Here is a 115,343-nt window from a genome sequence, read left to right on the forward strand (position 1 = left end):
GACAACGACATCGTCGTGTCCGACGTGCTCGCCAGCCGCCAGCACGCCACACTGCGGACCACACCGCTGGGCACCGAGATCCAGGATCGCAGCGTCAACGGGACTTTCGTCAACGGCACCCGGGTCGGCTCGGCAATACTCTCCCAGGGCGACGTGGTCACTATCGGCAACGTCGACCTGCAGTTCAACGACGGCACGCTCGTCCCGCGTAGCGAAACCGCAACGCGCACCGGCGGTCTCGAGGTCCGCGGAGTCAACTACACCGTGGACAACGGCAAACAGCTGCTCGACGGCATCTCCCTGACGGCGCGGCCCGGGACGCTGACCGCCGTCATCGGCGGGTCGGGCGCCGGCAAAAGCACGCTGGCCCGGCTCATTGCCGGCTACGCCCGCCCCAGCAAAGGTTCGGTCAGCTTCGAAGGCCATGACGTTCACGGCGAATACGCGTCGCTGCGCAGCCGGATCGGGATGGTCCCGCAGGACGACGTGGTGCACCGCCAGCTCACGGTGCACCAGGCGCTCGGCTACGCCGCCGAACTCCGGCTGCCGCCGGACACCAGCAAATCCGACCGCGCGCGGGTGGTGGCCCAGGTTCTCGAGGAACTCGATCTGACCAAGCACGCCGACACCCGCGTCGACAAACTCTCGGGCGGCCAGCGCAAACGAGCTTCGGTGGCGCTGGAACTGCTGACCGGGCCGTCGCTGCTGATCCTCGACGAGCCCACATCCGGGCTGGACCCCGCGCTCGACCACCAGGTCATGATGATGCTGCGGCAACTGGCCGACGCCGGCCGGGTGGTGATCGTGGTCACCCACATGCTGTCGTACCTGGATATCTGTGACCAGCTACTGCTGGTGGCGCCTGGCGGCAAGACCGCGTACTGCGGTCCGCCCGACCAGATCGGTGGCGCCATGGGCACCACGAACTGGGCCAAGATCTTCAGCCAGGTGGGCGCCGACCCGGCGGAAGCCAATCGCCGGTTCCTCGAGCGGAGCCAGTCACAGGACCGGCCTGACCCCGACACAGCCCCGGCCGACCTGGGCGAACCGGTGCACACCAGCATGCGTCGACAGATCTCGACGGTCGCTCGACGGCAAGTTCGCCTGGTGGTTGCCGATCGCGCCTACTTTGTGTTCCTGGCCCTGTTGCCGTTCATCCTCGGCGCACTATCGCTGACCGTGCCCGGGTCGAACGGATTCCGCGCGGTCGGCGAGCACGGCGGCACTCCGGACGAGTCGGCTCAGATTTTGAACCTGCTGCTGCTGGCCGCGGCGTTCATGGGCACCGCCCTGACGATTCGCGACCTGGTCGGTGAGCGGGCGATCTTCCAGCGCGAACAGGCGGTTGGTCTGTCGACGACGGCGTACCTACTGGCAAAAACCGGCGTGTTCTGTGTGTTCGCCGTGCTGCAGGCCGCGATCGCCACAGCGATCGTCGTCGTCGGCAAAGGTGCACCGACGCGCGGCGGACTGGTGCTTGGGCATGGCAACACCGCGGCCACCTTCGAGTTGTTTCTCACCGTCGCCGCGACCTGCGTGGCTTCGGCGCTACTGGGCCTGGGCATTTCGGCGGTGGTTCGCTCCACGGAGCAGATCATGCCGCTGTTCGTGGTGTCGATCATGGCGCAGCTGGTGCTGTGCGGCGGGATGGTCCCGGTGACCAACCGGGTTGTGCTGGAACAGGTTTCCACAGTGGTGCCGGCACGGTGGGGCTATGCCGCGGCCGCATCGACGGTCGATGTGCGGTCTCTGGTACCGGGCTCGCTGGTCCCCCAGGACAGATTCTGGCAGCACACCTCAAAGATCTGGTTGCTGGACATGGGGATGCTGGTGGCGCTGTCGGTGTTCTATGCCGGCTTTGTGCGGTGGAAATTGCGGCTCCGTAGATAAGGGCGCAGGTAGAGTCTTGACATCCATCCGCCGAAGCACGAGACATTCGACCTGACCGCCCGCACCAACACGGATCCGAAAGGGATCGTGCGGGCGGTCGACGAGTACGCGGTGCATCCGTGGGGGCTCTACCTGGCCCGTCCGACGCCGGGGCGCGAGCAGTTCCGCTATCTGGAGTCGTGGCTGCTGCCGTCATTGGGTCTGCGCGCCACGGTGTTTCACTTCAACCCGGGTCACGAAAGAGACCATGACTTCTATCTCGACATCGGCGAATACAGCCCCGGGGAGACGGTGTGGCGGTCGGAAGACCATTATCTCGATATCGAGGTACGCACCGGTAGCGGCGCGGAATTGGCCGACGTCGACGAACTCTTGGACGCCGTGCACCAGGGCTTGTTGAGCCAGACCATCGCCGAACTGGCGATCCGGCGCGCCGTCACCGCCATCGATGGGTTGGCCTGCAACGGATATGACCTGACTACGTGGCTGGCGGGACAGGGTATGACGCTCCGGTGGCACGGATCTGACGCCAAAACGCTTCCTGCTCAATGACGCTCGGAATGTAGTCGAATCCACAGTTTTCCCGGCTAACGGCCGGGTACCTAAATACCATGGCTGTAAGCAACTATGAGCAAGGTGGCCGGCATCGACGACAGCGCCGAACTCCGGTTGACGGACCGTGCTTCGTGGTTCAGCATCGACTGGCACACAGCGATCACTATGACTTCCGCCTGGAAATCGACGGAGTGCTGGTGTCGTGGACGATAGCCGACGGCCCGTCGGTCAGCCCCGCCGAGCAGCGCATGGCCCGACGCGCCGAAGACCATCCGCTCGAGTATGCGACGTTTGAGGGCGTGATCCCCGAGGGCCGACACGGCCCCGCCGGAGTAGTCGTCTGGGACCATGGCACATACGCCAACGGAACTCGTCACGACATGGCCAAGGGCCTTGCCTGTGGCCATGTTTCGTTCGATCTGCGCGGCGACAGGCTGCGCGGGCGGTACGCCATGACCCGGATTCGAGAGGGTGACGAGGAAACCTGGCTGCTGGTCAAACGCCGTGACGAGAGTGCGCACAGCTTGTCATGACAGGTGCCGCACGAATTTCCTTAAGCCTCCGCATCGTGCGGGCTTTCGCGTAGGAAGCCGCCTAGCCGGCGAACCCCCTCCCTGATCTGCTCAGCCGGCACGTGGCTGCACGACAGCCTCAATGTCGTGTCCCCCTCATGGCCGGCGTAGAAGTCACGCATCGGGGTCCACAGCACGCGATGGTGCGCAGCGCAGCGTTGCAGGGTGGCGTGGTCCAAATCCCGTCGGGTCTGCATCACGACGAAAAAGCCGCCCGTGGGCCGGTTCCAGCTGAGCCCGAGTTCGCCTGCGTCGGGGAACTCGTCGTCCAATGCGGCCAACAGCAGGCTCCGCTTGTCGCGGTAGGACTGTCTCAGCACCCGCTCGCGCTCGGCCAGGGCAGCCGCATCTGACAGCACCAGGCCCGCGACCATGGCCTGGCTGATTGGAGAGGTGTTCACCGTGGTGGTGTTCTTCAGGGTGGCCAGCCAGCTGGCCAGGGTGGACCCGTCGTGCCAGGGCTGATCGGCGACCACATAGCCGACGCGGGCACCGGGGAAGCACACCTTGGAGAAGGTGCCCACCTGGATCACCATCCCGTCCTCGTCCAGAGCCTTCAGGCACGGCGGGACGTCAGGATCGGTGAAGCCGTAGGTCGTATCTTCGATCAAGAACACCTGCCGCTCCCGAGCGGTGCGCAGCAGTTCCAGCCGGGCCGGCCGAGGAATCACCGTCCCTGAGGGATTGGCGCAATCGGGTGCGACGTACAACGCTCGCAGCGGTTCTCCCAGGGCTTCGGCTTGCTCACACGCCGCCTCGAGGTCCGCCGCGGTGACGCCCTCGGGGCCCTCGAGAATGTCCATGGTCCGGGCACCCATGAAGGTCGCCGCACCTCGGATCCCGGCGAACGCGGGGGCAACGATGCCGAGAGTCCCGCGGCGATGCAGTTCCAGTGCACGAAGAATGAGGATGAACCCCTCCTGCGCGCCGACGGTGATGGTGATATCGGAGGCGCCCACCGCCAGGGCGGCGGTGGCGGAGAGCGCGCGGGCGAGGTCCGCGTTGACGATCCCCTGGCTGGGACCGTACTGAAACAGGGCGTCCCACCCCGGCGCTTCGCTGCCCAGCCGAGCGGCCACCTCGTCGACAGCCGCGATCAGGCGCTCGCGGGTGATGCCGTCCAGCAGCGGCGCTCCCGGGGCGAACGAGATTGCGCGCGGGTAGCGGCCCATCACCTCGTTGAGAAATCCGATGGCGCCCAGAATCTGGGCTTCGGCCCTGCCCGTCTCTGGCGTGCCTGTCACAGCCGGCTCGACAGCGTGTGACGCACATCGGGGGCGTGCATGCGATCCGCTTGGACGATGGCGAAGTCGGCCAGGTACGTCGCGAACTCGTCTTCGGGCTCGATGCCGTGGGCGAGCATCAGCTTGTTGGGCATCACGGCGGGCGCCGACAGCGCCGCGGCCACCGACGCCACTGTGGCATCCACATCGGCCGCCCGCACCACGGCGTCGACCAGGCTGGCCTGCATCGCCTCGGTACCGCTCAGACGCCTGCCACGCAGGATCAGCTCCCGGGCGAGCGGCACCCCAACCCGGCCGGGGAGCCGCAGGTTGGCTACGCCGGGAACGATGCCCTCGCTGGCGGCCGGCAAACTCATCCAGGCGTCATCGACGGCGATCACGTGGTCGGTCACCAGGGTGAGTTGCATGCCGCCGCCGATGGCGAAGGAATCGACCACGCAGATCCACGGCTGGGCGACGTCGCGCCCGGTCTCCGGATCGCGCACGCCGCGCGCCAACTTCGACAGCAGGCCCGCTTCGCGACCGATAAAGAAATCGAGGTACGAAATCTTGCCGGCGGCAAGGTGCTTGAGGTTGATCCCCGCGCAGAACACCCGCTTGCCGGCATACGACGCGTATTCCATTGGGGCGCCGCGGATCACGCCGACCGAGGAGGAGGGGTCCAGTGTCACCACGTCGACGGCCACCTCGAGATCGCGCATGAGCTGGTTCGTTTCCGCGTTCAGTGTCATGGTGTTGGCCAGGGTCACTTCGGTCAGCTCGGCAAAGCCGTCCGCGCGTCGTAGGGTGACGGTTTCCAGGACGAGCTCACCGCTTTCCCGGAACTCGTCGGCGTGGGCCGACGACTCGGGAAGCGGCGTGCGCATGTCAACCAGTGCCGGAATGGCAGTGGCCGGGTTGCGCAACAAGGCCCGCAGAAACCGGCCTTGGTCGCGCTCCACCTGCAGCCGTTCGCTCGGGGCCAGCGCGTCGTCGTGACGTCTGGTCGCCCGGTCAGGCAGCAGATCGGGCAGCTGGTCACCCGCGGCGCGCACCAGGTCACCCAGCCTGGCTGGCCCGCGGTTATCGCCGTCAGCCGCCGTCAGCGTCCGGTAGACGTCGTCAATGTGCTCCTCAAACCAGGCCGCGGCTTCCCGAAGCTCTGCTTCTGTCGAGGGCCGGTCCCACGGCGTGGGCCGGCTGTGTCGGGCCGCGATGCCCGGGGAGGCGCCGTTCGCGGGGCGAATGCGGTCGGTCATCTAGTCTTTCCCGCGCCGCCGCAGATAGCGCTCACACGCAGCGAGGTGGGCCCCCACGGCTTCTTCGTAGCTGGTGTGGACGGCCTCGGCGATCAGCTGGCGGACGACCCGCAGGTCGTCGAGGCCGGCCACCCCGGCGCGCAGGGTCGCCACCTCGGCCTCGGGTCTGTCGGTGATGATGTCCACCAGGCCGCTGCCGAGTGCCGCGTCGGCGTGCACCGGTTCGCCGAGCAGTGCCAGCCGAATGGTCTGGGCGGGGCCGATCAGTTGGACCAGACGGAACAGCGCGGTGCCCGGCCAGACCGCGCCGTCGTTGCGCCAGATCACCTGGGAGCCGGGGGCGGCGATGCGGAAGTCGCAGGTCAGCCCCACCTCCAGCGCGGATCCGCCGACCTGGCGCCCGAACAGTGCCACTGTGGCCGCCGGCGAACGCTCGACCAGACGCAGCGCACGCTCCCAACCGTTCACCTCGCCGATGCCGTCATCCGGCGACAGGTGCTCTGCTCCTGCGTCGCGCAGATCGATGACGGCCAAACCGCTGCCCACGGACCGGATGAAGTCGTTCAGCGCCCGCGTGCGGCAGGCAAGGTCGCCCGACGGCAGAGTGAAGTAACCGGCGTGCTCCCCGGGCGGCTCGATCATCGAGTCCTCGTCACGTCCACTGGACCAGGGCCATCTCGATGGTCGAGCCGGGGCCCATCGTCGTGATCACTCCGTAGTCCCCCGGCTGGACGACGTTCTCCCGGTTCAGTCGCTCGAGGCTGAACAGGAACGACCCGCTGGCCAGGTTGCCGTAGTCGCGCAGCACGCTGGTGGCGTGGCGGACGGCGTGGCGGCTCAACCCCAGGTTCACCCGTAGCGCGTCGAGGACCTTCTTGCCTCCGGAGTGCACCACCCAATGGTCGATGTCGGTGATGTCCAGACCGGTGCCAGACAACAGGCGGCTCAGGGCGAACTCGGCGTTGGCCCCGATCACGTACGGAATCTGCGGGTCGAGGTAGAAACTGAACAGGCCCTGGCTGTCGTCCCAGTCGTAGCGCATCGCCTCGAGCGCTTCCAGGATGATGTGGCTGCTGGTCTTGAGTACCAACGGGTGTGGCGTGGCGGCCAGCTTCGGGTCAGTGCTGACTGCCAGCGCGGCGGCGCCGTCGCCGAACAGGGAATTGACCACGGCGGTCCGCATGGTGCCATCGAAGACGTAGGCGGCCGAGCAGGTCTCGACGCAGATCATCACGGCGAGTTTGTCGGGATGCGCCTCGGCCCAGGCGGTTACCGGCGCCAACCCGTTGAGTCCGCCATTACAGCCCATGCCGACCACGTCGAGTCGCGCACAATCCGGCCGCATATCCCGATGCCTCATGAGCCACGCGGACAACCCGGGCGTCATGAATCCCGTGGAGGTCACACAGCACAGGTAGTCGACGTCGGCAGGGGTGCGGCCGATGTTCGCCAGGCACTTGCCCAGAGCTTCGGCGGCCATCTTGATGCCCCACTCGCGGTGTTTGACAAGCAGTTCGCCCTGGCTTTCGGGCCGGGGTCGGCCGTCGGCGTCGCGCGGCGGCAGGACCAGGTGCCGGGACGCGATCGCGCTGTTCTTGAACAGCGAGCGGATCTTGTCGTCATCGATGTCGAAGTGCTCGATGAGTTCGTCTTGGGTGTACCGAAACGGTGGGACGCTGGTACCGACCGCACAAAGACGCGCCTGCATCAGATGTCCCCGTCGCGCGGCGATAACGGTCGGGCCGGCACGGTCCGGCCTAATCTGGTGGCGTGCCCGCTGCGTTGGACCAGTTCGAGTTCGTCGAATACGAGAAGCGTGATCGCGTCGCCACGATCACCATGCGGCGCCCCGAGGTCCTCAACGCCATGAACGTGCGCATGCATGAGGAGCTCAGGCTGGTCTGGGAGGACTTCGAGAGCGATCCGCAGGTCTGGGTCGGCGTCCTGACGGGTTCGGGTGATCGCGCCTTCAGCGTCGGACAGGACCTCAAAGAACTCGCGGATCGCGACGCGCGCGGAGCCGCGGGGTTGTCGTCGTTCGGGAGCAAGGGCAAGCCGGGTGCACCGCGGCTCACCGACCGGTTCGACATCACCAAACCCCTGGTCGCCAAGGTGCGCGGATACGCGTTGGGTGGCGGCTTCGAACTTGCGCTCGCCTGCGACCTGATCATCGCCGCCAGCGACGCGCAGTTCGGATTGCCCGAGGTCCGCTTGGGTTTGGTGGCCGGCGCCGGAGGCGTGTTCCGGCTGGGCCGTCAGCTGCCGGCGCGGGTGGCGGCCGGCTACCTGCTCACCGGCCGCCGCATGACCGCGCACGACGCGCTGCACCACGGCTTGGTCAACGAGGTGGTTGCGCCCGAGCGCCTCGACGACGCGACGCAGGCCTGGGTCGACGACCTGTTGCGGGGCGCACCGCTGGCCGTGCGGGCGACCAAGGAGGCCCTGTGGCGCTCGCTGGACCTGCCGTTGCGGGACGCCTTCGACGAGGTCTATCCGTGTGAAGAACGGCGTAAGCGCAGCAGCGATGCCATGGAGGGTCCCCGCGCCTTCACCGAGGGCCGGCCACCGTCGTGGACTGGGACGTGAAGGCTTGCGCAAGGTAGTCCTGGAACCCACCGGTGCGGGCGGAGTCGCACGAGAACCGGTGTAAACCACCACCGAGCAGGTTACAGCGGTAGTTAGCGGCCGAAACGTAGCCCCTGCCATATGATCTCGAATCCTACGTCCTACGTCGACGCGTAACAGATTATCCCCGTTTGGTCCTTCTCATCTGGCAAATCAGCGGAACAGTCGTGCCGCATCCTGTTCTTTACCTGCCGCCTGCCGATCCTTTCCCGCTCTTCGGGGCTGGCCTAGGGCCGTTTGTCCCCAATCTGCGCATCGTTGGTCCCTCCTGGACTGCTTTGTGAGCTTCCGTCGTCGCGCCGGCCACCGACGATCTCTTCTCACGGCGGCGTGAGCTGATCTTGTTGCGGTGGGTGCCATTCCGGCGTTCATCACCTGCGTGATAAACCACCAATTCGACTCAGCGCCTTCCTACCCGGTGGCCAGCGGTGACCGTGACCCTTGCCGCTTTGCCCGCCTGGCTGCACACTCACCTCGCGGCCGAGAGACCTCAACGGCCGGAACCCGCCGGCCGTATCCGATTCGCGTTGCGGAATCCAGCGCGCGCAAGGGTTTTCGGTGTCACATAGGCTACGAGCGCCCGGTAGAGGCGGTATTCATGCACGTGGGCCACGATTGTGCCCCACGCGTCAGGAATTGATGTGCGAATTCCAGTCCGATACTGACCCTGAGTCCTGGTCTGCTGGTTACGCTCTGCGATGAGTTCAATCGGTGCTCGTTGTGATCACTCGAGTCCACACGTGAAAACTGAGGGACGGTGTCCAGATACCTGAATCGCGGGCTGAACGGGCGCCAGCCCCTTTGGTCGCTTGACGGAACGGCTGCCGACCCGGCCGATCCGTCCTTCCACGCATCGCCGGACCGATTCAGCGCGTGGCAAGCGGCGCGCCGCGAGCATCCGCTTGCGTGGACTCATTCACCCACCTACGGAGAATTTTGGTCGGTCACCACCCACGACCTCGGGCGCCAAGTACTGCAGAACCCTTCTCATTTCACCTCGACCGCAGGCATGCGTCTGGGCGGCAACGCTCGCGCTGTCGCCCTGGCTTCCGGAAAAATGCTGGTCGTCACGGACGGTGGCGCTCATCGACGATTGCGGGCCGCCCATTCGGCGTGGCTCTCCAAATCGGCCGTTGATCGGATGTCTTCCGCTGTTGAACGCGATATCGAGAAGCTGCTCGCCGACCTGATCGCACGGGGCGGCCCCTTTGACGCCGTAAGAGACTTCGGCACCGTGATTGCACGTCTGGTTCTAGGGCAGGTACTGGGAATACCGGACGCGGACTGGGCAGAACTGGGCAGACTGACCGACGCCGCTTACGCAACCAATGTTGAGCAGGAAGCCGCCCAGGCACACGGTGAATTGCTCATGTATCTCTTCGGCTTGCTCGAGCAGCGTCGAGCAGAGCCTCAGGACGACTTTGTGACGGCGCTGTCCAATACCGATGTAGACGGCCATCGCCTTACCGATGATGAGATCCTGCTCAATTGCGATGGCATGCTCAGCGGCGGGCTTGAAACGACACCGCTCGCGGTCGCCGGTGCCCTGGTGGCCTTCGCCGAAAATCCCGATGCCTGGCAACAGCTTCGTGGGTGCCCAGAGCTGTTCGACTCGGCTGTCGAAGAAATCTTGCGCTGGACTTGCCCTGCGGCACATCTGATGCGGACCGCCCTCGTCGACGTGTCGCTTGGGGAGGCCGAGATTCGATCGGGTGACCGAATCGTCGTATGGCTCCCTTCCGCTAACCGTGACGAAGCCGTGTTTCCCGATCAAGGTTTCGTCATCGGCCGTAATCCGAACCCGCACTTATCCTTTGGCTCCGGGCCGCACTCGTGTGTCGGTGCGGTCCTGGCCCGCCTGGAGTTGCGCTGCCTGTTAAAGGTCTTGGCTCGGCTCGTGTCGTCCATCGAGGTGACTGGTCGGGAAGAACGCCGGCATTCCAACTTCCTTCACGGTCACGAGGTGGCCGAAGTCACCACGCTGGCCGCGAGTGATTCTTGAACCCTTAAAGCACAAGCTAACTCGGCGGCAGCACTACCGGCCGTATTGCCATGGATGACAGCTGCCAGGGATCATCCCTGGTGCCGCCTGCGCCGACGGCGGCGCCACCAGGTCCACGAAAACAGGACCGATATCGGCCGAGTTCTCCTGCCGCCGAACACGATCGGTGCCGACTGCGCACTAGTGCGGTCACCACGAGCCGGCACGGTGTGCGCTAGTGGGAAGCGAGTTCGTGCTCGATGAGTTCGCGGTAGACCGGCATGCCCAACAGTTCAGCGTGCGTGCCCCTTGCATAGATCCGGCCGTGCCGAAGAACCAGGATCTGGTCGGCGTTGGTGACGGTGGAGAGTCTGTGAGCAACGACGAGGAGGCTGCGATGGCCGCGCGCTTGCAGAAGATTGTTCATGACGTCGTATTCGTTGGCGCGGTCGAGGTGCGCAGTTGGCTCGTCCATGAGGATGAGCTGCGACCGGGACAGCAGGGCGCGGGCCAAGGCGAGTCGCTGGCGTTGACCACCGGACAGACCGCGCCCGCGTTCAAGGACGGGGGTGTCGAGTTGTTCGGGAAGACGAGCGATTTCGTCGGCGATATTTGCCTGTTCGAGGACACGCCATAAGTCGGCGTCCCCGGCGTCCGGATCGGCAATGAGCAGGTTGTCGCGGACGGTGCCATGGAGCACGGGTGCGTCTTGTTCCAGAAGTCCGAGGCGGCCGCGGAGTTCCTTGAGTCCAATGCTGCGGAAGTCGCGGCCTTCCCAGCTCACGGTCCCGGAACTCGGGTCGTGGAAACGGCACAGCAACGCCAGAATGGTTGACTTTCCCGCACCAGAAGGCCCGATCAGCGCGGTGGTCTGATCCCGAAGGAGCGTGAAGGAAACGTCGTCCAGGACGGGGTCGTTGCCGTAGGAGAACGACACATGGTCGAATTCGACCAGCGGAGCGCTGTTCTCGTCCTCGGCCGAGAACTCCGACGCGCTCGGCGCGTTCACACCGCCCGCGACGGCAAGCGAAGCCTGGTCGCCCTCCGGCAGTTCGTGCAGTGTGGCGATCAGATGTTGATGTGCGCCTGCTGCGATACGCACATTGGTGAATGCGACAAAGGCAGCGGTGACAGGAAAAATCGCGTACAGGGCGAAAGCAAACAGGCTGACGAATTGGCCAACGGCCAAGGTGCCGTCCGCGACGCGCTGCCCATCGATGATCATGATTGCCACAAATGAGCCGGTGACGCCCAACCGGAATACAAGAACACTCATGGCGGTGGATGCCGCGATGCGGACGCCATACTCATAGGCGGCGTGTGCACTGCCGCCGATGGACTGCGCTTCGCGATCTTCGGCGCCGTAGAGCTTGATGGTGCGTGCGGCGCCGAGGGCTCGCTCCAATCCGGCTGTGTAGTCGCCCAGTGCGGCCTGACAATTCAATGAAGCGCGTTGGATCCGGGAAAGAAATGGATTGCCGGCAGCGAACGCCAGCCCCATGGCCACCACCACGATACCCACGGTGAGCGCATCGATGGTCAGCATGAAGATGACGGCACCGAGCAAGGTCAACGCCCCAAAGAAGACGTCGCTGACGGCGCGTGGCATCTCACGCAACAGACTTGCGTCGCTTGTTGCGCGGGCCAGCAGGGTTCCGGTGCGAGTCCCGTCCAATAGTCCGATCGGCAGGCGGACAACGTGACTGGTGAAGACGGCTCGCACCTGCAACACGATTTTCGCGCCGATCCGGCCCAGCCGATAATGCCCTGACGCCTCCGCCAGCAGCTGACCGACAAGCATGATCACCAGCAAGACGGCCAACGTGAAAATCGGTGTGCCGGCCGATGCCCGGTCGACGAGCCGGCCGATCAGCAGCGGCTGCAGCAGGCTGAGCGCGGTCGCAACGCCGAGTAGAAACAGGCTCACCGTCATCGAGACCCAATGGACGCGAAGCAGACTGATCATGCGAGGGTCGTCGGCTACGAAGCTTTTGGCTGGCGCCATTAACACTTATCCTTTCTGGCGCTGGTCAGCCTTTACCGAGTGTGTCCCGAGTGTCGCGGAACTTCGGTGGCCGTCCTTGGCGAATTCTAGACGATCGCCGACTCGGTGGGATAGCGTCACGCCAGGAATCCCGAAGGCTACTCATTTGACTCGATACCATGCAGGCCATTTTGCGGTGACCCGCTCAAATATGTGGTCCAATCCCCTTTGCCGGCTTGATTTTGACGCTAAATACGGTGACCTGTTGAAATTCTTCTCGTTGGGGCGCCAAGCGACCACGATCCGATTCCCCGACGGCAAGAATTTCAGCTGCATCAATACGATGGGTGAACGCCTTCATGCGATTACACCGGCGGCAGGTCCGGTGCCCGCGACTGAGCAGATGCACGCCGCTTTCCTGACCGCCGCGGGGCCCCTTGACAGCGCCCGAGCACTGGCTAGTCTGCCGCTATGCGCGAGAGGCGACGCACTGCCGCGAAGCGCGTCGCAACATTTCCCTCCTTCCGTCAAACGGCAGCGCAGATCGATCATCTGATGGGCGAGCATGCGCCGCAGGCTCTCTCATGCACGGAGGTGTGCTGGTGACCCCCACCTCGCAGAGTGGGGCTCCGGCCCGACCGGTTGTTCTGTTCGTCCTGGGCTCGGGCCGGTCCGGAACGTCGGCGCTGACGCGGGTTCTGTCGCTATGCGGCGGTACGCTCCCGCCCGGGATGTTGGGCGCCAATTCGGGCAATCCGCATGGCTTTTGGGAGCCTCGCAAAGCCATCGTTCTCAATGAGCGAATCCTGCGGCGCCTCGGCAGCGCGTGGGAAGACCCGACACTGCGACTGTACGAGGAAGGAGCGTTCGACGCCGAAGCCAGGACCGCTTGCATCACCAAAGTCAGGGCTTACCTCAGCACGCTGCCGGCCGCACCGCTCGTCGTCATCAAGGAACCGAAGATCACGCTGCTGTCCGGCGTGTGGTTCGAGGCGGCGCGTCTGGCCGGTTTCCACGTCGTCGCCGTGATTGCGATGCGCCACCCGCAGGAGGCCATCGCGTCGCTCAGGAAGATGGGAACCTCCTTTGAGCTCTCGAGTGCTTTGTGGCTGAAGGCCAACCTCCTGGCCGAGAGACATACGCGGGGCACGCCGCGAGTGTTTGTCGAGTACACCAACCTTCTGAATGACTGGCGCCGGGAGGTAATTCGCATTTCCGCTGGGCTCGCGATCGACCTTCACACCCGGGATGAGGGCGCGATCGAGGAGTTCCTCAACCTTGATCTCCGCCGTCAGCGCCGCCGCGGCCCGGTGACAGACCCCTTCGGCACAGACTGGATTTCTACCGTTTACGAAACGCTGCACGCAGCTTCGCAAGACGAGCCTTGGGATGCGTCTACGCTGGATCGAGTCTTCGAGGAGTATCGAGCGAGCGAACATACCTTCCGAACGGCGTTGGAGGAGTTCCGCCGGATTCGCCGGCTGAATGTGGGGATGCGGCCGTCCATACTGAAGCTGATCTACGAGGTCAGTGCGATCGCTCACCGGCGCAGCGGGACCTGGGCCTAGACTCGCCGGACTGCAGAAAATCGCACACGAATCGCTGCCTAAAAGTCACGGTGAGATAAGTTTCACTTTAGTGTCACTCTGAGCTGTTCGCCGAATGTTTTGAGCACGTCCCTTTGCAGCATTTCGTGATGATCGCAGTCCACAGGGCATTCGCTGATGTCGCCAGAAATGTATGGCCGCCAGCTTTGAACAAGCGACGAACCGTTCGGAGGCCGGCGGGCCGAGAAGATAACGACATCACCATCGAACATTTCCGGCGTATGCTCCAAAAGGAGACGCACGCCGACGTTCATGTTATTTACGATGATTTCCACGAGCTGTCTCGGTGGGAGAATAATGTCGGCCGTGGCATGTTGGCGAACCAACTCCTCGGCCTCTTGGTAAGTGAGCGTTCTGGACCCTTGTCCGTAGTCGAGGCCTTCAATCTCGATGCCGGCCGCCGTCAACATCATCTTGAGGGCATCGCTTTCCGACGCGAGATCTGGCACCTCTTGAACGTCACTCGGATCGTCGAGGTTAGCGTCGAAAATGATCAGACGCCCGACTACGCAGCCCCGTCGGCGCAGCTCAACGGCGAGCTGATGCGCGATGACGCCGCCAAGAGAGTAACCGAGAATGTTGTAGGGGCCGTCGGGGTGAACCGCCTGGAGCGTGTCGGCATATTTCTCGGCCATTTCCCGTATTGAACTGGGTCCATATCCCCCAGGTTGCGCTGCTTGTTGGATTCCAATGATCGGGCAGTCCAGATACGGACCCAGGTTTCGGTACGGCCAGGCGATACCTCCTAGAGGATGAATACAGAACAGCGGAACCCCTGCGCCATCCTTGAATATCTCGAAAGGAACAACCTCGACCGAACTATGCGGTGAGTCCAGCTCTCGGCTCAGGGCTTCAACCGTGGGAGCTTCAAACAAGGCGCGGACCGCTAGATCGGCGCCCAAGGTCTTGTTGATCGTCGCGATCACCCGTATCGCCAGCAGCGAATCCCCGCCGAGTTCGAAAAATGAATCGTCGACCCCGACGCGCTGCAAGCCCAGCACGCGGGCGTAGATGTCGGCCAGGATCTCTTCGGTGGCGGTGGCGGGGGCGCGATACTGGCCTGCGCCTTGGTATTCGGGGGTGGGCAGGGCGCGGGTGTCGAGTTTGCCGTTGGGTGTCAGTGGTAGCGCGTCGAGCACCACCACGGCCGCCGGCACCATGTATGCCGGCAGCCGCTCGGCCAGCGTGGCACGCAACGTCGTCGGGTCGGCGATCCCGGTGACGTATCCGATCAGGCGTTTGTCGCCGGGGTGGTCCTCGCGGGCGATGACGACGGCCTGCTCCACCTCGTCCAGGGCGGCCAGGGCGGCGCGGACTTCGCCGAGTTCGATGCGGTAGCCGCGGATCTTGACTTGCTCATCGGCGCGCCCGTGATATTCCAGCTGTCCGTCCGGGCGCCAGCACACCAGATCCCCGGTGCGATACATGCGCGCCCCTGGCCCGCCGAACGGGCACGCCACAAACCGTGACGCCGTCAACTTGCGGCGGCGCCAATAGCCGACCCCGACTCCGGCGCCGGCGACATACAACTCCCCGACCACCCCGGCCGGCACCGGGCGCAACCACTCGTCCAGGACGAACAGCGCCGCCCCTGGTACCGGGGAACCGATCGGCGGCACCCCGGTCCCCGCGGTCAACGGGGCACTCCGGGACGCATACACGGTGGTCTCGGTCGGACCGTAGGCATTGATCATCACCCGCCCGGTCGCCCAGCGGTCTACTAGCTCCGCCGGGCAGGCCTCGGCGCCGATCAGCAACGCCGCCGACCCCAAACCGTCAGGGGAAAGCGCCGCCACCTCCGAAGGAGTCTGGGTTACGACGCTGACCTGTTCGGCGACCAGCAGGGAGTGCAAGTCCTCCGGTGAGCCGGCCAGTTCCTCGGGTATCACCACCAGCCGACCACCGTGGAGCAGTGCGGCCCAGATCTCCCACACCGAGAAGTCGAAGGCATACGAGTGCCACTGCGTCCACACCCCCGCCGCCGGCAGGTGTGCATGCTGCGACGCCAGCAGTTGGGTGAGGTTGTGGTGGGTGATGGCGACGGCTTTGGGTGTGCCCGTGGTGCCTGAGGTGTAGATCAGATATGCGATGTCGTCCGGTTCCGGCGGCGGCAATGCCGTCTCCGGATTGTCCTCGAGAGGGGCCTCGACATCAGCGATATCGAGGACGGTGAGGTCGTGGCTGTCGAGTCGGGGGGAGAGCGCGGTGGTGGTGAGCACGGCGGTTGGGGTGGTGTCGGTGAGCATGAAGTGGATCCGGGCATCGGGCAGGCTCGGATCAATAGGCAGGTAGGCCGCACCGGTTTTGAGGACCGCCAGGATCGCGATGATCGCCTCGGCTGAGCGCGACATCAGCAGCGCCACATACTGTCCCGGGCGCGCGCCGTGGCCGGCCAGCAGGTGCGCCACCCGGTTCGCCGCCTCCTCGAGTTCGCGGTAGGTCATCGAGCGGCCCTGGCAGGTGACCGCGACCGAATCGGGGGTGCGTTGGGCTTGCGCGGTGAACAGCGCCGGGATCGAGGCCGGGGTGGGTGCGGGGTGGGTCAGCACGGCGCGGTGGCCGAGCTGATCGAGCCGGGTGTGCTCGTCATCATCGAGCAGATCGATCGCCGACAGCCGCGCGGTGGGATCGGCGGTGATCGCGGTCAACACCCGCCGTAGGCGCTGGATCAGCGTGTCGATGCTGGTGGTGTCGTAGACGTCGGTGCGGAATTCGACCATGCCGCCGATCCCGGCGGGCTCCCCGGCTTCGCTCCATCGTTCGGCCAGGGAGAACACCAAATCCATGCGGGCGGTGTGGGTGTCGACCGGCAGCGGGGTGACCTGCAGATCCCCCAGGGGCAGCCCGGCAAGGGTATTGGTGGGCCCGGCGAGGTTCTGCCAGGCCAGCATCACCTGGATCAGCGGGTGATGAGCCAGGCTGCGGGCCGGGTTGAGCCGGTCGACGAGCAGTTCGAAGGGCACGTCCTGGTTGTCGTAGGCGGCCAGGCTGCGGGCCCGGACCCGGGCCAGCAACTCCGCCACGCGGGGGTCACCGCTGACATCCACGCGCAGTACCAGGGTGTTGACGAAAAACCCGACCAGCTCCTCGAGGGCCGGGTCGCGGCGCCCGGCGATCGGGAACCCCACCGCCACATCCGAACTGCCGCTCAGGGTGCCCAGCAGCACCGCCAACCCGGCCTGCACCACCATGAAACTGGTCGCATTGTGCTCGCGCGCCAGGTGCGCCACCTGCTGCTGCAACTCAGGCGGCCAGTCCACCGCCACGCTGGCGCCGCAGTAATCGGCCACCGCCGGATACGGCCGATCGGTGGGCAACACCAGCCGCTCCGGCAGCCCGGCCAGGGTCTGCTGCCAGTAGGCCAGCTGGGTGGCGATGCGGCTGCCGGGGTCATCCAGGTCACCGAACTGGGCGCGCTGCCACAGCGTGTAATCGGCGTACTGCACCGCCAGCGGCGCCCAGCCCGGGGCTTGTCCCGCGCACCGGGCGCCATAGGCCAGCCCCAAATCGCGCACCAGCACCGGAATCGACAGGCCGTCGGCGGCAATGTGGTGGGCCACGGCCACCAACACATGCTCGTCCCCGCCGAGACGGAAAAGCTGGGCCCGCAACGGGATCTCGGCCGCCAGATCGAAACGGTGAGCCGCCACCGCGCCGATAGCCGCAGCCAACCGCTCCGCTGGCCAGCTCCCCGCGTCGACGACCTGCCAGCCGAAGTCGGCCGCTTCCGGCGCCATCACCTGCTGCTGGGGTGTTCCGTGGGGTGCCGGGAACCGTGTGCGCAGGCTTTCCTGCCGGGCCACCACATCGGCCAGCGCCGCACCCAACGCATCGACATCAAGGCACCCGACCAGCCGCACCGCGACCGGCAGGTTGTAGACCGGCGAGGGCCCCTGCAGCTGCGCCAAGAACCACAACCGGTTTTGGGCGAACGACAACGGCACCACCGCCGGGCGCTCGGTAGCCACCAGCGGCGCCAATCCGCCCCCACCCGAGCCGATGCGGGCCGCCAACCCCGCGACCGTGGGAGTTTCAAAGACCGCACGCACCCCCAGATCGGTGTTCAAGGCCTTGTTGACCGCGACGATCAGCCGCATCGCCGACAGCGAATCCCCACCCAGGACCGTGAACGAGTCATCAACCCCGACCCGCTCGAGCCCGAGTACCCGGGCGTAGATGCCGGCCAGGATCTCCTCGGTGGGGGTGGCGGGGGCGCGGTAACGGTCGCTGTCTTGGTATTCGGGGGCGGGCAGGGCGTGGGTGTCGAGTTTGCCGCTCGGTGTCAGCGGCAGCGCGTCAAGTGTCACCACCGCCGCCGGCACCATATAGGCGGGCAGCTGCTCGGCCAGCGCGGCGCGGATTGCGGACGGGTCCGCGGTGCCGGTGACATAGCCGACCAGGCGCTTATCCCCCGGGCAGTCCTCACGGGCGATCACCACTGCGCTCTGCACCCCATCCAGCCCGGACAGCGCGGCCCGGACTTCGCCGCATTCGATGCGGTAGCCGCGGATTTTCACCTGCTCATCAGCGCGACCCACGTACTGCAGCTGCCCGTCAGGACGCCAACACACCAGATCCCCAGTGCGATACATGCGTATGCCCGGCGCCCCGAATGGGCACGCCACAAACCGCGACCCCGTGAGGACAGAACGACGCCAATATCCGACCCCCACCCCCGCACCGGCCACATACAACTCCCCGACCACCCCTACCGGCACCGGACGCAACCAGCCATCCAGCACAAACACCGCCACCCCCGAAATCGGGGCACCGATCGGCGGCGGCCCCGACCCCACACTCAGCGGCGCACTGCGGGTGGCACACACCGTGGTCTCCGTCGGGCCGTAGGCATTGACCAGCACCCGCCCCGGCGCCCACCGCTCCACCAACTCCGGCGGGCACGCCTCACCAGCCACCAACAACGCCGTGGACCCCAACCCCTGCGGGTCCAGCGCCGCCACCGCCGAGGGGGTCTGACTGAGCACATCGACCTGCTCCGCGACCAGTAAGGTCTGCATTTCCTGCGGCGAGCGGCCCACCTGCTCAGGCACCACCACCAACCGACCCCCGCGCAGCAGCGCACCCCAGATCTCTTCCACCGACGCGTCGAAACTCAACGAATGCCCCTGCGCCCACACCCGCCCCGACCCCAAACCCGCACCCTCAAGAGAGCCGATGAAACCGACCACATTGCGATGGGTGATCGCCACAGCCTTGGGCACCCCGGAACTGCCCGAGGTGTAAATCAGATACGCGACATCCTCAGCAGCCGGGCACGGCAAAGCGGTGTGCGGGCAGCCGTCGATGCGGGGATCGGCGACATCGATCACGGCCAGGTCCAACCCCGCCAGCCGCTCAGCCAACCCGGCGGTGGTGAGCGCGGCGACCGGCGCAGCATCGGCGAGCATCAACTCGACACGGGCGTCGGGCAGCGCCGGGTCGATGGGCAGGTAGGCGGCCCCGGTCTTCAGCACCGCCAGCATCGCCACCACCGCCCGCGCAGAGCGCTCCACCAGCAGCGCCACCACATCCCCCGGCCCCACACCCCCGTCAAACAACAAGTGCGCCAACCGGTTAGCCGCCTCATCCACCTCCCGGTAAGTCAGGCCGCGACCCTGGAAGCTGAGCGCAACCGCATCGGGCGCGCGTTCTGCTTGCTCGCCGAACAACGCCGGGATCGACACGGGCGGGACTGCGGGTTTCGTCAGCACCGCCCGGTTGCCGAGTTGATCGAGGCGGGTGCGCTCGGCCTCATCCAGCACATCGATCGAAGACAACCGGGCAGTGGGGTCAGCGGTCATCGCCATCAGCACGCGGTGAAAGCGTTCAACCAGCATCACGATGCTGGCCGTGTCGAACACGTCGGTGCGAAACTCCACCACCCCACCGATCCCGGCGGGCTCCCCGGTCTCATCCCAGCGTTCATCGAGGAAGAAATCCAGGTCCATGCGGGCGGCGCCGGCCTCGACCTTCATCGGCGTGATCTCGACCTCGTCCCACCCCGACGTGCCGAACTGTCCGGGGAGGTTTTGCCAGGACAACACGACTTGGACGAGGGGGTGATGGGTCAACGAGCGAGTGGGATTGAGCCGCTCGACGAGCACTTCGAAAGGCACGTCTTGGTGCTCAAAGGCGGCCAGGCTGCGCTGGCGCACCTGGGCCAACACGTCGGCAACGGTGGGGTCGCCGCTGAGATCGACGCGCAGGATCAGGGTGTTGATGAAAAATCCGACCAGCTCATCGAGGGCGGGGTCGCGGCGTCCGGCGATCGGGAACCCCACAGCGACATCGGTGCTGGCGCTAAGGGTCGCCAGTAGCACCGCCAACCCGGCCTGCATCACCATGAAACTGGTCGCGTTGTGTTCCCGGCCCAGGCGACGAACTTGCCGTTGCAGCTCGGACGGCCAGTTGACTTCCACACTGGCCCCGCGGTAGTCGGCCACCGGCGGATAGGGCCTATCGGTAGGCAACGCCAGGCGCTCAGGCATCCCGGCCAAAGCCTGTTCCCAGTATCCCAACTGAGCGGCGATGCGGCTACCAGGATCGTCCAGATCACCAAGCTGCGCGCGCTGCCACAACGTGTAATCGACGTACTGCACCGCCAACGGCGCCCAACCCGGAGCCTGCCCGGCACACCGGGCGACATAGGCGGCACTCAGATCGCGCAGCAACGGGGAGATCGACCAGCCATCAGCAGCAACATGGTGGACCACCACCACCAACACGTACTCATCCTCGGCAAGCCGGAAAAGCCGCGCCCGCAACGGAACCTGCGTCGCCAGATCGAACTGGTGACCCACCACCGAGGCGATAGCCTCACCCAGCAGTTCTCCAGACCAACCGACAGCATCGACAACCTGCCAGCCGAAATCAGCCGCTGCAGGCGCCATCACCTGCTGCTGCGGCATTCCCTCCGACGATGGGAACCGTGTGCGCAGACTCTCGTGACGGGCCACCACATCACCCAGCGCTGCGCCCAGCGCACCGTCCTCCACCCGGCCGCTCAGCCTTAACGCGACCGGGATGTTGTAGACCGGTGAAGGACCATGCAACTGCTCCAAGAACCACAACCGGGACTGGGCGAACGACAACGGGACCACCGCGGGCCGCTTCATCGCCACCAACGGCGCGAGCCGACGACCACCCTCGCCGATGCGGGTCGCCAACCCCGCCACTGTGGGCGCCTCGAACACTGCACGCACCGATAGACCGCCATCCACGCCGGTGTTGATCGCGGCGATCAGGCGCATCGCCGAAATGCTGTCCCCACCCAAATCGAAAAACGAATCGTCAACCCCGACCCGCTCCAAGCCCAGCACCTGGGCGTAGATGCCGGCCAGGATCTCCTCGACTGCGGTGGCCGGGGCGCGGTAACGGTGGGCGTCGGTGTAGTCGGGGGCGGGCAGGGCGTGGGTGTCGAGTTTGCCGTTGGGTGTCAACGGCAGCGCATCAAGGACAACGACCGCCGCCGGCACCATGTAGGCCGGCAGCTGCTCGGCCACCGCGGCTCGGATTGCGGCCGGATCCGCGGTGCCAGTGACATAGCCGACCAGGCGCTTATCCCCGGGGCGGTCCTCGCGGGCGATCACCACCGCGCTCTGCACCCCATCCAGGCCAGCCAGGGCGGCCCGCACCTCACCCAACTCGATGCGGTAGCCGCGGATCTTGACCTGCTCATCGGCGCGCCCGAGATAATCCAACTGCCCGTCAGAGCGCCAGCGGACCAGATCCCCGGTGCGATACATGCGCATGCCCGGCGCCCCGAACGGGCACGCCACAAACCGCGACGCCGTCAACCCGGCCCGACGCCAATACCCGACCCCCACCCCCGCACCGGCCACATACAACTCCCCGACCACCCCTACCGGCACCGGACGCAACCAGCCATCCAGCACAAACACCGCCACCCCCGAAATCGGGGCACCGATCGGCGGCGTCCCCGACCCCACACTCAGCGGCGCACTGCGCGTGGCACACACCGTGGTCTCCGTCGGGCCGTAAGCATTGACCAGCACCCGCCCCGGCGCCCACCGCTCCACCACCTCGGCCGGGCACGCCTCACCAGCCACCAACAACGCCGTCGACCCCAACCCCGCAGGGTCCAACGCCGCCACCGCCGAGGGGGTCTGACTGAGCACATCGACCTGCTCCGCGACCAGTAAGGTCTGCATTTCCTGCGGCGAGCGGCCCACCTGCTCAGGCACCACCACCAACCGACCCCCGCGCAGCAGCGCACCCCAGATCTCTTCCACCGACGCGTCGAAACTCAACGAATGCCCCTGCGCCCACACCCGCCCCGACCCCAAACCCGCACCCTCAAGAGAGCCGATGAAACCGACCACATTGCGATGGGTGACCGCCACAGCCTTCGGCACCCCGGAACTGCCCGAGGTGTAGAGCAGATACGCGACATCCTCAGCAGCCGGCCACGGCAAAGCGGTGTGCGGGCAGCCGTCGATGCGGGGATCAGCGACATCGATGACGGCCAGGTCCAACCCCGCCAGCCGCTCAGCCAACCCAGCGGTGGTGAGCACGGCCACCGGCGCAGCATCGGCGAGCATCAACTCGACACGGGCGTCGGGCAGCGCCGGGTCGATCGGCACGTAGGCCGCGCCGGTCTTGAGGACAGCCAGCATCGCCACCACCGCCCGCGCTGAGCGCTCCACCAGCAGCGCCACCACATCCCCCGGCCCCACACCCCGCTCACACAGCAAGCGCCCCAACCGATTAGCCGCCTGCTCCAACTCTTGATACGACATGCAGCGGTCCTCGAAGGACACCGCCACCGCGTCCGGCGTCCGCGCCACCTGCGCGGCAAACGCCGCCGGAATCGACACCAGCGCCGGCGCCGGCTGGGTCAACACCGCCCGATTGCCCCACCCATCCAGCCGGGCATGCTCGGCTTCGTCGAGGAGATCGATCGAGGACAGCCGTGCAGTCGAGTCGGCGGTGATCGCGACCAGTACCCGCTCCAAACGCTCGATCAGCGTTTCGATGCTTTCGGCGTCGAACACATCGGTGCGAAACTCCACCGCCCCACCAATCCCAGCGGGCTCCCCGGTCGGGGTCCAGCGTTCGGCCAGGGAGAACACCACGTCCATGCGGGCGGTGTGGGTGTCGACCGGCAGCGGGGTGACCTGCAGATCTCCCAACGCCGATTCGGCGGGGTGGCTGGTGGGGCCGGCGAGGTTCTGCCAGGCCAGCATCACCTGGATCAGCGGGTGATGAGCCAGGCTGCGGGCCAGGTTGAGCCGGTCGACGAGCAGCTCGAAGGGGACGTCCTGGTGTTCAAAGGCGGCCAGACTGCGGGCCCGGACCCGGGCCAGCAACTCCGCCACGGTGGGATCACCGCCCACGTCGACGCGCAGTACCAGAGTGTTGACGAAAAACCCGACCAACTCCTCGAGGGCCGGGTCGCGGCGCCCGGCGATCGGGAACCCGACCGCGACATCGGTGCTGGCGCTCAGGGTGGCCAGCAGCACCGCCAACCCGGCCTGCACCACCATGAAACTGGTCGCGTTGTGCTCGCGCGCCAGGTGCGCCACCTGCTGCTGCAACTCAGCCGGCCAGTCCACCGCCACGCTGGCACCGCGGTAATCCGCCACCGCCGGATACGGCCGGTCGGTGGGCAGCGTCAGGCGCTCAGGCAGCCCGGCCAGGGTCTGCTGCCAGTAGGCCAGTTGGGTGGCGATGCGGCTGCCGGGGTCATCCAGGTCACCAAGCTGCGCGCGCTGCCACAGCGTGTAATCGGCGTACTGCACCGGCAAAGGCGCCCAGCCCGGGGCGCGGCCCGCGCACCGGGCGGCATAGGCGGTGCTGAGGTCGTGTAGCAGCGGGGAGATCGACAAGCCATCTGCGGCGATATGGTGCACCGCCACCGCCAACACGTGCTCATCCTCGGCAATCCGGAAAAGCATTGCCCGCAAAGGGATCTCGGCCGCCAAGTCAAACGCGTGGCCCGCCACCGCGCCGATGGCCGCCGCCAAGCGTTCCGCCGACCAGCCGGCAGCATCGACGACCTGCCAACCGCATTCGGCCCGCTCGGCGGGAATGATCAGCTGACGCGGAATCCCCTCGACCGCGGGGAATTGTGTGCGCAGGCTTTCCTGGCGGTCCACCACATCGGCCAGCGCGGCACCGAGGGCCTCGGCATCCACCGGGCCGTTCAGCCGCACCGCCACCGGCAGGTTGTAGACCGGAGAAGGCCCCTGCAGCTGCGCCAAGAACCACAACCGGTTTTGGGCGAACGACAACGGCACCACCGCCGGGCGCTCGGTAGCCACCAGCGGCGCCAATCCAGCGCCACCCTCGCCGATGCGGGCCGCCAGCCCCGCGACCGTGGGCGCCTCGAACACCGTGCGCACCGACACGCCGCCATCCAGGCCGGTGTTGATCGCGGCCACCAGGCGCATCGCCGACAGCGAATCCCCACCCAGGTCGAAAAACGAGTCATCAACCCCAACCCGGCCCAGGCCCAGCAATTGGGCGTAGATGCCGGCCAGGATCTCCTCGACCGCAGTGGCCGGAGCGCGGTACCGATCGCCATCGGCATAGTCAGGGGCGGGCAAGGCGCGGACGTCGAGTTTGCCGTTGACCGTCAACGGCAGCGACTCAAGCACCACCACCACCGGCACCATGAAGGCGGGCAGCCGCTCAGCCAACACCGCCCGCACTCCGGCCGGCTCCACCGCACCGGTGACATAACCCACCAGGCGCTGATCCCCGGGGCGGTCCTCACGGGCCACCACCACCGCCTGCCCCACCCCAGCCACACCAGCCAGCGCCGCGCGCACCTCACCCAACTCGATCCGGTACCCGCGGATCTTCACCTGCTCATCAGCACGCCCGGCATGCCGCAACTGCCCATCCGCGCCCCACCACACCAAATCCCCACTGCGATACATCCGGGCCCCCGGCACCCCGAACGGGCACGCCACAAACCGCGACGCCGTGAGCCCAGACCGCCGCCAATACCCGAGCCCCACCCCGGCACCGGCCACATACAACTCCCCGACCACCCCCACCGGCACCGGCCTCAACCAGCCATCCAGCACAAACAACGCCGCCCCCGCCACCGGCGACCCGATCGGCGGCACCCCCGACCCCGCCACCAACGGGGCACTCCTGGCCGCCCACACCGTGACCTCGGTCGGACCGCAGGCGTTGATCATCACCCGCCCCGGCGCCCACCGATCCACCAACTCCGGCGGACACGCCTCCCCACCCACCAACAACGCCACCGACCCCAACCCCTCAGGGCAGAGCATCCCCAGCGCCGACGGGGTCTGACTCACCACGCTGACCCCTTCAGCGACCACCAAGGCCTGGAACTCAACCGGTGAGCGGGCCACCTCCTCAGGCACCACCACCAACCGCCCACCGCCCAGCAGCGCACCCCAGATCTCCTGCACCGAAACGTCGAACACCAGCGAATGCCACTGCGTCCACACCCCCGCACGCCCGACGTCAGCGTGCAACGACTCCAGCAATCGGGTCACATTGTGGTGAGTGATCGCCACACCCTTGGGCACTCCCGTGGTGCCCGAGGTGTAAATCAGATACGCCACATCCTCAGCGGCCGGGACCGGCAAGGCCGCGCTGGATTGAACAACCACAGCCGGGTCCTCGACATCGATCACGGCCACGTCCCAGCCGGTCATCCGGTCGGCCAACCCGGTGGCCGTGAGCACGGCGATCGGGGCCGCATCGGCGAGCATGAACCCGATCCGCGCCTGCGGGTTCGCCGGATCAATGGCCAGGTAAGCCGCACCCGTCTTAAGCACCGCCAAAATCGCGACCACCGCCTCGATCGAGCGCTCCATCAGCAGCGCCACGTACCGTCCGGGGCCAGCGCCGTGGCCGGCGAGCAGGTGCGCCAACCGGTTAGCCGCCTCATCCAGCTCTCGGTAGGTCATCGAGCGGCCTTCGCAGGTCACCGCCACCGCATCGGGCGTGCGTTGGGCTTGCGCGGTGAACAGCGCCGGGATCGACGCCGGGGTGGGTGCGGGGTGGGTCAGCACCGCCCGATTGCCCAGCCGGTCCAGACGGATGTGCTCGATCTCCTCCAGCAGATCGATCGAGGACAGCCGTGCGGTGGGATCGGCGGTCATCGCGCTCAGCACCCGGTAGAGGCGTGCGATCAGTGCCTCGATGCTGGCGACGTCGAACACGTCGGTGCGGAATTCGACCATGCCGGCGATCCCGGCGGGCTCCCCGGCTTCGCTCCATCGTTCGGCCAGGGAGAACGTCAGGTCCATGCGGGCGGTGTGGGTGTCGACCGGCACCCGGCTGATCGCCAGTTCACCCAGGGCCAACCCGGCGTCGGGGTCGAAGTTTTGTCCGGCGATGTTTTGCCAGGCCAGCATCACCTGGATCAGGGGGTGATGGGCCAGGGACCGGGTCGGGTTGAGCCGCTCCACCAGCAGCTCGAAGGGCACGTCCTGGTTGTCGTAGGCGGCCAGGCTGCGGGCCCGGACCCGGGCCAGCAACTCCGCCACGGTGGGGTCACCGCCCACGTCGACGCGCAGTACCAGGGTGTTGACGAAAAACCCGACCAACTCATCGAGGGCCGGGTCGCGGCGCCCGGCGATCGGGAACCCGACCGCGACATCGGTGCTGGCGCTCAGGGTGGCCAGCAGCACGGCCAACCCGGCTTGGATGACCATGAAACTGGTCGCGTTCTGTTCCCGGGCCAGGTGGGCCACCTGTTGTTGCAGCTCGGTCGGCCAGTCCACCGTTAGGCTGGCGCCGCGGTAGTCGGCCACCGCCGGATACGGCCGGTCGGTGGGCAGCGTCAGGCGCTCAGGCAGCCCGGCCAGGGTCTGCTGCCAGTAGGCCAGTTGGGTGGCGATGCGGCTGCCGGGGTCATCCAGGTCACCAAGCTGGGCGCGCTGCCACAGCGTGTAATCGGCGTACTGCACCGCCAGCGGCGCCCACCCCGGGGCGCGGCCCGCGCACCGGGCGGCATAGGCGGTGCTGAGGTCGTGTAGCAGCGGGGAGATCGACAAGCCATCTGCGGCGATATGGTGCACCGCCACCGCCAACACGTGCTCATCCTCGGCAATCCGGAAAAGCATTGCCCGCAAAGGGATCTCGGCCGCCAAGTCAAACGCGTGGCCCGCCACCGCGCCGATGGCCGCCGCCAAGCGTTCCGCCGACCAGCCGGCAGCATCGACGACCTGCCAACCGCATTCGGCCCGCTCGGCGGGAATGATCAGCTGACGCGGAATCCCCTCGACCGCGGGGAATCGTGTACGCAGGCTTTCCTGACGGGCCACGACGTCGGCCAGCGCCGCACCGAGGGCCTCGGCATCCACCGGGCCGCTCAGCCGCACCGCCACCGGCAGGTTGTAGACCGGTGAAGGCCCCTGCAACTGCGCCAAGAACCACAACCGCTGCTGGGCGAACGACAACGGCACCACCGCCGGGCGCTCGGTGGCCACCAGCGGCGCCAATCCAGCGCCACCCTCGCCGATCCGGGCCGCCAGCCCCGCGACCGTGGGCGCCTCGAACACCGTGCGCACCGACACGCCGCCATCCAGGCCAGTGTTGATCGCGGCCACCAGGCGCATCGCCGACAGCGAATCCCCACCCAGGTCGAAAAACGAGTCATCAACCCCAACCCGGCCCAGACCCAGGACATGGGCGTAGATGCCGGCCAGGATCTCCTCGACCGCAGTGGCCGGAGCGCGGTACCGATCGCCATCGGCATAGTCAGGGGCGGGCAAGGCGCGGACGTCGAGCTTGCCGTTGACCGTCAACGGCAGCGACTCAAGCACCACCACCATCGGCACCATGTAGGCGGGCAGCCGCTGGGCCAGCACCGCCCGCACTCCGGCCGACTCCACCGCACCGGTGACATAACCCACCAGGCGCCTATCCCCCGGCCGGTCCTCCCGGGCCACCACCACCGCCTGCCCCACCCCAGCCACACCAGCCAGCGCCGCGCGCACCTCACCCAACTCGATCCGATACCCGCGGATCTTGACCTGCTCATCAGCACGCCCGGCATGGCGCAGCTGCCCATCCGCGCCCCACCACACCAAATCCCCACTGCGATACATCCGGGCCCCCGGCACCCCAAACGGGCACGCCACAAACCGCGACGCCGTGAGCCCAGACCGCCGCCAATACCCAACCCCCACCCCCGCACCGGCCACATACAACTCCCCCACCACCCCCACCGGCACCGGCCGCAACCAGCCATCCAGCACAAACAACGCCGCCCCCGCCACCGGAAAACCGATCGGCGGCACCCCCGACCCCGCCACCAACGGGGCACTCCTGGCCGCCCACACCGTGACCTCGGTCGGACCGCAGGCGTTGATCATCACCCGCCCCGGCGCCCACCGATCCACCAACTCCGGCGGGCACGCCTCCCCGCCCACCAACAACGCCACCGACCCCAACCCCTCAGGGCAGAGCATCCCCAGCGCCGACGGGGTCTGACTCACCACGCTGACCCCTTCAGCGACCACCAAAGCCTGGAACTCAACCGGTGAGCGGGCCACCTCCTCAGGCACCACCACCAACCGCCCACCGCCCAGCAGCGCGCCCCAGATCTCCTGCACCGAAACGTCGAACACCAGCGAGTGCCACTGCGTCCACACCCCCGCACGCCCGACGTCAGCGTGCAACGACTCCAGCAGTCGGGTCACATTGTGGTGAGTGATCGCCACGCCTTTAGGCACCCCAGTGGTCCCCGAGGTGTAGATGAGGTAGGCGACATCGTCAGGGCTCGGTACGTGTAGGGCGGCGTTGGGTTGGGTGTGCACGGCGGGGGCGTTGATGTCGATGACCGGCAGGTCGCGCGTGTCGAGGCGGTGGGCCAGTGCGGTAGTGGTAATCGCGGCGATCGGGGCGACATCGGCGAGCATGAACCCGATCCGGGCGTCGGGCAGGTTCGGGTCGATGGGCAGGTAGGCCGCGCCGGTCTTAAGCACCGCCAAAATCGCGACGATCGCCTCGGTCGACCGCGGCATCAGCAGCGCCACGTACCGTCCGGGGCGCCCGCCATGACCGGCCAACAGGCGCGCCAACCGGTTCGCCGCATCATCCAACTCGCGGTAGGTCATCGAACGGCCTTCACAAGTCACCGCCACCGCATCGGGCGTGCGTTCGACCTGCGCGGCAAACAGCGCCGGGATCGACGCCCGGGTGGGTGCGGGGTGGGTCAGCACCGCCCGATTGCCCAGCCGGTCCAGACGGATGTGCTCGATCTCCTCGAGCAGATCGATCGACGACAGCCGTGCAGTGCAATCGGCGGTCATCGCGCTCAACACCCGGTAGAGGCGTGCGATCAGTGCCTCGATGCTGGCGGCGTCGAACACATCGGTGCGGAACTCCACCATGCCGCCGATCCCGGCGGGCTCACCGGCTTCGCTCCATCGTTCGGTCAGCGAAACCGTCAGGTCCATGCGGGCGGTGTGAATGTCGACCGGCACCCGGCTGATCGCCAGTTCACCCAGGGCCAACCCGGCGTCGGGGTCGAAGTTTTGTCCGGCGAAGTTTTGCCAGGCCAGCATCACCTGGATCAGCGGATGATGAGCCAGGGACCTGGCCGGATGCAGTCGCTCCACCAGCAGCTCAAAGGGCACGTCCTGGTGTTCAAAGGCGGCCAGACTGCGGGCCCGGACCCGGGCCAGCAACTCCGCCACGGTGGGATTACCGCCCACGTCGACGCGCAGCACCAGCGTGTTGACGAAAAACCCGACCAACTCCTCGAGGGCCGGATCGCGGCGACCGGCGATCGGAAACCCCACCGCCACATCCACACTGCCGCTCAGGGCGCCCAACAGCACCGCCAACCCGGCCTGCACCACCATGAAACTGGTCGCATTGTGCTCGCGCGCCACCCGCGCCACCTGCTGCTGCAACTCAGCCGGCCAGTCCACCGCCACGCTGGCACCGCGGTAATCGGCCACCGCCGGATACGGCCGATCGGTGGGCAGCGCCAGGCGTTCGGGCATCCCGGCCAGGGCGTCCTCCCAGTAGGCCAACTCCGCCGCTATCCCACTGTCGGGGTCGGCCAGATTGCCGAACTGAGCCCGCTGCCACAACGTGTAATCGGCGTACTGCACCGGCAACGGCACCCAACCGGGGACTTGTCCCGCACAACGAGTGCTGTATGCGGTGCTCAGATCGCGTAGCAGCGGGGTCAGTGACCAACCGTCGGCGGCAATGTGGTGGACCACGGCCACCAGCACATGCTCGTCCCCGGCAATCCGGAAAAGCCTTACCTGCAAAGGGATCTCGGCCGCCAGATCGAAACGGTGAGCCGCCACCGCGCCAATGGCCGCGCCCAACCGGTCCGCCGGCCAACCGGCGGCATCAATGACCTGCCAATCACAGTCGGCCTGCTCGGCGGGGATGACCAGCTGGCACGGAACCCCGTCGGCCGCCGGGTAAAGCGTGCGCAGACTTTCCTGGCGGGCCACCACATCGGCTAGTGCCGCACCCAACGCCTGGGCATCCAGCCTTCCCCGCAGCCGCAGCGCGGCCGCCATGTTGTAGACCGGCGAAGGCCCGTGCAACTGGTCAAGGAACCACAACCGGGACTGCGCAAACGACAACGGCACCACCGAAGGCCGCTCCACCGCCACCAGCGGTGCCAGCCCGCCCCCACCCTCGCCGATCCGGGCTGCCAGCCCCGCGACCGTGGGCGCTTCGAAGACCGTGCGCACCGACAGGCCGGCGTCCAATGCGGTGTTGATCGCGGCGACCAGGCGCATCGCCGACAATGAATCCCCGCCCAGGTCGAAGAACGAGTCGTCGACCCCGACCCGCGCCACACCCAAAACGTGGGCGTAGATCCCAGCCAGGATCTCCTCGGTGGGCGTGGCCGGGGCGCGGTAGCGATCGACATCCTGGTATTCGGGGGCAGGCAGGGCGCGCGTGTCGAGTTTGCCGTTCGCTGTCAGCGGCAGCGCCTCAAGCACCACCACCGCCGCCGGAACCATGTAGGCCGGCAGCCGCTCAGCCAGCGCGGCACGCGCCGCGGCCGGCTCCACCGGCCCGGTGACGTACCCCACCAGGCGCTTATCGCCGAGGCGGTCCTCGCGGGCGATGACGACCGCTTGATCCACCCCGGCCACACCGGCCAGCGCCGCGCGCACCTCACCCAACTCGATCCGATACCCGCGGATCTTGACCTGCTCATCGGCACGCCCCACATACCGCAACTGCCCATCAGCACCCCAACACACCAAATCCCCGGTCCGATACATGCGCCTCCCGGAACCCCCGAACGGGCACGCCACAAACCGCGACCCGGTCAACCCCGCCCGCCGCCAATACCCGACACCCACCCCCGCACCCGCCACATACAACTCCCCCACCACCCCCACCGGCACCGGCCGCAACCACCCATCCAGCACAAAAAACGCCGCCCCCGGGACGGGCGAGCCGATCGGCGGCACCCCCGAGCCCGCCACCAACGCCGGCGTGACCGACGCCCACATCGTCGTCTCCGTCGGACCGTAGGTGTTGACCACCACCCGCCCCGGCGCCCACCGATCCACCACCTCACCCGGACAGAACTCCGAACCCAACACCAACGCCACCGACCCCAACCCCTGCGGCGACAACCCCCCCACCGCAGACGGCGTCTGACTCAACACACTGACCCGCTCCGCGGCCAGCAAAGCGTGAAAATCCTGCGGTGACCGAGTCACCTCCTCGGGCACCACCACCAACCGCCCCCCACCCAACAACGCACCGAAGATCTCCCACACCGAGGCGTCAAAGGCATAGGAATGCCACTGCGACCACACCCCCGCCCGCTCCACATCCACCGGCACCGACCCCAACAACTGAGTCACATTGCGATGAGTCGTAGCCACCCCCTTAGGCACCCCCGTCGTGCCCGACGTGTAAATCAGGTAGGCGACATCGTCAGCGGCCGGGGCCGGTAGCCCCGTGCCCGGGTAGGTGCCGATGCGGGGATCTTCGACATCGATTACCAGCAGGCCGGACCCGTCCAGCCGCGACCGCAGGCCGGCCGAGGTGATCGCGGCCAGCGGGGCGGCATCGGCGAGCACAAACCCCACCCGCGCCGCCGGCCACCCCGGGTCAATCGGCAGGTAGGCAGCCCCCGATTTCAGCACCCCCACCATCGCCACGACCGCCTGCGCCGAACGCTCCACCAACAGCCCCACCACATCTCCCGGCCCCACACCCTGGTCACACAGCAAGTGCGCCAACCGGTTCGCCGCCTCATCCAACTCCCGGTAGGACAAACAGCCACCCCGGAAACTGACCGCCACCGCCTCCGGCGCCCGCGCCACCTGCGCAGCCAACAACCCCGGAATCGACACCGACCCAGGGCCCGGCACACTCAACACCGCCCGATTGCCCAGCCGGTCCAGGCGGATGTGCTCCTCCTCGTCGAGCAGATCGATCCCGGACAGCCGGGTGGTGGTATTGGCGGTCATCGCCACCAGCACTCGTCGGAGGCGTTCGACGAGGATTTCGATGCTTCCGGCGTTGAACACATCGGTGCGAAACTCGACCGTTCCGCCGATGCCGGCGGGCTCACCGGCCTCGGTGAAACGCTCGGCCAGCGAAAACGCCAAATCCATACGGGCGGCTTGGGTATCCACGGGCAGGGCGGTGATGTTCAGTCCTGCGAGGTTGAGTTCGGCGGCGGGCTGGTTGGTGAGGTCGCCGAAGTTCTGCCAAGCCAGCATCACCTGGATCAGCGGGTGATGGGTCAGACTTCGGGTGGGGTTGAGCCGCTCGACGAGGACCTCGAAGGGCACGTCTTGATTTTCGTAGGCGGCCAGGCTGCGCTGGCGCACTTGGGCCAGCAACTCGGCGACGGTGAGATCCGCGGCCAGATCAACACGAAGCACCAGGGTGTTGACGAAAAGCCCCACCAACCCGTCGAGCGCCTGATCGCCGCGCCCGGAGATCGGGAACCCGACCGCCACGTCGGTGCTGCCACTCAGTGACGCCAGCAGCACCGCTAACCCGGCCTGCACCACCATGAAACTGGTCGCATTGTGTTCCCGGGCCGCCCCGGCCACCTGTTGATGCAGTTCAGCCGGCCAGTCCACCTCGACGCTGGCGCCGCGATGGTCGGCCACCAGAGGATAGGGCCGATCGGTGGGCAGCTCCAGGCGTTCGGGCAGCTCGGCCAGGGCCTGCTCCCAGTACCCCAGCTGTGCGGCAATCGCGCTGTGGGGATCGGCGAGATCGCCCAATTGCGCCCGCTGCCACAGCGTGTAGTCGGCGTACTGCACCGGCAACGACGCCCAGGTCGGCGCCTGTCCAATACATCGGCTGGCATACGCCACCCCCAGATCACCCACCAGCGGCCTCAGCGATCCGCCGTCCGCGGCGATGTGGTGGACCACGGCCACCAGCACATGCTCGTCGTCGTTGATCCGGAAAAGCTCTGCGCGCAAAGGGATCTCGGTCGCAAGGTCGAACGCATAGCGTGTGGCTGCCTCGATGGCCGCTTCCAGCCGGCCCGCTGGCCAACCGGCGGCGTCGACGACATGCCAACCGAAATCCGCCCCTTCAGGCGACACCACCAACTGCTGGGGCACACCGCCAGGCGCCGGGTAAAGCGTGCGCAGGCTTTCATGACGCCCGAGCACATCGGCTAGTGCGGCACCCAGCGCCTGGGCATCCAGCCTTCCCCGCAGCCGCAGCGCGGCCGCCATGTTGTAGACAGGCGAGGGTCCCTGCAACTGTTCGAGGAACCACAGCCGCTGCTGGGCGAATGACAACGGCACCACGTCAGGGCGCACCGCGGCCACCAAGGGCTCACGCCGACCCGAACCCGCACTGACATGCCGCGCCAACTGGCCAACCGTGGGGGTTTCGAAGACCGTGCGCACCGACAGGCCGGCGTCCAATGCGGTGTTGATCGCGGCGACCAGGCGCATCGCCGACAATGAATCCCCGCCCAGGTCGAAAAACGAGTCATCCACCCCGACCCGCGCCACACCCAAAACATGGGCGTAGATCCCAGCCAGGATCTCCTCGGTCGGCGTGGCCGGGACGCGGTAACGATCGACATCCTGGTATTCGGGGGCAGGCAGGGCGCGCGTGTCGAGTTTGCCGTTCGCTGTCAGCGGCAGCGCCTCAAGCACCACCACCGCCGCCGGAACCATGTAGGCCGGCAGCCGCTCAGCCAGCGCGGCACGCACCGCGGCCGGCTCCACCGGCCCGGTGACGTACCCCACCAGGCGCCTGTGCCCGGGGCGGTCCTCGCGGGCGATGACGACCGCTTGATCCACCCCGGCCACACCGGCCAGCGCCGCGCGGACCTCACCCAACTCGATCCGATACCCGCGGATCTTGACCTGCTCATCGGCACGCCCCACATACCGCAACTGCCCATCAGCACCCCAACACACCAAATCCCCGGTCCGATACATGCGTCTCCCGGAACCCCCGAACGGGCACGCCACAAACCGCGACCCGGTCAACCCCGCCCGCCGCCAATACCCGGCACCCACCCCCGCACCCGCCACATACAACTCCCCCACCACCCCCACCGGCACCGGCCGCAACCACCCATCCAGCACAAAAAACGCCGCCCCCGGGACGGGCGAGCCGATCGGCGGCACCCCCGAGCCCGCCACCAACGCCGGCGTGACCGACGCCCACATCGTCGTCTCCGTCGGACCGTAGGTGTTGACCACCACCCGCCCCGGCGCCCACCGATCCACCACCTCACCCGGACAGAACTCCGAACCCAACACCAACGCCACCGACCCCAACCCCTGCGGCGACAACCCCCCCACCGCAGACGGCGTCTGACTCAACACACTGACCCGCTCCGCGGCCAGCAAAGCGTGAAAATCCTGCGGTGAACGAGTCACCTCCTCGGGCACCACCACCAACCGCCCCCCACCCAACAACGCACCGAAGATCTCCCACACCGAGGCGTCAAAGGCATAGGAATGCCACTGCGACCACACCCCCGCCCGCTCCACATCCACCGGCACCGACCCCAACAACTGAGTCACATTGCGATGAGTCGTAGCCACCCCCTTAGGCACCCCCGTCGTGCCCGACGTGTAAATCAAATACGCCACATCCTCAGGGGAAGGCCCCGACAAACCGATCCCCGCGCAGTCCCGGACGCGGGGATCGGCGATATCGATCACCGCCACGTCCGAGCCGGCCAGCCGATCAGCCAACCCCACGCTGGTCAGCACCGCCACCGGAGCAGCATCAGCAAGCACAAACCCCACCCGCGCCGCCGGCCACCCCACATCAATCGGCACATACGCCGCCCCAGACTTCAGCACCCCCACCATCGCCACGACCGCCTGCGCCGAACGCTCCACCAACAGCCCCACCACATCCCCCGGCCCCACACCCTGGTCACACAGCAAGTGCGCCAACCGGTTCGCCGCCTCATCCAACTCCCGGTAGGACAAACAGCCACCCCGGAAACTGACCGCCACCGCCTCCGGCGTCAACGCGACCTGGGCGGCGAACAACGCTGGAATCGACACCGCCGCCGACGCCGCCGACGCAGTCAGCACCGCCCGATTACCCCACCCATCCAGCCGGGCGTGCTCATCCACACCCAACAAATCAAGAGACGACACCCGCCGGGCCGGGTCAGCAGCCATCGCCACCAACACCCGCCCCAACCGCCCAACCAACGCCTCAACGCTCGCCGCATCGAAAACGTCGGTGTCGAATTCGACACGAAGGCCCAGCTCATTGCCCGGGGCGGTCAGCACGGTCAGCGGGTAGTGGTTGTGTTCGCGAATGGTGAAGTCAGCGACGGCCAACCCGTCGCTGCTCACCAATGCGCTGGTGTCGATCGGGAAGTTTTCGTAGACGAAGAATGTGTCGAAAAGTTGCTCGTGGCCGGTGATGCGGTGGATCTCGCTCAACGCCAGGTGCTGGTGCTCCACGGTGTGGGTGTGGGCGCGTTGCAGCTGATCGAGCAGGTCGGCGGTGGTGGTTGCCGGGGTGATGCGCCCCCGGACCGGCACCGTGTTGATGAACAGACCCACAATCGATTCCGCGCCGGGCACCTCATCGGGCCGCCCGGAGACTGCGGTGCCGAACGCGACATCGTGCCGGCCGGTCAGCTGGCACAACAGTTGCGCGAAGGCGCCCTGCAGCACGATGTTGACGGTGGTGTGGTGCGAGCGCGCCAGTTCGGTAATGGCCCGCGTGGTTTGCTCAGCCACCCGATGCGATGCCATGCCGCGCCGCCCCGGCCCCAACCGGCGTGGCGGACCCACCAAGGTGGGGGCCTCGAAGCCGGCGAAGACGTCGCCCCAGGCCGCGCGAGCGGCATCGAGGTCCTGATTGGCCAGCCAGGTGACAAAGCTGCGATACGACCCGGCCGCGGGTAGCCACTGGCCGTAATAACTGGCGAATAGTTCCCGCAGCAGGATCGGCATCGACCAGCCATCCATCACGATGTGGTGATTCGTGAAAACCAGCCGGTGCCGATCGGGTGCGGTGCGGATCAATGCCACCCGAAGTGCCGGGTGGTCGGCCAGATCGCAGACCGCGGCGCGTTCGGCGGCACACACCCGCTGGACCTGCTCGTCGATGTCGATGTCGGGGTTTCCGGTGTCCAGGTCGACGTAACGCCACGGCGCCTCGGGATCGGCCGGAATGATCTGCACCGGCTTGTCGAACTGTGCGCTGAATCGAGCGGCCAGGTTCGGATGGCGGTTCATCACCGTGTGCACCGCGTCGCGCAGTCGGTGGGGGTCTAGAGGACCGGTCACGGTGACGTCGAGCTGCACCGCGTACACGTCCTCGCCGGCCCGCGCAGTGTTCGCATGAAACAGCAACCCCTGCTGCAGCGGGGTCAACGGCAGAACGTCAGCTATCCGCATATTGCCGCTCAAGTTCGGCGATCTGCTGCTGGCTCAGCTGGGTAAGCGCGACATCCGACGGCGTCAACCCACCCCCACCACCGCGCACGTGCGCGCAGATACCGGTCAGAGCCTCAAACCACAACCGGCCCAACCGGCTCACCTTGGCGTGATCGATTGCCGATGGCGCCCACGTCCAGTTGGCGTGCAGCTGCGGGCCGGCGTCGGTCTCCACGGTGGCGGCGTTGAGCTCCACGGTGTGCGCCAACGCCATGGGTATGGCCGCGGCCGCGCCGATCGAGGATAGGCCCTCCAAACTGATGTGCCACAAGTCGTCGGAAAGGCCGGTCGGCGCGCCCAGCCGGCCCAGGTAGTTGAACCCGATCCGCGGGTCAGGACCGGCCAGCGCAACCTCGGCGTTCAGATAGCGCAACACCCCGTAGCTGAGGGGGTCGGGCAGGGCCCGCAGCTGCTCTTTGGCGTCCTTGACCACCGCCCCCAACGCAGCCTGCCCTGCGGTCACGTTCGCCCAGCCCAGCCCGCCGACGGCCAACGACACCGGGTATTTGGTAGTGAACCATCCCACCGTGCGTGACAGGTCCACATCGGGCGCTAATTCCTCGTGGCGCCCGTGTCCCTCGACGTCGATGCCGATCGGCGCGTCACCAGTACCCAAAAACTCCGCCAACGCCAAGCCGAACGCGATCAGCAAAATGTCTTGCACCCCGGCATGAAACGCCGCAGGAACCTCCCCGAGCAGCATCCGGGTGGTCTCGGCATCCAGCGACAAGGACAAATGCCCGGCGGTGGCAAAGGTATCCACCGCAGGTTGCACCGCCGGCAGTGCGGCCGGGGTCGAGGCGACCGGCCGCCACGCCTCGGCCTGGGCAACCACCACCGGTGTGCGTGCGTATACGGCCAGATGCGTCGCCCACCGGGCAAACGACGTTCCGCCTGCCGGCAGGACGATCGGCTGTCCGCTGTGGTGCTGGGCCCAGGCGATGTTGAGATCTTCGAGCAGGATGTGCCACGACACCGTGTCGACGGCCAGATGGTGAATGATCAGCGCCAGCTGACCACGGTCGGCCACCCACAGCGCGCTGAGCATCACCCCGGCCGCCGGGTCCAACCGCGACTGAGCCGTCACCAGCGCGGACTCGGACAAGGCGTCCACTGTGTGGAGGCACCGCTGCGCTTGCAGCGAGCCCGCCTCGGGCACCGTCAATGACCACTCGCTGGACCCGGCAACGCCCCAATTGTCGGCGCGCAGCCGCAACATGGCGTGGCGATCCAGCAAGGCCTGCAACACCACCACCACGTCGGTCTCGCTGACCCCATGGGGGGCCTGAACCACCATCGTCTGGTTGAACTGCTCCACCGGGCCCTGCATACCGCGCAGCCAACACATGATGGGGGTCGTCAACACCGGCCCAACGCCGTCATCCTCGGTACCCCGACCGTCGACGATCCCGGCCACGCGAGCCAGTCCCGCTACGGTCTGCTCCCCGAAAACATCCCGAGGCCTCAACGACAGGCCGGCATTGCGAGCCTGCGACACCACCTGCATGGACGAAATGCTGTCCCCGCCCAACTCAAAAAATGAGTCATCAACCCCAACCTGCTCGACTCCGAGGACCCGGGCGTAGATGCCGGCCAGGATCTCCTCGGTGGGGGTGGCCGGGGCGCGATACTGGCCTGCACCTTGGTATTCGGGGGCGGGCAGAGCGCGGGTGTCGAGCTTGCCGTGGGGTGTCAGCGGCAGGGCGTCGAGCACCACCACGGCGGAGGGCACCATGTAGGCCGGCAGCAGTTCGGCCAGCCCGGCGCGCAGCATGGCCGGCTCCCCCGTGCCGGTGACGTAGCCGACCAGGCGCTTGTGCCCGGGGTGGTCTTCGCGGGCGATGACGACGGCCTGCTGCACCTCATCCAGGGCGGCCAGGGCGGCGCGGACCTCCCCGAGTTCGATGCGGTAACCGCGGATTTTGACCTGCTCATCGGCGCGCCCGAGATAGTCCAGCTGCCCGTCCGGGCGCCAGCACACCAGATCCCCGGTGCGGTACATGCGCGCCCCCGGCCCCCCGAACGGACACGCCACAAACCGCGACCCGGTCAACCCCGCCCGACGCCAATACCCAACCCCCACCCCCGCACCAGCCACATACAACTCCCCGACCACCCCCACCGGCACCGGCCGCAACCACCCATCCAGCACAAACACCGCCGCACCCGAAATCGGGGCACCAATCGGCGGCGACCCCGACCCCACACTCAACGGCGCACTGCGCGTGGCACACACCGTCGTCTCCGTCGGGCCGTAAGCATTGACCAGCACCCGCCCCGGCGCCCACCGCTCCACCACCCCGGCCGGACACGCCTCACCAGCCACCAACAACGCCGTCGACCCCAACCCCGCAGGGTCCAACGCCGCCACCGCCGAGGGGGTCTGACTGAGCACATCGACCTGCTCCGCCACCAGCAGGTCGTGCAAGTCCGCCGGCGAGCGGCCCACCTCCTCAGGCACCACCACCAACCGACCCCCACCCAGCAGCGCGCCCCAAATCTCTTCCACCGACGCGTCGAAACTCAACGAATGCGACTGCGCCCACACCCGCCCCGCACCCTCATGGGAATCGACGAGTCCGACAACACTGCGATGGGTGACCGCCACAGCTTTAGGCACCCCGGAACTGCCCGAGGTGTAGAGCAGATACGCGACATCCTCCGCAGCTGGCCCGGGCAAGGCGGTGTGCGGGTAGCCGTCGATGCGGGGGTCCTCGACATCGATGACGGCCAGGTCCAACCCCGCCAGCCGATCAGCCAACCCAGCGGTGGTGAGCACGGCCACCGGCGCCGCATCGGCGAGCATGAACCCGATCCGCGCCGCCGGCAGCCCCGGATCAACCGGCAAGTACGCCGCCCCGGTCTTAAGCACCGCCAGCATCGCCACGACCGCGTCGGCCGACCGTGACACCAGCAGCGCCACCACATCCCCCGCTCCCACACCCCCGTCAAACAACAAATGCGCCAACCGGTTCGAGGCTTCCTCCAGCTCCCGGTACGTCAGGCCGCGACCCTGGCAGCTGACCGCCACCGCCTCCGGGGTGCGCGCACACTGCTCGGCGAACAACGCTGGAATCGACACCGCCGGGGCAAGCCAATGGGTCAACACCGCCCGGTGACCCCACCCATTCAGCCGGGCATGCTCAGACTCATCCAGCACATCGATCGACGACAACCGCCGAGCCGGGTCGGCGGCCATCGCCATCACCAGACTTTCCAGCTGTCTCGCCAACTCAGGGACGGTGAAGACCGACAATGGCCCGTGGCCTTCGGTGCTGAAGAAAAGCCGGCCGCCGGCCCTGGCAAAGACAAAGTTGAAACGCCCGGATACCGCACGGCTGCTGTACACCGCCGACACCGTCGCGTTGTGAAACGGCGCCGGAGTCGTGAATGGAATGAAATTGATCCACGCCCGGTTCTGCGGCTGCGCGGTAGCGCGAAGACCGGCCCGTCCCTCCAGAGCGTGCACCGGAAATCTCTGGTGATGTATCGCTTGCTGCAACCGTTGGTCGACGTGCTCCCAAAAGTCGGCAACGCTGAATTCCGGAGATGCCTGCAACACCAGCGGCACCCAGCCGGCGACCATTCCAGCAAACGTATGCGATTCCGGACTCACCCGCCTGCTGACCGGAAAGTCGATCACCATCTCCGAGCCGGCCGCGTACCAGCTATGAATCAGCAGGGCACACGCCGCGGTGATCAGCGCCTGTTGGCTGATGTCCGACCGGCCGGCCACCTCTTGGATGCGCGCCACGACCACGGGATCCAGTTGCACCGGCAGCGCAGGCGTCCACACCTGCTGGGAGGAAGCCGGTGGCAACGTCAATGACGAGGTGGTTTCCCGGGGCAGGTTGTCGGTCCAGTAAGCCCGATCCCGCGCATAGTCGTCGGATGCTTCGTACTGCAGTTCACCGTCCACCATGTCCCGCAACGAACCAAACGGCGAGGGTGGGATAGAAGTGCCGCGAACAACAGCGGAATAGACGGTGGCAATCCGATTGATGAGAAGCCCCATGCTATATCCGTCCATCACGATGTGATGGCCGCAGAGGAATAGATAAAATCCATCGACCCGCGTCCGCATCAACGCGAATTTGAATAGTGGGCCTGTCAACGGCATCGGCGTCTTCTGTATTTCCGATGCCAGCCGATGGACTTCCCGCACCGGATGCTGTTCGTGGCGAAGGTCGTGAAATTCCGTTTCGACGGTCGAGTAGTCCATTACCTGCTGAACGACACGACCGTCTTCCTCGAAAACTGCGACTCGCACCGGTTCGGCATCGTGCACGGCCCGCCGGATCGCTACGTTGAGCACATCGGCATCGAGCAAGCCGTCAATGGCCACGAACATGCCGACCTGCCACTCGGCGTCCATAGTGCTCGTTTCGTCAGCAAACCAGACGTCGCGTTGCGGCCGCGTCAGCGGTAACGGTGGGGGCTGTGGGGAGCCCCCGGCCCCCTCGAGGGGTTGGTACTCGGGTCGTGTGGTCGCGGCGGTGAGCAGCCCGACCAGGTGGGTGGCCAGTGCGGCGGGGGTGGGCTGGTCCAGGACCAGGCCGGCCGGCAGGGCCAGCCCGGTTTGCGCCGACAAGGTGTTGCGCAGTTCCAGGGCGGTCAGCGAATCGATACCGAGGTCCTTGAACGGCCGCCCGGGATCAAGTGCAGCCGGATCGGGGTGCGCCAACACGCTGGCGGTGGTGCTGGTCACCAGGGCGGTTAACGTGGCGAGTTGTTGGTCGGGCGTGGATCCGGCCAGCCGGGCGGTCAACGTGTCGGAGCCGACGCGCGCGGCCTGGCGCAAGGTGGTGGTCAATGCGGACAGGATTGCGGGCAACGCGTTGGTGCGTGCCAGGTGGTCTAACGCCGACGCGCTGATCGGAGCAGTGATCAAGGCGGGCTTACCAGAGGCCAGCGCGGCATCGAAGAGGGCCAGGCCATCGCTGGTGCTGATCGGGGTCATACCGGTGCGGGTGAAACGGGCCCGCTCGATCAAGCCCACCTGCGCCGTCGCTGCCGAGGCGGTCTGCCAGTAGCCCCAAGCCAAACTGGTGGCCGGAAGCCGGCGGTAATGACGCAGCTGAGCCAGCGCGTCGAGGAAAGCGTTGGCGGCGGCGTAGTTGGCTTGACCGGGGCCACCCAATACTCCTGCGGCCGACGAGAACACGACGAACGCATCCAGTTCCAGCTCAGCGGTCAGGCGGTGCAGATGCCAGGCACTGTCGGCCTTGGCAGCCAGAACCGCGTCCAGTTGCGCACTGGTCATGTCGCTGACCAGGGCATCATCGAGCACCGCGGCGGTATGGATCACCGCACGCAACCGATGCGCGGAAGGGATAGCCGCCAGCAACGCGCTGACCTCGGCGGGCTCGGTCACATCACAAGCAGCGATGGTGACCCGGGCGCCTAGTTGGGTCAGCCGCCGCTGCAGTTCGCCCGCACCCGATGCTGCCGGCCCCTGGCGTGAGACCAACAGCAGATGGCGCACGCCGTAGTGGGTCACCAGATGCTCGGCGAAAAGCCCGCCCAACATTCCGGTGCCACCGGTGATCAACACCGTGCCATCGGGATCGAAGACCGTCGAATGACGTCTACCGGGGCTGTGCGGCGGTGCCGGCTGCGGGGTTCGGACCACGCGAGCAACATGAACAACACCGCCGCGCACAACCAGCTGTGGCTCAGCACCCGATCGCCGTGACAGGACGGTCATCAAGATCTCACCGGAGTCGGCGCTGTCGTCGATATCCACCAGCCTGATGCGGCCCGGATGCTCGTTTTGGGCGCTGTGGATCAAGGCCCACAACGCGGCTTGAGCCAGATCCGGGTGGCCGTCCTCGACGCTGACCCGCACCGCCCGACGGGTCACCACAACCAACGGAATATTCACGGTGTCCGGACGCGCCAGCCAAACCTGCAGTCCGGCAAGGGCTTTGCGGGTCAGCGCATGCACCTCAGGCAGCACATGGGCGTCGCCGGGTGGATCGGACAACCCCAACGCCCACACCACCCCGTCGGCCTGACCCAGGTCGGGGTGGGTCACATCGGCGTAGATCCGGTGCTGGTGCAATCCGGCCGGCAGTCGATCACACTGATGGCCGAGCACCATCCATCCCGGCGCGGCGGCAGGCAGCGCGAAGGTGTTCTCCGGCACCGCAAGCCAGGACAGCTCCAACAAGCCGGGGACGTCCGTCGCGACGGGCTCGGCGATCGTGTCGGGCAGTTCACGAACACTCAGCGAGTCGATGCTGACCACCGCCGCTCCGGCGGGATCCACGGCCTGCAGACGGTACCGATCCGCGCCCGTGCGCACGAGTTGCACGTACAACCGGGTGGCCGCCGTCGCGAACAACCTCACTCCGGCAAACGCGAACGGCACCCGCAACACCGCAGGCTGGGCATCCAGACCGGTGCGGTCAAACACCGCCAGCGGTTGCAGCGCCGCATCCAGCAACGCCGGGTGGATGCCGTAGCCGTCGACGTCGGTGCCGGCGGGCAGTTCGACCTCGGCGCACACCACATCCGGGCAGGCCGGGTCGTATCCGACACCGCGCACCGACCGAAACAACCCACCGCAATCCAGACCGTGACCAGCCAATCCCTCATAGAAGCCGTCGGAGTCGATAGCCTCCACGGCCGCCAACGACAGCGCGGCCGGCGCCACGGGCTGCTGCGGACTGAACACCCCGCCGGCATGCAACGTCCAAGGACCCCGCTGCCCACTGGCCCGGGAGTGCACGTCAAAAGCCCGCCGCCCGTCAGGATCAGCGGGCTGGACCAGGATCTGCAGATCGGTGGGCCCACGCTCAGCAAGCCGCAGCGCGGTATGCACCACCAACTCCTCGATGACCGGGCACCCGGCCGTTACGCCGGCGGCCAACGCCAGATCGATCAATCCGGCCGCTGGGAACTCCACACCGTCGCCGACCCGATGACCGGCCAGCCAGCCCTGCGTGCCGCACGACAACCGTCCGCTGAGCATGACCTGGTCTTGACCGGCCAGCTCGCTGACAGCACCCAACAGCGGATGCTCAACAGCGCCCAGCCCCGCAGCGCTGACGTCGACGGCCGGGGTGGGGGTCAGCCAGTAACGACGACGCTCGAACGGATAAGTCGGCAACCCCACCGTGTTGGCATGCGGGTAAAGACGCCGCCAGGACGGGCTGTGCCCATGGATGTGCAACGCGGCCAACGCCGCGTTGAGGCTGTCCACATCGGGCCGGTCGCGACGCAGCGTGGTGATCACCGCCGAGCAGGTCCGTTCAGCGACACCGGCCAGGGTGTCGGTGATCCCTGGAGCCAACACGGGATGCGCCGACAGTTCGACAAACGTGCGCTCGCCGCGGCCGAGCAGCGCGAGCACGCCGTCATGGAAGCGGACCGGTTCCCGCAGGTTGGCATACCAGTAGTCGGCGTTCATGGTGGTGGTGTCCAAGGACTCACCCGACCCGACGCTCTGCACCGTGGAATACAGCGGTATGCGTGCAGGCTGTGGCGTCAAACCGGCCAGCTCGTGCAGGAGCTGTGGGCGCAGTGCTTCAACCTGAGCTGAGTGCGACGCGTAATCCACCGCGAGACGGCGGATCTGGATGCCGTCACCATCGCAGGCATCGATGAACCTGGTCACCGCGTCAACGTCACCGCTCACCACCGCGTGTGCGGGGCCGTTGACCGCGGCAATACTGACCGCGCCACCCCAACGGTGCAACCGCGACCGCAGTTGCTCGACGGGTAGCAGCACCGACGCCATCGCCCCGGCACCGGACAGCCGCGTGAGCGCGCGACTGCGCAGCGCCACCACCTGCGCAGCCTGTTCCAGCGGAAGCGCCCCGGCCACATACGCGGCGGCGATCTCTCCCTGGGAATGCCCAAGCACCGCGTCGGGCACGATCCCGTAGCTCTCCAGCACTTCGGCGAGCGCGACCATCACCGCAAACAGCACCGGCTGAATCACATCCACCCGCTCCAACGAGGCAGACTCGGGGCGCTGACAGATCACATCGCGCACCGACCAACCAGTCCACGGTTGCAGCGCCCGATCACACGCATCCACCGCACGCGCAAACACGTGGTGCTGCTGGTAGAGCCCCGCGGCCATGGCCGGATACTGAGCGCCCTGGCCAGGGAATACGAAGACGAGGCGGCCGCCCTGCGCGACCAGCTGATGACGACTCAAAGCGGGATGAGGCCGCTGCGCACGCAGCGCGGTCAATGCCGCCAACACCTCCGCGCGCGGGTCAACGCCGGCGCCGGCCACGGTGATCGCGGCCCGATACGGATGGTGGGTGCGGGTGGTGGCCAAGCTGTAGGCCACGTCGGTGAGGTCCAGCTCCGGATTCGCGCTCACATGCTGGTAAAGCCGATCGGCCTGATCGCTCAACGCGGCAGCGCTACGCGCCGAGACCGGCCAGAACCGCAGCACATCTGGCGGACCTTCCGCGGCAGCCGGCGCTGACGCCGGCGGGGGTGCCTCCTGCAGAATCAGATGTGCGTTGGTGCCCGAGATACCGAAACTGGATACCCCTGCACGACGCACGGACGCCCGGTCGTGTGGCCAGGGCTGAGACTGCTGCAGGAGGGAAAGCCCACCTGCGTCCCAATCGATGTGCTCGCTGGGCTTGTGCGCATGCAGAGTTTTCGGCAAACACTCGTATTGCAGAGCCAGCACCATCTTGATTACGCCCAGCACCCCGGCGGCGGCCTGCGCGTGACCGATGTTGGATTTCGACGAGCCCAACCACAACGGACGCTCAGCGTCGCGGGTCGGCCCGAACACCTGCGCGAGGGCGCCGGCCTCGACCGGGTCCCCTAACGCGGTACCGGTGCCATGGGCCTCGACCGCGTCGATATCGTCGGGGGTCAACCCGCTGGACTGCAGGGCTGCCCGGATGACGCGCTGCTGGCTGGATCCGTTGGGTGCAGTCAACCCCAGGCTTCGCCCGTCCTGGTTGACCGCCGATCCCCGGATCAACGCCAACACCCTGTCCCCGTCGCGCTGGGCATCGCGGAGCCGTTTGAGTACCACCAATCCGGCGCCCTCTGACCAACCCGCGCCATCAGCAGCAGCCGAGAACGCTTTACACCGCCCGTCCGGGGCCACCGCGCGCAGCCGGCTGAACTCCACGAACATTGCCGGGGTGCACATCACCTGCACGCCGCCGGCCAGCGCGAGATCACACTCACCCTGCCGCAACGCCGACGCCGCCAGATGCACGGCCACCAGCGACGACGAACACGCCGTATCCACGGTCATGGCCGGACCCTGCAAACCCAGCGCATACGACACCCGCCCCGAGACCGCGCTGATGGTCCGCCCGGTCAAGCGGTAGCCGTCCAGATCCCGCAACGAATACCCGTCCGAACCGTAATCGCTGGATTGAACGCCCAGATACACCCCGGTGACGGATCCCTCCAGCCCATCCGGGGGCAGGCCGGCACGTTCCAGTGCCTCCCAAGCCAGTTCCAGCACCAACCGTTGCTGGGGGTCCATCGCCGTAGCCTCACGCGCGGAGATGCCGAAAAACTGCGCGTCGAAAAACTCCACGTCAGACAAAAAACCGCCCTCGCGGGCGTAGGTCTTGCCCACCGCGTCGGGATCCGGATCGTAGAGGTCCCCGGCATCCCAACGCTCGGGCAACCCGCCGATAGCATCACGACCCTGATCGAGCAGGGCCCAATAACCCTCGGGATCTCTTACCCCGCCCGGCGTCCGACACGCCATTGAGACGATGGCGATCGGCTCCTCAGCATCCCCGGGTTCGGTACTGCGCGGGCCAACCCGCTCGGCAGCACTGACAGCGAGCATCCCGGCCAAGCCCGCGACGGTGGGATGGTCAAAAACCTCCACCGCGGACACCTCACGGCCCACCTCCCGGGTCAGCCGTGCGGCCAACTCGCTGACGCCGATCGAGCTGAGACCCTGATCCCCTAACGGTCGGTCGACCTCGACAAGGCCAACACTCACACCCAGGACCGCGGCCGCCTGTTGGCGCACCGTGTCAATCAACTGCCCGGCCCGGCGCGCCTCACCGCTGCCGGCAGCCACGTCCGTCCGGCCGGCCTGCGAATTCGCCTCGGGCACCGGCACGGCGCTGCTGACTTCTTCGCCCGTGTAGCGATCCACCAACAACGCTTGGGCCTGCAGGCTGCCGTCAAGGAATCGCGCGCGGCACCGGGACCGCTGCACCTTGCCGCTGGTGGTCTTGCTCACGCTGCCCGGCGGCCCCAAAATCACTACCGCACAACGCAATTGGTGCTCGCGCAACACCGCTGCCCGCACGGCCTCAACCACCCCTGACAGGAGCTCTGGTGAAGCATCTCGGCGTACCTCCACCAGGACCGCCACGGCTTCGCCGGCACCTTCCTCGACGGCGAAGGCCGCGATGCCACCGGGCCTGATCGCGCGATGGCAATCGCGCAGGCTGTCTTCGATATCTTGCGGATGGATGTTGCGACCGGCTGTGATCAGCAGATCCTTGATGCGTCCGCACACATACAGCTCGCCGTCGTAGCGGAATCCCATATCGCCGGTACGCAGATAGCCGCGGCCGCCGTCGGCGCCGGCCAAGCGAGCGTGGAAGGTAGCCCGGCTGGCCTCCGGGGCCCCCCAATAGCCGGCGGCCTTACTCGGCGAATCCACCCAGATCTCGCCGACCTGCCCATCGCCCAGTTCCGCACCGGACTCGCCGTCCACAATGCGCACATCGATGTCATCAGTGGGCTTGCCACATCCCATCAGCACGTGAGAATCGGAACCCTCGCCGACAGCAGCGATCCGCTGGTTTTCGAGCTGGTTGCGGTCCAGCTGCATACGCGAGCGCCCACAGACGGTCACTCCCACGGTGTGTTCGGCCAGACCATAAGCCGGGCAGAAGGCGTCCGGACGCAATCCGGTCACCGCGAATGCGTCCAGGAAGCGGTCGGTGGTGTCCGCGCGCACCGGTTCAGCAGCACTCATCACCACCTGCAGCGAGCTCAGGTCCCACGTAGCGCGCTGCTCAGCGGTGGTTCTGCGCACCGCCAACTCGTAGCCGAAGTTGGGGGCAGCGGTATGGGTCGCGCGCACCCGATCCATGGCCTCAAACCACAGCGCGGGGCGCTGCAGAAAACTCAGCGGCGACATCATCGTCAACTCCGCATTGCCTGCCAACGCGCTCAAGATGCCGCTGATAAGCCCGAAGTCGTGATAGGGCGGCACCCAGAACACGGCCCGGGCCTCGAGCCCCAATCCCAGCAGCCTGCGGTTGAAATCGAGCTGGTGGGCCAGGTTGCCATGGGTGATCACCACACCTTTGGGATCTGCGGTCGAACCCGAGGTGTACTGCAGTAGAGCCGGCGTATCCGGGCCGGGGACCCAATCCGGCACTGTTTCGGGGACGGAGCCCGAACGCACGCGGCCACCGACCCCTCGCGAGGTCACATGCCAGGAAAGGCCGGCGGGCCAGTCGACCGATTTCGCGGTCACCAACGATTTGGCCGCGCCCAACCGTCGGGCGCCGGCATAACGCCGACTGGTCAGCACCGTATTGGCGCCACAGTCAGCCGCCACCCGCCGAAAGCTATCGATGGACTTTCGCGGGTTGAACGGATCCGGCGGATACACCGGCACCGCAATCACTCCCGCCGCCATGCACCCCAGCACGCTGCGCACGAAGTCCAAACCAGGCGGATACACCAGCAACGCCCGATCACCGGGCGCCAGACCGCAACGCTCCCTGAGGAACTCGGCCACCTCATTCATCTCGGTCACCACACCCGCGCGAGTCACCGACTCACTGACCCGACCTTGACCATTCACGAAGGAGATGGCCGCGGCGTCGGGGATTTGCGCCCCCAGTTGCCGAACCCGGTCTAGCAGCGACATGACGCCCCCCGAGCCAGGCGTTTCTGACATAGCCGCGCACGAAGAGGAACGCATGGCATGTCCGCGGAATCGGCGAATATTGTTGCGCGGCGCCGAATCCGACACCGCGCGACGTCACGTGACAGATTTCTCACGCGGCGCCGCTCCGCATAGCTCCATGGGTCAGCTTCGAGACGGCCTCGGGTGCAACGAACTGCGCCGAGTGCTCAATGTTGGTCATCACGTATCGCGTTCTTCTGCCGCCCCGGCCCGATATAGACCGCGCCATTTCAGCACGTCACAGACCGCGCCAACAAGAGGCGAAAGTCCCAACATCACCGTCCCGGCCGGCCGGGATTCCGACCCTGAACAGCATGAACCTCGATGATCACGGGGGGCGCCGTCGCTGATGACGACGTGGCCGGCCTGATCGACTACCAATCAGGTGAGATCAAAGAGAACCCGGTACTTCGATTCTGGCGAAGCCGCGGTGAAACGACGTTCAGTTATCGCTCGGCCGTTGCTCGGCAAGCCGGTCCCGCAGACTCTTGGGCCGGATATCGGGCCAGTTTTGCTCGATGTAGTCCAGGCAGTCAGCTCGGGCCGCCTCGCCGTAGACCACCCGCCAGCCGTCGGGGACATCGGCAAAAGTCGGCCACAAGCTGTGTTGTTCTTCGTCGTTGATCAAGACAAAGAAGCTGCCATTCTCGTCGTCAAATGGATTGACGCTCACGGGTCAACTCCTGATCGTCGAGCTGAGGGTGCCGCTTCACGTCCGCCCGAGGTCCTCAGCATTGGGGTGCCTTGCGTGTCGACAAGATACCTGTGTCGATCGGATGAAGTCGACAGGCCCGTCAGGTCGGTTGACGAAGACCAGAGTCCCATGGTGACGGCTCGAGGAGCGCGTCCAGATCGGCGATCGCGCGCAGGGTGTCGTTGAGGTGGGTGCACGTGCTGGTGCCGACCAACTCACCACGGACGCGGTCACGAAGCTCGCGGAGCGTCATGCCTTCGATGCGGCCCGCACTACCGATCGCTCCCGGGCACTCCTGCCACGGCAGCACCCGCACCTGGGCATCGACCGAGGTGATAGAGCGCGACGAGGTGTCGACCGTGCCCGCCACCGTGTACTCGTGCACGATCGTCTCGTTGAGCTCGTCGTCCATGTGGGAATCACGGAAACGCGCGTCGAATGCCGCCGCACCCCCGTCGACCGGCCACAATTCCAGGCGACGGAATCTACGCATCCCGTGCGCTCGCAACGGTTCGACGTCGTGCAGCCCGTCCAGCGCCGGTGCCGCCGGCCCGCGGCCCGTCGGGATGACATCGTGGCGACGCGTGTACTGGATCAACGACGCCTGCGGCGCGAAACCCGCACAGATCCCGGCTATCCGATCGGCGACGCCGGGCGGCATCTTCTGCTCCGTGCCCGTGACGATCGCCGCGTGCTGGACGCCGTAGCCCGACACCAGTGCCGCACCAACCCAGTCGTCGAGCAGCAGATGAAACAGGCTCGACCGCGCGATCTCTTCCGGGAACAGCGTCGCAACCGTCGATCGGAAACCACGGCCGACCCGTTCACCCAGCAGCCGATCCACGCCGCTGACCTGCGGCGTTACCGAGATCTCCGCGATGACCTGATCAACCAGCCGGGCACCGAGGCGGACCTCTGCCCGTGTACCAATGCCGTCGGCGTCGCGGGCGCGCAGGTCGACGTGCGAGCCGCCCGTGTCATCCGGGTGGGTGTCGATGGTGCTGGTGCGACGTCGCCGCCCCGCCACCAAGGGCGCCGCCGCGTCGGCAACAGGGCGCCGCGGCCCGAGAATGTCCGTCACGAACGGCATGAAACGACGTTACCGGGCCGGTGGCCGGGTCGGCGCTAGGGCTTCCAGCCGGTGGTGTCCGCCCACTCCCATGCGCGCCGGTACGCGTCGAGGAACCACGGTTCCTTGGCGGTCGCATAACGCGCCGTGTCGCCTGCACCGTGCGCTTCCGCCGCCCGCTTGATCGCCAGATAGTCTTCGCGCACCGCGGGATTGGCCTTCAACCAGTCGACGAACAACAGCGCGAACTGCTGATTGGGCCAGCCGGCCACCCGAATGTGCACATTGGTGGGCCGCCCAGGGTCAGCAGAAGCATGAATCCTCTTGTGCCACAATGCCGCATCGTCAGTGTGGTCGAAGCCGGGCACGGTACTGCGGGCATCGGCCTTCGCGGTGTCCTGCGTGATGTGCTCGAGACGCGGGTAACCGGCGGCCAACAGTGAATCAGCGAGTTCGTCGGCCATATCCAGGGATTCGACGGTCACCTGGATGTCGATGACATCCTTCGCGTCGTAGTCCGGCACCGCCGTCGAGCCGATGTGGTCGACCCGCACCACCCGATGGCCGCCCGCGGTCTTCAACCGGTTGACGATGCGGCGAGCCTGGTCCGGCCATGTCGGGTCGGCTGGAGCCAGGTGCGCCGGCGGGCGCGCGGGCCGGCGTTCGGTCAGGTTGTGCGCGAACGGCAGGACGCGGTTGTGCCATACGTCGCGGGCACGCAGCACCAGATCTTCCTGGGTGCCTGAGTTGTCCAGCCAGATGTCCGCGACGGCACGACGCTGATCGTCGGTGGCCTGTGCGGCAATCCGCGCGCGGGCGTCGCTCTCGGTCATGCCGCGTTGCTCCACCAGGCGCCGCACCCGCAGTTCCACGTCGGCGTGCACGATTACGACGAGCGGGAACAGTGGCGCCATACCCGATTCCACGAGCAGTGGAATGTCTTCCACGACAACGGAATCCTGAGCGACGGCGTCGATGATCTCCGCCCGGCGCTTGGCGACCAGAGGATGCACGATGCCGTTGAGCTTCTTGCGCTCTTCCTCATCGGCAAAAGCCTTGGCCGCCAACGCCGGCCGATCCAGGGCACCGTCGGGACGGAGAATGTCTTCGCCGAAGGCGTCTACCAGCGACGCCAGTCCTTCGGTCCCTGGTTCGACCACCTCGCGCGCGATGACATCCCCGTCCACGATGATTCCACCGCAATCGGAGAAGGTCTTCGACAGCGCCGACTTCCCGGCGCCGATACCGCCGGTCAGCCCGATGCGCAGCATCTGCGCCGGTTACGCGCTGCCGGCGAGCTTTTCCCGCAGAGCCGCCAGTTGGGCGTCGCTGGCCAGCGACCCACCCGCGGACTTCTCCGAGGAGCTGCTGCTGGACGACGACGAACCGCCGCTGGCGTGGTCCGCCGCCTCCGCAGCAGCGAACTTCTCCATCTGCGCGGTGTGCATCTTGTGCCGGCGCTCGGCCTCCGCGTAACGGGCCTCCCACTCGTTGCGCTGCGCGTCGAAACCTTCGATCCACTCGTTGGTCTCGGCGTCGAAGCCCTCGGGGAAGATGTAGTTGCCCTGCTCGTCGTAGCTGTCGGCCATGCCGTACTTCGCGGGGTCGAACTCTTCGGTGTAGTCCTCGTTGGCCTGCTTGAGCGACAACGAGATTCGGCGCCGCTCCAGGTCGATGTCGATGACCTTGACCATCGCGTCGTCGCCGACGGCAACCACCTGGTCGGGCACCTCGACGTGGCGCTCGGCCAGCTCGGAGATGTGCACCAGACCCTCGATGCCCTCCTCGACACGGACGAACGCACCGAAGGGCACCAGCTTGGTGACCTTGCCCGGCACGATCTGGCCGATGGCGTGGGTGCGGGCGAAGTGGCGCCACGGGTCTTCCTGAGTCGCCTTGAGCGACAACGAAACCCGCTCGCGATCCATGTCGACGTCGAGCACCTCGACGGTGACCTCGTCGCCCACCTGCACCACCTCGGACGGGTGGTCGATGTGCTTCCACGAGAGCTCGGAGACGTGCACCAGGCCGTCCACCCCGCCCAGGTCGACGAAGGCGCCGAAGTTGACGATGGAGGAGACGACACCCTTGCGGATGGTGCCCTTCTGCAGCTGGTTGAGGAATTCACTGCGCACCTCGGACTGGGTCTGCTCCAGCCACGCGCGGCGGGACAGGACCACGTTGTTGCGGTTCTTGTCCAGCTCGATGATCTTGGCTTCGATTTCCTTGCCGATGTACGGCTGCAGGTCGCGCACGCGGCGCATCTCGACGAGCGAGGCGGGCAGGAAGCCACGCAGCCCGATGTCGAGGATCAGGCCACCCTTGACGACCTCGATGACGGTGCCCTTGACGGCCTCGTCCTTCTCCTTGAGCTCCTCGATGGTGCCCCAGGCGCGCTCATACTGCGCACGCTTCTTGGAGAGGATCAGCCGGCCCTCTTTGTCCTCTTTGGTGAGAACCAGGGCCTCGACCTCGTCACCGACGGAAACGACCTCATTGGGGTCGACGTCGTGCTTGATGGAGAGCTCGCGGGCGGGGATGACCCCTTCGGTCTTGTAGCCGATGTCGAGGAGCACCTCGTCCCGGTCCACTTTGACGATGGTTCCCTCGACGATGTCGCCATCGTTGAAGTACTTGATCGTTTTGTCTATTGCGGCTAGAAAGTCCTCGCTGGTGCCAATGTCGTTGATGGCTACTTGCGGCGAGGTGACGGTGGGACTCGGCATATTGTTGGGTTGCTCCGGACAGGGTTCATCGAAGGGACATTTGGGTTTACCCGTTGAGGCTACTCGACGGGGCGCAAGCTGGACAAACTCACCCCCACCGAAGCGTGGTCAGCGGCCGCGCCCGATCGAATCGGACACCAGTCCCCCGGGCATCAGCCACTGCTGCGGCTCGCGCTCGATGAAGAGCGCGATTGCGTCCGCCACTCGCTGTGAGGTCTCCTGCACCGCGTCTCGCACGTTCTGATCGTCACCGCCGAGCGGGACTTCGGCAGGGATCGGCTGGCCGAAAACCGGCTCACGCTGGTGTTTGTGCTGGAAAACCGTGCCCGGCACGATCAGTGCGCCGGTGCGCAACGCCAGCAACGCCGGTCCCGGTCCTATCGAGCGTTTGATTCCGGCCAGGTCGACCTGGATTCCGCTGCCGCCTCCTTCGCGGGCCCGAAAGTAGTCGCCGGCGATCGCGACGATGCGACCACGCTTGATCGCATCGGCCATGGCCGAGGTGATACTGACGCCGCCGGTGCGCTCGACGACGATGAGCTCCAAACCGGCCTTATGTGCACCGCGGGTGATCACCCACTGCATCAGCGCACGCTGCCGATTGGCGACCACCGTGGTGGGCAACCCGTTGAGCGCGAGCACGATCGGCAGGGCCGCGTACGAACCCAGATGAGGGAAGGCGACGATGACGCCAACTCCGGCGGGGCGGCCGGCGTCGAGCGCGGCATGAATGGGTGACGGGTCGGCGATGTGGAAGCGCCGCCGCGCGGCGCTATGCGGGGCGGCGAGGAACCAGATGGCGTCGTTGGCGTTGCGGACCAGAGCGCGGTACATCGCGCGGACCGGCTGCCACTTGCGGGTCGAGAACTGGGCCGTCGGGTCGACATTGTCGCGAAAATCCTGCAGGACGTTCAGATGTTGGGCGCGGCCGCGCCAGTACACGAGTCGGGCCACCACGGCCAGGAACGCGTCGGCCACCGGTGCCGGCAGCAGCGCAAACATCTTCGACGCCACCATCAGCGGGTAACGAAGAAGCGGGCGGCGCTCAGCGACCTCCGACATCTCAGCAGTCTAGATTCGCGAGCCGCATTTAATGGGCGGCGGCGTCCCAGCTGCGGCCGTAGCCGACCGACACCTCAAGCGGCACGTCGAGCGGATAGGCCCCGCCCATTTTGTCGCGGACCAGCCCCTCGAGCTGGTCACGCTCCCCGGGTGCGATCTCGAACAGCAATTCGTCGTGGACTTGCAGCAACATGCGCGACGCCAGTCCGCTGGCCTTGATCGCCTTGTCCACCTCGATCATCGCCACCTTGATGATGTCGGCGGCACTGCCCTGGATCGGGGCGTTGAGCGCGGCCCGTTCGGCGGCCTCGCGCACCTGGCGGTTGCTGCTGTCCAACTCGGGCAGGTAGCGCCGCCGGCCCAGCACCGTCGAGGTGTAGCCGTCCTTGCGGGCCTGCTCGACGACGGCGAGCAGATAGTCGCGCACGCCGCCGAATCGGGCGAAGTACTGGTCCATCTGCTCTTTGGCCTCCTCGGTGGAGATCTTGAGCTGGGCGGACAGCCCGTAGGCGCTCAGCCCGTAGGCCAACCCGTAGGACATGGCCTTGACCCGGCGCCGCAGTTCACCGGTCACCTCGGTGATCGGCACCCCGAAGGCCCGCGAGGCGACGAAGGAGTGCAGGTCCTCGCCCGTGTTGAACGCCTCGATCAGCCCCTCGTCGCGCGACAGGTGCGCCATGATCCGCATTTCGATCTGGCTGTAGTCGGCGGTCATCAACTCGGTGTAGTCACCCTTACCGACGACAAAAGCGTCGCGGATCTGCCGTCCGGCGTCCGTGCGGATCGGAATGTTCTGCAGGTTGGGTTCGGTGGAGGACAGCCGGCCGGTCGCGGCGATGGTCTGGTTGAAGGTGGTGTGGATCCGCCCGTCGGCGGCCACCGAGTTCAGCAACCCGTCCACGGTGACCTTGAGCCGGGTGACGTCGCGGTGGGTCAGCAGGTGCTGCAGGAACGGGTGGCCGGTCTTGTCGAACAGTGATTGCAGGGCGTCTGCGTCGGTGGTGTAACCGGTCTTGGTGCGTTTGGTCTTGGGCATGCCGAGTTCGTCGAACAGCACCACCTGCAGCTGTTTGGGCGAGCCCAGGTTGATCTGCTTACCGATCACTGCGTAGGCGGCTTCGGCAGCGTCGCGGATCTCGTCGGCGAACTGGCTCTGCAGCTCAGTGAGCATGGTCAGGTCGACGGCGATGCCGACGCCTTCCATATCCGCCAGCACCCGCTGCACCGGAAGCTCCATCTCGCCCAGCAGAGCGGTGGAATCGATCCGGTCCAACTCGGCGTCAAGCGCGTCAGCCAGGTCGATGACGGCCCGCGCCCGCAGGATCGCGGTCTGCACGGCCTGGTCGTCGGTGCCGTCGGTGTCATCGAGCAGCGAAAGTTGTTGTTGCTCAGCTGTTTCCGCGCGCAGTTCACGCCTGAGGTACCGCAGCGAAAGGTCGTCGAGGGTGAAGCTGCGCTGGCCCGGCCGCACCAGGTAGGCGGCGAGCGCGGTGTCGGACGTGACCCCCTCCAGCGACCAACCGCGGCCGCGCAGGTCGTGGATCGCCAACTTGGCCTCGTGCAGGGCCTTGGGTTTGTCGGGATCGGCCAGCCAGGCCGCCAGCGCCGCGTCGTCCTCGGGTGTCAGGGTGGCGGTGTCGATGTAGGCGCCGTCCCCATCGGCGGCGGCGATGGCCAGCGCGGTAGCGTCCCCGCCGTGCGGCAGGTGGGTGCCCACCACCGTCAGGCCGGATCGACGGCCGTCACTGGCGTGGTCGGCCAGCCACTGCCCGACGGTGCCAGGTGCCAGGGCGCCCCCGCGCACGTCGAAGCCCTCGTCGACTTCGGGTTCGACGGCGGCCAGTGTGTCGAACAGCCGGTCCCGCAGCACGCGGAATTCCAGATCGTCGAAGAGCCGGTGGATGTGGTCGCGGTCCCAAGGCTGCAGCCGCAACGTGTCCGGCGTCTGTGCCAGCGGCACATCCTTGACCAGTTCGGTGAGTTCCCGGTTGAGGACGACGTTGGCCACGTGCGCGCGCAGTGCGTCCCCGACCTTGCCGCGCACCGACTCCACGTTGTCGACCAGCCCCTGCAGCGAGCCATACTCGATGATCCACTTCGAGGCCGTCTTCTCCCCCACCCCCGGGATGCCCGGCAAGTTGTCGGACGGGTCGCCGCGCAACGCGGCGAAGTCCGGATACTGCCGCGGGGTCAGGCCGTATTTCTCGACGACGGCGTCGGGGGTGAAGCGGGTGAGCTCGCTGACGCCCTTGCGCGGGTAGAGCACCGTGACGTCCTCGCTGACCAGCTGCAGCGAATCCCGGTCGCCGGTGACCACCAGCACCCGGTAGCCCTCGTTCTCGGCCTGGGTGGCCAGCGTGGCGATGATGTCGTCGGCCTCGAAGCCGGGCTCGGCCAGGACCGTGATGCCCAGGGCGCCGAGCACCTCTTTGGTGATGTCGATCTGGCCGTGGAACTCGTCAGGGGTCGAGGACCGGTTCGCCTTGTACTCGGGGTAGCGCTCCGACCGGAACGTCTGCCGGGATACATCGAATGCCGCCGCGATGTGCGTCGGGCCCTCGTCGCGCAGCAGGTTGATCAGCATGGCGGTGAAGCCGTAGACCGCATTCGTGGTCAGGCCGCCCCGGGTTTTGAAGTTCTCGGCCGGCAGGGCGTAGAAGGCGCGGAATGCCAGCGAGTTGCCGTCCAGCAGCATCAGGGTGGGTTTGTCGTTGGCCGTGTCTGCGGGATTGGCCGCGGCGGCTGCGGTCCTTGCTGGGCTCACGGCCCCACTCTAGGCACCGCCGCCGACATCACAGCAGCCGACGCTGGGCAGCTATCTCGTACTCGCAGACACAGCCGGAAACTATGGCGTCTTGTTGATCGTCGCTCGGTCCGCTGCCGCGAAAGGTGTCGACGGCGGCCTGCGACTCCCACCGTTCGATGATGTTGACGCGACCAGGATCCAGCGGGTCGGCGCTGATGGCGAAATCCAGACAGCCCGGTGTGCGCCGGGCCTGTGCGACGACTTCTGTGCAAGTAGCCAGGTAGCTGTCACGCTGCAGTGGGTCGACGACGATGTGGCCCGCGATGATCAACATCAAATGCTCCTTCGTGCGCGTGGTCAGTTTCCCGGTATGACCGCCTGCGCCCGCCGATCTCACCGGGTGACCGGCGAGTCGGCGACCCGGTGACTGGAACACGTTTCAGTTTTCCGGCCCTCGTTCAGTAATCTGGCCTGGTGCCAGAGGTCACCAGCCAAGAACCGGCCATCGACGGGTGGTTCGCCACCGACGACGCCGGATACCCCCATCTGATCGGCAGCAAGTGCCCGCAGTGCGGCACCTATGTCTTCCCGCCACGCGAGAACAACTGCCCCAACCCGGGCTGCGCCAGCGACTCGTTGGAGTCGGTCGCGTTGTCGCGGCGCGGAAAGCTGTGGAGCTATACCGAGAACCGGTACCCGCCGCCGGCGCCCTACCCCGCCGCGGACCCGTTCGAGCCGTTCGCCATCGCCGCCGTCGAACTCGCCGATGAGGGAATCATCGTGCTGGGCAAGGTGATTGAAGGCACGCTCGCTGCGGATCTGAAAGTCGGCATGGAGATGGAGTTGACGACCATGACCCTGTTCACCGACAACGACGGCGTCGAACGCATCGTGCACGCGTGGAGGCCTGCCGGCGACGATGCAGAGCGAAGCGATGAGGAGGAGCGGCAGAAATGAGGATCGCATCATGAGCACTCCGGAGCCGCTGTACATCCTTGGCGCGGGCATGCACCCGTGGGGCAAGTGGGGCCGCGACTTCACCGAATACGGTGTGGTGGCCGCCCGGGCGGCGCTGGCCGAAGCCGGGCTGGATTGGCGCCAGATCCAGCTGGTCGCCGGAGCTGACACGATTCGGAACGGCTACCCAGGATTTATTGCCGGGTCGACGTTTGCGCAGAAGCTCGGCTGGAACGGAGTGCCGGTCAGCTCCAGCTACGCCGCGTGCGCCAGCGGCTCGCAGGCGCTACAGAGTGCCCGTGCGCACATCCTGGCCGGCTTCTGCGACGTGGCGCTGGTCATCGGCGCCGACACCACCCCCAAGGGCGCATTCGCCCCGGTTGGCGGTGAACGCAAAAACGACCCGGACTGGCAGCGGTTCCACCTGATCGGTGCGATGAACCCGGTGTACTTCGCGCTGCTGGCGCGGCGCCGGATGGACCTCTACGGGGCCACCTCCGAGGACTTCGCTCAGGTCAAGGTGAAGAACTCCCAGCACGGCCTGCAGAACCCGAATGCCCGCTACCGCAAGGAATCCTCGGTGGAGGACGTGCTGGCTAGCCCCGTGGTGTCCGACCCGTTGCGCCAGCTGGACATCTGCGCCACCTCCGACGGCGCGGCGGCACTGATCGTCGCCAGTGCGGAGTTCGCCCGCAAGCATCTCGGCTCGCTGGAGGGTGTGCCGTCGGTGCGCGCGGTGAGTACGGTGACCCCGCAGTACCCGCAGCACCTCCCTGAATTGCCCGATATCGCAACGGATTCCACCGCTGTGGTGCCGGCGCCCGAGCGGGTGTTCAAAGACCAGATCCTCGATGCCGCCTATGCCGAGGCCGGTATCGGCCCCGAAGACGTCAGCCTGGCCGAGGTCTACGACCTGTCGACTGCGTTGGAGCTCGACTGGTATGAGCATTTGGGGCTGTGCCCCAAGGGCGAGGCCGAGGCGCTATTGCGTTCTGGCGACACCGCTTTGGGCGGCCGTGTTCCGGTCAACCCGTCGGGCGGCCTGGCCTGCTTCGGCGAGGCGATTCCGGCCCAGGCGATCGCGCAGGTCTGCGAGTTGACGTGGCAGCTGCGGGGTCAGGCGACGGGCCGGCAGGTGGAGGGTGCGCGCGTCGGCGTCACCGCGAACCAGGGGTTGTTCGGGCACGGATCGTCGGTGATCGTCGCCCGCTAGCGCTTCTCCCTGTTTCGGGCTGCGCGAGCGTGCACAAAATGCCACCGCCAACGGCGTGTCGCTGTACATCTGCGCACGCTCGCGGTCAGGCGTCCTTGGCTTGGCTGCGCGAGCGTGCACAAAATGCCACCGCCAACGACGTGTCGCCGTACATCTGCGCACGCTCGCGGTCAGGCGTCCTTGGCTTGGCTGCGCGAGCGTGCACAAAATGCCACCGCCAACGACGTGTCGCCGTACATCTGCGCACGCTCGCGGTCAGGCGTCCTTGGCTTGGCTGCGCGAGCGTGCACAAAATGCCACCGCCAACGGCGTGTCGCTGTACATCTGCGCACGCTCGCGGTCAGGCGTCCTTGGCTTGGCTGCGCGAGCGTGCACAAAATGCCACCGCCAACGGCGTGTCGCTGTACGTCTGCGCACGCTCGCGGTCAGGCGTCCTTGGGCGTGTCGAGGGTTTCCAGCACCACCTCGGCGACCCGCTTCATCGACGTGCGCCGGTCCATGGCGGCGCGCTGAATCCACTTGAAGGCTTCCGGCTCGGTCATGCCCTGCTTGACCTGCAGCAGGCCCTTGGCGCGCTCGACCAGCTTGCGGGTCTCCAGCCGGTCCGACAGCGTCTCGACTTCCCGCTCGAGCGCAGTCAGCTCGCTAAATCGGCTGACCGCCAATTCGATGGCCGGAACCAGGTCGCTCGCGGTGAACGGCTTGACCAGATAGGCCATCGCCCCGGCATCGCGCGCCCGCTCGACCAGATCGCGCTGACTGAACGCGGTCAGCACCACGATCGGCGCGATGCGCTTACTGGCGATCTCGGCCGCCGCGTCGATGCCGTCACGACGTGGCATCTTCACGTCCATGATCACCAGGTCGGGCTTGTGCTGTTCGGCCAGTTCAACAGCTTCCTGCCCATCGCCGGCCTCGCCGACGATGTCATACCCCTCCTCTCGCAGCATCTCGGCCAGGTCCATACGGATGAGCGCTTCGTCTTCCGCAATGAGGACCCGGCGCGGCGGCGGAGCGGCGGCGGCATCGGTGGTGGGGCCGGTCATGACGGACATTGTGACGTGACGGCTGTGCGCGGTCACTCGGGGGGTTGCTCTAAGGTGGGAGACCGGCATCAGCCCTCGTATCCCAACTGGCAGAGGAAACGGATTCAAAACCCGTCCAGTGTGAGTTCGAATCTCACCGAGGGCACTACCTACCCGGGCCGCGAATGGTCTTTGTGGGAAGCAGCAGGATTGGTGGGCAACGCTGTGCGCGGGGCCCGTTTGGGGACGTTCAAGGCGTTTCCCGCCTGGCCACCGACGACGGCGCCTAATCGCCCCACATGGTGACGTTGGTGTTCGCCGCGCCGCTGTAGTTGGCGTGAGCGACCTGGGCGCCTTCGCGGATCTTCCGCAACCCCTCTTGGAGTTCGTCGACGCCCGAGCGCCACAGGGCGTGAAACTGCTTGTGGGCTTGTTCGGTGGCGCCCTCCCACGGCATCTGGGCCACAAATGCGTCGACGTGCTCCACAGCGGAATCGGTGGCGCTGGTGAAGCGGGCCAGGTGCTCGATCAGCGCGTCGAGCGCGTCGAGATCAACGGTGAATGTGTCGTCGTTGTTGGCCATCGCCTAGTTCGCCTCGTCGGATTGCTGAAACTGTTGGGCGGCTTGGGCCACCAGCCCGTTGACCTGGTCCAGGGCCCGGGTGATCTTTCCGGCACCGTCCTGCCATTCGCGCCAGCCGTCGTGCACCTTGTCCGCGGCAGTGCCGGTCCAACTGCCCTTGATGACGGCGTCCGCCTCGCGTTTGAGTTGGGCGAAGGCTTCCTTGATCTCGGTGTTCACGACATCGATCCCCTTGGCCGACGTGATTACGCCGGCAACATCAACGCTCAGTTGCGGCGCTGGCCGGGCGTTGCCGCTCTCCGTTGCCATCCTGCTTGACCTTTCTGGGGTCGGTGACGCCAGCCGCCAGTCGTACGGCGGCCGGCTTGAGGAAGTTTAGTGGGAGGACGAGGGTCGGATCGGGTTTGCGCCGACGCGGCCGGCTTCCCGGTCCCGCGTGGTGTTCATATTCCGCGTCGCAGCGGATCTCTTGCGGGATCCCATTCCGGCGGTTCCTCCCACCCGGACTCTGCGTGGGCGTGTTGCTGCCGGCGTTTCAGGATGGCCTTGAGGCCGGCCAGGTCGGTGTACTGGGCGCGAATTTGTTTGATCCGCGCGACCAGGTTCGCGTTGCTCTCGACGTCCTGGACGATCCGGTCCAGGATCTTTTCAACGTCGAGCAACGCGGCCTGGTAGGCCTGCACGTAGGCGCGCTCAATCGCTTGTCCGAGTTGTTCGGGCGTCAGCGTCATTGCCAAATCAGTGAGTTGGACGCGCTCGAGTTCACCCGAGACCGAGACGGTGAGCTGACCGGCCTCGGCTGGCGCTTCGATGGGAACCTTTCCGGCGACATCGCCGAGCCAGCCGCGAAGCCATCGGATCAACTCGTCGCCGGGCAGCTCTTCGAATCCCATGGAGCCTGGTGTAGCACGGGGCAACGTTGCATGTTTACTACGGCGGGGTCTCCTCTGGTCGCACCGGAAACTCCGCAGCCTTGAAACAAGGTCAATTTTGAATTTCGAGTTCCTCTAACGACGACCATAAAGGCGGGATTCCGCGATGCTTAAAAAATTCTGTTAATTGCTCGAATCCTGGCGCCATGAGGCCTGCGCCTGTCGGCCAAAGCGCCTCGCATTCGTCACAGAGCTGAATCTCTTCACCTGTGTCGATGACCCTCATCGCGAGCACTTCTCCTTGCTCGCAGCGTGGGCAAATAGCGGGATTATTCATGACTTGGGCACCGAGCCAGGGCTCCTTTCGAGGGCCTGAAGGCGTACGATTAGGTCAGGGATGGCACTTCTCGAATTATCGGAATCGCTCAGATCCCTCGGCCGCAACCACTTTATATGCGTCCTAGATTGAGCTTCAGCCTAATCTTCGCGCTTCCTAAGTTCATCCCACTGGTTAACCGTTGCGATTTCCTCAGGGGTCAGCGAGACAAAACATACGCCCACCAATTCGTCCATTCGAAGAAGAAATCGTACTCGATCTACGGCCAGGCACTTCGTCGCGGAGGCCCACTTGCCCCATACGGCACATACACCTCCGTTAGATCGCAGTAGTCGCACCCTGACGTGTTGCCTGAATACTTTTCCCTTAACAGCACTTGCGTTAGTAACCGGTATGCCAAACTCCTTATCAAACAAACCGCAGGGCAAATCCTTGACCTGATCGAACGGTTGCAACGAGGAAACCAGAGTTATTCCGTAGATTTCGCCTGTCTGACGATCGATTTGAAATTCAAAGATTCCCCCTGAATTATCGGCATAATGCCAAGTAATCGAATCTTGTACAGACGTGCCTTCCAGTAGGTGAAAACTGAATGGCACGACGGAGTCGACTACCAGCGTTCCAGTTGGCGGGCTGTGTGTTCCTATTACGGCCAGCAATTTTTAACCTCTCTCATCGCCTGGACTAGTCAAAGTCGGCTAGTACAGCATGGAAGACTGTGGGAAATCCGCTCGCTAATTGAGACTTACCTCTTACAATACTCCACTGGTCAATAATAAACTCATTACCGTAACTGATTCCCCTTTCTGCGATAGCCGCTAGCGCGCTGTGAAGGCTACTAGTGGTTGTTGTCGTCACGGCCCTTGATCACCCGACGCGAACCTATCTCAGCTTGAACAGCCACGTTCAGGTGCGCAATCAAGTAGCCGCCGTCGTGTATAAATTTCGCATACTCAAAAAGAGGCTTGGTCGCGTTTCCATGCAACCAAAATGATCCGCGATTGGTCTCGGATGATGAAGGACCTGGAAATGGGTGTGCCCGGATAATTCGGTTGGGTGGGCGTGATGTGGTCCCATACGGGTGCCAGTACGAGGGAAACTAGAACCAGGCATTTCCTCTCCGGGGCACGGCATCAGTCCCAACGGATCCGTCCCGACGGTCGGATTCCGCGGATAGCCATACGGATTCGCGCCGGAGCCAACCCCAACGGATCAGCCGTGCAGTACCGCCCAGTCGGCCGGCTGGTAGCGGTCCCGATTCTCTCACACCCTTGATTATCGCGAAACTCCACTGCCAATTGACCGATAAAATTGGCCAGGCTTGATTGATCGCCGACTTTTAGCGCCATATCATCGATGTTTGTCACGGCCTCCCCTTAATGGCCGGTGATCTCTAATTGGTCGCTCCGAACAAGCAGTTCCACATCATCAATATGACCGGAGCCTCTCAACTTGGTATTGATAGGATTGGCTGCTAGCCGGATTTATACGTATCATTGCGCTAAAAAACTGGATCCCAGCTATTATCAGAGCGCTTACCAATTCTGCTTCGCCCGCGACTGCCGTAGTAACGACGTCGCCGACATAGGACGTCACACGAACTTGGTTGTTGCGGGTTCTTTCAAAGGACAACTTTATCGGCTGATCTGGAAACAATGTTTGCGCTCGGCCGGATTTGCGCAGATCGTCGATCATGTTAGTGATATAAGCCCAGAGGTCATCGATAGTATCCCACATGGTCCTATCAACCACTGCTATTCCGTCGATGACGAGTTCGATTGCACCGTCAATATAACGATCATTTTGCACCATATAGTCGCTGTCGTTACAGATTTCACGAAACTCTTTACCATGGTGATCGCAGAGATAAGATGTAATCGAGATCATATGCCATAATCCTTACTGCTCCAACGGGAACAACTGCCGAATGTGTCCTTCACCTATTCCGACTGTATATTGCGTGCCATCGACCAAACCATTGATTTGATATCTATTAATCGATCCATGCTCAATAACAGCGGCACGATTCTCGCGTAGTACATCCGCTACGATACTCGCAAGTTCATCTGTCGTTGGACTTCCCGCAAAGAAAGTTTGGGTCCTTTTAACAGATCCATCCCAGTATTCCAGATGATGACGAGTGAGGATATGTTCGAGATCGCGCTGGTCCAGAATTAATCGAATATTGCCAATGGTGAAGGATCGGTTCACCCAGTCCCGCAGCGCATTCTGCAAGGCAATTGCTCTGCACGGCATCAGCCCCAACGGATCCGTCTCGACGGTCGGATTCCGCGGATAGCCATAGGGATTCGGCGCCGCAGCTAACCCCAAAGGATCAGCAGTGCAGTACCGCCCAGTCGCCGGCTGGTAGTACCGATGCCGGTTGTAATGCCACCCGGTCTCGGCATCAAAATATTGCCCGGGGAACCGCAGCGGCGTGGACACCTCCCCCGCCCAACTCGTCTGCCCCCACAGCCCACCACTGGCCCGCCCAGCCACCGTCGCCGCATCCGGATCCACCAGATGCGTCGGCGTACCCAGATGATCGGTCACCAACGCATAAAACGCACGATCGACCTCCGGTTGCGACCACACGCCACCACCACAGCCAACCCCCGCCGCAACCGGCGCACCGCCCAGACGCAACGGCACATCCACACTTGACTCAACAGCCGTATGAACCTGCGCCAACGGCGTCACCGCCCCCGGCAGATAACACCACGTAGTCGTCGCGCCACCCACCCCGCCGGTCGCAGTCTGCTCCACAAGCTGATCGCCGAGCCACGCAAACACCACCGACTCCCCGGTGCTCCCGTTGGTCTTACGGGTCCGCCGACTCGCCGGGTCGTACCCATAGGTCCAGGTCTGACCATCCGGAGTCGTGACACTGCGTAACCGGTCATAGGCATCCCACCGGTAATGCCACACCTGCGCCGTGCGGCTCAGATAGCGTCCCAGGGAGTGGTGGACTTCGGATCTGGCGTGGTTCACGCGTTGCGATCAGCGAGTCATGTTGAACGCTAGGCGATTTGGTGTTGTTTGGCAAGCGCTGCAGCGGCGTGTTTGGCGGCGAGGACCTTCCGTAGTTCATCCATGGAGACATCGGAGAGGTAGCGGCGGGTGACCTGCCACTCGTCGTGAGCTTCGATGACTACTGCGGTCGCCAGACGCAGGAACGCCGCCGGGTTGGGGAAGATTTCCACGACGTCGGCGCGGCGCTTGATCTCCTTGTTGAGCCGTTCGATCGGATTGTTCGACCAGATCTTCTGCCAGTGCGCCGTGGGGAACGCGGTGAACGCCAGTACGTCGGTCTTCGCCTCACCCATCATGGCGGCCACCTTCGGGAAGCTGGAGGCCAGGGTGTCGGTGACGCGATCCCATTGATCAGCGACCTCGATGGGGTCGGTGTGAGCGAAGATCGTCTTGACCGCCGCAGTCACCGCCGGGGCGTGTTTGGCCGAGACCGCGGTGTGCAGGTTGCGCATGAAATGCACCCGGCACCGCTGCCACGAAGAATTGGTGAACTGTTGTGCCACAGCGGCTTTGAGCCCAGCGTGGGCGTCGGAGATGACTAGATGCACCCCGGTCAGGCCACGGGCTTTCAGCGACGCCAGGAACTCGCGCCAGAACTCGTAGGACTCACTGTCACCGACCGCGGTGCCCAGCACCTCGCGGGTGCCGTCGATGGACACCCCGGTAGCCACCACCAGGGCCTGAGAGACCACGTGCGCTCCGATGCGGACCTTGCAGAAGGTGGCATCGCAGAACACGTACGGGAACTCGGTGTGGGCCAAGCTGCGGGTACGGAACGCCTCGATCTCCTTATCGAGGCCGGCGCAGATCCGCGACACCTCGGACTTGGAGATCCCGGTTTCGACGCCCATCGCGGCCACCAGGTCGTCCACGCTGCGGGTGGACACGCCGTGGACGTAGGCCTCCATGATCACCGCGTGCAACGCTTTGTCGATGCGGCGACGCCGCTCCAGCAGCGAGGGGAAGAACGACCCGGCCCGCAGCTTGGGGATCTGCACCTCGATATCACCCGAGGTGGTCGACACCGTCTTGGGTCGGTGCCCGTTGCGGTGCACCGTGCGCTCGCCCCTGCGCTGGTAGCGGCCGGCGCCGATCACGGCGGTAGCCTCAGCCTCGATCAGCGCCTGCAGCCCGGCCCGGATCAGCTCGGCGAACACCGCCCCGGCATCAGCCGACTTCAGCGCATCAAGCTGGGCGAGCAAGGCAGAATGGTCATGGGTCATCGCGTCGTGTGTCCTTGTCGTGAGTCACTTGGTAGGTAACCCACTGACCACTACGCGATGGCCCACCCCAACAGCGTCAGCGACACACCCAGCAATAGGTCCGGCACCGACGACACCGGATTCCGAAACCCCACCACACCAGGGGACTTACCCGCGGCTCAACCGCCGGCTCACCGTCCGCACCAGCCGCCCCGCCCGGTCATAGCTGTACCGCGAACGCCCATCATCAACCAACAGCGTGCCGCGATACTCCCAACGCCCAGCACCACCAGAAGACCCCGCCACCACCGCAGTGCGAATGTTGTCACTGGCGTCATAACCGAACCGCTCGGCCACCACACCACCCACCGCCACCGCATCCACCCGGCCCACCGCATCCAACCCGTACCGCATCTGCACCTGATCGACAACGCGCACACTCAACGCCCCATCAGGTGTCGGCGGACATGAAAAACTGCCCACTGGCGGACATGAAAGTGCCCGTTCGCGGCCAATAAGAACTGCCCACCGGCGGATACGAAAGTGCCCGCAGGCGGCCATGAATCTGCCCAGACCTACTTGATGTCGTTCGGCGCGTCTGCGCTGGGGCGGCCTCTCCTGCGGTTTCGATGTCGATGCCTAGTCGACCCGACAACCCCAGGAGAGACCTACTTGAAGTCTGACGGAGAACTCATGGAAATACTCAATGCCTACGACCTGACCGGGTCCTACCGCGCCGCGGCCGAGCTGTGTGGGTGCTCGCACCACACCGTGAAGAAAGCGGTCGAGGATCGCAACGCTGGGCTGCCCCCGGCCACGCGGCGGGCCCGGATGATCGATGATTGGCGCGACCTGCTGGAAACCTGGGTCGCTGATTCGAAGGGCAAGATCCGCGGCGACAAAGCCCACGACAAGCTGGTGGCGTTGGGCTACACCGGCACCGACCGCACCACCCGCCGTTCGTTGGCGGAGATCAAAGCGCAATGGCGCCTTGGCAATACACGCGTGCACCGGCCCTGGATCACCGAGCCAGGACTGTGGCTACAGTACGACTTCGCCGACGGCCCCCTTGTCGCCGGCCGCAAGATCGTGCTGCTCGTGGCGTGGCTGGCGTGGAGCCGCTACCGCGTCGTGGTGGCTTTGCGGGACCGCACCGCACCCAGTGTCTTCGCCGGCCTGGACCGCATCTTTCGCATCGTCGGTGGTGCTCCGACCTACCTGCTCACCGACAACGAGAAGACCGTCACCACTGGACACATCGCCGGAGTTCCGGTCCGCAACCGGGCCGCGGTCACCTTCGGCCGCTACTACGGCCTTTCGGTGCTGACGTGTGAACCCGCCGACCCAGCCACCAAGGGTGGGGTGGAGAACGCGGTGAAGCTCGCCAAAGCCGACATCGTGCCTACTGAGACCAACCTCCTGCCGCAGTACGACTCGTTCGCCGACGTCGAAGCCGCATGCGCCGGTTTCACCACCGAGATCAACGCCCGCGCGCACCGGATCACGGGACGCCGGCCGGCCGAGATGCTCATTCAGGAACGCCCGGCCCTGCACGCGGTTCCTGACCTGCCCCACACCGCCGCGTTGGGGGTGACCCGCCGGGTTCCCGACAACACCCCGATGGTCACCTTCGACCACTGCCAATACTCGCTGCCCGCAACTCTTCTGGGCCAGACAGTGTGGATCCGTGACCACGACGGCACCGATGAGGTGGTGATCTGCGCTCTTGATGGCGGCGGCCCGGTGGAGGTGGCGCGGCATCGCCGCGCCGCCCCCGGTAGTCCCGCCATCAACGATGACCACTTCCCTGAGCATCGGGACAAGGTGCCCGGTGATTACCGGGTGCGGGCCCGCACTGTCAGTGAGCAGACCTTCCTGGCGCTGGGGCCGGGTGCGGCGGTGTGGCTCAAAGAAGCCGCCGCCGTCGGCACCGAACGGATCCTGCAGAAGATGGCCCACGCGGTGGAACTGTCGGCGTTAACCGGCCGCGCCGATGTCGACTGGGCGCTCGGGCATGCTGGCGTGCACGGTCGCTTCGCCACCGGTGACCTTGATTCCATCCTCGCCAGCAAGGGCATGGACACCACTCGCCGCGGCGCCGACGAAGACACCTCCCTGGCGCAAGGAACCAGTGGGTGGAACTTATTCGGCCGCAACGTTATCGACGCTGACGAGGCAGGCATCGCGTGACTACCACCACGACCACCGCGTCGCTACCCGCCGACGTCGAAGCGCTGATGCGTGGGCTGCGGTTGCCGCACGCCCGCGCGATCGCCGCCGACGTGCTGGCCACTGCCCGAGCTCAACGCTGGGACCCCACCGAGGTGATCAAAGCGCTGCTGACCGAGGAGTCCGCCGGCCGGGCCCGGTCCATGCTGGCCGCCCGCCGCAAAGCCGCCGGCTTCCCGACCGGGAAGACATTCGACGTGTGGGACCCCAATGCGTCGTCGATCCCGTTACCGACCCAGCAGGCGCTACAGACCCTGGAGTGGGTGGGTCGTCGGGAGAACCTGGTGGTCTGCGGGCCCGCTGGCACCGGCAAGACGTTCTTCCTCGAAGCGTTGGGGCAGAAGGTCATCGAAGCCGGGATGCCGGTGGCGTGGTTCACCCTCGAGCAGATCGGGGTCCTGGTTCGGGCGCACCGCGCTGACGATTCGTTGGGCAAGGCCGTGGCCAAGATCGTGCGTGCCGAGCTCGTGGTGATTGACGACGTTGGACTGTTGCCCGTCGGTGCCGATGCCGCTGAAGGGCTCTACCGCATCGTCGAGGCCGCCTATGAACGGCGCTCGGTGGCGATCTCATCGAACCTGCACCCCAGTGGTTTCGATGAGCTGATGCCCAAGACGTTGGCGACTGCCACCGTGGACCGGCTGCTGCATCACGCGCACCTGTGCCAGACCAGCGGAGACTCCGTGCGGCTGGCCCAAGCCCTGCACGGGAAGGGAGTCAAACCCTTGAGCTGACAACGGCCTCAACCACCGGTGGCGGACACACCCTAATGGGCAGATTCGTGTCCGCCACTGGGCAGTTCTTATTGGCCACCTACGGGCAGTTCTCATGTCCGCCCACGGGCAGTTTCAGCTGTCCATTGACAATCAGGCCGATAACCAAACGACGACCCAGTCAACACACGACCAACCGGCGCCGAACCAGCCCCCAAAAACAGCCGCCCCTCAGCCGACGCGATCCACGACTGCGCCGACAACCGCCCCACCGGATCAAACTCACACTCAACACTGGTGCGGCCGACCTCCATACGAGTAATCCGCCCCGCCGCATCACTGCCCACATCAACGACCCGCCCCGCCACCCGAAGACCACTGAGCACACCACGGCTGTCATAGCCGTACTCCGTGCGCACACCACTGGGACTACCCACACCCACCAACTGCCCCGCAGCGTTAAACGACGCCGTCACCAACTGCTCATCCCACACCCCCACCCGCACCCGCGAACCCACATCAAACGAGTACGTTCCGGCACCGTGGACGTTGGCCGCCCCCAACAACTCCCCACCCACCCCATACCGATACCGGGTGACCTCACCGGCAAAATCCCCGGACTCGGCTTACCATTCGCACCAATCACGCAGCTCAGTCTTAGCAGTGGTGCGAGCGCCCTCAGCGCCGGCGCGATGGTGGATCAGTCCCCTGCGTCCGCCGGTAAACCTCCACCTGCTGTACGCCTTCGCCTCCGACAAGTTCTTCTCAATGGCCGAACAGTAAAGAAACAAGCTAATTTTGGATCTCAACGAATTCCAGTGACGACCACAAAGGCGGAATTCCGCGATCCTCTAGAAAGTCCGCTAACTGCTCGAAACCCGGGACAGCAAGAGGTGCCCCTGCCGGCCATACCGCCTCGCATTCGTCACAGACCCGGAGTTCCTCGCCCGTGTCGATTACCCGCATCTGCAAAACTTCACCTTGTTCGCAAGTTGGGCAGATAATGGAACTATTCATCGCATATGTACCGGGTAAGCAGTTATAATTTAATTTGTTCCTTCTTCTATAACGATTCGCACTTCGGTCTCGCCATCGGTTGCTACGCTCCAAATTGACTTCAAAACTATCTGGATCTCCCCGGCACAGGTGTTCCTCTCTTGGACCAGGCCTCATCCACCGTGCGCCGCTGACGCTCGAAGATAATTTCTATTTCCTTTTATTCGTAAATCTTGGCCGCTAGCATCATTTCAGCAAAAAACGACCACGTTGCTTGTTGCGATAACTCGCGGCCTGTATTTATGTACAATTGTTCCACGGATCCGAGCCAGGCCGACAGAGCATCTAGGAACGAAAAGATGTCTCTATTTTCCCACGACTCTTGATCATCGAGAAAATCGTAAGCCAATTGTTCTATGAATTGTGCTAAACTTGATCGGTCGATGACCTTCAATGCCATATCATCGATACTTGTCATGGCCTCCCTCTCACTCTCACAGACACTCCATCATTTTTTGTACCGAACTTGCGACCCCATTCGACCAGGTTGTCTTCAATGGGGACTCGCTTAAACGGTATCTCCATTACGCCTGCCTGTTGATATGCCCACAGCCTCCGATTATCAAAGCTGTAGATCTTTTCGTTATATTCAACAATCCTGATCGGAGGCACATCGGTAGGATGGAGGCGGCCACTTTCTAACATACCGATGAATTCTTGGACACTGGCGCCGTTACTGAATTTAGAGCCAATTGAGTCCTGGGTGAACCTTACATGGTGGGGATTGATGAACCCAGAAGTAGGGACGCTGCCGGTCTCACCTGTCGGACACGGCATCAACCCCAACGGATCCGTCTCGACGGTCGGATTCCGCGGATAGCCATAGGGATTCGGCGCCGGAGCCAACCCCAAAGGATCAGCAGTGCAGTACCGCCCAGTCGCCGGCTGGTAGTACCGATGCCGGTTGTAATGCCACCCGGTCTCGGCATCAAAATATTGCCCGGGGAACCGCAGCGGCGTGGACACCTCCCCCGCCCAACTCGTCTGCCCCCACAGCCCACCACTGGCCCGCCCAGCCACCGTCGCCGCATCCGGATCCACCAGGTGCGTCGGCGTGCCCAGATGATCGGTCACCAACGCATAAAACGCACGATCCACCTCCGGTTGCGACCACACGCCACCACCAGAACCAACCCCCGCCGCAACCGGCGCACCGCCCAGACGCAACGGCACATCCACACTTGACTCAACAGCCGTATGAACCTGCGCCAACGGCGTCACCGCCCCCGGCAAATAACACCACGTAGTCGTGACGCCACCCACCCCGCCGGTCGCAGTCTGCTCCACAAGCTGATCGCCCAGCCACGCAAACACCACCGACTCCCCGGTGCTCCCGTTGGTCTTACGGGTCCGCCGACTCGCCGGGTCATACCCATACGTCCAGGTCTGACCATCCGGAGTCGTGACACTACGCAACCGGTCATAGGCATCCCACCGGTAATGCCACACCTGCGCCGTGCGGCTCAACCGCCGGCTCACCGTCCGCACCAACCGCCCCGCCCGGTCATAGCTGTACCGCGAACGCCCATCATCAACCAACAGCGTGCCGCGATACTCCCAACGCCCAGCACCACCAGAAGACCCCGCCACCACCGCAGTGCGAATGTTGTCACTGGCGTCATAACCGAACCGCTCGGCCACCACACCACCCACCGCCACCGCATCCACCCGGCCCACCGCATCCAACCCGTACCGCATCTGCACCTGATCGACAACGCGCACACTCAACGCCCCATCAGGCCGATAACCAAACGACGACCCAGTCAACACACGACCAACCGGCGCCGAACCAGCCCCCAAGAACAGCCGCCCCTCAGCCGACGCGATCCACGACTGCGCCGACAACCGCCCCACCGGATCAAACTCACGCTCAACACTGGTGCGGCCGACCTCCATACGAGTAATCCGCCCCGCCGCATCACTGCCCACATCAACGACCCGCCCCGCCACCCGAAGACCACTGAGCACACCACGGCTGTCATAGCCGTACTCCGTGCGCACACCACTGGGACTACCCACACCCACCAACTGACCCGCAGCGTTAAACGACGCCGTCACCAACTGCTCATCCCACACCCCCACCCGCACCCGCGAACCCACATCAAACGAGTACGTTCCGGCACCGTGGACGTTGGCCGCCCCCAACAACTCCCCACCCACCCCATACCGATACCGGGTGACCTCACCGGCAAAATCCCCGGACTCACCGAAACCGGCTGCCGCACCGGTGATTTCCTCGACCGGCCTACCAAGCGCATCGTAGGAGTAGCTGATCGACTGGCCCGCGGCGTTGGTTTTCTCGGCCAGACGGCCCGCGTCGTCGTAACGGTACGTCGTGGTCGCGCCATTGAAGTCGGTCTCCGACTGCAGGCGACCGTCGGCGTAATACGTGTAGCGCCAAATCAATCCGTCGGGATTGACGACCTCGATGAGTCGACGCGCGCGGTCGTATCGGTATTCGGTGCGCGCACCGTCTGGCGCAATCTGGGCGGTCACCTTGTCGTAGAAGCCGTACTCGAACCTGGTAGTGGCGCCCAACTCATCGGTCTGCGCGACGCAGTTACCCTCGCCGTCGTATGTCCAGGAACGAACGGTTCCGTCGCCGGCAACGCGCTGCAGCACACGACCTTCGGCATCCCTGGTGACAGCGGTGCGGTATCCGCGCGGGTCGGTCGCTGACACCGCCCGACCGAACCCGTCGTATTGGATGACCGTCGTGTTGCCGTCCGCGTCGGTGAGCCTCGTGGGTAACCCGGCGGCGTTGACGACGATGTCGGTGCGTCGCCCTTCTTCGTCGACCGTCGCAACAACAGCGCCGGTCCGGTTGTACTCGAACCGCTTACTCGCTCCCTGGGATGTCGCCTCCACCACGTTCCCGAAGGCGTCGTAGGTCAACAGCACCGGTGAGTGGCCTTCGCGCAGAATCCGATTGGGGTGACGCGGACTGGCGTATTCGTAGCGTGTCACCGCGCCGAGCGCATCGGTGATCGTAGCGATGTCACCGTGCTCGGTGTACTCATAGCGTGTCACCGCACCGGACGGGTCGGTTACCACCAGCGGATCACGCCATCGGTTGAATTCCGTTGTGGTGAGCCGTCCGTCGGGATCCATCACCCGCCGGGGCCGTAGGTCGGCGTCGAACTCGTACGCCGTCTGTGCGCCGTAGGCGTCGGTGAAGGTCGACACCAGCCCGTCGGCGGTGGACAGGAAATCGAAGGTACCGGCCCACACCCCGTCGGTGCCCTGCTGGCTGGCGATCCGTCCTTCGGCGTCGTAGACGTTGTCGTAGTGCGAGCCCACCGAATCCGTCCAGGCGGTCATCTGATGGTCACCGTCATAGACGAAAGTTGTTGTCGCACCGCATCCGTCGGTGACCGTAGCCAGATCACCGCCGGCGTAACCGAAGCGGCGGATCGCAACACCTGCGCCGTCGACGGGACCGGCCAGGTCGTAGCCGGTTATCCGGGCGCCGTCCGAATGCACGTCGATGCGGTAGCCGCCCGAATGCGTGACAGCCCTCGGTATGCCGTTGTCGGTGTAATCGAACAGGATTCGGTTCTGGTGACGGTCGGTGATCGCCGAGATCAACAGCACTCCGACGCCCAGATCGGTTCCGTTGAGCCCAAGCTTGGGTTCGAAGTGATAACTGTGTTCGGTGTCCTGGCTGAACAACCGGTATCCACCGCCAGTTGTCCTGAACAACAACCAGTTCCGGCCGTGTCTCGGTTGCTGTGGCGCATCGATGCTCGGATGGGCGAATGCCAGCATCGTTCCGTCGGCGTCGACCGTGGTGACGCCGTCGTCGCTGACCACCACCCGCGCATCGAACGTCGAGGTCCACGACGGCCCGAACCAGATGCCGCGGCGATACTGCGACCGGTGCTGGCGCCGCAATACCAGTGGCAGGACCCCGGGCAATTCGATATCGGTCATCGGCAGGAAGTACTCGCCGGTCGCCATGTCCACCGGCTCACCGTTCGCGCAGCGATCAGACGGTTGGTTGGAACTGCCCGGCTCCCGGGCATCGTCGGCGATGTCACGATCCCGCTCGGCCTGCGTCAGCGGATCGTGTTCGTTGTCGGGAAGGTGCGGGTCCCCCGGTCGCCCCTCGTGTGGGCCCGCAGCAGCCGGCGCTCTCTCACCCGCGAGTGCAGTTCTGTCCCCGACGCCGACCGGGGTGTCGGTCGGGCCATGCGCACCGCCGTCGGTCAGCGGACTCTTGACATGCGAGGGCGCACTGCGGGCGCCCGCAGCGTCGCTCGGCGCCACCGGTGCAGCCTTGGCGGCTTCGGCCGCCTGACCCGCCGTATGCGCTGCTCCCCCAGCTGCCGCGCCCGGCTTGGTTGGCACATCGGATAGGGCGTGAGGCGCGGGATCGGGCGGACGAACCGGCACTCCCGACGGCTCGACCGGGTGCACCTGGACAGGCGGGATCGGTGCATGCTCGGGCGGATGCGCGCCCGGCGCCGACTCGGAATGCGGCGTCACCACGGGATCCGAGGCCACCGGAGGCTCGTCATGGGGTGGTTTCACCAGTTCGGATGGCGCCGGCTCGGCAGTGCGCGGGATCGCCTCGGTGCGCGGTGACTCCACCGGCTCGACGGGGACATGCGCGGCGGGACGCTCGCTCAGCGGCGCCTCATGAGGCTGGGCCGGTGCGTGAACCTGCGCCGGCGGTTCGCTCCGTGGTACCTCCGACGCCACCGGATGCACCGGCTCGGCGGGCGCCGGCTCCGCCCGCGGTACCGGGCTCGGTTCAGCAGGGCGCTCAACCGGCGGATGCGGCGCCGGCTCCGCCGCCGTCGGCTTGACCTCCGCGGCCGGTATCCCAGGCTGCGACGGCGGCGCGGGCCCGTCCGGATGCTCGGCCGGCAACGCGCTCCGCGACGGCGGTTCCGGGCCGGGCGGGGGCTTGGGCGGCTCGATGATCGGAGCTTTCATCTGATCCAGGTCGTGAGCGACCTGGCCGGCCCGCGAACCGATGTCTCCGCCAACCTCTCCGGCGCGCCCAAGCAGACCGACACCGTCGTGGGTGGTCGCTCCCAACTTCGACTCCAACCCCACTCCGGCTTCCCCGGCGCGCGCTGAGGTCTCGGCAGCGGTCACCGCGGGCTTGGCCTCACCCACGCCCGGGATGAAGAACTGCGCGATATCACCAACGTTGTGGCCCAAGCCACGCAACGGGTGATCGGAATTCCAGTCGTTGTAGTCGATCAACGCTTTAACCCGATCCAGCACACCCTGCGGGTTGGTAGCCAGCTGGGAGGCGAGGATTGGCGGGACGGCCATACCCAACGTGTCCGACATGCCTTTCCAGCTGTCCAGCGCGCCACTGAAGTCATAGAGGAAGCGACTCGGGTCCAGCGCCTCAATGCCCTGCACCGCCCCGGCGACGCTGTGGATCACGCCGTTCTCGATGTCGATGTAGCCGTTGACCACCGGTGCTACCACGGGGAACTCTTTGCTGACCCACCGCTCCAGGTCGTCGGTGACCCCGTCGACACCGCTCATGACCTGCTGAAACGCCCACGCAGCGGCGTCCGCTTCATCTTTCATGTGGCTCAGCACCACTTTGATGTCGTTGGCTATCGCTTTGACGGTCGCCAGTGGATCGCCGTCCTGGAAAAGGGATACCGCCAGACCGACCAGGCCCCCGCTCATCGGGTTCAACCGGTTGAGTAGGTCCCGAATCGCGTTCTGGGTGGCCTCGACCTTGTCGGCAAACGCCGTCAGCGAGTCCGCGACCTTGCGACACTGGTCCGCAACGGCGCCTACCTTGTGGCCGAGATCGTCAATGGCCGAGGACATGAGGTCGGCCTCGGGCAGCTGCTGAGCAGCGAAAAGAGCCTTCCTGCCGCCCACATCTGCGGAGGTGTGGCTCAATGCGTCGGCGTAGGAGGTCCAGGCCCGGGCCGCCGCCCGCATCGAAGCTGGATCGCCGTCCGGCCACAGGTCCCCGACGAAAGCCTCCACCACCGCCCACAACGCCGGAGCCGCGATGCCCGGACCGAACGGACTCGGCATTGCGGGTGCCTGCGCTGGGGCAGGACACGGAGGAATCGGCAGTGACGGCTGGCCTCCACCCGGCACGGACATCGCGTTGCTCAGCGCATAGTTGTACGCCGACATCTTGACGCCGTAGCCCATCCGCTGACACGCGCTGATCGCCGCAGCTCCGGCGGCGAGCACCTTCGTACCGGAGTTGAGGTACTGCGTCCCGAACTTGACCCCGGCTCCATCGTGACCCGAATTCACCCGCGAAAAGCCGCCGGTCAGGGCCGATAGCGCGGCGGCCAGCGCGCCGGCGTCGCCGGACAGCTTGTCCCCGACGGCCGACAACTCACCCGGGTTCACCTCCAGCGGCGCCACCGATCACCTCCCTTCGCGGCGTCAGCAACAGTATGGCGATTTGTGCAGGCAGGCCGTCCCCGCACGGACAAGCCGGAATGCGGACGCCGGTCGTGATGTTGCTCACTGAGCAGAACGCGGCGGCAAGACCGCTCGTCTGGCCAGGTCAACAGTTAGGCTTTATCCGTGGCCGCTAAAAAATGCGGAGCCCGATCGGTCGGCGCGGACGGCGTAGAACGCCGGCCGAACTGTGTGGCCGCCGTCCGCTCGCCGGCTCGCGACCTGCGGCAGCACTACGCCGCCAGCGCCGCTCGCCGGGCACGCATTCTCAATATCGCTGCCTGGATGTCGGTCGTGGTCAGCGCCAGCTTCATCGGCGTGCAGTTCTTCATGGGTTCGTGGCTGTGGGAAGTCCTCTGGATCAACATCGCCGCCATGGTGATTTTTGCGATCGTTCCGTTGCTGCACCGCTTCGGGGAACTGGTGGCGCCGCTGACGTTCATCTTCACGGCGTACACCACGGTCTTCGCCAGTTGCTGGGAAGTCGGCACCGGCTCGGGCGCCAAACTGTTCTTCCTGGTCGGTGCCTGCCTGGTGGTGCTCGTGCTGGGCATCGAGCACATCGTGCTGGCCGGCTTCCTGGCCGCGCTCGCCGCCGCTCTGGTCATCACCGCCGAGCTGGTGATACCCCGAGACACCGGCCTGCAGCCGCCCTGGGCGCAGACAACAGGCTTCGTCATCACCACGCTGTCGGCATGTGTCGTGGTGGTGGTGACCGTCTGGTTCGCCCTGCGTGACACCGCACGCGCCGAGGCGGCGATGGAAGACCAGTACGAACGCTCGGAAGCGCTCCTGGCCAACATGCTGCCCGCCAGCATCGCCGAACGCCTCAAGGAACCGGAGCGGCGCGTTATCGCCGACAAGTACGACGAAGCCTCGGTCCTTTTCGCCGACATCGTGGGCTTCACCGAACGCGCCAGCAGCACCCCGCCCGCCGAGCTGGTCAAATTTCTCGACCGCCTGTACAGCGCCTTCGACGAACTGGTGGACAAGCATGGCCTGGAGAAGATCAAGGTCAGCGGCGACTCCTACATGGTGGTCAGCGGCGTCCCCCGGCCCCGGCCGGACCACGTCCAAGCTCTGGCCGACTTCGCCCTCGACATGGCCGACGTCGCAGCCGCGCTGAAAGACCCGCACGGCCGCGCGGTGCCGCTGCGGGTCGGCCTGGCGACCGGACCCGTGGTGGCCGGCGTAGTCGGATCGCGCCGCTTCTTCTACGACGTCTGGGGTGACGCGGTCAACGTCGCATCCAGGATGGAGTCCACCGATTCGGTCGGCCAGATTCAGGTTCCCGACGAGGTCTATGAGCGCCTCAAGGACGATTTCGTACTGCGCGAGCGCGGGCACATCGACGTCAAGGGCAAGGGTGTGATGCGCACCTGGTATCTGGTCGGCCGCAAGACGCCCGAGGAGACCGCCGACCTGCGGACCGAGGACGCCGAAGCCGCGCACGTCTGAGGTCAAAAGCCCCTACCCCGGAACCACCACATGCGCCACACTGGTGCTCATGGAAAACAGTTCCGCAACGTTGCCTCCTCCGAGTTTGCTGCCACATCTCTGGAAGACCACGCTGATTTCGGGCGTTTTGTCACTGGTCGTCGGCGTAGTGATCGTGGCGTGGCCAGGTATGTCCGTGCTGGTCGCCGCCATTGCGTTCGGCGTATACCTGCTGATCACCGGCGCCGCGCAAGTCGCCTTCGCCTTCGCGCTGCATGTGTCCGCGGGCAGCCGCATCCTGCTATTCATCAGCGGCGCAGCGTCACTGATTCTGGCCGTGCTGGCCTTCCGGCACTTCGGTAATGCCGTTCTGCTGCTTGCCATTTGGATCGGTGTCGGCTTCATTTTCCGCGGTGTCGCGACGACGGTCTCGGCCATCAGCGATCCGGCTCTGCCCGGTCGTGGCTGGCAGATTTTCATCGGCGTCATCAGCCTGCTTGCCGGAATCGTGGTAATGGCCTCACCGTTCGACTCGATCCTCACCCTGGCTCTGGTCGTCGGCGTCTGGTGCATCGTCATCGGCGTGTTCGAGATCGTGTCGGCATTCGGCATCCGCAAGGCGTCCCAGAACCTCAGGTAACCAGTCCCCCAATTCACAGACGTTAGCGATGGCCAACCACAACTACTACACTCTGTCGTAGATGCAGCCTGGGGAGTAAACAGATGAACGTCGTCGATATTTCGCGGTGGCAGTTCGGTATCACGACCGTCTACCACTTCCTTTTCGTGCCGCTGACCATCGGCCTGGCCCCGCTGCTCGCGATCATGCAGACCGCATGGGTGGCGACCGGCAACGTCGCCTGGTATCGCTTGACGAAGTTCTTCGGCAAGTTGTTCCTGATCAACTTCGCGATCGGGGTGGCAACCGGGATTGTGCAGGAATTCCAGTTCGGCATGAATTGGAGCGAGTACTCGCGGTTCGTCGGCGACGTCTTCGGCGCGCCGCTGGCCATGGAGGGCCTGCTCGCGTTCTTCTTCGAATCGACGTTCCTGGGCTTGTGGATCTTCGGCTGGAGCCGGTTGCCGCGCCTGGTGCATCTGGCCTGCATCTGGATCGTCGCGATCTCGGTGAACGTGTCCGCGTTCTTCATCATCTCGGCGAACTCGTTCATGCAGCACCCGGTGGGCGTGCACTACAACCCGCAGACCAAGCGCGCCGAGCTCAACAGCATCGTGGCGCTGCTGACCAACAACACCGGTCTAACCGCGTTCAGCCACACCGTCACCGGCGCGTTGCTGACGGCCGGTACGTTCGTCGCCGCCGTCAGCGCGTGGTGGCTGGTCCGGTCACAAACCACCACCGTCGACCCGGGGACCCGGGCCATGTACCGGCCTGCCACCGCATTAGGCTGCTGGGTCGTCCTCGTGGCGACCGTCGGCCTGTTCTTCACCGGCGACCACCAGGGCAAGCTGATGTTTCAACAGCAGCCGATGAAGATGGCGTCCGCAGAGTCGTTGTGCGACACGCAAACTGATCCGGACTTCTCGATTCTGACGGTCGGCCGGCAGAACAACTGCGACTCCCTGACCCGGGTCATCGAGGTGCCTTACGTTCTGCCCTTCCTCGCCGAAGGCAAGACCGAGGGCGTCACGCTCCGGGGCGTGCGCGACATCCAACAGGACTATGTCCAGCGATTCGGGCCAAATGACTACCGGCCCAACCTCTTTGTCACCTACTGGTCGTTCCGCGCGATGATCGGGTTCCTGGCCATCCCGGTGTTGTTCGCCCTGCTGGCGCTGTGGCTCACCCGGGGTGGGCGGATCCCCAGCCAGCGGTGGTTCGCCCGGTTCGCGCTGCTCACCATCCCGACGCCGTTCCTGGCCAACATCGCCGGCTGGGTGTTCACCGAAATGGGCCGACAACCATGGATTGTGGCGCCGAACCCCACCGGAGACCAGAACGTGCACCTCACCGTCGCCGCCGGCGTCTCACACAACACCTTCGCCATGGTCGTCACCTCGCTGGCCACCTTCACGCTGGTTTACGCCGTCCTGGCGGTCATCTGGTTCTGGCTGCTTAAGCGCTACATCGTCGAAGGACCGCAGGAGCACGACGCCGAACCGGCCGCGCCGCCGCCCGAGGACCAGGACTCCGACCAAGAGCACGTGAAAACCCTGTCCTTCGCCTACTGACTGAGCCCGAAAGGAGCTGACACATGAACCTGCAACAGTTGTGGTTCGGCCTGATCGCGGCGCTGTTCCTCGGCTTTTTCGTCCTCGAAGGCTTCGACTTCGGCGTGGGCATGCTGATGGAGCCTTTTGCCCGGGTCAGCAAGGGTGACCGAGAAGCACACCGGCGCGCCGCCCTGAACACCATCGGCCCGGTGTGGGACGGCAACGAGGTCTGGCTGATCACCGGCGGCGCCGCGATGTTCGCGGCGTTTCCGGGTTGGTACGCCACCGTGTTCTCGACGCTGTACCTGCCGCTGCTGGCGATCCTGTTCGGCATGATCCTGCGGGTCGTGGCGATCGAGTGGCGTGGCAAAGTCGACGACACCAGGTGGCGCGGCTGGGCCGACTTCGGCATCGCCGTCGGATCATGGCTGCCCGCAATCCTGTGGGGCACGGCCTTCGCGATCCTGGTGCGCGGCTTGCCCGTGGACGCCGACGGTCAGGTCAACCTGTCGATCACCGATGTGCTCAACCCCTACACGCTGCTCGGTGGCGTGGCCACCGCCGCGTTGTTCCTGTTCTACGGCGCGTTGTTCGTGGCGTTGAAGACGGCGGGCGACATCCGTGACGACGCACACCGATTCGCGCGCTGGTTCGCACTGCCGGCCACCGTTTTCGTTGCGGGTTTCGGGGTCTGGACGCAGCTGAGCTACGGCAAGGACTGGACCTGGGCCGTGCTGGGAGTCGCTGTTCTCGCGCAACTGGTGGCCGTGTTGCTGGCGTGGCGGCAGGCCTCCGACGGGTGGGCCTTCGTATGTGCCTTGCTGGTCGTGGCGAGCGTGGTGGTGCTGCTGTTCGGCGCGCTGTTCCCGAACCTGGTGCCGTCAACCCTCAACAGCCAGTGGAACGTCACGATCTACAACGCATCGTCGACGCCCTACACGCTCAAGATCATGACCTGGGTGGCCGCGATCATGACACCCTTGACGGTGGCCTATCAGGGATGGACGTATTGGGTTTTCCGGCAACGTATCTCGGCTGACGGCATCCCTCCGTCGATCGGCCTGACCAGGCGCCCGTCCTGAGCGACAGAGGCTCTCGGGCACCGCTGGACCCACGACTGTGGCGGGCATCGGGCGCGCTGCGTCGGTTTCTGGCCGCCGAGGTGGCCTGTGGGGTAATTATCAGCGGCTGCGCGATAGGGTCGGCGATCGTCCTGGGCAGCATCGTCGCCCGGGTGGCGATGGATCCGTCGGCACGTAACCTGCGCAGCTGGCTCGGACCGCTGTCAATCCTGGCCGCGTTCTGGTCTTTCCGCGCGATCACGCACTGGCTGCAGGCGCGGCTAGGGCAACGGGGGGCCAGTGCCGTGATCGCCGACCTGAGCGGTCAGGTGTTGACCGCAGTCACCGCACGTCAGCCCGGCGAACTGGCGGCCCAGCGTGACGACGCAGCGGTCGTGGTCACCCGGGGACTGGATGGTCTGCGCCCCTACTTCACCGGCTACCTGCCCAACCTGCTGCTGGCCGCGATCCTGACACCGGCCACCGTGGCCGTGATCGCCCTCTACGACCTGAAATCGACGCTGATCGTGGTGATCACGTTGCCCCTCATCCCGATCTTCATGGTGCTCATCGGATTGGCCACCGCGCAGCGATCGGCGTCCTCGCTGGCCGCCATGACCACGCTGCAATCACGCCTACTGGATCTGGTCGCCGGCATTCCGACGCTGCGTGCCCTGGGCCGCGCGTCAGGCCCCGAGCAGCGCATCGCCGAACTCAGTGCCGCCCATCGCCGTTCGGCGATGGCCACCCTGAGAATCGCGTTTCTGTCGGCACTCGTGCTGGAATTGCTGGCCACCCTGGGTGTTGCGCTGGTCGCGGTCAGCATCGGCCTCCGCCTGGTTTTCGGTGAGATGAGCCTGACCGTTGGCCTCACCGTGCTTCTGCTGGCACCTGACGTCTACTGGCCGCTGCGACGCATCGGAGTGGAATACCATGCGGCCCAGGACGGCAGGGCAGCCGCGGACAAAGCTTTCGCGCTCATCGGCGAACAGGTGCCGGTCGGACCGAACCAGGGGTCGGTGGTCGCTCGCGGGGCACAGATCCGCGTCGAGAATATGAGCGTGGCCGGACGCGACGGTTACGCGCCGCGGCAGCTGAATGCGGTCATCGAACCGGGTGAGGTGACCGTGCTGACCGGACGCAACGGCGCCGGGAAAAGCACCACCCTTCAGGTGATCGCCGCCCTCACCACGCCGTCTTCGGGCCGGGTCACCGTGGCCGGAATCGACCTCGCCGCACTGGAACCCACGCGATGGTGGCCCCAGATCTCGTGGCTACCTCAACGCCCGGTGCTGATACCGGGCACCGTCCGGGCCAACCTCGAGCTGTTCAGCCCGCTGGTCAATCTCGAGGATGCTTGCCGTGCAGCCGGATTCGACGCGGTGCTGGCTGAATTGCCGGCTGGGCTGGATACCGTACTGGGCCGCGGCGGCGTCGGACTGTCGCTCGGGCAGCGGCAACGGTTGGGCCTGGCGCGGGCCCTGGGCTCGCCGGCGCCGGTGCTGCTGCTCGACGAGCCGACCGCACACCTGGACGCCGACACCGAACAACGGGTGCTGACCGCCGTCGTTGCGCGCGCCCGCGCCGGCGCGACGGTGGTGGTGGTCGGGCACCGTGGCCCGGTGGTCGCGATCGGCGACCGGGTCGTGGACGTGACCGCCGGGCGTGAGGTGCGCTATGCGCCGGTCTGATTCTGCAGAGGGTCGCCGCCAGAATCTACTGAGCACCGCAGATCTGTTGCGGCCCCGACTCCCCCGCCTCCTGGCCGCCATCGCACTGGGCGTGCTGGCGCTGGGCAGCGCGCTTGCGCTGGCCGGGGTGTCGGCATGGCTGATCACGCGCGCCTCGCAGATGCCGCCCGTTCTCGACCTGTCCATCGCAGTGGTCGCCGTCCGCACCTTCGCCATCTCCCGTGGCGTGCTGCGCTACTGCGAACGACTGGTCACCCACGACGTCGCCTTGAGGGCTGCGGGCACGGCCCGCGAACAGATCTATCACCGTCTCGCTAATGGTCCGGCGGCGGCGGCCGTCCGGCTGCACAGCGGAGAGTTGGTCGCGCGAGTCGGATCCGACGTCGACACGCTTGCCGATGTGCTGGTGCGGGCCCTGGTGCCTATCGGTGTCGCGGCGGTGCTGTCGGTGGCGGCCGTGGCGGTCGTCGGGATCATCTCGTTGCCGGCAGCGGTGGTCTTGGCGCTATGTCTGGCCTTGGCCGGTGTGGTGGCACCCCGGCTGGCGGGACGCGCCGCCGCCACGCAGGAAGCGATTGCCCGTCAACATCATTCGCAGCGCGATACCGCGGCCATGCTCGCCCTCGACCATGCGCCCGAACTCCGCGTCGCGGGTGCACTGCCGAATGTCATCACCGAATCACAACGGCAACAACGGGCTTGGGGCGCAGCGTTGGATGCCGCCGCCAAACCGGCCGCCTTCGCCGAGGCCGTACCGACCGCCGCCATCGGGGTCAGCGTGATCGGCGCGGTGGTGGCCGCACTGGGCATGGCACCCACCACGGCCCCGACGACGCTGGCCGTCTTGATGTTGTTGCCGCTGTCGGCCTTCGAAGCCACCAGCGTCCTGCCGGCCGCCGCGATCCAATTGACGCGGTCACGAATTGCGGCACGTCGCCTGCTGGAGCTGGCGCCGCCGGTCGCCGAACCCGACATGGAAAAAGTATCCCCAGCCAGGCCGCTGGGACGGCTGTGCGCGCGGATGACGGCGGGCCACGAGGCAACACGCACCCTCGACGCCACGATCGATCTGCCGCCGGGTGCGAGGCTGGCCGTGACTGGTCCCAGCGGCTCAGGCAAGACGACCCTGCTGATGACACTGGCCGGGCTCATCCCGCCGGTGCAGGGACAGGTGACCCTGGACGGAATCGACCTGCAGCGCATCCGGGAGGACGAGTTGCGGCGCGCAGTCAGCTTCTTCGCCGAAGATGCGCATCTGTTCGCGACCACCGTCCGGGACAACCTGCTGGTGGCCCGCGGCGACTGCGATGACGAAGAGCTGACGAAGGCCCTGACGGCGGTCGGCCTGGGTGACTGGCTGTCCGGACTACCGGAGGGTCTGTCCACCGTGTTGACTGCGGGCGCGCAGGCGGTGTCGGCCGGTCAGCGCCGGCGGCTGTTGCTGGCCCGCGCGCTACTCTCCCCCGCGTCCATCGTGCTGCTCGACGAACCCACCGAACACCTCGATGCGGCGGATGCTGACCGGATCCTGCACGAGTTGCTCGACCCTGGCCGCGATCTGATGCCCGCCACCAGAACCGTGGTGGTGGCGACTCATCACCTGCCCGGTGATCTCGATTGCGCGGTCACAGCTGTCGCCGGCGCGGCATGAATTCCAGAGAGAGCAACACGAAGGCCAACGGCACGATCTGCGTCAACGACAGCAGCGCATAGCGCCGGGCGTCCTCGGCGTGGAACTTGTGCAGGTACCGGGCAAGTGACTCAAGAGCGATCAACGGGTCCAGCACATGGATCAGGACGTAGCAGCACCGCTTGAACCAGCCTTGCCTGTCGTCACCGAACAGCTCCGGAAAAGCCGCAAAGGCCAGCGACACTCGTTGGGCTCCTTGCTCTTTAGCGGCGTTGATCATATCGACGCTGAGCCGCTCGTCGATTCCGTTCGGCGACCCGCGACGCCGCCACGGCACGTCCAGGGTGACATCGGCGCCGGCGCCGGCGGTCGCGTATCGGTGGAAGCCCTGCACGATTCCGTCGGCGTCCCTGGCGATGATCAACTTCGTCCCGGGATAGCGACCCTCCAGCACCCCGTCGAGATTCATGCAGAAGCCGCGGTCGGTATGGGCGCCTTTGGCCGAAGCCAGCAGCACCGCCGTCAGCTCGGCACGCAGCTGCGCATCGAGGTCCTGCTCGGCCACGATCTCGGTGGTGATGCCGGCATTGTGCGTCCGGTTCACCGCCTGCCGCAAGTTGCGGAACCTGCGGCCCACGAGCTCGAAACTGGTGGCGTCGACGACCACGTCCCGGCCAATCGGTATGGGGCGCAACGACTGTCCGACCGCTGAGGGGGTCCACAGCGCGAGCCGGCGCTCGCTGCATCCCAATACCACCATCCGCCAGCCCCGGGAATGACACACGGCGGCGAAATCGGCGACCAGAGCCGGGAATCGCTTTTCATCACCGATCGGGTCCCCGCTGACCACCGCGAACCCGAACCTGGTCCGGTATGCGAGCGCCGCGGTGGCGTCGTCGTTGAAGTGATAGCACTTGCCGGTCTGCATCACAAAGGGCGCCAACGGGTCCTGTTGGGTGGCATCGACCAATGCCCACACCCGGGGCAGGTCCTCCGGCCGGGCACGTGCGGGCATCGGCCACATCAGTGCCAGCCCCGAACCGGCAATCAGCAGTTGGCCCAGCAGGTTCATCGCCAGCACGTGGGCGCCCAGGCCGACCACAAGAAGCGATCCGGCGGACATCGCGTGCACCGCCGTCACCGGACGTCCCAGGTAAATGCCGCGCGCGATCAACGCCACCGCGGCCAGCATGGTCAGCGACCACACCAGACCTCCGCCGTCCTGCCAGTCCTCGTGCCGACGGTCGCGGGCGAATATCGCGATCAGCCAGCAGGCCGCGACGAGCACCCCCAGCGCGCCGACACAGCGGGCTGCAAGGGAATCGACCTGAACCACAACGCGTTCGTGCCGGTGGATGCGGGGCACCAGACCAATTGACGGTTGTTTCATTCGCACCTCCCGACTCTCGAGCTGCGCTTACCAAAAACGTTACGCCTGATCACGTCGGGTTTAGTATCGGAGCGTGCCAGCAAAACGTTTCGCCGCAGGCGTCGCGGTGATCGCGGCGGCAACCGTCATGACTGCCATGTGGCCTGCGGACGTGATCACAACCCGGGTCCAGCCCGTCGCCTTCGGGGCGCCGCTCCCGCTCGACCCGGCAACCGGATTGCCCACTGCCGGACAGTTATTCGACCTTCTCAACGCCCTGCAGGACCCGAACGTCCCGTTTTCCGACAAGAGCCATCTCGTCGAGGGTGGCATCAGCCCCATGGAGGCTCACCTGGCCGACGCCCGGCTCAAACAAGCTGTCGCGCATGGCGAGTTGCCGCTGAAGGCCACGGTGAGCAACATCCAGCCCGCCGGCGCCGACACGGTTTCGGCTGACGTCACGATCTCGGGCCCCAAGCTGAACCCGGTGACACAGAATCTGACGTTCGTCGACCAGGGTGGCTGGAAGATCTCTCGCGCGTCTGCGGTGACGCTGCTGGAGGAAACGGGCGCCGTCAGAAGCTAATCGGGTGCGATCGGCAGGCGCGGGCACACCGTGCGGTAGCCGATGTCCGGCGATACCCAGTCCCGCCAATGCCGGTGACTCATGTTGGCAGTTATCTTGTCGCACAACAACTCTGACCATGCGGTGGGCCCCGGCCATACCCGCAGCGTCTGGTCCTGGCTGCCGGACGCCAACTGGCGGCTGTCCGGACTGAACGCCACACTGGTCACCACCCCGGTGTGACCGGTCAGTGGCGCACCAACCGCCGCGCCGGTGCCCGCGTCCCACAAGCGAACGGTGCGGTCGGCGCTGGCCGAGGCGATGTGCCGCCCGTCGGAGCTGTAGGCCACCGCACGCACCACCTCGGTGTGACCCGTCAGCGGCGCACCGATCGAAGCGCCGGTGACCGCGTCCCACCGTCGCAGCGTCTTGTCCCAACTTGCGCTCACGATGCGTGTCCCGTCCGGGCTGAACGCCACGCCACGCACGGGTGCGGTATGCCCGGTCAGTGGTGGCCCGACGGGTGCCCGGGTGACGGGGTCCCACAGGCGCAGCGTCTTGTCCCAGCTCGCGGAGACGATCCGCCGCCCGTCCGGACTGAACGCGACAGCTTCCACAAAGCCGCTGTGACCGGTCAGTGGCGCACCGACCGAGGCGCCGGTGGCGACGTCCCACAACCGCAGTGTCTTGTCGGTGCTGCCGGATGCAATACGTCGGCCGTCTGGGCTGAAGGCCACGCTGGTCACGGCGCTGGTGTGCCCGGTCAGCGGGGCGCCGATTGCCGCCCCGGTGGCCGCGTCCCACTGTCGCAGCGTGCTGTCGTCTCCGCCGGATGCGATGCGCGTGCCGTCCGGGCTGAACGCCACGCTGTTCACCTTGTTCGTGTGCCCGACGAGCGGGGCGCCGATCGGCGCGCCGCTGCCCGCATCCCACAACCGCAGCGTCCCGTCGGTACTGCCGGAGGCGATGCGCCGGCCGTCCGGACTGAACGCCACACTCTCGACGCCGTTGCTGTGCCCGGTAAGCGCGAGACCGAGCGGCGCGTCGACGACAGCGTCCCACCACCGCACGGTGTCGTCGGTGCTGCCCGAGACGATGCGCCGTCCGTCGGGGCTGAATTCGACGTCGAACACCGGGTTGCTGTGCCCGGTCAGCGGCGCACCCAGCGCGGCCCCGGTGGCGGAGTCCCACAACCGCACGGTGTCATCGGCACTGGCTGAGGCGAGACGTCGGCCGTCGGGGCTGAACGCGACGCTCAACACTTGATCGGTGTGCCCGACCAGCGGCGCGCCCACCGGGGCGCCGGTGCCGACGTCCCACAACCGCACGGTGCCGTCCCAGCTCGCCGACGCGAGGCGGCGGCCGTCGGCGCCGAACGCGACGTCAACGACGTCGTCGGTGTGGCCGGCCAATATCGGTGCCGCCTCAGCACCGGTGTCGGCGTCCCAGAGTCGTGCCGTGTTGTCAGCGCTTCCCGAGGCGACTCGGCGCCCGTCCGGGCTGAACGCCACAGAAGTGACCTGGTCGGTGTGCCCGCGCAGCGGTCCGCCGATCGGCGCGCCGGTGCCGGCATCCCAGAGCCGGACGGTCTTGTCCCAGCTGCCGGACACGATGCGCCGACCGTCCGGGCTGACGGCAACTCCCGACACGGCATCGGTATGCCCGGTCATCGGCGCACCGATCGCCGCTCCGGTCGCGGCATCCCAGATCCGCACGGTGTCGTCGCGTCCGCCCGAGACGATCCGGGTTCCGTCGGGAGTGAAGGCGACACTGGAGACGGCTTCGGTATGCCCGATCAGGGGCGCTCCGATCGGCGCACCGCTGCCGGCGTCCCACAAGCGCAGCGCGTTGTCGCTGGCCGAGACGATGCGCCGGCCGTCCGGGCTGAGCGCCATCACCCCGGACGATGGAGCCAGCGGGAAAATCTTGAGGGTGCTGCGCCGCGCGACCAGTGTGTCCAGCAGGGCACCGAGTTCGGTGGCGGGCGCGATCACCGGGGCGGCGAGAATCTGCTGGATCGCCCGCACGTCGCCGCCGGGCGCGATACCGGCCAGCATCGTCTGCGCCTGCGAGGTCAACTTCAGCGCCACCGCCTGGTCGCGTTGCCGTAACGCCTGCTGGCGCTGGTGAACCGCTTCGCGCTGCTGGACGACCGCGAATACCGCTGCGACCACGGCCACCACTGTCAGCACGGCCATCCCGGCGATTGCAGCGGCCCGCAAGCGGCGAAACCGTTGTCGCTCGCGCAGGTCGTCGCTGGCCAGTTGATCTTTGGGCACGCCGTGGATCGGCGCCGCGAGGGCGGTGATCTTCTCCCGCAGCGTTCCGGCGTGCGGATTCCAGGGAGCGTTGTCGCTAACGTCGATGAAGAACGGCTCGGCGGGCAACACACCCGGCTCGGTCAGCACCGGCAGCGCGGCGTTCGACACCTCAGGGTCGAAACGTTGATGCTCGGCATCCCAGTGCAGCCGGCCACCGGCGAGCACCAACAGCAGCCGCTCCCGGCCGCCCCGCTCCAGCCAGTAGCTGACTTCCCGGTTCACCCAATAAGATTCGGCCGCTTTTGGCGATAGCACCGCAACCAGGAAGCGGGACCGGTCCAGCGCGTCGGTGATCTTGCCCCACAGATCCGGACTGACCGTCAGATCCGTATCGTCGCGGAACACCCGCAGGGCGCGAAGCTGGCCCAGCCGTCGGCCGATGCGGTGCATGCCCTGCTGGATGCCGGCGGCGGCGGCGCGGTCGGGGCGGGTGTAGGACAGGAACGCGTCGTAGTCGCGGGTGCGCGATGGGGCGGCCGCAGGCACGGCTATCTGCTCGGTGCGGGAAAGTACTTCAACACGCCCTCCTGCACGACGGTGGCGACGGCCAGCCCGGAGCGATCGAAAAAGTGGCCAGTACCCAGACCGCGGGAGTCGGCGGCGACCGGCGACGACGTCGAGTACAACACCCAGTCGTCGAAATCGACCTGGCGGTGAAACCACACCGAGTGATTCGCCGAGGCCGCGAAGATGCGGTCGTATCCCCAGGACAGGCCGTGCCGGGTGATCACCGAGTCCAGCACGGTGGTGTCCGACGAGTACAGCATGGTCGCGGTGTGCAGTACCGGATCGTCGGGCAGACGGCCCGATGCTTTGAGCCAAACCCGGTTGTAGGCAAGGCTTTCGCCCTTGTCCCGCATCACCCAGGACGGGTCGTTCGTGTAGCGCCAGTCGACCGGCTGTAGCGCGTTGACGAAATGCGGCAGCGTCTTCTCATAGCCACGCAGGAGTTCGCTCAGCGGCGGCACCGATTCCGGCTCGGCGACCTGCGGCGGTTCGAGGCTGTGCTCCAGGCCGCGGCCCCCCGCCATGTAGGAGATCATCGCCGTCGACAGCAACGTCCCGTCCTGGACGGCGTCCACGCGCCGGTTGGCGAAGCGCCGTTCGTCGCGTAGCCGCACGACGTGGAATTCGATGTCCTTGTGGGTGTCGCCACCGTTGATGAAATGCACCGACAGCGCACTGGGCGGCAGGTTTCCGCGGATCAGTGTGCGGGTGCTCGCCACGAACGACTGCGCCACCAGCTGACCGCCGAACGTGCGCATCGGGTTCTTGGTGGGATGAGATCCGACGAAGCGGTCGTCGGCGACACAGTCGAGATCCAGTACCGCCAGCAATTCGTCGAAGTCGGACACGCTGCTAGACGTCGTCCTCACCGATGCGGTGCACGTGGATCAGGTTGGTCGAGCCGACCGTGCCGGGAGGCGCGCCCGCGACGATGACCACGAGATCCCCGCGCTTGTAGCGGCCCAGTTCGAGCAGCGACTTGTCCACTTCGCGGATCATGCCGTCGGTGGACTTCATGTGCGGGACGATGAAGGTCTCGGTGCCCCATGTCATGGCCAGCTGGCTGCGCACCTCGGGCAGGTCGGTGAACGCCAGCAACGGAAGTGGGGTGTGCAGGCGGGCGAGTCGCCGGACGGTGTCTCCGGACTGGGTGAAGGCCACCAGGGCCTTGGCGTCCAGCCGCTCGCCGATGTCACGCGCGGCATAGGAGATCACGCCCCGCTTGGTGCGCGGTACGTGCGTCAGTGGCGGCGCGGCCGTCGAATTCTCCTCGACCGCACACACGATGCGTGACATGGTCTTGACCGCCAGAAGCGGGTACTTGCCGACGGAGGTTTCGCCGGACAACATCAGCGCGTCGGCGCCGTCGAGCACCGCGTTGGCGACGTCGGAAGCCTCGGCCCGGGTGGGCCGGGAATTCTCGATCATCGAGTCGAGCATCTGGGTGGCCACGATGACGGGCTTGGCGTTCTCGCGAGCCATCTGGATGGCCCGCTTTTGCACCAGCGGCACTTCCTCCAGTGGCAGCTCGACGCCGAGGTCACCGCGCGCCACCATCACCGCGTCGAACGCCAGCACGATGGCCTCGAGATTGTCGATGGCTTCGGGCTTCTCCAGCTTGGCGATCACCGGTACCCGCCGCCCGACGCGGTCCATCACTTCGTGGACCAGTTCGACGTCGGAGGGTGAGCGCACGAACGACAGGGCCACCATGTCGACGCCCAACTCGAGCGCGAACGTCAGATCCTGGATGTCCTTTTCGGACAGCGCCGGGGCGGACACGTTCATCCCCGGCAGCGAGATTCCCTTGTTGTTGCTGACCGGTCCGCCCTCGACGACCTTGCACACCACGTCGTCACCCTCGACGCGGTCAACGACGAGTCCGACCTTGCCGTCGTCGACCAGCACCCGGTCACCAGCTGTCGCATCTTGCGCCAGCCGCTTGTAGGTGGTGGAAACCCGGTCATGGCTTCCTTCGCAGTCGGCGACGGTGATGCGCACCGTCTCACCGTCGGCCCAGTAGGTGGGCCCGTCAGCGAAACGTCCGAGCCTGAGTTTGGGGCCTTGCAGGTCGCACAGGATGCCGACGGCCCGGCCGGTGGCGTTGGACGCGCGGCGGACGCGGTTGTAAGCGGCTTCGTGATCCACGTAATCGCCGTGGCTGAAGTTCATTCGGGCGACGTCCATTCCGGCTTCAACCAGTTCACGGACTAAGTCGTCGGTGGGGGTGGCCGGCCCGAGGGTGCAGACGATCTTTCCGCGTCTAGTCACGACGACAAAGCATAGTCGCGCCGGCTGGCATCACGGCGACTGGAAGGTACGGCGCGCGTCGCGGTCATGGGTGCCGAGCGTGAATCTGGTTTCACGTTCGGCGCCGAACGTGAAACCAGCGTCACGTTCGCGGTGGTCGAAACGAAGGGCGCGGTGTGCGCCGATCAGCCGCTCAGGACGGTCGGCATCAGCGGGAAACCGGGCAGATTGCGCACTACCGTCCACGCCGTGGCGGCGACGACCAGCGTGACCACGGTCGGAATCGGCAACCAGGATCGGCCGCTGAACCGGCGCAGCAGAATCCAGGCCGCCAGCAGAGGCAGCAGGACGAGCAGGAACACGTTGTCGTAGACGCTGGCCATCAGGTGACCGTGGAGCAGGTCGTGGGTCATCCGGAGGCCACCGCAGGCCGGACAATTCCAACCGGTGAGAAATTTGAACGGACACTGCGGATAAACCGAATCCGGGTTGTGCGGATCGGCGAGCCCCACGTATGCCAGCGCACCGGCCAACAGGACAGCAGATCCTGCGGCGATGATCTTCGGCGCTGCCGGGGCCCGGTGCTCAGGTTCCATCGCGCAACGGCCGACCCTGAGGGTCGGTGACTTTGTCGGTCAGGATCAGCACTGCGTCGACGATGCCCCATATCCAGGCGCCGAGCCCGCAGGTCACCCAGCCGACCACCAGTTGTGCGATACCCAGCCCCACGTACCCCGCATAGATCCGCCCGATTCCGACAAGACCGAACAGCCCACAGAGCTGCAGCAGGCCCGCGACGGTCTTCGACTTGTCCGAATACGGTTGCCCGGTCACGGGATGCCGGCCGTACGGCGCCGACGGGTCGTATCCGGCCCCGTATTGCGGATACGACGGGTAGGGCGGAGGAAAGGGCGGCGGCGGATATCCCGGGTCCTGCGGCCCAGAGCCCGGCTCGCTCGCGCCGGCCCACGGCTGGTCAGTCACGGTTTCAGCATGCCAGATACCGCGGGCCATCGCTGCGTGCTCACTTCAGCCACCCGGGCAACGACCAATCAGCTGCTCACCCGCCACGATGTTGAAGTCGTTGCAGCGCAATGAATTAGACGTGCGGGCGTCAGGACCGCTGCCGTCTCAGCCGCAATCGCCAGCGCTGCCGGGCTGCGCCGTCGGGTAGCGGAGTCTCCGGCGATGACTCGTCGCCCTCGGATTCGTCCGCGCCTTCCTCGACCGCCTCAGCGGGTGCGGCCTCGGACTCGACGGCGCGGGGCGCGACGACCTCCGGCTCGGTCGAGTCGGGTTCGTCGGACTGTTCCTGGTCGGCAGGCTCGTCGGGCTCTTCGATCTCGTCAGGCTTTTCGGCCTCGGCGGGCTTTTCCGCCTCATCAGGCTCTTCAAGTGCGTTGCCTTCAGCGACTTCAGCCTCAGTCGCCGCGGCCGATTCCTCGGCTTCATCGACGTCCTCGGACGCCGCCGGGCCGGCACCGAGCAATGGGTGGCCACCGGACTTGGCGACGGGCACCTCCCCGGACGGTTCAGCGTCTACCGGCTCTGCTTCAGCCGGTTCAGCCGGCGTTGCCCCCGCGCTTTCGGACTCAGCGTCCGGCTGCTCGGACTCATCGATCACCGCTTCGGCCGCGTCCTGCGGTACGGCTGCAGGCTCGTCCCGCTCGACCTCGTCCGCCTCGGCCCCGACGGCTCCTGCCGCCTCATGACCGGCGGGCTCAGCGTCCGCCGGCTCTTCAGCCTCGGCGGCGTCGGTCTCCCCGACCTCACCCACGGCCTCGGCTTCCTCCGCCACGACAGCGTCAGCATGCTCTGGTGCCTCAGCCTGCGCCTCGGCAACCTCCGACTCCTCGTCGGCCTCGACGCTTTCGGCCTCAACAACCTCGTCGGCGCCCTCCGGCTCGCCCGCTACATCCGCGGCCTCGACAGCCTCATCGGACTCGGCGGTAGCCTCTTCGACGCCCTCTTCGGCGTCCTCATCGATCGCGCCTTCTGCCACCTCAGCCTGCGCCTCGGCAACCTCCGACTCCTCGCCCGCCTCGCCACTTTCCGCCTCGGCCACCTCGGGCTCGTCGGCGCTCCCGGGCTCGCCCGCTACCTCTGGGGCCTCGACAGCCTCATCGGTCTCGGCAAAATCCCCTTCGACGCCCTCGTCGCCGTCCTCGACGACCGCGCCCTCTGCCACCTCGGCCTGCGCCTCGGCGACCGCGCCCTCTGCCACCTCAGCCTCCGCCTCGGCAATCTCCGGCTCCTCGCCACCCTCGGACGTCTCACCGTCGGCAGCCGCTACATCCGGACCATCGGCTCCGCCGACGCCGCCTGCCGCCGCCCCCGCGGCAGATGCCGCACCGACCGCGGCCAATTCCTGGTCGGGCTCTGCGACTTCCTCGGCCTCTGCGACTTCCTCGGCCTCTTCGGCCCCGCGGCCGCGCAGCAACGCCGGATCCTCCCGGCCCTTCGGCGCCAGGATGATGTAGACGACCGCGCCGATGAAGACGAACGTCGACGTGAACGTGTTGATCCGAATCCCGGCGATGTGTGTCGCGGTGTCGTCGCGAAGCAGCTCGACACCGAATCGCCCGACGCAGTACAGCGCGACATACGAGGCGAACAGACGCCCATGCCCAAGGGTGAAACGCCGGTCCAGCATCAGCAGAATGCCGAAAACCAGCAGATTCCACAGCAATTCGTAGAGGAACGTGGGCTGTACGACGAGTGCCACCTGGCCCGTCGACACGCCGTCGAGCGAGTGGACGTCGACATACCCGGCAGGGTCGCGCCGATAGAAGATCTCCAGCCCCCACGGCATCGTTGTTTCGCGCCCGTAGAGCTCCTGATTGAAATAGTTCCCGAGCCGTCCGATGGCCTGCGCCAACACAACTCCCGGAGCCACCGCGTCGACGAAGGCGGGCAACGGAACCCCATGCCGCCGGCAGCCGATCCACGCACCGACGACACCGAGCGCCACCGCACCCCAGATGCCCAGGCCGCCGTCCCAGATCCGAAGCGCCGCAGCCAGACCGGCACCACCGGGGCCCCAATATGTCTGCCAGTCGGTGGCCAGGTGATAGAGACGGCCACCGACCAATCCGAACGGCACCATCCACAGCGCAATGTCGTAGACCACGCCCCGCTGACCGCCGCGGGCCGCCCAGCGCCGGTCCCCGATCAGCAGGGCCACCAATATGCCGGTGATGATGAAGAACGCGTAAGCACGAATGGGCAGCGGCCCCAGATGCCAGACGCCGCGCGGCGGACTGGGTATGTAGGCGAGGTAGCTGATTGTCATGCCGAATCCCTCTGGCGTACGCCGGCGGCGAGCTCCTCGGTGAGCGCCCGCAGGGCGGGCAATCCCTCACCCAGCGCCGAAACCAGGGCCGATCCGACGATCACTCCGTCGGCGTAGCTGCCGATCTGCGCCGCCTGCGCTCCCGACCGCACGCCCAGGCCGACGCCGACCGGTATGTCAGCCACCGCCTTGACCCTTCTGACAAGTTCGGGCGCGGCCGACGAAACCGCATCGCGCGCGCCCGTCACACCCATCGTCGAAGCCGCGTAGACGAATCCGCGCGAGGCTTCGACAGTGGTCACCAACCGTTCCGGCGTCGACGACGGCGCAACCAGGAAGATGCGATCCAATCCGTGCTCGTCCGACGCCGCAATCCACTGCGTCGCCTCGTCGGGAATGAGGTCGGGCGTGATCAGGCCCTTACCTCCCGCCGCGGCGAGATCGCGGGCGAACGCCTCGATCCCGTACCGCAACACCGGATTCCAGTAGGTCATCACCACGGCATGGCCACCGGCGGCGCTGATCGCCTCGACCGCTGCCAGTGTGTCGCGTACCCGGACTCCCCCGCTCAACGCCCGCTCGGTCGCCCGCTGAATAGTGGGGCCGTCCATCCCCGGATCGGAGTACGGCACACCCACTTCGATGATGTCGCAACCGGATTCGACCAGTGCGGTCATCGCCTGCAGCGATGTCGGCACGTCCGGGTAGCCGGTGGGCAGGTAACCGATCAACGCGGCCCGACTTTCGGCGCGGCACGTATCGAACAGCGGGCCCAGCTTGCTGGCCGCACCCTGTTGTAGTGTCACGACTCGTCCATCAGCCCGAACCACTTTGCAGCGGTCTCCACGTCCTTGTCGCCGCGGCCCGAGAGGTTCACCACAATGACCGCGCCCCTTCCCAATTCGGCACCCAATTTGAGGGCGCCGGCCACCGCGTGCGCGGATTCGATCGCCGGGATGATCCCCTCCGTGCGGGACAGCAGTCCGAACGCATCCATCGCCTCGGTGTCGGTGATGGGCTCGTACTGAACGCGGCCCGCCTCCTTGAGCCAGGCGTGTTCGGGACCCACGCCGGGGTAGTCCAAACCTGCTGAGATGGAATGCGATTCGATGGTCTGCCCGTCCGCGTCCTGCAGCAGGTAGGAGAACGAACCCTGGAAAGCGCCGGGCGAGCCGCCAGTGAACGTCGCCGCATGCCGACCGGTCTCGACGCCATCGCCGGCGGCCTCGTAACCCACCAACCGCACACCGGGATCGTCGAGGAAGGCGTGGAAGATACCGATCGCGTTGGAACCGCCACCGACACAGGCGACCACCGCGTCGGGCAACCTGCCCGCCTGCTGCTGGATCTGTACCCGTGCCTCCATGCCGATGATGCGCTGGAAGTCACGCACCATCGTCGGGAAGGGATGCGGTCCGGCGGCCGTGCCGAAGCAGTAGTAGGTGTTGTCGGCGTTGGTGACCCAGTCCCGAAATGCCTCGTTGATGGCGTCTTTCAGGGTTCGCGAACCGGTCTCCACCGAAACGACCTGCGCGCCCAGCAGGCGCATGCGGGCCACGTTCAATGCCTGGCGTGCAGTGTCGACCGCACCCATGTAGATGATGCAGTCCAGGCCCATCAGGGCGCAGGCGGTGGCGGTGGCGACGCCGTGCTGGCCGGCGCCCGTCTCGGCGATGACTCGCGTCTTGCCCATCCGGCGAGCCAGCAACGCCTGACCCAGCACGTTGTTGATCTTGTGAGAACCTGTGTGGTTCAAGTCTTCTCGCTTGAGAAAGATCCGTGCCGACCCGGCGTGCTCGCCCAATCTGGTCGTCTCGTACAGCGGCGACGGACGCCCGGCGTAGTGCGTCTGCAACTTGTCCAGGGTGTCCAGGAAATCCTGGTTGACGCGTTCCTTCTCGTAGGCGACGGTGACTTCCTCGATGACGGCCATCAGCGCCTCAGGCACGTAACGTCCGCCGTACACACCGAAATGACCGCCCGCGTCGGGGTCGTAGTGGGTGCGTTCGACGATGGCGGCGCTGGTGCGCGGAATATCCGGATTCGACAGGTCGGCCATCACAAAGACTCAGAACGTGCGCGGTACATCAACGGCTAGCGAGCCGGTTTCGGACAGGACGGATGGGTTCCGGCGGTGACCAGGTCGGCGACCGCCGCACGGGGGTCTCCGCTCTTCACCAGGCCTTCGCCGACGAGCACGGCGTCGGCGCCCGCGCCGGCGTACGCCAGCAGGTCACCGGTGTGCCGTACACCGGATTCGGCGATCCTGATCACCTTGCTGGGCAGCCCGGGAGCGATCCGCGCGAAGCAGTCGCGGTCGACCTCCAGCGTGGTGAGATCGCGGGCGTTGACCCCGATCACGTTGGCGCCCGCCTTCAATGCCCGGTCGGCTTCCTCTTCGGTGTGAACCTCGACGAGCGCCGTCATGCCGAGCGACTCGGTGCGGTCAAGCATCGAAACCAGCGCCGACTGGTCCAGCGCGGCGACGATGAGCAACAACATGTCGGCGCCGTGCGCACGGGCCTCGTGGATCTGGTAGGGCTGCACCACAAAGTCTTTGCGCAACACCGGAATCGACACCGCGGCACGCACCGCGTCGAGGTCGTCGAGCGAACCGTGAAAACGCCGTTCCTCGGTCAGCACGCTGATGATCCGAGCGCCGCCGTCCTCATAGGCACGGGCCAGCTTCGCCGGGTCCGCGATGGTCGCCAGCGGACCCTTGGACGGGCTGGCGCGCTTGACCTCGGCGATGACGCCGATACCGGGCTCGCGCAGCGCGGCCATCACGTCTCGTGGCGGCGGGGCGGCTGCGGCGGCGGCCTTGATTTCAGAAAGACTCACGCGGGCTTCGCGCGCGGCAACATCGGCCCGGACTCCCTCAAGAATGGAGTCAAGCACGTTGGCCGGACTCATACCTGCGGTTCCTTCCTCCTGTAACCCACTGTGACTCTGGATCACCCCACGCTCGCCAACCGATTTCGACGGCGTGCAAGAAGGGTAGCGACTGTCACGATGGGGTCCGTCACCGCCCCTCGGTGTCCGGGTCGCGCGGCCGATCGGTAAGGTCGCGGCCCTCGTCGAGAGCGTCCCAAATCATGCGTTCGGAGAGCTGCGACTGCCCGTCCCGCTCCTGCGAGGGTTCCTCCGTCGGTGTCCCCTCGATGTCCCGCGCGGCCGATCGACGCGCCCCGGGTGCCAGGTACTTCGTGCTGGTCGACCGGGTGGACCCGGCAACCGACGCCGAGCGCATCAGCAGCGCCGCGGCGATCAGGGTGCACGTCGCGGCCGCCACCGTCGCCACCGCTCCGGTGTACTGGCGGGCACTGCCCACCAGGGTCGCAACAGGAACGTGCGCCAGATCGGCACCGCGCGCCGCAACATCCGGGAGGGCCCACAGGCCGAAGCCGAGATAGCCGATCGCGAAACTCGCAACCGCCAGCAGCGCCGCCAGCGCACGCAGCTGCCAGCCGCGCACCGCCAACGCCGCGACCGCGGCGGCCAGGTTCACGATCGCCAGGGGCAGCAGCGCGGTCGACCAGGAGGCACCCGACAGCGCGATCTCCTTGGGCGGCCCCAACCCGTCGAACGATCGGATGACGACCCAGGTGAACCGAGAGGCCCCCCACAGCGCACCGGCCGCCACCACGAGCAACACCTGGGCGACGCCGATGATCAGCCGGCCACGGCGAGCCGTGTCAGCCACCGGGCATACCGGGCACGGTCAGCGTCTCGGCCGCGGCGATCGCATTGAGCACCGCCCGCGCCTTGTTTCGTGACTCGTTGTACTCGTAGGGCCCGTTGGAGTCGGCCACCACGCCTCCCCCGGCCTGCACGTACGCAATGCCGTCGCGCATCAACGCGGTACGGATGGCGATCGCGAAGTCGGCGTTACCGGCGAAGTCGAGGTAGCCCACCACGCCGCCATACAGGCCGCGGCGGGTCTTCTCGACCTCCTCGATCAGTTCCATCGCCCGCACCTTCGGAGCACCGGACAGGGTCCCGGCCGGAAAACAGGCCGTCACCGCGTCCAGGGCAGTCCTACCCTCCGCCAACACCCCCGTCACGGTGGACACCAGGTGCATCACATGGCTGTAGCGCTCGATGTGGCTGTAGTCCTCCACACGGACGGTGCCCGGCGTGCACACCCGGCCCAGGTCGTTGCGGCCCAGGTCCACCAGCATCAGGTGCTCGGCGAGCTCCTTCTGGTCGGCCAGCAACTCCTTTTCCAGCAGCACGTCTTCTTCTTCGGTCTCGCCGCGCCACCGCGTCCCGGCGATCGGGTGCGTCGTGGCCCGTCCGTCCTGCACCGTGACCAGCGCCTCGGGACTCGACCCGACGATCGAGAAATCCACTGCGCCTTCACTATCGGGAATCTGCAGCAGGTACATGTACGGGCTCGGGTTACTCACCCGCAGCATCCGGTAGACGTCGATCGGGTCGACGTCGGTGTCCATCTCGAAACGCTGCGACGGCACGACCTGAAAGGCTTCACCGGCGGCGATCTGTTCCACCAGATGGTCGACGATGGCGCCGTACTCTTCAACCGTCCGTTGCGAGCGGTACACCGGCTCCGGCTTGCTGAATGTGGAGACCGTCGAGGGCAGCGGCTGCCCTAGTGCCACGGTCATCACGTCGAGTCGCGCGACCGCGTCGTCGTAGGCCCAGTCCACCCGCTCGTCGGTGCCGTTCCAGTTGACCGCATTGGCGATCAGGGTGATGGTGCCCTCGTGGTGGTCCACCGCGGCCACGTCGGTGGCCAGCAGCAACAGCATGTCCGGCAGCCGGAGGTCGTCGACGGCAAGCTCGGGCAGCCGCTCCAGGCGCCGCACCATGTCATAGGCGAAGTAGCCGACCATGCCACCGGACAGCGGCGGCAACCCCGGCCTCGAATCCTGGGGCGCGGCGGTCGCCAGCACCTCCAGGGTGGCGCGCAGCGCCTCCAGCGGGTCGCCGCCGGCCGGAGCGTCCTGGGGCACCGCGCCCAGCCACACTGCCTGGCCGTCTCGCACGCTCAACGCCGTCGGCGCCCCGGCCCCGATAAACGACCAGCGCGACCACGACCGGCCGTTCTCCGCCGATTCGAGCAGAAAAGTCCCGGGACGGCTGGCGGCGAGCTTGCGATACGCCGACAGCGGAGTTTCGCTGTCGGCCAGTACCTTGCGAGTCACCGGAACTACCCGGTGCTCGGCCGCCAGCACGCGGAAATCCTCCCGCGTTGTCGTGGCTGCGAGGTTGGCTTGCACCGGACCATCCAATCAGATTGCGGGGCGGCCGCCCGCGTAGCGTGGCGCCCATGAAAATTGGTGACACCGTGGCCGACTTCGAGCTTCCCGACCAGACGGGCACGCCGCGCAGACTCAGCGAGCTGCTGAGCAACGGGCCCGTGGTGCTGTTCTTCTATCCGGCGGCGATGACGCCGGGCTGCACCAAAGAAGCCTGCCACTTCCGGGATCTGGCTGCCGAATTCGCGGCCGTGGGCGCCAACCGGGTCGGTATCAGCACCGATCCCGTGCAGAAGCAGGCCAAGTTCTCCGATACGCAGAACTTCGACTATCCGCTGCTGTCGGACAACGACGGCACGGTGGCCACTCAATTCGGCGTCAAGCGCGGTCTGCTCGGCAAGCTGATGCCCGTCAAGCGCACCACGTTCGTCATCGACACCGACCGCACGGTTCTCAACGTGATTTCCAGCGAGATCAGCATGGACACTCACGCGGACAAGGCACTGGAGACGCTGCGCGGCCGGTGAGCCGCCGTCCCGCATCCCCGGCGGTCTCGTGGTCCCCTGCCCGCACGGACTCGGGCCGCAGCGACGCGACCCGCACCGCGTCTAGGGGCTGATCGCCAGGAACAACCAGGCGGCCAGCACCACCAGATGCACCTCGCCCTCCAGCCGGGTCGCCCGGCCGGGCACCACCGTCAGCACGCTGACCACCATGGTCAGCGCCAGCAGCACCAGCTGGGTGGGCCCGAGCCCCAGGTGCAGCGGTCCACGGATCCAGAGGGACGCCAGGGCGATCGCCGGGATGGTGAGCCCGATACTGGCCATCGCGGAGCCGTAAGCGAGGTTGAGGCTGATCTGCATGCGGCCCTGCCGTGCCGCACGCCCGGCCGCGAGTGTTTCCGGCAGCAAGACGACGAGAGCGATCACCACACCGACGAACGAGTGCGGAAAACCGGCGGCGGCCACCATCCGCTCGATGATCGGCGATTCCACCTTGGCCAGGCCCACCACCGCCACCAGGGCGACCAGCAGCACTCCGAGGCTCAGCAGCGCCGACTTCGTACTCGGCGGCTCGGCGTGGTGGTTTTCGTCGACCGCCCCCTTCTGCGCCACCGGCAGGAAAAAGTCGCGATGCCGGACGGTCTGGGTGAAGACGAACATCAGATACAGGGCCAGGGAGGCGACGGCCGCGAACGCGAGCTGCCCGGGCGAGAACTCGGGGCCGGGATGACTCGTGGTGAACGTCGGCAGCACCAGGCCCAGCGTCGCCAGAGTGGCGACGGTGGCCAGCGCCGAGCCGCTGCCGTGGGCGTTGAACTGCGTCACGCCGTAGCGGCGGGAGCCGAGCAGCAGCGACAGCCCGACGATCCCGTTCGTGGTGATCATGACCGCGGCGAACACGGTGTCACGGGCAAGGGTCGCCGCCTTGTCACCGCCGGAGGTCATCAGCGTGACGATCAGCGCGACTTCGATGACGGTCACGGCGACGGCCAGCACCAGCGATCCGAACGGCTCCCCGACCCGGTGCGCCACCACCTCGGCGTGATGCACCGCGGCCAGCACGGCACCGCCGAGCAGCACCGCCGCCAGCGCGCCCACCACCGGGCCGATCTCCTGCCCCCAGGTGAACGCCAGCGCGACCAGAGCGATCAGCGGCGCCAGCACGTTCCAGGACATGCGTTTGACCATCGATCGCCCCTTTCCTCATCAGGTCGCCAAAATATTTGCCGCACAGGCAAATTGCGGACCACTTCATCGCGTTCGGCCGGCGAGACGCATGCCGCGAATCAGGTTGCCGTGCAACGCCTGAGCGGCCATACCCGACTCGGCGCTGCCGAAACACGTTCACACGCAACCGATTAGGATTATCCGACCGCCGGCCACCGCTTCAGCGGATCGCAACCGGACCGGTCCCTGTCAGCGAAAACTCCCGGCGCCTCGATTGTACCAGTGCGTTAATTCCGCCTAACTGCGCCTCAGTAACATGCTCCCATGCCGACCAGCGCAGACCGTGACCCCGCGAAGGGCCTACAGGAAGGCGAGCTCTTCGCCGGGTACACCATCGTGCGGCGGCTCGGTGCCGGTGGAATGGGCGAGGTGTACCTGGCGCAGCATCCACGGCTGCCCCGCCGGGATGCCCTGAAGATCCTGCCCGCGGAGTTCACCTCGAACCAGGAGTTCCGGCAGCGGTTCAACCGCGAAGCCGACCTGGCCGGCAGCCTGTACAACGAACACATCGTCGGCATTCACGACCGCGGTGAGTACCAGGGTCAGCTGTGGCTGTCGATGGACTACGTGGAAGGAACCGACGCTGCCAGGTTGCTCCGCGACCGATATCCGTCCGGAATGCCCCTGCCGGATGTCGTGGAGATCGTCTCGGCCGTGGCCGAGGCGCTCGACTACGCGCACTCCCGGGGCTTGCTGCACCGCGACGTCAAACCGGCCAACATCCTGTTGGGCGACACCGCGCCGCGACGGCGGATCCTGCTCGCCGACTTCGGCATCGCGCGTGAACTCGGCGAGATCAGCGGGCTGACCGCGACCAACATGATGATGGGCACCACCGCCTACTGCCCGCCGGAGCAGCTGCAAGGTTCCGACCTCGACGGGCGCTCCGACCAGTACGCGCTGGGGTGCACCGCGTACCAGTTGCTCACGGGCATGGCCCCGTTCCAGAATTCCAATCCCGCCGTGGTGATCAGTCAGCATCTGTCGGCGCCGCCACCACTGCTGAGCGAGCGTCGGCCTGAGCTGGCCTACCTGGATCCCATCGTCACCCGGGTACTCGCGAAGGACCGGTCCGCGCGCTTCGCGTCCTGCTCGGATTTCGCCGCGGCGCTGGCCGCCCCGGCGGGCACGGTCGCCGCCGCAGCCGAAACGGCGGACGCCGCACAGCCGACGGTCGCCGTCGAAGTGCCGACCCAGGCGATCGCGACATCATCGGCCGCCGCTGGCCGCCGTCGGGGCGCGATGATCGCCACGCTGGTGGCCGTTGCGCTGGTGGTGGTGGCCGCGGTTCTCGCGGTGGTCGTGATGCGCGGCCATTCGGGCGGGCAGCCGTCCGCGGGCTCCGCGTCCTCATCGGCCGGCGCGGCGCCGACGAGCGGCAACCCGGCTCCCCCGGCGCTCACACTGGCCGACCAGATCACCGATCAGGCCCACGTACTCGGGCCCGGCGAACGCCTCGTGATCGAGCGCGCCGTCAATAAGCTCTATCAGCAGCAGGGGACTCGGCTCTGGGTGGTCTACGTCAACGATTTCGGTGGCGCGAAATCTGCGAAGTGGGCCGAAAACGTGATCCGCGCCAACGGTTTGAGCGACAGCGACGTCCTGCTGGCCATCACCATCGACAAGCCGTCTTTCGTCTTCCACGTGCCGGCGGCCGTCACCGCGGGTCGGCCCATCGACCTGGAGGCACTCCGCAGAGACCGCATCAAGCCGGACGTCGACCGTCGCGAATGGACCCGCGCCGCGCTGGCCGCCGCCACCGGCTTGGACGTGCCGGCGGGCTAACCCTCGGGTTCGAGCAATACCGCGGCGTCGAAGCAGCTGTGGTCGCCGGTGTGGCAGGCCGCACCGACCTGATCGACCGTCAACAGCACGGTGTCGCCATCGCAGTCCAACCGCACCGAGTGCACGTACTGGGTGTGTCCGGAGGTCGCTCCCTTGATCCACTGCTCGCCGCGCGAGCGCGAAAAGTAGGTCGCTTCCCGGGTTTCCAGGGTCCGGGCCAGCGCGTCGTCGTCCATCCAGGCGACCATCAGCACATCACCGCTGCCACGCTCCTGCACCACCGCGGCGAACAATCCGTCCGCGTTGCGTTTCAACCGTGCGGCGATTGCCGGGTCGAGGGTCATGATGTCGTGATCCGAACCGTGATGTCGTGCGCGGCCATGGCGGATTTGACCTGTCCGATGGTCAGCTCGCGGAAGTGAAACACGCTGGCCGCCAACACCGCATCCGCCCCGGCGTCGACCGCGGGCGCGAAATGTTCTGCCGCCCCCGCCCCGCCGCTGGCAATCACCGGCACGGTGACCGCCGCCCGCACCGCCCGCAGCATGGCCAGATCGAATCCGGCCTTCGTGCCGTCGGCATCCATGGAGTTCAACAGGATCTCGCCCACGCCCAACTCGGCGCCGCGGGCCGCCCACTGCACCGCGTCGATGCCGGTGCCCTGCCGGCCACCGTGGGTGGTGACTTCCCACCCCGATGGCGTCGGTGCCGCGCCCTCGGGCACCGTGCGCGCGTCGACGGACAGCACGATGCACTGCGAGCCGAACTGCCGCGCCATTTCCGCCAGCAGGTCAGGCCGGGCGATGGCGGCGGTGTTGACCGACACCTTGTCGGCTCCGGCACGCAACAAGGTGTCCACGTCGGCCACGGTGCGCACCCCGCCACCGACGGTGAGCGGGATGAACACCTGCTCGGCGGTGCGGCGCACCACATCCAGCATGGTGGCCCGGCCCGAGGAAGATGCGGTCACGTCGAGGAAGGTGAGTTCATCGGCACCCTCGGCGTCATATGCTGCTGCCAGTTCGACGGGATCACCGGCGTCCCGGAGGTTTTCGAAGTTGACACCCTTGACGACGCGGCCCGCGTCGACGTCCAGGCATGGGATCACGCGCACCGCGAGTCCGTCACCGGAGTGATGCTGCATCTCAGTAATCCTCCGGTTGTCCCGTGCTGCGCAGGATTTCAAGTATCTCCGCATGCACCCCGGGCGCGGCTGCGAGCGCCGAGCGGGAGGCCGGGGTCCACTGCTCGCCCGCCAGGTCGGTGACGATGCCGCCCGCGGATCGCACCAGCGCCACTCCTGCGGCATGGTCCCACACATGACTGCCGAAACTTATTGCTCCACCCAGGATTCCGTCAGCGACGTAGGCCAGGTCCAGTCCGGTGGAGCCGTGCATGCGCAGTCGCGAGGACAGCCGGCTGAGGTTCTCCAGCACCGCCACCCGGTAGCGCCCCGGGAACCGGCCCCGCGAGTCCGCGCTGAACGACCCGGCTCCGACCAGTGCGTCAGCCAACTCGGCAGGTGCCAACTTCGGTTGCGGCTCACCGTTCTTCACCAGCGGACCACCGGCCACCGCGGTGTAGCGCTGGCCGGTGAAGGGCAGCCAGGTCAGCCCGGCCACGGGTTCGCCGTCACGCAGCAGCCCAAGCAGAATGCCCGCCATCGGAGACCCGGCGGCGTAGTTGAAGGTCCCGTCCACCGGGTCGAGCACCCACACCCACGGCGAGTCGACGTCGGCACCGCCGAATTCTTCGCCGTGCACCTCGATCCCCGTCTCGGTCACCAGGGCGTCGACGACCTGGCGCTCGATGGCCAGGTCGACCTCGGTGGCGAAGTCGTTGCCCTTCTTGCTGACCGCGGACTCTGCGCGGTGGCCCGCGAGGAACGGCTCAACGGCGTCGTCCAGGATGTCCGATGCTTGTTGGACAAGCACATCCAGATCCATGGCGCTACTCCCGCACCGCGTCCAGCGCCTGCGGCAGCGTGAACCGGCCGGCATAGAGCGCCTTGCCCACGATGGCCCCTTCAATCCCCCGGTCGGTCAGCGTCGCAATGGCGCGCAGGTCGTCCAGGCTGGACACCCCACCGGAGGCGATCACCGGCGCATCGGTGCGTTCAGCGACCCTGGCCAGCAGGTCGAGGTTGGGCCCGCCCAGCGTGCCGTCCTTGGTGACGTCGGTGACGACGTAGCGCGAACAGCCCTCGGAGTTCAGGCGGTCCAGCACCTCCCAGAGGTCGCCGCCGTCAGTTTCCCAGCCACGGCCGCGCAATCGGTGTGCGCCGCCCGAAACTCCCTGCAGAATCTGGACGTCCAGCCCCACGGCGACCTTGTCGCCGTGCTCGGCGATGGCCCGGGCACACCACTCGGGGTTTTCCAGCGCGGCCGTGCCCACGTTGACCCGGGCACACCCGGTGGCCAACGCGGCGGCCAGCGAATCGTCATCGCGGATGCCTCCGGACAGTTCGACCTGCACGTCGAGCTTGCCCACCACCTCGGCCAGCAGTTCACGATTGGACCCGCGCCCGAAGGCGGCGTCCAGATCCACCAGGTGGATCCAGTCGGTGCCGTCGCGCTGCCAGCCCAGCGCGGCGTCCAGCGCCGAGCCGTACTCGGTTTCACTACCCGCCTTGCCCTGTACCAGGCGCACGGCGCGGCCCTCGACGACGTCGACGGCCGGCAACAGAATCAGCGACATGACTACAGCCCTTCAACCCAGTTGTGCAGGATCGCGGCGCCGGCATCACCGCTCTTCTCCGGGTGGAACTGGGTAGCGGACAGCGGACCGTCCTCCACCGCCGCCAGAAACGGCACCTGATGTGTCGCCCACGTCAACATCGCTTCGGGTGAACCTTCCCACCGCTGCGCGGCGTAGGAGTGTACGAAATAAAACCGGGTGTCGGCGCTCATGCCCTTGAACAGCACACTGTCCGGCGGGGCATCGACCACATTCCACCCCATGTGCGGGATGACGGGCGCATCCAGCCGGGTCACCGCTCCCGGCCACTGACCGCACCCCGTGGTTTCGACGCCGAACTCGACGCCGCGCGCGAACAGGATCTGCATGCCCACGCAAACGCCGAGCACCGGCCGTCCGCCGGCAACCCGCTCGGCGATGATCCGCTCGCCGCCGATCTTGCGTAGGCCGGTCATGCACGCCTCGAAGGCACCGACGCCGGGCACCACGAGTCCGTCTGCGGCCAGTGCCTTTTCGGCATCCGCGGTGACGTCGACGTCAGCACCCACCCGCTCCAGCGCACGTTGCGCGGAGCGCAGATTGCCGGAGCCGTAGTCGAGAACAACGACGGATTTGGAAGTCACAGAACACCTTTGGTGGACGGAACGCCGGACACCCGGGGGTCGGGCTCGACAGCCTGACGCAAGGCCCGGGCCACCGCTTTGTACTGCGCCTCGGTGATGTGGTGCGGATCGCGGCCGTACAGGACCCGTACGTGCAGCGCGATGCGGGCGTTGGAGGCCAGCGTCTCGAACACATGCCGGTTGATGACGGTGTGGTAGGGCACCGAATTGCCGGCGATAGTGGTGTGCTGCAGGTGATCCGGCTCCCCGGTGTGCACGCAGTAGGGCCGCCCGGAGACGTCGACGGCAGCATGCGCCAGCGTCTCGTCCATCGGGATGAACGCGTCGCCGAACCGGCGGATGCCCTTCTTGTCGCCCAGAGCCTGTCCGAGAGCGGTGCCCAGCACGATCGCGGTGTCTTCGATGGTGTGATGCGCTTCGATCTCCACGTCGCCCTTGGTGCGCACCATCAGGTCGAAGCTGGCGTGCGAGCCCAGGGCGGTGAGCATGTGGTCGTAGAACGGGACGCCGGTGTCGACGTCCACCTCGCCGGTGCCGTCGAGGTCGAGTTCGACGACGATGTCGGATTCACGGGTGCGACGTTCGATGCGCGCACGCCGGTTTGCGGTTGTCACGGTGCTCCTAAGAATTGTTCACGATCCGCGGCACCCGATGTGGCCGCGCCGGCTAGATCGGTGGTGGCGATCTGGGCGCTCACCTTCAGAAACGCGTCGTTCTCGTCGGCCATTCCGATGGTGGTGCGCAGATATCCGGGAATGCCGACGTCGCGGATCAGGACGCCGGCCTCCAGGTAATGCTGCCAGGCAGCCGGCGCGTCGGCGAATTCGCCGAACAGGACGAAGTTAGCGTCACTGGGGATAACCCGGAACCCCATGTGGGTCAATGCCGTTGACACCCGCTCCCGCTCGGCGATCAGGGTGGCGACGCTGGCCAGGGTGTCGTCGGCGTGCCGTAGCGCAGCCCGCGCTGCCGCCTGGGTGACCGACGACAGGTGGTACGGCAGCCGGACCAGCAGCATCGCGTCGACCAGGGCGGGAGTCGCGACCAGGTAGCCCAGTCGGCCGCCGGCGAAGGCGAACGCCTTGCTCATGGTGCGGGTGACGACGAGCTTGGTCGGATATTCCTCGACCAGGGTGATGGCGCTGGGCTGCGAGGAGAACTCTCCGTAGGCTTCGTCGACGATCACGATGCCCGGCGCCACGTCGAGCAGCCTGCGCAGGTCGGCCAGCGAAATACTCTGTCCCGAGGGGTTGTTCGGGCTGGCGATGAACACCACGTCAGGCTGGCGGTCCACCACGGCGGCGACGGCCCGGTCGACGTCGAGGCTGAAGTCGTCCGCGCGGGCGGCTTCGAGCCACTGGGTACGGGTGCTGTCGGAGATGATCGGGTGCATCGAATACGACGGGACGAAACCGATGGCACTGCGTCCCGGCCCGCCGAATGCCTGCAGCAACTGCTGCAGAATCTCATTGGAACCGTTTGCGGCCCAGACGCTTTCGACGGCCACCGGCGTGCCGGTCTGGGCGCTGAGGTAAGCGGCCAGATCGGTGCGCAGCGCCACGGCGTCGCGGTCGGGGTAACGATGCAGATCGGCGGCGGCCTCCCTTACCGAGCGCACCACATCGTCGATCAGCGCCTGAGTGGGCGGGTGCGGGTTCTCGTTGGTATTGAGCCGCACGGGAACATCCAATTGCGGTGCGCCGTAAGGGGACTTGCCCCGCAGATCGTCGCGCAGCGGCAGGTCGTCAAGGGTGGGTCGAGTCACCGCTCGAACCTCCGGCGTACCGCCTCGCCGTGCGACGGCAGGTCTTCGGCCTTGGCCAGCGTGACGACGTGGCCGGAGACGTCTTTGAGCGCGGCCTCGGTGTAGTCGACGACGTGGATTCCCCGCAGGAAGGTCTGCACCGACAGGCCACTCGAGTGGCGGGCGCTGCCCGCGGTGGGCAGCACGTGGTTGGACCCGGCGCAGTAGTCGCCGAGGCTCACCGGTGCGTACGGTCCGACGAAAATGGCTCCGGCCGAACGGATCCGGGCCGCGACCTGTGCCGCGTCGGCGGTCTGGATCTCCAAGTGCTCGGCGGCATAGGCGTTGACCACCTTGACCGCGGCATCGAGGTCGTCGGTCAGGATGATCTTGGACTGCGGGCCGGACAGCGCAGTGGTCACGCGCTCGCGGTGCACGGTGGTCTGCAGCTGGGCGGTGAGTTCGGTGTCGGTGGCGTCGGCCAGCTCGGGGCTGGGGGTGACCAGGACGCTGGCCGCCATCTCGTCGTGTTCGGCCTGGCTGATCAGGTCGGCGGCCACGTGCGCGGGGTCGGCGGTGTGGTCGGCGAGGATGGCGATCTCGGTAGGGCCGGCTTCGGCGTCGATACCGACCTGGGAGCGGCACAGCCGCTTGGCGGCGGTGACGTAGATGTTGCCGGGTCCGGTGATCATGTCGACCGGGACGAGCTCGCCCCCGCCGGTGTCGGTGCCTCCGTAGGCCAGCAACGCCACCGCCTGTGCCCCACCAACCGCCCAGACCTCCTCGACACCCAGCAGCTTGGCCGCGGCCAGGATGGTCGGGTGCGGCAGCCCCCCGAAGGCCGCCTGGGGCGGGCTGGCGACCACCAGCGAGTCGACACCGGCCTCCTGGGCCGGCACCACATTCATCACCACACTGGACGGGTACACGGCATTGCCGCCCGGCACGTACAGGCCGACCCGTTCGACAGGGACCCAGCGTTCGGTGACGGTGGCACCCGGGCCGAGCGTGGTCGTCGTGTCGGCACGGCGCTGATCGGCGTGGACGGCGCGGGTCCGTTCGATCATCACCTGCAGCGCTTCCCGCACGTCGTCATCGAGGCCGGCCACTGCCGCTTCGAGCGCGCTGTCGGGCACCCGCACGGCCGCCGGCCGCACACCGTCGAACTCTTCGCCGTAATTCAGCGCCGCCACCGCCCCGCGCTCGGCCACCGCCTCGACGATCGGCCGCACCCTGGGCAGCACCGCTTCCACGTCGACGCCGCCACGTGGCAGCTCAGCCCGCAACCGCGCAGCGGTCAACTCCACGCCCCGCAAATCGATACGGGACAGTGGCGAAGGCGATGGGGTCACGTCGACCATTGTCCCAGAGCAGCTCAAGTCGATATTCGACCGGTACAGTGCGCGGGTAAATGCGCGGGTAAAGAAGGAGCCAGCCATGTCTGCAAGGGATCGACACCCCAACAACGCCCCCGGCGTCCCGATGATCTTCCCGGTGTGGTTCGAGAACATCCAGGTCAAGTACCTCAACCCGCTGATCAAGCCGATCGCCCGGTTCCTGCCCGGTACCGCAACCATCGAACACCGCGGCCGCAAGTCCGGTAAGGCCTACAAGACGGTCGTGACCACCTACCGCAAGGGCAATGTGCTGGCGATCGCATTGGGCCACGGCAAGACGGACTGGGTGAAGAACGTGCTGGCTGCCGGCCAGGCCGATGTGCACTATGCCCGCCAGACCGTGCACCTCACCAACACGCGCATCCTGCCTGCGGGCACCGACGGCCCAGAGGCCGAAGGTCTGCCCAAGATGGCGCGGGCGCAGTTGCGCCGGATGGCCGTTTTCGTCGGCGACATCGCCTGAATCACGGCGTCGAGTGTGCGCCTACCGCCCTCGGCGTGCGTCTACCGAGGCGAAATGGCTGTTTCACCGCCGTAGTCGCACACTTGATCAGCTCCTGACGAAGACGGTCTTGCCCGTCATCTCGGCCCACCCCGCCGGTGCGTCCTCCCACGGCACCACACGGTCGACGGCCGGCGACAGGTCGCAGCCGTCAGCCAGCATCCCCAGTACCTGCGGGATGGCGGCGCGGGCGTTGACCCGGCCGGTGACGAACCGCACGCCACGGGTGTAAAGCGGCAACAGCGCCAGCTCGACGGTCGGTTGGTAGTAGATGCCGGTGTCGGTGCACACGCCGTCGGGCCAGGTCGCGCGCAGTGTGGCAGCCAGCAGCGCCGGGTCGGCCGAGGTGTTCACCGTCACGGGGTACGGATCCCATTGCTTAGCGGGCTTCACCCGGTCGTGCACCGCGGCGCCCAGTTTCTCGGCGGCCGACAAACGGTGCGGGTCGGTGTCGACGTAGTCGACGTGGGCTCCCAGGGCCGCGGCGAACGCCGCCGCATACAACCCGATCGAGGCCCGGCCGACCACCAGAACCCGGCGATCCCCCGCATCGACAGCGCTGAGTTCTTCCGCGAACGGCGCCACCGTTCGCGACCCGTCGGGGATGTTGTCCGACAGGGACGCGATGGCCACGGGATCCACCCCGTCCGGCACCGGGATAAGCATGGCGTCGGCGTAGGGCACCAGCACCAGATCCGACATGAAACCACCGCCATCCAGACCCGCGATGGGTCCCATCCCGTACATCGCCAGCAGCGGCAGCGAGGCGCACGACCCGGTGACGCCACGACGACACTCGCGACAGGTTCCGCAGTTGATCTGAAACGGCACCACCACCCGGTCGCCCACCCGCACGCCGGACACCTCATCGCCGACCGCCACCACCTCGGCCAGCCCCTCATGCCCGACGGCATATCCCGGCGGCAGGGGCAACCGGCCCGCACAGACCGCCACGTCCAGGTCGCAGCACGCCACCGCCAATGGCCGGACCAGGGCCTGACCGGGGGCCGAAATTTGCAGGTCCGCGGCGTCGCGCCACTCGTAGCGACCCGGATCGACATGCATCAGTTGCCTCATTGCAACATTCTTGAGTGATTACTCAAGTAAAGTCAAGACCATGCCGAGACCCGACCGCAGCCGCGCCGCGCTCGTCGACACCGCCGCCACCCTGTTCCGGCGCCAGGGCTACGCGGCGACCGGCCTGAGCCAGATCCTCGAAGAGGCGGGCGTCAAACCAGGGTCGCTGTATCACCACTTCCCGCAGGGCAAGCAGCAGCTCGCCGCGGCGGCCGTCGACACCACCGGCTCGGCCATCGAACAGCTGCTGCGCCAGCTGCTGTCCACCGACAGACCGGTCAGCGACATCGTCGACCGCTGGATCGACGTGCTGGCAGCCGGACTGGCCGGCGACCCCCGCGACGGCTGTCCCGTGGAACCACTGGCCACCGAGGCCGTGCACGGCAGTCCCGCGATACGCGACGCGGCCGCCCGTGCCTTTGCGGGATGGTGCGCGGCGATCACCGACCGGCTGCGCCGGGACGGCTGGCCGGCGGCCCGCGCCGAGCAGGCCGGGTTTGCGGTGATCTCGCTGATCGAGGGAGCGCTGATCCTGTCGCGCACCAGCGGAGACACGACCGCCCTCAACGCCGCGAAGGCCGCGGCACGGCTGCTGCTGACGGTTTAACGTATTGGCGTGACCGACACCGTTGGCGAATTCCTCCGGGTCATCGACCTGGCCGGAGTCTTCGGCAACGCCATCCTTGGCGGGATCGTGGCGCGCGAGATGCATCTGGATCCCATCGGATTCGCCGCGCTGGCCACGCTGTCGGGCCTGGGCGGCGGACTGATCCGCGATACGTTGCTGCAGCACGGTCCGCCGGTCGCACTGACCGACTACCTTTATGCGCTGGCTGTCATCGCGGGAGCGATCGTCGCGTTCCTGACGCCGGTGCACGACCGCGCGTGGGCGCTGGTGTTCCCGGTGGTCGACGCGCTGGCCCTGGGGTGCTGGGCAGCGGCCGGCGCCCAGAAGACCCTGCACGTCGGCCTGGGCTGGCTGCCGGCGGTTCTGCTCGGCACCATCACCGCGGTCGGTGGCGGCGCCCTGCGTGACCTGGCCGTGCGACGGACGCCGCAGATTTTCGGGGGCAATACCCTGTACGCCACGTGCGCGGCGGCCGCCAGTGTCGTGGCGGTGGCCTTCGACTACGTAGGCCGGGCGTCGGCGGGCATGGTGATCGCCACTTTGGTCGGCGCCGGCTTCGTCCTGCTGGCCCGCTGGCGTGGCTGGCAGCTCTGGACGGGACTGGACTGGGATTACGACATCCAGCGGTCACCGGGCAGGCTGCTCCCGCGGATCGCGGTCCGGGTCAACCGCCGGCCGGCGCCCCCACCCACGCCCTGATCAGGGGCCGATGCGCGTCGGAACAGACGCGCTGAGAAGCCCGGCGGTCGGGGTCCGGGGTCTCACATGTCCAGGCCGACGTCCAGCACCCGCACCGAGTGGGTCAGTGCGCCTACGGCGAGGTAGTCCACCCCGGTCCCGGCATAGGTTTTCGCGGTGTCCAGGCTGAGCCCTCCGGAGGATTCCAGCAGCACATCGGGCGCGTGAGCGTCGCGGCGCTGCACCGCGATCTGGGTCTGCCACACCGGAAAGTTGTCCAGCAGAATCAACTCGGGCTGCTCCGGCAGCACTTCATCCAGCTGCTCGAGGGAGTCGACTTCGACCTCGCAGGACAACTCCGGCGCGGCGGCACGCACCGCACGCAGCGCCGCCAACACCGATCCCGCGGCCGCGACGTGGTTGTCCTTGATCAGCGCCGCGTCACCCAGGCCCAGGCGGTGGTTCACGCCGCCACCCACGCGCACCGCGTACTTCTGCAGTGCCCGCAGTCCGGGCAACGTCTTGCGGGTGTCGCGGATCTTGGCCTTGGTGCCCTCCACGGCATCCACCCACGCAGCGGTCGCCGTGGCGATGCCGGACAAGTGGCACACCAGGTTGAGCATGGTCCGCTCGGCCGTCAACAGGCCGCGTGTCTCGGCCCGCACGGTCAGCAGCGGCTCACCCGGCACTACCCGCGCGCCATCATCTACCCGGTGCAGCACCTGGTAACCGTCACTGCCGATCACCTCGTCGAGCGCCAGCAGCGCCACGTCCACTCCGGCGATCACGCCGGGCTCGCGCGGCACCATCGACGCCGTGGCGACGGCGCTCGCCGACACCGTTGCCAGGGTCGTGGCATCCGGCCCGTAGCGCAGGTCCTCGTCCAGGCCACGGCGAATAGTCGCTATCGCATCGGCCCGCTCGGCGGCATCCAGTTTCATCAGCCCACCGCCGCCAGGGTCTCCACCTGAACGGAGCTGCGGTCGGGGCCGAGCCGTACCAGCGCGCTGCGTCCCTGGTCAGTGGCGGCAGCCGGGGACTCGGCGCGGTGATGGCAACCCCTGCTCTCGGTGCGCGCCAGCGCAGCGGCCGTCACCGTGCGCGCGGCCAGCGTCAACGCCGCATCCTCGGCATCCTGCCGGCACGTCACGGTGCGCGTCGCGGCCGCGTTCAGCATGTCGGCCAACCGGTTCAGGCCCTCGGCGTCGCGTACCACCGAGGCGTCGCGGCTCATCGCGTGCTGCAGGTCGCTGCGCCGCAGCGAGGTGCGCGTGATCGGCTCGGCCGGCTGTGCGCACGGACGACCGGACGCCACCGCGTGGGCGGCTGCCCCCTGCCCGGCACGGCCACCGACAACCAGGCCTTCCAGCAGGCTGTTGGAGGCCAGCCGATTGGCGCCGTGCATTCCGGTGCGGGCCACCTCACCCGCCGCGTAGAGACCCGGCAGCTCCGTTTGGCCGTACACGTCGGTGACGATGCCGCCACAGCTGTAATGCGCTCCAGGGACGATCGGGATGGGCTGGCGGACCGGGTCGATGCCGGCTGCCCGGCACGCGGCCGTCACGGTCGGGAAGCGCGAGGCGAACTCGGCGATGCCGCGCGCGTCGAGGTAGGCGCACGGGTCGCCGGTGGCTTTCAGCCGCGCGTCGATGGCGGCCGCAACCACATCGCGCGGGGCCAGGTCGCCCATCGGGTGCACACCGGCGGTGATCGAATTGCCTTGACTGTCAAGCAGTATCGCGCCCTCGCCGCGGATGGCCTCGGTGATCAGCGGACGCCGCCCCTGCGCACCGGGAATGAAGAGCATGGTCGGGTGGAACTGGATGAACTCCAGATCGCTGACCGCCAGGCCCGCCCACAGGGCCAGAGCGATGCCGTCGCCGGTGGATCCGTTCGGGTTGGTGGTCGCGCTGTAGAGATGTCCCAGACCGCCGGTGGCCAGGATCACCGAGGGTGCGCTGATGATGCCGGTACCGTCAGGACGGGCCACCGACAGGCCGGTCACGCCCGCATCGTCGTGCAGGATCTGCAGCGCGACATGGCCGCTGCGGATGTCCAGGGTCCGGGCGGCATGGTCGAGCGTCCGCTGCACCTCGGCTCCGGTGGCATCGCCACCGGCGTGCACCACCCGCCGACGGGAGTGGCCGCCTTCGCGGGTCACATCCCAGGTGCCGGGCACGGCTTCGTCGAATCGTGCTCCGTCCCCGACCAATTCGGTGACGGCGCGGTAGCCGTCGGCGACAATCGAGTACACCGCGTCCGGGTCGCACAGTCCCGCACCCGCCGTCAGCGTGTCACTGACGTGGGCATCGACGGAATCGTCGTTGTCGGGCAGCACGACGGCGATGCCGCCCTGGGCGTAGTGGGTCGCGGTAACCCCACGTGTCTGCGGCGCCTTGTTCAGGACCACGACCCGGGCTCCCGCGCGGTGGGCGGCCAGTGCGGCGGCCAGGCCTGCCACGCCCATCCCCACGACGACGACATCGGCGCTGTCACGCCACACCGGCCGGGTGCTCATTCGCCACCGCCGGGCTGACCGATCGCGATCATCCGCTGCACACTGCGCCGGCCCGC

Annotated in this window: 74 protein-coding genes, 1 tRNA gene and 1 pseudogene (2 of these 76 cut by a window edge); 23 read left to right on the top strand and 53 right to left on the bottom strand. The window is 66.6% G+C overall.

Going from position 1 to position 115,343, the window contains the following annotated elements:
• From QXK92_RS06035 to QXK92_RS06045, 3 genes are all read left to right on the top strand, one after another.
• Positions 1–1,890, top strand: the 3' portion of a protein-coding gene (locus QXK92_RS06035) for an FHA domain-containing protein (protein ID WP_306240759.1). The gene continues 651 nt to the left of window position 1, outside the view; the window shows 1,890 of its 2,541 coding nt (coding positions 652–2,541); its start codon lies off the left edge, out of view; its stop codon occupies positions 1,888–1,890.
• An 87-nt stretch (positions 1,891–1,977) separates the two neighbouring features.
• On the top strand, positions 1,978–2,442 hold the full coding sequence (locus tag QXK92_RS06040) for a DUF402 domain-containing protein (RefSeq protein WP_306240760.1): 465 nt from the start codon (positions 1,978–1,980) through the stop codon (positions 2,440–2,442).
• A gap of 59 nt (positions 2,443–2,501) precedes the next feature.
• Entirely contained in the window at positions 2,502–2,978 is a 477-nt protein-coding gene (locus QXK92_RS06045) for a DNA polymerase ligase N-terminal domain-containing protein (protein ID WP_306240761.1), read from the top strand.
• Positions 2,979–2,998: 20 nt separating this feature from the next.
• On the opposite strand, the gene QXK92_RS06050 is transcribed toward QXK92_RS06045, so the two are convergent.
• Genes QXK92_RS06050 through dpgA form a run of 4 tightly spaced genes read right to left on the bottom strand, consistent with a single transcriptional unit; the run spans position 2,999 to position 7,207 of the window.
• Positions 2,999–4,261, bottom strand: coding sequence for a PLP-dependent aminotransferase family protein (locus tag QXK92_RS06050; protein ID WP_306240762.1), 1,263 nt, complete (start codon positions 4,259–4,261; stop codon positions 2,999–3,001).
• Positions 4,258–5,499 carry an enoyl-CoA hydratase/isomerase family protein gene (locus QXK92_RS06055; RefSeq protein ID WP_306240763.1) on the bottom strand — a complete coding sequence of 414 codons (1,242 nt, stop codon included), beginning with the start codon at positions 5,497–5,499 and terminating at the stop codon, positions 4,258–4,260. Before QXK92_RS06055 ends, QXK92_RS06050 begins: the two co-directional genes overlap by 4 nt.
• A complete protein-coding gene (gene dpgB, locus QXK92_RS06060) occupies positions 5,500–6,141 on the bottom strand; it encodes an enoyl-CoA-hydratase DpgB (RefSeq protein WP_306240764.1) in 642 nt (213 codons plus the stop codon).
• Between the two features lie 10 nt (positions 6,142–6,151).
• Entirely contained in the window at positions 6,152–7,207 is a 1,056-nt protein-coding gene (gene dpgA / locus QXK92_RS06065) for a 3,5-dihydroxyphenylacetyl-CoA synthase DpgA (RefSeq protein ID WP_306240765.1), read from the bottom strand.
• A gap of 62 nt (positions 7,208–7,269) precedes the next feature.
• Between dpgA and dpgD the strand changes: the two genes are divergently transcribed.
• Entirely contained in the window at positions 7,270–8,085 is an 816-nt protein-coding gene (gene dpgD / locus QXK92_RS06070; protein WP_306240766.1) for an enoyl-CoA-hydratase DpgD, read from the top strand.
• A gap of 796 nt (positions 8,086–8,881) precedes the next feature.
• Complete coding sequence (locus QXK92_RS06075) at positions 8,882–10,126, top strand: cytochrome P450 (protein ID WP_306240767.1); 1,245 nt, start codon at positions 8,882–8,884, stop codon at positions 10,124–10,126.
• Positions 10,127–10,340: 214 nt separating this feature from the next.
• Here QXK92_RS06075 and QXK92_RS06080 read toward each other — a convergent pair whose 3' ends face one another.
• Together QXK92_RS06080 and QXK92_RS06085 are read right to left on the bottom strand one after the other, a co-directional pair.
• Positions 10,341–12,110 carry an ABC transporter ATP-binding protein gene (locus QXK92_RS06080; RefSeq protein WP_306240768.1) on the bottom strand — a complete coding sequence of 590 codons (1,770 nt, stop codon included), beginning with the start codon at positions 12,108–12,110 and terminating at the stop codon, positions 10,341–10,343.
• Between the two features lie 184 nt (positions 12,111–12,294).
• Complete coding sequence (locus QXK92_RS06085; protein WP_306240769.1) at positions 12,295–12,450, bottom strand: hypothetical protein; 156 nt, start codon at positions 12,448–12,450, stop codon at positions 12,295–12,297.
• A gap of 223 nt (positions 12,451–12,673) precedes the next feature.
• Between QXK92_RS06085 and QXK92_RS06090 the strand changes: the two genes are divergently transcribed.
• Positions 12,674–13,657 (top strand): sulfotransferase family protein, encoded by a 984-nt coding sequence (locus QXK92_RS06090; RefSeq protein WP_306240770.1) that lies wholly within the window; start codon positions 12,674–12,676, stop codon positions 13,655–13,657.
• 62 nt (positions 13,658–13,719) lie between these two features.
• Here the strand turns inward: QXK92_RS06090 and QXK92_RS06095 are convergent, their stop codons facing one another.
• From QXK92_RS06095 to QXK92_RS06135, 9 genes are all read right to left on the bottom strand, one after another.
• Complete coding sequence (locus tag QXK92_RS06095) at positions 13,720–36,528, bottom strand: non-ribosomal peptide synthase/polyketide synthase (RefSeq protein ID WP_306240771.1); 22,809 nt, start codon at positions 36,526–36,528, stop codon at positions 13,720–13,722.
• On the bottom strand, positions 36,515–48,424 hold the full coding sequence (locus QXK92_RS06100; protein ID WP_306240772.1) for a non-ribosomal peptide synthetase/type I polyketide synthase: 11,910 nt from the start codon (positions 48,422–48,424) through the stop codon (positions 36,515–36,517). Before QXK92_RS06100 ends, QXK92_RS06095 begins: the two co-directional genes overlap by 14 nt.
• Positions 48,425–48,905: 481 nt before the next feature.
• A complete protein-coding gene (locus tag QXK92_RS06105) occupies positions 48,906–49,136 on the bottom strand; it encodes an MbtH family protein (protein WP_306240773.1) in 231 nt (76 codons plus the stop codon).
• A gap of 121 nt (positions 49,137–49,257) precedes the next feature.
• Positions 49,258–50,247 carry a DUF2889 domain-containing protein gene (locus QXK92_RS06110; RefSeq protein WP_306240774.1) on the bottom strand — a complete coding sequence of 330 codons (990 nt, stop codon included), beginning with the start codon at positions 50,245–50,247 and terminating at the stop codon, positions 49,258–49,260.
• A gap of 35 nt (positions 50,248–50,282) precedes the next feature.
• On the bottom strand, positions 50,283–51,497 hold the full coding sequence (coaE, locus tag QXK92_RS06115) for a dephospho-CoA kinase (RefSeq protein WP_306240775.1): 1,215 nt from the start codon (positions 51,495–51,497) through the stop codon (positions 50,283–50,285).
• A gap of 9 nt (positions 51,498–51,506) precedes the next feature.
• Positions 51,507–52,952, bottom strand: coding sequence for a 30S ribosomal protein S1 (gene rpsA / locus QXK92_RS06120; protein WP_306240776.1), 1,446 nt, complete (start codon positions 52,950–52,952; stop codon positions 51,507–51,509).
• 108 nt (positions 52,953–53,060) lie between these two features.
• Positions 53,061–54,014, bottom strand: coding sequence for a lysophospholipid acyltransferase family protein (locus QXK92_RS06125; RefSeq protein WP_306240777.1), 954 nt, complete (start codon positions 54,012–54,014; stop codon positions 53,061–53,063).
• Between the two features lie 28 nt (positions 54,015–54,042).
• On the bottom strand, positions 54,043–56,709 hold the full coding sequence (polA, locus tag QXK92_RS06130) for a DNA polymerase I (RefSeq protein ID WP_306244227.1): 2,667 nt from the start codon (positions 56,707–56,709) through the stop codon (positions 54,043–54,045).
• 97 nt (positions 56,710–56,806) lie between these two features.
• Entirely contained in the window at positions 56,807–57,094 is a 288-nt protein-coding gene (locus tag QXK92_RS06135) for a putative quinol monooxygenase (RefSeq protein WP_306240778.1), read from the bottom strand.
• A gap of 140 nt (positions 57,095–57,234) precedes the next feature.
• On the opposite strand from QXK92_RS06135, the gene QXK92_RS06140 reads away from it, so the two are divergent.
• Positions 57,235–57,717: a Zn-ribbon domain-containing OB-fold protein gene (locus QXK92_RS06140; protein WP_306240779.1), complete on the top strand. Its 483-nt coding sequence runs from the start codon at positions 57,235–57,237 to the stop codon at positions 57,715–57,717.
• A gap of 10 nt (positions 57,718–57,727) precedes the next feature.
• Positions 57,728–58,930 carry a lipid-transfer protein gene (locus tag QXK92_RS06145; protein WP_306240780.1) on the top strand — a complete coding sequence of 401 codons (1,203 nt, stop codon included), beginning with the start codon at positions 57,728–57,730 and terminating at the stop codon, positions 58,928–58,930.
• Positions 58,931–59,355: 425 nt separating this feature from the next.
• Here QXK92_RS06145 and QXK92_RS06150 read toward each other — a convergent pair whose 3' ends face one another.
• Positions 59,356–59,976, bottom strand: a complete 621-nt coding sequence (locus QXK92_RS06150) for an ANTAR domain-containing response regulator (protein WP_306240781.1) — start codon at positions 59,974–59,976, stop codon at positions 59,356–59,358.
• Between the two features lie 71 nt (positions 59,977–60,047).
• Here QXK92_RS06150 and QXK92_RS06155 point away from each other — a divergent pair.
• Positions 60,048–60,121, top strand: a tRNA-Leu gene (locus tag QXK92_RS06155).
• A gap of 120 nt (positions 60,122–60,241) precedes the next feature.
• Here the strand turns inward: QXK92_RS06155 and QXK92_RS06160 are convergent.
• From QXK92_RS06160 to QXK92_RS06200, 9 genes and pseudogenes are all read right to left on the bottom strand, one after another.
• Positions 60,242–60,538, bottom strand: a complete 297-nt coding sequence (locus QXK92_RS06160) for a WXG100 family type VII secretion target (protein ID WP_306240782.1) — start codon at positions 60,536–60,538, stop codon at positions 60,242–60,244.
• Between the two features lie 3 nt (positions 60,539–60,541).
• On the bottom strand, positions 60,542–60,847 hold the full coding sequence (locus tag QXK92_RS06165) for a WXG100 family type VII secretion target (RefSeq protein WP_306240783.1): 306 nt from the start codon (positions 60,845–60,847) through the stop codon (positions 60,542–60,544).
• Positions 60,848–60,981: 134 nt separating this feature from the next.
• On the bottom strand, positions 60,982–61,431 hold the full coding sequence (locus QXK92_RS06170; protein WP_306240784.1) for a hypothetical protein: 450 nt from the start codon (positions 61,429–61,431) through the stop codon (positions 60,982–60,984).
• Positions 61,432–61,522: 91 nt separating this feature from the next.
• Positions 61,523–61,696 (bottom strand): hypothetical protein, encoded by a 174-nt coding sequence (locus QXK92_RS06175; protein WP_306240785.1) that lies wholly within the window; start codon positions 61,694–61,696, stop codon positions 61,523–61,525.
• A 1,479-nt stretch (positions 61,697–63,175) separates the two neighbouring features.
• Positions 63,176–63,634 carry a hypothetical protein gene (locus QXK92_RS06180; RefSeq protein ID WP_306240786.1) on the bottom strand — a complete coding sequence of 153 codons (459 nt, stop codon included), beginning with the start codon at positions 63,632–63,634 and terminating at the stop codon, positions 63,176–63,178.
• 12 nt (positions 63,635–63,646) lie between these two features.
• Complete coding sequence (locus tag QXK92_RS06185; protein ID WP_306244228.1) at positions 63,647–64,540, bottom strand: RHS repeat-associated core domain-containing protein; 894 nt, start codon at positions 64,538–64,540, stop codon at positions 63,647–63,649.
• 63 nt (positions 64,541–64,603) lie between these two features.
• Positions 64,604–64,738: pseudogene (locus QXK92_RS06190) on the bottom strand (hypothetical protein); the annotation flags it as partial.
• A gap of 29 nt (positions 64,739–64,767) precedes the next feature.
• On the bottom strand, positions 64,768–66,003 hold the full coding sequence (locus tag QXK92_RS06195; RefSeq protein ID WP_306239809.1) for an IS256 family transposase: 1,236 nt from the start codon (positions 66,001–66,003) through the stop codon (positions 64,768–64,770).
• 147 nt (positions 66,004–66,150) lie between these two features.
• Complete coding sequence (locus QXK92_RS06200; RefSeq protein WP_306240787.1) at positions 66,151–66,420, bottom strand: hypothetical protein; 270 nt, start codon at positions 66,418–66,420, stop codon at positions 66,151–66,153.
• Between the two features lie 234 nt (positions 66,421–66,654).
• On the opposite strand from QXK92_RS06200, the gene istA reads away from it, so the two are divergent.
• Together istA and QXK92_RS06210 are read left to right on the top strand one after the other, a co-directional pair.
• Positions 66,655–68,172, top strand: coding sequence for an IS21 family transposase (gene istA / locus QXK92_RS06205; RefSeq protein WP_306240788.1), 1,518 nt, complete (start codon positions 66,655–66,657; stop codon positions 68,170–68,172).
• Positions 68,173–68,219: 47 nt separating this feature from the next.
• A complete protein-coding gene (locus tag QXK92_RS06210; RefSeq protein WP_240263800.1) occupies positions 68,220–68,945 on the top strand; it encodes an ATP-binding protein in 726 nt (241 codons plus the stop codon).
• Positions 68,946–69,037: 92 nt separating this feature from the next.
• On the opposite strand, the gene QXK92_RS34065 is transcribed toward QXK92_RS06210, so the two are convergent.
• From QXK92_RS34065 to QXK92_RS06220, 3 genes are all read right to left on the bottom strand, one after another.
• A complete protein-coding gene (locus QXK92_RS34065) occupies positions 69,038–69,502 on the bottom strand; it encodes a hypothetical protein (protein WP_371934496.1) in 465 nt (154 codons plus the stop codon).
• Positions 69,503–70,140: 638 nt separating this feature from the next.
• A complete protein-coding gene (locus QXK92_RS06215; RefSeq protein WP_306240789.1) occupies positions 70,141–70,398 on the bottom strand; it encodes a hypothetical protein in 258 nt (85 codons plus the stop codon).
• On the bottom strand, positions 70,395–76,349 hold the full coding sequence (locus tag QXK92_RS06220; protein ID WP_306240790.1) for a DUF6531 domain-containing protein: 5,955 nt from the start codon (positions 76,347–76,349) through the stop codon (positions 70,395–70,397). Before QXK92_RS06220 ends, QXK92_RS06215 begins: the two co-directional genes overlap by 4 nt.
• Positions 76,350–76,514: 165 nt before the next feature.
• Here QXK92_RS06220 and QXK92_RS06225 point away from each other — a divergent pair, with 165 nt between their 5' ends.
• The 6 genes from QXK92_RS06225 (at position 76,515) to cydC (ending at position 84,403) form a co-directional block, all read left to right on the top strand.
• Positions 76,515–77,846 carry an adenylate/guanylate cyclase domain-containing protein gene (locus QXK92_RS06225; protein ID WP_306240791.1) on the top strand — a complete coding sequence of 444 codons (1,332 nt, stop codon included), beginning with the start codon at positions 76,515–76,517 and terminating at the stop codon, positions 77,844–77,846.
• Positions 77,847–77,895: 49 nt separating this feature from the next.
• Entirely contained in the window at positions 77,896–78,465 is a 570-nt protein-coding gene (locus QXK92_RS06230; RefSeq protein WP_306240792.1) for an HdeD family acid-resistance protein, read from the top strand.
• Between the two features lie 83 nt (positions 78,466–78,548).
• Entirely contained in the window at positions 78,549–80,018 is a 1,470-nt protein-coding gene (locus QXK92_RS06235; RefSeq protein WP_306240793.1) for a cytochrome ubiquinol oxidase subunit I, read from the top strand.
• A gap of 23 nt (positions 80,019–80,041) precedes the next feature.
• Positions 80,042–81,082 carry a cytochrome d ubiquinol oxidase subunit II gene (gene cydB / locus QXK92_RS06240; RefSeq protein WP_306240794.1) on the top strand — a complete coding sequence of 347 codons (1,041 nt, stop codon included), beginning with the start codon at positions 80,042–80,044 and terminating at the stop codon, positions 81,080–81,082.
• A 56-nt stretch (positions 81,083–81,138) separates the two neighbouring features.
• Positions 81,139–82,752, top strand: coding sequence for a thiol reductant ABC exporter subunit CydD (gene cydD / locus QXK92_RS06245; RefSeq protein ID WP_306244230.1), 1,614 nt, complete (start codon positions 81,139–81,141; stop codon positions 82,750–82,752).
• Positions 82,739–84,403: a thiol reductant ABC exporter subunit CydC gene (cydC, locus tag QXK92_RS06250; RefSeq protein ID WP_306240795.1), complete on the top strand. Its 1,665-nt coding sequence runs from the start codon at positions 82,739–82,741 to the stop codon at positions 84,401–84,403. Before cydD ends, cydC begins: the two co-directional genes overlap by 14 nt.
• On the opposite strand, the gene QXK92_RS06255 is transcribed toward cydC, so the two are convergent.
• Positions 84,378–85,772: a bifunctional lysylphosphatidylglycerol flippase/synthetase MprF gene (locus tag QXK92_RS06255; protein ID WP_306240796.1), complete on the bottom strand. Its 1,395-nt coding sequence runs from the start codon at positions 85,770–85,772 to the stop codon at positions 84,378–84,380. The two genes, cydC and QXK92_RS06255, sit on opposite strands and share 26 nt — an antisense overlap.
• 127 nt (positions 85,773–85,899) lie before the next feature.
• Between QXK92_RS06255 and QXK92_RS06260 the strand changes: the two genes are divergently transcribed.
• A complete protein-coding gene (locus QXK92_RS06260; RefSeq protein ID WP_306244231.1) occupies positions 85,900–86,337 on the top strand; it encodes a hypothetical protein in 438 nt (145 codons plus the stop codon).
• Here the strand turns inward: QXK92_RS06260 and QXK92_RS06265 are convergent.
• The 11 genes from QXK92_RS06265 to QXK92_RS06315 form a co-directional block, all read right to left on the bottom strand.
• Positions 86,334–89,123, bottom strand: coding sequence for a TIR domain-containing protein (locus QXK92_RS06265; RefSeq protein WP_306240797.1), 2,790 nt, complete (start codon positions 89,121–89,123; stop codon positions 86,334–86,336). The genes QXK92_RS06260 and QXK92_RS06265 overlap by 4 nt on opposite strands.
• Positions 89,124–89,125: 2 nt before the next feature.
• Positions 89,126–89,992 (bottom strand): acyl-CoA thioesterase II, encoded by an 867-nt coding sequence (locus tag QXK92_RS06270; RefSeq protein ID WP_306240798.1) that lies wholly within the window; start codon positions 89,990–89,992, stop codon positions 89,126–89,128.
• Positions 89,993–89,996: 4 nt separating this feature from the next.
• Positions 89,997–91,415, bottom strand: coding sequence for a pyruvate kinase (gene pyk / locus QXK92_RS06275; protein WP_306240799.1), 1,419 nt, complete (start codon positions 91,413–91,415; stop codon positions 89,997–89,999).
• A 164-nt stretch (positions 91,416–91,579) separates the two neighbouring features.
• Positions 91,580–91,990 (bottom strand): DUF2752 domain-containing protein, encoded by a 411-nt coding sequence (locus tag QXK92_RS06280; RefSeq protein ID WP_306240800.1) that lies wholly within the window; start codon positions 91,988–91,990, stop codon positions 91,580–91,582.
• Complete coding sequence (locus QXK92_RS06285) at positions 91,980–92,408, bottom strand: NINE protein (protein WP_306240801.1); 429 nt, start codon at positions 92,406–92,408, stop codon at positions 91,980–91,982. The genes QXK92_RS06280 and QXK92_RS06285 overlap by 11 nt, the downstream gene beginning before the upstream one ends.
• Before the next feature lie 100 nt (positions 92,409–92,508).
• Positions 92,509–94,686, bottom strand: coding sequence for a prolipoprotein diacylglyceryl transferase (locus QXK92_RS06290; protein ID WP_306240802.1), 2,178 nt, complete (start codon positions 94,684–94,686; stop codon positions 92,509–92,511).
• Positions 94,683–95,492 (bottom strand): tryptophan synthase subunit alpha, encoded by an 810-nt coding sequence (gene trpA, locus QXK92_RS06295; RefSeq protein WP_306240803.1) that lies wholly within the window; start codon positions 95,490–95,492, stop codon positions 94,683–94,685. Before trpA ends, QXK92_RS06290 begins: the two co-directional genes overlap by 4 nt.
• Positions 95,489–96,745 carry a tryptophan synthase subunit beta gene (trpB, locus tag QXK92_RS06300; protein ID WP_306240804.1) on the bottom strand — a complete coding sequence of 419 codons (1,257 nt, stop codon included), beginning with the start codon at positions 96,743–96,745 and terminating at the stop codon, positions 95,489–95,491. The genes trpA and trpB overlap by 4 nt, the downstream gene beginning before the upstream one ends.
• 35 nt (positions 96,746–96,780) lie before the next feature.
• Positions 96,781–97,599 carry an indole-3-glycerol phosphate synthase TrpC gene (gene trpC / locus QXK92_RS06305; protein ID WP_306240805.1) on the bottom strand — a complete coding sequence of 273 codons (819 nt, stop codon included), beginning with the start codon at positions 97,597–97,599 and terminating at the stop codon, positions 96,781–96,783.
• Positions 97,600–97,708: 109 nt separating this feature from the next.
• Complete coding sequence (locus QXK92_RS06310; protein WP_306244233.1) at positions 97,709–98,359, bottom strand: TIGR02234 family membrane protein; 651 nt, start codon at positions 98,357–98,359, stop codon at positions 97,709–97,711.
• 22 nt (positions 98,360–98,381) lie between these two features.
• On the bottom strand, positions 98,382–99,929 hold the full coding sequence (locus QXK92_RS06315; protein WP_306240806.1) for an anthranilate synthase component I: 1,548 nt from the start codon (positions 99,927–99,929) through the stop codon (positions 98,382–98,384).
• Positions 99,930–99,979: 50 nt separating this feature from the next.
• On the opposite strand from QXK92_RS06315, the gene QXK92_RS06320 reads away from it, so the two are divergent.
• Positions 99,980–100,435 carry a peroxiredoxin gene (locus QXK92_RS06320; protein ID WP_306240807.1) on the top strand — a complete coding sequence of 152 codons (456 nt, stop codon included), beginning with the start codon at positions 99,980–99,982 and terminating at the stop codon, positions 100,433–100,435.
• Between the two features lie 81 nt (positions 100,436–100,516).
• Here QXK92_RS06320 and QXK92_RS06325 read toward each other — a convergent pair whose 3' ends face one another.
• Complete coding sequence (locus QXK92_RS06325; RefSeq protein WP_306240808.1) at positions 100,517–101,599, bottom strand: calcium:proton antiporter; 1,083 nt, start codon at positions 101,597–101,599, stop codon at positions 100,517–100,519.
• Positions 101,600–101,902: 303 nt separating this feature from the next.
• Here QXK92_RS06325 and QXK92_RS06330 point away from each other — a divergent pair, with 303 nt between their 5' ends.
• Positions 101,903–103,423: a serine/threonine-protein kinase gene (locus QXK92_RS06330; protein ID WP_306240809.1), complete on the top strand. Its 1,521-nt coding sequence runs from the start codon at positions 101,903–101,905 to the stop codon at positions 103,421–103,423.
• Here QXK92_RS06330 and hisI read toward each other — a convergent pair.
• From hisI to hisD, 8 genes are read right to left on the bottom strand one after another with little or no spacing between them, the layout of a single operon-like run.
• The gene (gene hisI / locus QXK92_RS06335) at positions 103,420–103,767 is read right to left on the bottom strand and encodes a phosphoribosyl-AMP cyclohydrolase (RefSeq protein ID WP_306240810.1); all 348 of its coding nucleotides are present in this window, start codon (positions 103,765–103,767) and stop codon (positions 103,420–103,422) included. The genes QXK92_RS06330 and hisI overlap by 4 nt on opposite strands.
• Positions 103,764–104,567 (bottom strand): imidazole glycerol phosphate synthase subunit HisF, encoded by an 804-nt coding sequence (hisF, locus tag QXK92_RS06340; RefSeq protein ID WP_306240811.1) that lies wholly within the window; start codon positions 104,565–104,567, stop codon positions 103,764–103,766. The genes hisI and hisF overlap by 4 nt, the downstream gene beginning before the upstream one ends.
• 1 nt (position 104,568) lies before the next feature.
• The gene (locus QXK92_RS06345; protein WP_306240812.1) at positions 104,569–105,369 is read right to left on the bottom strand and encodes an inositol monophosphatase; all 801 of its coding nucleotides are present in this window, start codon (positions 105,367–105,369) and stop codon (positions 104,569–104,571) included.
• A 4-nt stretch (positions 105,370–105,373) separates the two neighbouring features.
• Positions 105,374–106,120, bottom strand: a complete 747-nt coding sequence (gene priA / locus QXK92_RS06350; protein WP_306240813.1) for a bifunctional 1-(5-phosphoribosyl)-5-((5-phosphoribosylamino)methylideneamino)imidazole-4-carboxamide isomerase/phosphoribosylanthranilate isomerase PriA — start codon at positions 106,118–106,120, stop codon at positions 105,374–105,376.
• Between the two features lie 2 nt (positions 106,121–106,122).
• Entirely contained in the window at positions 106,123–106,743 is a 621-nt protein-coding gene (hisH, locus tag QXK92_RS06355; RefSeq protein WP_306240814.1) for an imidazole glycerol phosphate synthase subunit HisH, read from the bottom strand.
• Entirely contained in the window at positions 106,740–107,372 is a 633-nt protein-coding gene (gene hisB, locus QXK92_RS06360; protein WP_306244235.1) for an imidazoleglycerol-phosphate dehydratase HisB, read from the bottom strand. The genes hisH and hisB overlap by 4 nt, the downstream gene beginning before the upstream one ends.
• Positions 107,354–108,508, bottom strand: coding sequence for a histidinol-phosphate transaminase (locus QXK92_RS06365; protein ID WP_306240815.1), 1,155 nt, complete (start codon positions 108,506–108,508; stop codon positions 107,354–107,356). The genes hisB and QXK92_RS06365 overlap by 19 nt, the downstream gene beginning before the upstream one ends.
• Positions 108,505–109,848, bottom strand: coding sequence for a histidinol dehydrogenase (hisD, locus tag QXK92_RS06370; protein WP_306240816.1), 1,344 nt, complete (start codon positions 109,846–109,848; stop codon positions 108,505–108,507). The genes QXK92_RS06365 and hisD overlap by 4 nt, the downstream gene beginning before the upstream one ends.
• Before the next feature lie 76 nt (positions 109,849–109,924).
• On the opposite strand from hisD, the gene QXK92_RS06375 reads away from it, so the two are divergent.
• A complete protein-coding gene (locus QXK92_RS06375) occupies positions 109,925–110,347 on the top strand; it encodes a nitroreductase family deazaflavin-dependent oxidoreductase (protein ID WP_306240817.1) in 423 nt (140 codons plus the stop codon).
• An 87-nt stretch (positions 110,348–110,434) separates the two neighbouring features.
• Here the strand turns inward: QXK92_RS06375 and QXK92_RS06380 are convergent, their stop codons facing one another.
• Positions 110,435–111,463, bottom strand: coding sequence for an alcohol dehydrogenase catalytic domain-containing protein (locus QXK92_RS06380; protein ID WP_306240818.1), 1,029 nt, complete (start codon positions 111,461–111,463; stop codon positions 110,435–110,437).
• A gap of 40 nt (positions 111,464–111,503) precedes the next feature.
• Between QXK92_RS06380 and QXK92_RS06385 the strand changes: the two genes are divergently transcribed.
• Positions 111,504–112,070 carry a TetR/AcrR family transcriptional regulator gene (locus QXK92_RS06385; protein ID WP_306240819.1) on the top strand — a complete coding sequence of 189 codons (567 nt, stop codon included), beginning with the start codon at positions 111,504–111,506 and terminating at the stop codon, positions 112,068–112,070.
• A 9-nt stretch (positions 112,071–112,079) separates the two neighbouring features.
• On the top strand, positions 112,080–112,790 hold the full coding sequence (locus tag QXK92_RS06390; RefSeq protein ID WP_306240820.1) for a trimeric intracellular cation channel family protein: 711 nt from the start codon (positions 112,080–112,082) through the stop codon (positions 112,788–112,790).
• A gap of 62 nt (positions 112,791–112,852) precedes the next feature.
• Here the strand turns inward: QXK92_RS06390 and nadC are convergent, their stop codons facing one another.
• The 3 genes in view from nadC to nadA are tightly spaced (each overlapping or abutting the next) and all read right to left on the bottom strand, a layout consistent with a single transcriptional unit that may run on beyond the window.
• On the bottom strand, positions 112,853–113,710 hold the full coding sequence (gene nadC, locus QXK92_RS06395; protein WP_306240822.1) for a carboxylating nicotinate-nucleotide diphosphorylase: 858 nt from the start codon (positions 113,708–113,710) through the stop codon (positions 112,853–112,855).
• Entirely contained in the window at positions 113,710–115,287 is a 1,578-nt protein-coding gene (locus QXK92_RS06400; protein ID WP_306240824.1) for an L-aspartate oxidase, read from the bottom strand. Before QXK92_RS06400 ends, nadC begins: the two co-directional genes overlap by 1 nt.
• A protein-coding gene (gene nadA / locus QXK92_RS06405) for a quinolinate synthase NadA (RefSeq protein WP_306240825.1) crosses the window boundary here: on the bottom strand, positions 115,284–115,343 show its final stretch. Its footprint extends 1,044 nt past the window's final position; 60 of the gene's 1,104 nt are visible here — the last part of the coding sequence; the start codon falls outside the window, past its right edge — the gene reads right to left on this strand; its stop codon occupies positions 115,284–115,286. Before nadA ends, QXK92_RS06400 begins: the two co-directional genes overlap by 4 nt.

The sequence above is a fragment of the Mycobacterium sp. TY815 genome, assembly GCF_030755135.1.
Lineage (GTDB): Bacteria > Actinomycetota > Actinomycetes > Mycobacteriales > Mycobacteriaceae > Mycobacterium.

Excerpts from the sequence above, each read along its gene's own strand:
- QXK92_RS06045 (WP_306240761.1), top strand. The coding sequence starts at position 2,502 with ATGGCTGTAAGCAACTATGAGCAAGGTGGCCGGCATCGACGACAGCGC.
- QXK92_RS06055 (WP_306240763.1), bottom strand. The coding sequence starts at position 5,499 with ATGACCGACCGCATTCGCCCCGCGAACGGCGCCTCCCCGGGCATCGCG.
- dpgB (WP_306240764.1), bottom strand. The coding sequence starts at position 6,141 with ATGATCGAGCCGCCCGGGGAGCACGCCGGTTACTTCACTCTGCCGTCG.
- dpgA (WP_306240765.1), bottom strand. The coding sequence starts at position 7,207 with ATGCAGGCGCGTCTTTGTGCGGTCGGTACCAGCGTCCCACCGTTTCGG.
- QXK92_RS06080 (WP_306240768.1), bottom strand. The coding sequence starts at position 12,110 with ATGGCGCCAGCCAAAAGCTTCGTAGCCGACGACCCTCGCATGATCAGT.
- QXK92_RS06085 (WP_306240769.1), bottom strand. The coding sequence starts at position 12,450 with ATGAAGGCGTTCACCCATCGTATTGATGCAGCTGAAATTCTTGCCGTC.
- QXK92_RS06090 (WP_306240770.1), top strand. The coding sequence starts at position 12,674 with ATGCACGGAGGTGTGCTGGTGACCCCCACCTCGCAGAGTGGGGCTCCG.
- QXK92_RS06095 (WP_306240771.1), bottom strand. The coding sequence starts at position 36,528 with ATGCGGATAGCTGACGTTCTGCCGTTGACCCCGCTGCAGCAGGGGTTG.
- QXK92_RS06100 (WP_306240772.1), bottom strand. The coding sequence starts at position 48,424 with ATGTCGCTGCTAGACCGGGTTCGGCAACTGGGGGCGCAAATCCCCGAC.
- QXK92_RS06110 (WP_306240774.1), bottom strand. The coding sequence starts at position 50,247 with ATGCCGTTCGTGACGGACATTCTCGGGCCGCGGCGCCCTGTTGCCGAC.
- coaE (WP_306240775.1), bottom strand. The coding sequence starts at position 51,497 with ATGCTGCGCATCGGGCTGACCGGCGGTATCGGCGCCGGGAAGTCGGCG.
- rpsA (WP_306240776.1), bottom strand. The coding sequence starts at position 52,952 with ATGCCGAGTCCCACCGTCACCTCGCCGCAAGTAGCCATCAACGACATT.
- QXK92_RS06125 (WP_306240777.1), bottom strand. The coding sequence starts at position 54,014 with ATGTCGGAGGTCGCTGAGCGCCGCCCGCTTCTTCGTTACCCGCTGATG.
- polA (WP_306244227.1), bottom strand. The coding sequence starts at position 56,709 with ATGCTGCTGGACGGCAACTCGCTGGCATTCCGCGCCTTCTACGCCCTG.
- QXK92_RS06135 (WP_306240778.1), bottom strand. The coding sequence starts at position 57,094 with ATGTTGATCATCGCGGGCCACATCGTCGTCGACCCACTGCAGCGTGAC.
- QXK92_RS06145 (WP_306240780.1), top strand. The coding sequence starts at position 57,728 with ATGAGCACTCCGGAGCCGCTGTACATCCTTGGCGCGGGCATGCACCCG.
- QXK92_RS06150 (WP_306240781.1), bottom strand. The coding sequence starts at position 59,976 with ATGACCGGCCCCACCACCGATGCCGCCGCCGCTCCGCCGCCGCGCCGG.
- QXK92_RS06160 (WP_306240782.1), bottom strand. The coding sequence starts at position 60,538 with ATGGCCAACAACGACGACACATTCACCGTTGATCTCGACGCGCTCGAC.
- QXK92_RS06165 (WP_306240783.1), bottom strand. The coding sequence starts at position 60,847 with ATGGCAACGGAGAGCGGCAACGCCCGGCCAGCGCCGCAACTGAGCGTT.
- QXK92_RS06170 (WP_306240784.1), bottom strand. The coding sequence starts at position 61,431 with ATGGGATTCGAAGAGCTGCCCGGCGACGAGTTGATCCGATGGCTTCGC.
- QXK92_RS06175 (WP_306240785.1), bottom strand. The coding sequence starts at position 61,696 with ATGAGGGTCATCGACACAGGTGAAGAGATTCAGCTCTGTGACGAATGC.
- QXK92_RS06180 (WP_306240786.1), bottom strand. The coding sequence starts at position 63,634 with ATGATCTCGATTACATCTTATCTCTGCGATCACCATGGTAAAGAGTTT.
- QXK92_RS06195 (WP_306239809.1), bottom strand. The coding sequence starts at position 66,003 with ATGACCCATGACCATTCTGCCTTGCTCGCCCAGCTTGATGCGCTGAAG.
- QXK92_RS06210 (WP_240263800.1), top strand. The coding sequence starts at position 68,220 with ATGCGTGGGCTGCGGTTGCCGCACGCCCGCGCGATCGCCGCCGACGTG.
- QXK92_RS06215 (WP_306240789.1), bottom strand. The coding sequence starts at position 70,398 with ATGACAAGTATCGATGATATGGCATTGAAGGTCATCGACCGATCAAGT.
- QXK92_RS06230 (WP_306240792.1), top strand. The coding sequence starts at position 77,896 with ATGGAAAACAGTTCCGCAACGTTGCCTCCTCCGAGTTTGCTGCCACAT.
- QXK92_RS06235 (WP_306240793.1), top strand. The coding sequence starts at position 78,549 with ATGAACGTCGTCGATATTTCGCGGTGGCAGTTCGGTATCACGACCGTC.
- cydB (WP_306240794.1), top strand. The coding sequence starts at position 80,042 with ATGAACCTGCAACAGTTGTGGTTCGGCCTGATCGCGGCGCTGTTCCTC.
- cydC (WP_306240795.1), top strand. The coding sequence starts at position 82,739 with ATGCGCCGGTCTGATTCTGCAGAGGGTCGCCGCCAGAATCTACTGAGC.
- QXK92_RS06255 (WP_306240796.1), bottom strand. The coding sequence starts at position 85,772 with ATGAAACAACCGTCAATTGGTCTGGTGCCCCGCATCCACCGGCACGAA.
- QXK92_RS06260 (WP_306244231.1), top strand. The coding sequence starts at position 85,900 with ATGACTGCCATGTGGCCTGCGGACGTGATCACAACCCGGGTCCAGCCC.
- QXK92_RS06280 (WP_306240800.1), bottom strand. The coding sequence starts at position 91,990 with ATGGAACCTGAGCACCGGGCCCCGGCAGCGCCGAAGATCATCGCCGCA.
- QXK92_RS06285 (WP_306240801.1), bottom strand. The coding sequence starts at position 92,408 with ATGGCCCGCGGTATCTGGCATGCTGAAACCGTGACTGACCAGCCGTGG.
- QXK92_RS06290 (WP_306240802.1), bottom strand. The coding sequence starts at position 94,686 with ATGACAATCAGCTACCTCGCCTACATACCCAGTCCGCCGCGCGGCGTC.
- trpB (WP_306240804.1), bottom strand. The coding sequence starts at position 96,745 with ATGGCCGACCTGTCGAATCCGGATATTCCGCGCACCAGCGCCGCCATC.
- trpC (WP_306240805.1), bottom strand. The coding sequence starts at position 97,599 with ATGAGTCCGGCCAACGTGCTTGACTCCATTCTTGAGGGAGTCCGGGCC.
- QXK92_RS06320 (WP_306240807.1), top strand. The coding sequence starts at position 99,980 with ATGAAAATTGGTGACACCGTGGCCGACTTCGAGCTTCCCGACCAGACG.
- QXK92_RS06325 (WP_306240808.1), bottom strand. The coding sequence starts at position 101,599 with ATGGTCAAACGCATGTCCTGGAACGTGCTGGCGCCGCTGATCGCTCTG.
- QXK92_RS06330 (WP_306240809.1), top strand. The coding sequence starts at position 101,903 with ATGCCGACCAGCGCAGACCGTGACCCCGCGAAGGGCCTACAGGAAGGC.
- hisI (WP_306240810.1), bottom strand. The coding sequence starts at position 103,767 with ATGACCCTCGACCCGGCAATCGCCGCACGGTTGAAACGCAACGCGGAC.
- hisF (WP_306240811.1), bottom strand. The coding sequence starts at position 104,567 with ATGCAGCATCACTCCGGTGACGGACTCGCGGTGCGCGTGATCCCATGC.
- QXK92_RS06345 (WP_306240812.1), bottom strand. The coding sequence starts at position 105,369 with ATGGATCTGGATGTGCTTGTCCAACAAGCATCGGACATCCTGGACGAC.
- priA (WP_306240813.1), bottom strand. The coding sequence starts at position 106,120 with ATGTCGCTGATTCTGTTGCCGGCCGTCGACGTCGTCGAGGGCCGCGCC.
- hisD (WP_306240816.1), bottom strand. The coding sequence starts at position 109,848 with ATGGTCGACGTGACCCCATCGCCTTCGCCACTGTCCCGTATCGATTTG.
- QXK92_RS06375 (WP_306240817.1), top strand. The coding sequence starts at position 109,925 with ATGTCTGCAAGGGATCGACACCCCAACAACGCCCCCGGCGTCCCGATG.
- QXK92_RS06380 (WP_306240818.1), bottom strand. The coding sequence starts at position 111,463 with ATGAGGCAACTGATGCATGTCGATCCGGGTCGCTACGAGTGGCGCGAC.
- QXK92_RS06385 (WP_306240819.1), top strand. The coding sequence starts at position 111,504 with ATGCCGAGACCCGACCGCAGCCGCGCCGCGCTCGTCGACACCGCCGCC.
- nadC (WP_306240822.1), bottom strand. The coding sequence starts at position 113,710 with ATGAAACTGGATGCCGCCGAGCGGGCCGATGCGATAGCGACTATTCGC.
- QXK92_RS06400 (WP_306240824.1), bottom strand. The coding sequence starts at position 115,287 with ATGAGCACCCGGCCGGTGTGGCGTGACAGCGCCGATGTCGTCGTCGTG.